The organism is Pseudomonas protegens (assembly GCF_013407925.2).
Classification (GTDB): Bacteria; Pseudomonadota; Gammaproteobacteria; order Pseudomonadales; family Pseudomonadaceae; genus Aquipseudomonas; species Aquipseudomonas fluorescens_AP.
The window spans coordinates 3,893,931-4,007,343 of the sequence record NZ_CP060201.1 but is presented as its reverse complement, the minus strand read 5'-3'; the positions used below and the strand labels follow the sequence as shown (position 1 = coordinate 4,007,343).

Annotated in this window: 104 protein-coding genes and 1 tRNA gene (2 of these 105 only partly in view); 56 read left to right on the top strand and 49 right to left on the bottom strand. The window is 63.3% G+C overall.

The genetic code is table 11. From position 1 onward, the window contains the following. A protein-coding gene (locus tag GGI48_RS18550; protein WP_179599513.1) for a peptidoglycan DD-metalloendopeptidase family protein crosses the window boundary here: on the top strand, positions 1-211 show its final stretch. Its footprint begins 1,211 nt before the window's first position; the window shows 211 of its 1,422 coding nt (coding positions 1,212-1,422); its start codon lies beyond the left edge, outside the window; it ends in the stop codon at positions 209-211. Between the two features lie 3 nt (positions 212-214). Then, entirely contained in the window at positions 215-1,306 is a 1,092-nt protein-coding gene (locus tag GGI48_RS18545; protein ID WP_179599511.1) for an anhydro-N-acetylmuramic acid kinase, read from the top strand. Positions 1,307-1,376: 70 nt separating this feature from the next. Here the strand turns inward: GGI48_RS18545 and erpA are convergent, their stop codons facing one another. Then, positions 1,377-1,727 carry an iron-sulfur cluster insertion protein ErpA gene (gene erpA, locus GGI48_RS18540; RefSeq protein WP_011063789.1) on the bottom strand — a complete coding sequence of 117 codons (351 nt, stop codon included), beginning with the start codon at positions 1,725-1,727 and terminating at the stop codon, positions 1,377-1,379. A gap of 169 nt (positions 1,728-1,896) precedes the next feature. Next, positions 1,897-2,931, bottom strand: a complete 1,035-nt coding sequence (gene argC, locus GGI48_RS18535) for an N-acetyl-gamma-glutamyl-phosphate reductase (protein ID WP_047306330.1) — start codon at positions 2,929-2,931, stop codon at positions 1,897-1,899. A 135-nt stretch (positions 2,932-3,066) separates the two neighbouring features. Between argC and hemJ the strand changes: the two genes are divergently transcribed. The 6 genes from hemJ to coq7 all read left to right on the top strand — a co-directional run bounded on the left by hemJ (position 3,067) and on the right by coq7 (position 7,546). After that, positions 3,067-3,498, top strand: coding sequence for a protoporphyrinogen oxidase HemJ (hemJ, locus tag GGI48_RS18530; RefSeq protein ID WP_016963738.1), 432 nt, complete (start codon positions 3,067-3,069; stop codon positions 3,496-3,498). 32 nt (positions 3,499-3,530) lie between these two features. After that, positions 3,531-4,499: a nitronate monooxygenase family protein gene (locus tag GGI48_RS18525; protein WP_179599509.1), complete on the top strand. Its 969-nt coding sequence runs from the start codon at positions 3,531-3,533 to the stop codon at positions 4,497-4,499. 95 nt (positions 4,500-4,594) lie between these two features. Next, entirely contained in the window at positions 4,595-5,512 is a 918-nt protein-coding gene (locus tag GGI48_RS18520; protein WP_179599507.1) for a DUF805 domain-containing protein, read from the top strand. Positions 5,513-5,573: 61 nt separating this feature from the next. Continuing rightward, positions 5,574-6,362, top strand: coding sequence for an SDR family NAD(P)-dependent oxidoreductase (locus GGI48_RS18515; protein WP_016963741.1), 789 nt, complete (start codon positions 5,574-5,576; stop codon positions 6,360-6,362). A 70-nt stretch (positions 6,363-6,432) separates the two neighbouring features. Then, positions 6,433-6,771 (top strand): histidine triad nucleotide-binding protein, encoded by a 339-nt coding sequence (locus GGI48_RS18510; RefSeq protein WP_016963742.1) that lies wholly within the window; start codon positions 6,433-6,435, stop codon positions 6,769-6,771. A gap of 127 nt (positions 6,772-6,898) precedes the next feature. Further along, on the top strand, positions 6,899-7,546 hold the full coding sequence (coq7, locus tag GGI48_RS18505) for a 2-polyprenyl-3-methyl-6-methoxy-1,4-benzoquinone monooxygenase (protein WP_011063796.1): 648 nt from the start codon (positions 6,899-6,901) through the stop codon (positions 7,544-7,546). Positions 7,547-7,619: 73 nt separating this feature from the next. On the opposite strand, the gene GGI48_RS18500 is transcribed toward coq7, so the two are convergent. Continuing rightward, on the bottom strand, positions 7,620-8,042 hold the full coding sequence (locus GGI48_RS18500; RefSeq protein ID WP_009045862.1) for an OsmC family protein: 423 nt from the start codon (positions 8,040-8,042) through the stop codon (positions 7,620-7,622). Between the two features lie 234 nt (positions 8,043-8,276). On the opposite strand from GGI48_RS18500, the gene crp reads away from it, so the two are divergent. Then, the gene (gene crp / locus GGI48_RS18495) at positions 8,277-8,921 is read left to right on the top strand and encodes a cAMP-activated global transcriptional regulator CRP (RefSeq protein WP_047306333.1); all 645 of its coding nucleotides are present in this window, start codon (positions 8,277-8,279) and stop codon (positions 8,919-8,921) included. On the opposite strand, the gene GGI48_RS18490 is transcribed toward crp, so the two are convergent. From GGI48_RS18490 to GGI48_RS18425, 14 genes are all read right to left on the bottom strand, one after another. After that, positions 8,918-9,619, bottom strand: a complete 702-nt coding sequence (locus GGI48_RS18490) for a biotin/lipoate A/B protein ligase family protein (protein WP_047306334.1) — start codon at positions 9,617-9,619, stop codon at positions 8,918-8,920. The genes crp and GGI48_RS18490 overlap by 4 nt on opposite strands. Before the next feature lie 67 nt (positions 9,620-9,686). Further along, positions 9,687-10,523 (bottom strand): indole-3-glycerol phosphate synthase TrpC, encoded by an 837-nt coding sequence (gene trpC, locus GGI48_RS18485; RefSeq protein ID WP_047306335.1) that lies wholly within the window; start codon positions 10,521-10,523, stop codon positions 9,687-9,689. Next, positions 10,520-11,569, bottom strand: a complete 1,050-nt coding sequence (gene trpD, locus GGI48_RS18480) for an anthranilate phosphoribosyltransferase (RefSeq protein WP_016963746.1) — start codon at positions 11,567-11,569, stop codon at positions 10,520-10,522. Before trpD ends, trpC begins: the two co-directional genes overlap by 4 nt. A 9-nt stretch (positions 11,570-11,578) precedes the next feature. Beyond that, the gene (locus tag GGI48_RS18475; protein ID WP_179599505.1) at positions 11,579-12,172 is read right to left on the bottom strand and encodes an aminodeoxychorismate/anthranilate synthase component II; all 594 of its coding nucleotides are present in this window, start codon (positions 12,170-12,172) and stop codon (positions 11,579-11,581) included. Between the two features lie 12 nt (positions 12,173-12,184). Continuing rightward, positions 12,185-13,672: an anthranilate synthase component I gene (gene trpE, locus GGI48_RS18470; RefSeq protein WP_179599503.1), complete on the bottom strand. Its 1,488-nt coding sequence runs from the start codon at positions 13,670-13,672 to the stop codon at positions 12,185-12,187. 71 nt (positions 13,673-13,743) lie between these two features. Continuing rightward, entirely contained in the window at positions 13,744-14,562 is an 819-nt protein-coding gene (locus GGI48_RS18465) for a phosphoglycolate phosphatase (protein WP_179599501.1), read from the bottom strand. Then, complete coding sequence (gene rpe / locus GGI48_RS18460; protein ID WP_016963811.1) at positions 14,559-15,233, bottom strand: ribulose-phosphate 3-epimerase; 675 nt, start codon at positions 15,231-15,233, stop codon at positions 14,559-14,561. Before rpe ends, GGI48_RS18465 begins: the two co-directional genes overlap by 4 nt. 80 nt (positions 15,234-15,313) lie before the next feature. After that, positions 15,314-16,462: an iron-containing alcohol dehydrogenase gene (locus GGI48_RS18455; RefSeq protein WP_047306353.1), complete on the bottom strand. Its 1,149-nt coding sequence runs from the start codon at positions 16,460-16,462 to the stop codon at positions 15,314-15,316. Between the two features lie 141 nt (positions 16,463-16,603). Then, positions 16,604-17,428, bottom strand: a complete 825-nt coding sequence (locus GGI48_RS18450) for an ABC transporter permease (RefSeq protein WP_047306354.1) — start codon at positions 17,426-17,428, stop codon at positions 16,604-16,606. 13 nt (positions 17,429-17,441) lie between these two features. After that, on the bottom strand, positions 17,442-18,689 hold the full coding sequence (locus GGI48_RS18445) for an ABC transporter permease (protein ID WP_016963814.1): 1,248 nt from the start codon (positions 18,687-18,689) through the stop codon (positions 17,442-17,444). 148 nt (positions 18,690-18,837) lie between these two features. Next, on the bottom strand, positions 18,838-19,881 hold the full coding sequence (locus GGI48_RS18440; protein WP_016963815.1) for an ABC transporter substrate-binding protein: 1,044 nt from the start codon (positions 19,879-19,881) through the stop codon (positions 18,838-18,840). A 43-nt stretch (positions 19,882-19,924) separates the two neighbouring features. Next, entirely contained in the window at positions 19,925-21,049 is a 1,125-nt protein-coding gene (locus GGI48_RS18435) for an ABC transporter ATP-binding protein (protein WP_016963816.1), read from the bottom strand. A 261-nt stretch (positions 21,050-21,310) separates the two neighbouring features. After that, complete coding sequence (locus GGI48_RS18430; protein ID WP_016963817.1) at positions 21,311-21,940, bottom strand: response regulator transcription factor; 630 nt, start codon at positions 21,938-21,940, stop codon at positions 21,311-21,313. A 13-nt stretch (positions 21,941-21,953) separates the two neighbouring features. Next, the gene (locus GGI48_RS18425; RefSeq protein WP_179599499.1) at positions 21,954-24,353 is read right to left on the bottom strand and encodes a PAS domain S-box protein; all 2,400 of its coding nucleotides are present in this window, start codon (positions 24,351-24,353) and stop codon (positions 21,954-21,956) included. A gap of 74 nt (positions 24,354-24,427) precedes the next feature. Here GGI48_RS18425 and GGI48_RS18420 point away from each other — a divergent pair, with 74 nt between their 5' ends. Then, a complete protein-coding gene (locus GGI48_RS18420; RefSeq protein WP_103742291.1) occupies positions 24,428-25,417 on the top strand; it encodes an alpha/beta hydrolase family protein in 990 nt (329 codons plus the stop codon). A 57-nt stretch (positions 25,418-25,474) separates the two neighbouring features. On the opposite strand, the gene GGI48_RS18415 is transcribed toward GGI48_RS18420, so the two are convergent. From GGI48_RS18415 to GGI48_RS18405, 3 genes are read right to left on the bottom strand one after another with little or no spacing between them, the layout of a single operon-like run. Further along, positions 25,475-26,242: a TerB family tellurite resistance protein gene (locus GGI48_RS18415; RefSeq protein WP_103742290.1), complete on the bottom strand. Its 768-nt coding sequence runs from the start codon at positions 26,240-26,242 to the stop codon at positions 25,475-25,477. Position 26,243: 1 nt separating this feature from the next. Then, a complete protein-coding gene (gene murU / locus GGI48_RS18410) occupies positions 26,244-26,918 on the bottom strand; it encodes an N-acetylmuramate alpha-1-phosphate uridylyltransferase MurU (protein WP_016967926.1) in 675 nt (224 codons plus the stop codon). Next, positions 26,915-27,940 (bottom strand): aminoglycoside phosphotransferase family protein, encoded by a 1,026-nt coding sequence (locus GGI48_RS18405; protein ID WP_179599497.1) that lies wholly within the window; start codon positions 27,938-27,940, stop codon positions 26,915-26,917. The genes murU and GGI48_RS18405 overlap by 4 nt, the downstream gene beginning before the upstream one ends. A gap of 130 nt (positions 27,941-28,070) precedes the next feature. Between GGI48_RS18405 and GGI48_RS18400 the strand changes: the two genes are divergently transcribed. The 11 genes from GGI48_RS18400 to GGI48_RS18350 all read left to right on the top strand — a co-directional run bounded on the left by GGI48_RS18400 (position 28,071) and on the right by GGI48_RS18350 (position 42,188). Beyond that, a complete protein-coding gene (locus GGI48_RS18400) occupies positions 28,071-30,887 on the top strand; it encodes an LPS-assembly protein LptD (protein ID WP_179599495.1) in 2,817 nt (938 codons plus the stop codon). After that, positions 30,868-32,184: a peptidylprolyl isomerase SurA gene (gene surA / locus GGI48_RS18395; RefSeq protein ID WP_042942111.1), complete on the top strand. Its 1,317-nt coding sequence runs from the start codon at positions 30,868-30,870 to the stop codon at positions 32,182-32,184. Before GGI48_RS18400 ends, surA begins: the two co-directional genes overlap by 20 nt. After that, positions 32,181-33,170 (top strand): 4-hydroxythreonine-4-phosphate dehydrogenase PdxA, encoded by a 990-nt coding sequence (gene pdxA, locus GGI48_RS18390; protein WP_016967933.1) that lies wholly within the window; start codon positions 32,181-32,183, stop codon positions 33,168-33,170. Before surA ends, pdxA begins: the two co-directional genes overlap by 4 nt. Then, positions 33,167-33,979: a 16S rRNA (adenine(1518)-N(6)/adenine(1519)-N(6))-dimethyltransferase RsmA gene (gene rsmA, locus GGI48_RS18385; protein ID WP_016967935.1), complete on the top strand. Its 813-nt coding sequence runs from the start codon at positions 33,167-33,169 to the stop codon at positions 33,977-33,979. Before pdxA ends, rsmA begins: the two co-directional genes overlap by 4 nt. 126 nt (positions 33,980-34,105) lie before the next feature. Then, positions 34,106-34,486, top strand: coding sequence for a Co2+/Mg2+ efflux protein ApaG (apaG, locus tag GGI48_RS18380; protein ID WP_016967937.1), 381 nt, complete (start codon positions 34,106-34,108; stop codon positions 34,484-34,486). Then, positions 34,486-35,355, top strand: a complete 870-nt coding sequence (locus GGI48_RS18375; RefSeq protein WP_047306363.1) for a symmetrical bis(5'-nucleosyl)-tetraphosphatase — start codon at positions 34,486-34,488, stop codon at positions 35,353-35,355. The genes apaG and GGI48_RS18375 overlap by 1 nt, the downstream gene beginning before the upstream one ends. Before the next feature lie 33 nt (positions 35,356-35,388). After that, complete coding sequence (glpE, locus tag GGI48_RS18370; RefSeq protein ID WP_016967941.1) at positions 35,389-35,718, top strand: thiosulfate sulfurtransferase GlpE; 330 nt, start codon at positions 35,389-35,391, stop codon at positions 35,716-35,718. Between the two features lie 299 nt (positions 35,719-36,017). Then, positions 36,018-37,940, top strand: coding sequence for a PrkA family serine protein kinase (locus tag GGI48_RS18365; RefSeq protein WP_016967942.1), 1,923 nt, complete (start codon positions 36,018-36,020; stop codon positions 37,938-37,940). A gap of 122 nt (positions 37,941-38,062) precedes the next feature. After that, positions 38,063-39,334, top strand: coding sequence for a YeaH/YhbH family protein (locus tag GGI48_RS18360; protein WP_016967943.1), 1,272 nt, complete (start codon positions 38,063-38,065; stop codon positions 39,332-39,334). Further along, on the top strand, positions 39,331-40,893 hold the full coding sequence (locus GGI48_RS18355) for a SpoVR family protein (protein ID WP_016967945.1): 1,563 nt from the start codon (positions 39,331-39,333) through the stop codon (positions 40,891-40,893). The genes GGI48_RS18360 and GGI48_RS18355 overlap by 4 nt, the downstream gene beginning before the upstream one ends. A gap of 65 nt (positions 40,894-40,958) precedes the next feature. Continuing rightward, positions 40,959-42,188: a multifunctional CCA addition/repair protein gene (locus GGI48_RS18350; protein WP_179599493.1), complete on the top strand. Its 1,230-nt coding sequence runs from the start codon at positions 40,959-40,961 to the stop codon at positions 42,186-42,188. Between the two features lie 55 nt (positions 42,189-42,243). Here the strand turns inward: GGI48_RS18350 and folK are convergent, their stop codons facing one another. Together folK and folB are read right to left on the bottom strand one after the other, a co-directional pair. Further along, a complete protein-coding gene (gene folK, locus GGI48_RS18345; RefSeq protein ID WP_016967948.1) occupies positions 42,244-42,759 on the bottom strand; it encodes a 2-amino-4-hydroxy-6-hydroxymethyldihydropteridine diphosphokinase in 516 nt (171 codons plus the stop codon). Then, positions 42,750-43,103, bottom strand: coding sequence for a dihydroneopterin aldolase (folB, locus tag GGI48_RS18340; RefSeq protein ID WP_016967949.1), 354 nt, complete (start codon positions 43,101-43,103; stop codon positions 42,750-42,752). The genes folK and folB overlap by 10 nt, the downstream gene beginning before the upstream one ends. Positions 43,104-43,177: 74 nt before the next feature. Between folB and plsY the strand changes: the two genes are divergently transcribed. Beyond that, complete coding sequence (plsY, locus tag GGI48_RS18335; protein ID WP_016967951.1) at positions 43,178-43,747, top strand: glycerol-3-phosphate 1-O-acyltransferase PlsY; 570 nt, start codon at positions 43,178-43,180, stop codon at positions 43,745-43,747. A gap of 45 nt (positions 43,748-43,792) precedes the next feature. On the opposite strand, the gene tsaD is transcribed toward plsY, so the two are convergent. Further along, positions 43,793-44,818: a tRNA (adenosine(37)-N6)-threonylcarbamoyltransferase complex transferase subunit TsaD gene (gene tsaD / locus GGI48_RS18330; protein WP_016967952.1), complete on the bottom strand. Its 1,026-nt coding sequence runs from the start codon at positions 44,816-44,818 to the stop codon at positions 43,793-43,795. 200 nt (positions 44,819-45,018) lie between these two features. On the opposite strand from tsaD, the gene rpsU reads away from it, so the two are divergent. From rpsU to GGI48_RS18305, 5 genes are all read left to right on the top strand, one after another. Then, positions 45,019-45,234 carry a 30S ribosomal protein S21 gene (rpsU, locus tag GGI48_RS18325; protein ID WP_002551877.1) on the top strand — a complete coding sequence of 72 codons (216 nt, stop codon included), beginning with the start codon at positions 45,019-45,021 and terminating at the stop codon, positions 45,232-45,234. A 481-nt stretch (positions 45,235-45,715) separates the two neighbouring features. Further along, positions 45,716-47,689, top strand: coding sequence for a DNA primase (gene dnaG / locus GGI48_RS18320; RefSeq protein ID WP_016967954.1), 1,974 nt, complete (start codon positions 45,716-45,718; stop codon positions 47,687-47,689). A gap of 67 nt (positions 47,690-47,756) precedes the next feature. Next, on the top strand, positions 47,757-49,604 hold the full coding sequence (rpoD, locus tag GGI48_RS18315) for an RNA polymerase sigma factor RpoD (RefSeq protein WP_016967955.1): 1,848 nt from the start codon (positions 47,757-47,759) through the stop codon (positions 49,602-49,604). A gap of 111 nt (positions 49,605-49,715) precedes the next feature. Next, positions 49,716-53,459 (top strand): EAL domain-containing protein, encoded by a 3,744-nt coding sequence (locus tag GGI48_RS18310; protein WP_179599491.1) that lies wholly within the window; start codon positions 49,716-49,718, stop codon positions 53,457-53,459. A 15-nt stretch (positions 53,460-53,474) separates the two neighbouring features. Then, positions 53,475-53,551: transfer RNA gene (locus GGI48_RS18305), tRNA-Ile, on the top strand. 175 nt (positions 53,552-53,726) lie between these two features. Here GGI48_RS18305 and GGI48_RS18300 read toward each other — a convergent pair. After that, positions 53,727-56,102 (bottom strand): glucose/quinate/shikimate family membrane-bound PQQ-dependent dehydrogenase, encoded by a 2,376-nt coding sequence (locus tag GGI48_RS18300; protein ID WP_179599489.1) that lies wholly within the window; start codon positions 56,100-56,102, stop codon positions 53,727-53,729. A 206-nt stretch (positions 56,103-56,308) separates the two neighbouring features. Between GGI48_RS18300 and GGI48_RS18295 the strand changes: the two genes are divergently transcribed. The 10 genes from GGI48_RS18295 (at position 56,309) to GGI48_RS18250 (ending at position 67,314) form a co-directional block, all read left to right on the top strand. Then, positions 56,309-56,770: an Lrp/AsnC family transcriptional regulator gene (locus GGI48_RS18295; RefSeq protein ID WP_011063845.1), complete on the top strand. Its 462-nt coding sequence runs from the start codon at positions 56,309-56,311 to the stop codon at positions 56,768-56,770. Positions 56,771-56,945: 175 nt separating this feature from the next. After that, positions 56,946-58,628, top strand: coding sequence for a flavin monoamine oxidase family protein (locus GGI48_RS18290; RefSeq protein ID WP_016967961.1), 1,683 nt, complete (start codon positions 56,946-56,948; stop codon positions 58,626-58,628). A gap of 99 nt (positions 58,629-58,727) precedes the next feature. Beyond that, complete coding sequence (locus tag GGI48_RS18285) at positions 58,728-59,522, top strand: carbon-nitrogen hydrolase family protein (protein ID WP_016967963.1); 795 nt, start codon at positions 58,728-58,730, stop codon at positions 59,520-59,522. 48 nt (positions 59,523-59,570) lie between these two features. Further along, positions 59,571-62,033, top strand: a complete 2,463-nt coding sequence (pqqF, locus tag GGI48_RS18280; RefSeq protein ID WP_179599487.1) for a pyrroloquinoline quinone biosynthesis protein PqqF — start codon at positions 59,571-59,573, stop codon at positions 62,031-62,033. A gap of 156 nt (positions 62,034-62,189) precedes the next feature. Then, complete coding sequence (gene pqqA, locus GGI48_RS18275) at positions 62,190-62,264, top strand: pyrroloquinoline quinone precursor peptide PqqA (RefSeq protein WP_003194766.1); 75 nt, start codon at positions 62,190-62,192, stop codon at positions 62,262-62,264. A gap of 103 nt (positions 62,265-62,367) precedes the next feature. Next, positions 62,368-63,279, top strand: coding sequence for a pyrroloquinoline quinone biosynthesis protein PqqB (gene pqqB / locus GGI48_RS18270; RefSeq protein WP_016962699.1), 912 nt, complete (start codon positions 62,368-62,370; stop codon positions 63,277-63,279). 74 nt (positions 63,280-63,353) lie between these two features. After that, on the top strand, positions 63,354-64,106 hold the full coding sequence (pqqC, locus tag GGI48_RS18265) for a pyrroloquinoline-quinone synthase PqqC (protein ID WP_047306370.1): 753 nt from the start codon (positions 63,354-63,356) through the stop codon (positions 64,104-64,106). After that, the gene (pqqD, locus tag GGI48_RS18260; RefSeq protein WP_016964625.1) at positions 64,103-64,378 is read left to right on the top strand and encodes a pyrroloquinoline quinone biosynthesis peptide chaperone PqqD; all 276 of its coding nucleotides are present in this window, start codon (positions 64,103-64,105) and stop codon (positions 64,376-64,378) included. Before pqqC ends, pqqD begins: the two co-directional genes overlap by 4 nt. After that, positions 64,350-65,516 carry a pyrroloquinoline quinone biosynthesis protein PqqE gene (pqqE, locus tag GGI48_RS18255; RefSeq protein ID WP_179599485.1) on the top strand — a complete coding sequence of 389 codons (1,167 nt, stop codon included), beginning with the start codon at positions 64,350-64,352 and terminating at the stop codon, positions 65,514-65,516. The genes pqqD and pqqE overlap by 29 nt, the downstream gene beginning before the upstream one ends. Further along, positions 65,482-67,314, top strand: a complete 1,833-nt coding sequence (locus GGI48_RS18250; protein WP_179599482.1) for a S9 family peptidase — start codon at positions 65,482-65,484, stop codon at positions 67,312-67,314. Before pqqE ends, GGI48_RS18250 begins: the two co-directional genes overlap by 35 nt. A 42-nt stretch (positions 67,315-67,356) precedes the next feature. Here GGI48_RS18250 and GGI48_RS18245 read toward each other — a convergent pair whose 3' ends face one another. The 3 genes from GGI48_RS18245 to GGI48_RS18235 form a co-directional block, all read right to left on the bottom strand. Continuing rightward, entirely contained in the window at positions 67,357-67,515 is a 159-nt protein-coding gene (locus tag GGI48_RS18245; RefSeq protein WP_011063854.1) for a YqaE/Pmp3 family membrane protein, read from the bottom strand. Between the two features lie 304 nt (positions 67,516-67,819). Further along, a complete protein-coding gene (locus tag GGI48_RS18240) occupies positions 67,820-69,103 on the bottom strand; it encodes an aspartate aminotransferase family protein (RefSeq protein ID WP_016964622.1) in 1,284 nt (427 codons plus the stop codon). Beyond that, positions 69,100-69,798 carry an MOSC domain-containing protein gene (locus GGI48_RS18235; RefSeq protein WP_179599480.1) on the bottom strand — a complete coding sequence of 233 codons (699 nt, stop codon included), beginning with the start codon at positions 69,796-69,798 and terminating at the stop codon, positions 69,100-69,102. Before GGI48_RS18235 ends, GGI48_RS18240 begins: the two co-directional genes overlap by 4 nt. A gap of 102 nt (positions 69,799-69,900) precedes the next feature. Here GGI48_RS18235 and GGI48_RS18230 point away from each other — a divergent pair, with 102 nt between their 5' ends. Then, on the top strand, positions 69,901-70,830 hold the full coding sequence (locus GGI48_RS18230; RefSeq protein ID WP_016964621.1) for a LysR family transcriptional regulator: 930 nt from the start codon (positions 69,901-69,903) through the stop codon (positions 70,828-70,830). 236 nt (positions 70,831-71,066) lie between these two features. Here GGI48_RS18230 and GGI48_RS18225 read toward each other — a convergent pair whose 3' ends face one another. From GGI48_RS18225 to bioB, 10 genes are all read right to left on the bottom strand, one after another. Then, positions 71,067-72,845, bottom strand: coding sequence for an acyl-CoA dehydrogenase C-terminal domain-containing protein (locus tag GGI48_RS18225; RefSeq protein WP_179599478.1), 1,779 nt, complete (start codon positions 72,843-72,845; stop codon positions 71,067-71,069). 185 nt (positions 72,846-73,030) lie between these two features. Further along, entirely contained in the window at positions 73,031-74,827 is a 1,797-nt protein-coding gene (locus tag GGI48_RS18220; protein WP_179599477.1) for an acyl-CoA dehydrogenase C-terminal domain-containing protein, read from the bottom strand. A gap of 91 nt (positions 74,828-74,918) precedes the next feature. Further along, positions 74,919-76,211: a GGDEF domain-containing protein gene (locus GGI48_RS18215; protein ID WP_016964618.1), complete on the bottom strand. Its 1,293-nt coding sequence runs from the start codon at positions 76,209-76,211 to the stop codon at positions 74,919-74,921. A gap of 220 nt (positions 76,212-76,431) precedes the next feature. Then, positions 76,432-78,237 carry a phenylacyl-CoA dehydrogenase gene (locus GGI48_RS18210; protein ID WP_016964617.1) on the bottom strand — a complete coding sequence of 602 codons (1,806 nt, stop codon included), beginning with the start codon at positions 78,235-78,237 and terminating at the stop codon, positions 76,432-76,434. A gap of 300 nt (positions 78,238-78,537) precedes the next feature. After that, the gene (locus GGI48_RS18205) at positions 78,538-78,834 is read right to left on the bottom strand and encodes a hypothetical protein (RefSeq protein WP_016964616.1); all 297 of its coding nucleotides are present in this window, start codon (positions 78,832-78,834) and stop codon (positions 78,538-78,540) included. 107 nt (positions 78,835-78,941) lie between these two features. Further along, on the bottom strand, positions 78,942-79,622 hold the full coding sequence (bioD, locus tag GGI48_RS18200; RefSeq protein ID WP_179599475.1) for a dethiobiotin synthase: 681 nt from the start codon (positions 79,620-79,622) through the stop codon (positions 78,942-78,944). Continuing rightward, the gene (gene bioC, locus GGI48_RS18195; protein WP_179599473.1) at positions 79,619-80,431 is read right to left on the bottom strand and encodes a malonyl-ACP O-methyltransferase BioC; all 813 of its coding nucleotides are present in this window, start codon (positions 80,429-80,431) and stop codon (positions 79,619-79,621) included. Before bioC ends, bioD begins: the two co-directional genes overlap by 4 nt. Next, a complete protein-coding gene (locus tag GGI48_RS18190; RefSeq protein ID WP_179599471.1) occupies positions 80,424-81,155 on the bottom strand; it encodes an alpha/beta fold hydrolase in 732 nt (243 codons plus the stop codon). Before GGI48_RS18190 ends, bioC begins: the two co-directional genes overlap by 8 nt. Continuing rightward, entirely contained in the window at positions 81,148-82,326 is a 1,179-nt protein-coding gene (gene bioF, locus GGI48_RS18185; protein ID WP_179599469.1) for an 8-amino-7-oxononanoate synthase, read from the bottom strand. Before bioF ends, GGI48_RS18190 begins: the two co-directional genes overlap by 8 nt. A 132-nt stretch (positions 82,327-82,458) precedes the next feature. Then, positions 82,459-83,514 carry a biotin synthase BioB gene (gene bioB, locus GGI48_RS18180; protein ID WP_016964745.1) on the bottom strand — a complete coding sequence of 352 codons (1,056 nt, stop codon included), beginning with the start codon at positions 83,512-83,514 and terminating at the stop codon, positions 82,459-82,461. Positions 83,515-83,605: 91 nt separating this feature from the next. Between bioB and GGI48_RS18175 the strand changes: the two genes are divergently transcribed. From GGI48_RS18175 to rarD, 5 genes are all read left to right on the top strand, one after another. After that, positions 83,606-84,346 (top strand): ComF family protein, encoded by a 741-nt coding sequence (locus GGI48_RS18175; protein ID WP_179599467.1) that lies wholly within the window; start codon positions 83,606-83,608, stop codon positions 84,344-84,346. A gap of 64 nt (positions 84,347-84,410) precedes the next feature. Then, positions 84,411-85,175 carry a TOBE domain-containing protein gene (locus tag GGI48_RS18170; protein ID WP_179599465.1) on the top strand — a complete coding sequence of 255 codons (765 nt, stop codon included), beginning with the start codon at positions 84,411-84,413 and terminating at the stop codon, positions 85,173-85,175. A gap of 83 nt (positions 85,176-85,258) precedes the next feature. Next, positions 85,259-87,163, top strand: a complete 1,905-nt coding sequence (locus tag GGI48_RS18165; RefSeq protein WP_103741692.1) for a PhoX family protein — start codon at positions 85,259-85,261, stop codon at positions 87,161-87,163. 141 nt (positions 87,164-87,304) lie between these two features. Continuing rightward, positions 87,305-88,279: a serine/threonine protein kinase gene (locus tag GGI48_RS18160; protein ID WP_103741693.1), complete on the top strand. Its 975-nt coding sequence runs from the start codon at positions 87,305-87,307 to the stop codon at positions 88,277-88,279. A gap of 251 nt (positions 88,280-88,530) precedes the next feature. Continuing rightward, entirely contained in the window at positions 88,531-89,418 is an 888-nt protein-coding gene (rarD, locus tag GGI48_RS18155; RefSeq protein WP_016964742.1) for an EamA family transporter RarD, read from the top strand. 225 nt (positions 89,419-89,643) lie between these two features. Here rarD and GGI48_RS18150 read toward each other — a convergent pair whose 3' ends face one another. Next, positions 89,644-90,162 carry a glycine cleavage system protein R gene (locus tag GGI48_RS18150; protein WP_016964741.1) on the bottom strand — a complete coding sequence of 173 codons (519 nt, stop codon included), beginning with the start codon at positions 90,160-90,162 and terminating at the stop codon, positions 89,644-89,646. A 554-nt stretch (positions 90,163-90,716) separates the two neighbouring features. Between GGI48_RS18150 and GGI48_RS18145 the strand changes: the two genes are divergently transcribed. Continuing rightward, entirely contained in the window at positions 90,717-92,894 is a 2,178-nt protein-coding gene (locus tag GGI48_RS18145; RefSeq protein ID WP_179599463.1) for a malate synthase G, read from the top strand. 76 nt (positions 92,895-92,970) lie between these two features. Here the strand turns inward: GGI48_RS18145 and GGI48_RS18140 are convergent, their stop codons facing one another. Beyond that, positions 92,971-93,417: a response regulator gene (locus GGI48_RS18140; RefSeq protein WP_016964739.1), complete on the bottom strand. Its 447-nt coding sequence runs from the start codon at positions 93,415-93,417 to the stop codon at positions 92,971-92,973. 259 nt (positions 93,418-93,676) lie between these two features. Here GGI48_RS18140 and GGI48_RS18135 point away from each other — a divergent pair, with 259 nt between their 5' ends. The 7 genes from GGI48_RS18135 to GGI48_RS18105 all read left to right on the top strand — a co-directional run bounded on the left by GGI48_RS18135 (position 93,677) and on the right by GGI48_RS18105 (position 102,109). Continuing rightward, a complete protein-coding gene (locus GGI48_RS18135; protein WP_103741695.1) occupies positions 93,677-95,611 on the top strand; it encodes a putative nucleotidyltransferase substrate binding domain-containing protein in 1,935 nt (644 codons plus the stop codon). Next, entirely contained in the window at positions 95,608-96,315 is a 708-nt protein-coding gene (locus GGI48_RS18130) for a PolC-type DNA polymerase III (protein ID WP_016964737.1), read from the top strand. The genes GGI48_RS18135 and GGI48_RS18130 overlap by 4 nt, the downstream gene beginning before the upstream one ends. A 293-nt stretch (positions 96,316-96,608) precedes the next feature. Next, on the top strand, positions 96,609-97,127 hold the full coding sequence (locus GGI48_RS18125; RefSeq protein WP_016964736.1) for an RNA polymerase sigma factor: 519 nt from the start codon (positions 96,609-96,611) through the stop codon (positions 97,125-97,127). Beyond that, on the top strand, positions 97,124-98,101 hold the full coding sequence (locus GGI48_RS18120) for a FecR domain-containing protein (RefSeq protein ID WP_179599461.1): 978 nt from the start codon (positions 97,124-97,126) through the stop codon (positions 98,099-98,101). Before GGI48_RS18125 ends, GGI48_RS18120 begins: the two co-directional genes overlap by 4 nt. 180 nt (positions 98,102-98,281) lie before the next feature. Further along, positions 98,282-100,741: a TonB-dependent siderophore receptor gene (locus GGI48_RS18115; protein WP_179599459.1), complete on the top strand. Its 2,460-nt coding sequence runs from the start codon at positions 98,282-98,284 to the stop codon at positions 100,739-100,741. Positions 100,742-100,802: 61 nt separating this feature from the next. Next, complete coding sequence (locus GGI48_RS18110; protein WP_179599457.1) at positions 100,803-101,924, top strand: PepSY-associated TM helix domain-containing protein; 1,122 nt, start codon at positions 100,803-100,805, stop codon at positions 101,922-101,924. Beyond that, positions 101,921-102,109 (top strand): hypothetical protein, encoded by a 189-nt coding sequence (locus tag GGI48_RS18105; protein WP_047306394.1) that lies wholly within the window; start codon positions 101,921-101,923, stop codon positions 102,107-102,109. The genes GGI48_RS18110 and GGI48_RS18105 overlap by 4 nt, the downstream gene beginning before the upstream one ends. Here the strand turns inward: GGI48_RS18105 and GGI48_RS18100 are convergent. Then, the gene (locus GGI48_RS18100; protein ID WP_179599455.1) at positions 102,056-102,508 is read right to left on the bottom strand and encodes a hypothetical protein; all 453 of its coding nucleotides are present in this window, start codon (positions 102,506-102,508) and stop codon (positions 102,056-102,058) included. The genes GGI48_RS18105 and GGI48_RS18100 overlap by 54 nt on opposite strands. A gap of 100 nt (positions 102,509-102,608) precedes the next feature. Between GGI48_RS18100 and GGI48_RS18095 the strand changes: the two genes are divergently transcribed. After that, entirely contained in the window at positions 102,609-103,238 is a 630-nt protein-coding gene (locus GGI48_RS18095; protein ID WP_047306396.1) for a glutathione S-transferase N-terminal domain-containing protein, read from the top strand. Here the strand turns inward: GGI48_RS18095 and GGI48_RS18090 are convergent. The 5 genes from GGI48_RS18090 to GGI48_RS18070 form a co-directional block, all read right to left on the bottom strand. Beyond that, positions 103,235-103,405, bottom strand: coding sequence for a hypothetical protein (locus tag GGI48_RS18090; protein ID WP_158552868.1), 171 nt, complete (start codon positions 103,403-103,405; stop codon positions 103,235-103,237). The genes GGI48_RS18095 and GGI48_RS18090 overlap by 4 nt on opposite strands. Next, complete coding sequence (gene creD / locus GGI48_RS18085; protein WP_179599453.1) at positions 103,398-104,774, bottom strand: cell envelope integrity protein CreD; 1,377 nt, start codon at positions 104,772-104,774, stop codon at positions 103,398-103,400. The genes GGI48_RS18090 and creD overlap by 8 nt, the downstream gene beginning before the upstream one ends. Before the next feature lie 91 nt (positions 104,775-104,865). Beyond that, positions 104,866-106,284 (bottom strand): two-component system sensor histidine kinase CreC, encoded by a 1,419-nt coding sequence (gene creC, locus GGI48_RS18080; RefSeq protein ID WP_179599451.1) that lies wholly within the window; start codon positions 106,282-106,284, stop codon positions 104,866-104,868. Beyond that, positions 106,284-106,964 carry a two-component system response regulator CreB gene (gene creB / locus GGI48_RS18075; protein ID WP_179599449.1) on the bottom strand — a complete coding sequence of 227 codons (681 nt, stop codon included), beginning with the start codon at positions 106,962-106,964 and terminating at the stop codon, positions 106,284-106,286. The genes creC and creB overlap by 1 nt, the downstream gene beginning before the upstream one ends. Before the next feature lie 59 nt (positions 106,965-107,023). Continuing rightward, complete coding sequence (locus GGI48_RS18070) at positions 107,024-107,524, bottom strand: ATP-dependent zinc protease (protein WP_016963060.1); 501 nt, start codon at positions 107,522-107,524, stop codon at positions 107,024-107,026. 184 nt (positions 107,525-107,708) lie between these two features. Here GGI48_RS18070 and GGI48_RS18065 point away from each other — a divergent pair, with 184 nt between their 5' ends. Next, positions 107,709-108,596 carry an acyltransferase gene (locus tag GGI48_RS18065; protein ID WP_179599447.1) on the top strand — a complete coding sequence of 296 codons (888 nt, stop codon included), beginning with the start codon at positions 107,709-107,711 and terminating at the stop codon, positions 108,594-108,596. On the opposite strand, the gene GGI48_RS18060 is transcribed toward GGI48_RS18065, so the two are convergent. From GGI48_RS18060 to GGI48_RS18045, 4 genes are all read right to left on the bottom strand, one after another. Beyond that, positions 108,597-109,754, bottom strand: a complete 1,158-nt coding sequence (locus GGI48_RS18060; RefSeq protein ID WP_179599445.1) for a glutathionylspermidine synthase family protein — start codon at positions 109,752-109,754, stop codon at positions 108,597-108,599. It lies immediately after the preceding gene. Continuing rightward, a complete protein-coding gene (locus GGI48_RS18055) occupies positions 109,751-110,491 on the bottom strand; it encodes a DUF1190 domain-containing protein (protein ID WP_179599443.1) in 741 nt (246 codons plus the stop codon). Before GGI48_RS18055 ends, GGI48_RS18060 begins: the two co-directional genes overlap by 4 nt. A 10-nt stretch (positions 110,492-110,501) precedes the next feature. After that, positions 110,502-110,930: a DUF350 domain-containing protein gene (locus tag GGI48_RS18050; protein ID WP_092309115.1), complete on the bottom strand. Its 429-nt coding sequence runs from the start codon at positions 110,928-110,930 to the stop codon at positions 110,502-110,504. 138 nt (positions 110,931-111,068) lie between these two features. Continuing rightward, positions 111,069-111,632, bottom strand: a complete 564-nt coding sequence (locus tag GGI48_RS18045) for a DUF2780 domain-containing protein (protein ID WP_179599441.1) — start codon at positions 111,630-111,632, stop codon at positions 111,069-111,071. 183 nt (positions 111,633-111,815) lie between these two features. On the opposite strand from GGI48_RS18045, the gene GGI48_RS18040 reads away from it, so the two are divergent. The 3 genes from GGI48_RS18040 to GGI48_RS18030 form a co-directional block, all read left to right on the top strand. Continuing rightward, complete coding sequence (locus GGI48_RS18040) at positions 111,816-112,460, top strand: sigma-70 family RNA polymerase sigma factor (protein WP_016963054.1); 645 nt, start codon at positions 111,816-111,818, stop codon at positions 112,458-112,460. Next, on the top strand, positions 112,457-113,131 hold the full coding sequence (locus GGI48_RS18035) for an anti-sigma factor domain-containing protein (protein WP_103741772.1): 675 nt from the start codon (positions 112,457-112,459) through the stop codon (positions 113,129-113,131). The genes GGI48_RS18040 and GGI48_RS18035 overlap by 4 nt, the downstream gene beginning before the upstream one ends. Before the next feature lie 115 nt (positions 113,132-113,246). Continuing rightward, positions 113,247-113,413 carry the start of a hypothetical protein gene (locus GGI48_RS18030; RefSeq protein ID WP_179599439.1) on the top strand. The gene runs 412 nt beyond the window's last position, so the window shows 167 of its 579 coding nt (coding positions 1-167); it begins with the start codon at positions 113,247-113,249; its stop codon lies off the right edge, out of view.

The window sequence follows — 113,413 nt, the reverse complement described above, 5'->3', positions numbered from 1 at the left end:
CTATATCGGCACCACAGGCCTGTCCACCGGCCCACACTTGCATTACGAGTTTCAGGTCAACGGCGTCCACGTAGACCCGCTGGGCCAGAAGCTGCCAATGGCCGATCCGATTGCCAAGGCTGAACGTGCTCGCTTCCTCCAGCAGAGCCAGCCTCTGATGGCTCGAATGGAGCAGGAAAAGGCCACGATGCTGGCCTCGAGCAAGCGCTGAATCATGGCGCTCTATATAGGAGTCATGTCCGGAACCAGCCTGGATGGCCTGGACATCGCCCTGATCGAGCAGGATCCGGCGATCAGATTGATCGCCACCCACTACATCCCCATGCCAGAAACCCTGCGCGCCGAGCTGTTGAGCTTGTGCGCCAGCGGCCCTGACGAGATTGCCCGCTCCGCCATCGCCCAGCAGCAGTGGGTCAAGCTGGCGGCCCAGGGCATTCATAGCCTTCTGCAACAGCAACAACTGCAGGCTCAGGACATTCGCGCCATCGGCAGTCACGGTCAGACAGTACGTCATGAACCGAGCCGTGGTTTTACTGTGCAGATCGGCAATCCAGCACTACTCGCCGAACTCACCGGCATCAGCGTCGTCAGTGACTTTCGCAGTCGCGATGTAGCCGCCGGCGGCCAAGGTGCACCACTGGTCCCGGCCTTCCACGAAGCCCTGTTTGAGCGACGCCCAGGAAGCCGCGCGGTTCTGAACATTGGTGGCTTCAGCAACCTGAGCCTGATCGAGACAGACAAGCCGGTGACCGGCTTCGATTGCGGCCCAGGCAATGTGCTGCTCGATGCCTGGATACAGGATCAACGCGCAGAAACCTTTGACCGCAACGGTCAGTGGGCCGCCAGCGGCCAACTCGACCAGGCCTTGTTGACAACCCTGCTCAGCGACCCGTTCTTCGCCACCCTGGGGCCGAAGAGCACTGGGCGCGAGGTATTCAATCTACAGTGGCTGCAACGGCAGCTGGCGCAGCACCCTCCGCTTCCCGCCGAAGATGTGCAAGCCACTCTGCTGGAACTGACCGCCCTGACCATCGTTCAGTCGCTGCAAGCGGCACAAAGCGACACCCAGGAGCTTCTGGTCTGTGGCGGTGGCGCCCACAACAGCGCCCTGATGCAGCGCCTCGCGGCACTACTGCCCGAGACTCGGGTCAGCAGCACCGCTGCCTATGGCGTGGACCCCGACTGGGTCGAAGCCATGGCCTTCGCCTGGCTGGCCCATTGCTGCATGGAAGGCATTGCCGCCAACCGCCCCAGCGTTACCGGCGCCCGCGGCCTGCGCATACTGGGCGCCATCTACCCTGCTTGAACAGCAGACAGCAAAACGCCGCAGGATCGTCAGACCCTGCGGCGCTAGTCGAACGGCTTTGAGTGACCGATCAGATCGAAAACGATGACCCGCAACCACAGGTAGTGGTGGCATTGGGGTTTTTGATCACGAAACGCGAACCTTCCAGACCTTCCTGATAGTCCACCTCGGCACCGGCCAGGTACTGGAAACTCATGGGGTCCACGACCAGGCTCACACCCTCGCGCTCAACGATGGTGTCATCCTCGGCCACTTCCTCATCAAAAGTGAAACCGTACTGAAACCCCGAACAACCGCCGCCCGTAACGAATACGCGCAGCTTCAAGCGATCATTACCCTCTTCGTCGACCAGGGTCTTCACCTTGTGCGCTGCACCTTGAGTGAATTGCAAAGCCGTGGGGGTGAAGGATTCAACGCTCATGCTGACTATCTCCCGGCGTTAAGCCGCCATACTGCGTAATGACGCGCATTATCCGCTTCTCCTAGAAAAGCGGTCAACTATTGTTACGGTATATCAATAGTCGTACAGCTACCCGCATAACGCAGAAAGGCCCGTCAGACGGGCCTTTCTGTTCAACGCTAAAACGGCCCTAAGGCAGCATGCCCGCGTGAGACAGACCCAGACGCTCATCCAGGCCAAAGAGAATGTTGAGGTTTTGCACCGCCTGGCCAGAAGCGCCCTTGACCAGGTTGTCGATGACCGACAGCACCACCACCAGATCACCGTCCTGCGGACGATGCACGGCGATCCGACACACGTTGGCGCCACGCACGCTGCGGGTTTCAGGATGACTGCCCGCGGGCATCACATCGACAAAAGGCTCATTGGCATAACGCTTCTCGAACAACGCCTGCAAATCAACCGAACGGTCCACCACGGTCGAGTAGAGCGTCGAGTGAATACCACGAATCATCGGGGTCAAATGCGGAACGAAGGTCAGACCCACATCCTTGCCCGCCGCCCGCCGCAAGCCCTGGCGGATTTCCGGCAAGTGACGATGCCCTTTGACCGCGTAGGCCTTCATGCTTTCAGAGGTTTCCGAATACAACGAACCCACGCTGGCACCGCGGCCGGCACCACTGACACCTGACTTGCAGTCGGCGATCAGACGGGACGCATCAGCAAGACCCGCTTCCAGCAGCGGCAGGAAGCCCAGCTGGGTGGCGGTTGGATAGCAGCCCGGAACAGCGATCAGCCGAGCCTGCTTGATCTGCTCGCGATTGACTTCAGGCAACCCGTAGACCGCCTCCTCCAGCAGTTCGGGAGCGCCGTGGGGCTGGCCGTACCACTTGGCCCACTCATCGGCGTCCTGCAGACGGAAGTCCGCCGACAGGTCGATGACCTTGGTTCCCGCCGCCAGCAATTCCCCGGCCAGGGCATGGGCCACCCCGTGAGGCGTGGCGAAGAACACCACATCGCAGGCCCCCAGGGTCGCGATGTCCGGCACGCTAAAGGCCAGTCCGTCATAGTGACCGCGCAGGTTGGGGTACATGTCGGCGACGGCCAGGCCGGCTTCGGATCGCGAAGTGATGACCTCCACTCGCGCTTGCGGATGCTGTGCCAACAGACGCAGCAGTTCGACACCGGTGTAACCCGTGCCGCCGACGATACCGACCTTGACCATAAACCTGCCCTCAACGAACCCACTGGAAAGCTGCCGATAATAGGGGCGGCGCGCCCCTGCGACAACCGTCAAGGTGACGTGCGGCCGCTCTACCCTCTACTATCCTCGCAACCGTGAATCTGGGAATAACTAAAAATGCTCTATCTATGGCTCAAAGCCTTTCATATCGTCAGCGTGGTCTGCTGGTTTGCCGGCCTGTTCTACCTGCCACGCCTGTTCGTCTATCACGCCCAAAGCGAAGACAACGTCAGCCGCGAACGCTTCTGCCTGATGGAGCGCAAGCTGTACCGCTTCATCATGGGCCCGGCGATGATCGCGACGCTGATCTTCGGCATCTGGCTGATCAGCCTCAACCCCAGCGCCTACTTCGGCCAGGGTGGCTGGATGCACGCCAAGCTGACCCTGGTGGTGATCCTGATCGGTTATCACCACATGTGCGGCGCGCAAGTGAAGCGCTTCGCCCGTGGCGAGAACACCCGCAGCCATGTCTTTTATCGCTGGTTCAATGAAGTACCGGTTCTGCTATTGCTGGCTATCGTAATTTTGGTCGTTGTCAGGCCGTTCTAACACTGACTAGTCACTTCCCTGGGGGTACTCCAATGTCACTGCCCGTTCTGCTCGAGCAACACCTGCGCCTGCCTCTGGTGGCGGCGCCGATGTTCCTGATCTCCAACCCTGAACTGGTCCTGGCCTGTTGTCGCAATGGCTTGGTCGGCAGCTTCCCGGCCCTGAACCAGCGCGAAAGCAGTGGCTTCAAGGCCTGGCTCGAAGAGATCGAGACGGGGCTGGGCACATTGGAGAACCCTGCCCCCTACGCAGTGAACCTGATCGTGCACAACAGCAATCCGCGCCTGCAGGCCGATCTGCAGATCTGCATCGAGCACAAAGTGCCGATCGTCATCACCAGCCTGGGAGCGGTCAAGGAAGTCGTGGACGCCGTACACAGCTACGGCGGCCTGGTGTTTCATGACGTGACCACGCGCCGGCACGCGGAGAAAGCCGCAGAAGCCGGAGTCGATGGCCTGATCGCGGTCGCCGCGGGCGCCGGCGGGCACGCGGGCACCTGGAGCCCCTTCGCCCTCATTGCCGAAATCCGCCAGTTCTTCGACAAGACCCTGCTGCTGGCCGGCTGCCTGAACCGCGGCCACGAGATTCTCGCCGCTCAATTGCTCGGTGCCGACCTGGCGTATCTGGGCACGCGCTTTATCGGCACTCGCGAAAGTCACGCGCCGGACGCCTACAAGGAGATGCTGCTCAGTTCCCGCGCTGCGGACATCGTGCACACCGCCGCCGTGTCCGGGGTGCCCGCCAGCTTCATGCGCCAAAGCCTGGAAAATGCCGGTTTCGACCTGGCAGCCCTGCAAGGCAAGGGCGACATCAACTTCGGTTCCAAGCTCAAGCCCATCAGCGACGAGGCCAAGGCCTGGAAAACCGTATGGTCTGCCGGCCAAGGCGTAGGCGAAATCGATGACCTGCCCAGCATCGATCAATTGATCGCCCGCCTGGACAGCGAATACCGGGCCGCCCAGGCACGCGCCGCGCAGCTGGGCAATCGCTGGCCGCGTTAACCCGTTCTCATTGTTTTTTGGCCAGCGGGGGGGCGCTGGCCTTAAACTAGCCGCCTTTTATGTAAGCCTTCTTTTCAAGAGACAGGGATGCCCCCATGAGCGAAACCCGCTACAAGATTGTTTTCGACGGCACGCTGCTGCCCGGCGTCGAGAAGTCCACCGCCCAACTGAACCTGGCCGAACTGTTCAAAAGCGATGCTGCCGCAGTGGAGCGTCTGTTCAGCGGTCAACGGGTAGAACTCAAACGCGATCTGACTCAGGCGGACGCCCAGCGTTACCTGGAAGCCCTGAAAAACGCCGGGATCGATGCCCGTATCGAAGCTGAACACGCCCTGGATCTGAACCTCGACGCGGTCACCCATGCCCCGAGCCCGGCCCCGCTCAGCGAGTCGCCCTACGCGCCGCCACAAGCCACGGTCGGCGAAGCTCTGCCGCAATACGCCACGCTCAATGTCTTCAGCTTCGAGGGCCGCATCGGCCGCCTGCGCTACCTGGCCTGGACCCTGGTCCTGACGGTCGCGATGCTGGCCGTGATCGGAGTCGGTGCGTTCTTCGGCATCCTTTCCGCCGCAGTGCTCAACTCCTCGCTTCTCACCGGACTGGGGATCATCGGCGGCATCGTGGTGTTCATCGGTTTCATCGTCGTCAGCATCCAGATCAGCGTGCAGCGCCTGCATGACCTGGGCTGGTCCGGATGGCTATGGTTGCTGAACTTCGTGCCGATCGTCGGCAGCATCTTCCCCCTGGTGCTGATGGTCAGTCCGGGCAGTAACGTCGCCAACCGCTACGGCGCCCCGCCACCGCCCAATACCACCGCAGTCAAAGTCCTGTCGTGGATGTGGGTGGTGCTGATCGTGGCGCTGATCGTTGCCATGGTGGCCGGCGGCCTGAGCTCGCTGGAAGATCGCTACAGCGAGACCAGCTACAGCGAAAGCGCCGACTCCGCCAGCGTTGACGAGGACGCAGAACCCGCCGACAGCGCCGCGGCCCCTGTAGAATCCGAGCAAGAATAAACGCGTCCGAGCCTGCGACCCTTCCTGTCGCAGGCAGCCGGCCGTTGCGATGGAGAAATGCATGACCCGTTACGCTCTGATCACCGGTGCTTCCAGCGGCATAGGCCTGGCCCTGGCCGAAGCACTGGCCCGGCGTGGGCGCAACCTGCTTCTGGTGGCCCGCCAGCGTGATCAGCTGGAAAGCATCGCCCTGGAGCTGACCCAGCGCTTTGGTGTCGAAGTGTTGTTTCGCGCCTGCGACCTGGGCGAGCCCCTGCGCCTGTCCGGCTTCCTGCTGGAGCTGGAAGAAGGCGAGCGCCAGATCGACCTGCTGGTCAATTGCGCTGGCATCGGCACTTGCGGCCCCTTCCTGGCCCAGGACTGGATGACCGAACAGGACCTGATCGAGGTCAACATCCTGGCCCTGACCCGCCTGTGTCATGCCCTGGGTAACAGCATGGCGCTGCTGGGCGGCGGGCAGATTCTCAACGTCGCCTCGGTAGCCGCCTTCTATCCCGGCCCGTGGATGAGCACCTATTACGCCAGCAAGGCCTATGTCCTGCACTTTTCCGAGGGCCTGCGCGAAGAACTGAAAAAATGCGCAGTCAAAGTCTCGGTGCTGTGCCCCGGTCCGACTCGCACGGGCTTTTTCCGCACGGCACAAATGGATACTCAAAAGCTCAACGACAGCAAACTGCTCATGAGCCCCGAGGAAGTGGCCCTGTACGCGGTCCGCGCGCTGGAGAAGAACCGCGCCATCATCATTCCCGGCCGGCTCAATCGCTGGATGGCGTTCAGCAGCCGCCTGGGCTCGCGCTGGCTGACCCGCAAGATCGTCGGTTACGTCAATCGGGCCTATTGCCCACGTTAGATGCCGGGGCTGGGCGCACAGGATGAGCCTGAGTACACTCAGCCCGGACCAACCCAATGGAGAAACAGCTGTGGATACTCTGTTCACCAAGATCATCAACAGAGAAATACCCGCGAAGATCATCTACGAGGACGACCAGGTTCTGGCCTTCCACGACATCGCCCCGCAAGCGCCGGTGCACTTCCTGGTGATTCCGAAAAAGCCCATCCGCACCCTCAACGATCTCACCGAGGACGACAAGGCGCTGGCCGGACACATTTTGTTCACCGCCCAGCGACTGGCCAAGGAACAAGGCTGTGAAGACGGCTTCCGAGTGGTGATGAACTGCAATGAGCTGGGCGGCCAGACCGTCTACCACATTCACATGCATGTGCTGGGTCAACGTCAGATGAACTGGCCTCCGGGCTGATTGCCCCGCCCACGCCCGTGCACGGCGCCCTCTCGTCCGGTCTGCGACGAGGGTGCGCTGATCCAGCGCAGTTTTAGCCCCATCGATTGGAGTAAACTGGCCGCCGAGATTCCCTCCGGAGATAAGCATGACTACCCAACGTCACTACTCGCCGATCGACCGCCTGCTGCTGCAAGCCGATATGGCCATGCGCACGCTGCTGCCTTTCAGTGGCCAACCTTATCGCCCGTCGCCGGCCATCGTGCAGCCGGAAGCGCAGATGAGTGACGAGGACACCCGGCACGTCGCCGGTCTGATGCGCATCAACCACACCGGGGAAGTCTGTGCCCAGGCGCTGTATCAGGGCCAGGCGCTGACCGCCAAGCTGCCTCAGGTACGCCAGGCCATGGAACATGCCGCCGAAGAAGAAATCGATCACCTGGCCTGGTGCGAGCAACGCATCCGTCAGTTGGGCAGCCATCCCAGCGTCCTCAATCCGTTGTTCTACGGTCTGTCGTTCGGCATCGGCGCGGCGGCCGGCCTGATCAGCGACAAGGTCAGCCTGGGCTTCGTCGCCGCCACCGAAGATCAGGTTTGCAAGCACCTGAACGAGCACCTGGAACAACTCCCGGCCGAGGACGAAAAGTCCCGAGCCATTCTCGAGCAGATGCGCATCGACGAAGAACACCACGCCGAAACCGCCCTTGAAGCCGGCGGCTTTCGCTTCCCGGCACCGGTCAAGTTCGGCATGAGCCTGTTGGCCAAGGTCATGACCAAGAGCACCTACCGGATCTGACGCCGCTACTGCCGCCGACAAAAAAGGGCGCTCCATGAGCGCCCTTTGCTTTGCCCGAAGCAATCGTCGCCAATCAGCCGAGCTCGACGATTTCGTAATCGTGAGTGATGGCCACACCGGCGGCGCCGAGCATGATCGAGGCCGAGCAGTATTTCTCCGCCGACAGTTCGATGGCGCGCTTGACCTGGGCTTCTTTCAAGCCCCGCCCCTTGACCACGAAGTGCATGTGAATCTTGGTGAAGACCTTGGGATCCTCGGTCGCGCGCTCGGCGTCGAGGAAGGCCTCACAGCTTTCCACGGCCTGACGTGACTTCTTCAGGATGCTGACCACGTCGAAGTTGCTGCAACCGCCCACGCCCAGCAGGAGCATTTCCATGGGGCGAACACCCAGATTACGTCCACCGGCTTCTGGTGGGCCGTCCATCACCACGACATGACCGCTGCCCGACTCACCGAGGAACATGGCTTCGCCAGCCCATTGGATGCGTGCCTTCATCGCCAAGACTCCACTGCTAAAAAAGGGTCGCCAGCTTAGCACAGGGTCTGGCCAGGGCCGCGCCTTGCTCGCTCTAGGCCTATTACCGATCCTTAATCAGAAAAATCTTAAATCCGCTTAAGATGTGTCTGTTAAGCTGACGCCAAATGAATGGCGCATCGCCAGCGTGAAACAGCTTCGCTTTTCACCCCATAACAAACACCTCAGACCGTGCAGTCTTTTCGGGATACAACCATGGTTGCTATTGCCCCTACCCCCAAGATCAAAAATCTCGACAAGCTGCTGATGCACTGTCAACGCCGCCGGTATCAGGCCAAGAGCAACATCATCTGCGCCGGCGATGCGTCAGACAGCCTGTACTTCATCATCAAGGGTTCGGTGACCATCCTCATCGAAGACGACGACGGCCGGGAGATGATCATTGCCTACCTCAACGCCGGGGACTTCTTCGGCGAGCTGGGGCTGTTCGAAGAAGCCGGGCAGGAGCAGCAACGCAGCGCCTGGGTGCGCGCCAAGGTGGAATGCGAAGTGGCGGAAATCAGCTATGCCAAGTTCCGCGAACTGTCGCAGATCGATCCGGACATTCTCTATGTACTGAGCGGGCAGATCGCCCAGCGCCTGCGCAACACCACGCGCAAGGTCGGCGATCTGGCGTTCTTCGATGTGACCGGACGGGTCGCCCGCTGCTTGCTGGAGCTGTGCAAGCAACCGGATGCCATGACCCATCCGGACGGCATGCAGATCAAGATCACCCGCCAGGAGATCGGTCGGATCGTCGGCTGTTCACGGGAAATGGTCGGTCGCGTCCTCAAGGATCTGGAAGAACGCAATCTGGTTCACGTCAAAGGCAAGACCATGGTGGTGTTCGGCACCCGCTAGCCGGGCAGGAAGCCCTGGAGCATCTCTCGGTAGAGACTGTCCAGCCGGCCGATGGCATCGGGAGCGGCAAAAGCCTCATGCAAGGCGATATGGCTCTCGGCCCGGCAACGCTGTTCCAGGCCGCAGGCCTGATTGAAGGTATTGACCGCCCCCACCATCGAGGCGCGCTCGTTATCCAGCAACAAGGCTCCATGCACCAGCCCGACCGGCCGCTGCCCGCCCTTGCTCTGGCGCCAGCGCTGGGCGGTGCCGACCAGCTTGCGACCGTCCAGATTGACGTTGAACCGCCCATCGCAGAACGCTCCGTCCACCTCCCCCAATGACGGCTTGCCCCCCAGCTCGGTGAGCAGGTCGCAAATCGGCTGGCACAACCGTCGATAGGCGGTTTCGATCCGCCCCTGATCCCCCTCGCTACGCGGCGGCGCATAGACCAGCGCAATGTTCACCGTGGCCGCCGACTGCGGCACCGGCTCACCGCCGGTTTCCCGCAGCAGCACCGGCCAGCCATTGGCGGCCGACGCCTGGCAAGCCTGCTCGAACCCGGGCAGGCGACTCAGGCGCCGCGGCATTACCAGCGCGCGGTCACTGGGCTGCCAGAACAGCAGGCCAAACTCCTGCTCGCCAGCGCACACCAGCGCCAGCAGATCCTGCTCGGCCTGCAGGCCGGCTTCGACGGTCAAGGCAAGGGGTTGAGTCATGACAGGGCAAGTCCTTGGCAGTAGATATGAAAAAGCCGGCATCGCCGGCTTGTTCAGTGTTTCAGGTTCAGTCCAGGGTCGAACCGCTGACCGGAAGGCCGCGCTCGGGGAAGAACAGACGTTGCAGTTCGCTGCCCGGGCTCTCGGCGCGCATGAACGCCTCGCCCACCAGGAACGAATAGACGTTGCTGATTTCCATCAGCTCAACATCGGCGCGATTGAGAATGCCGCTCTCGGTAATCACCAGGCGGTCGCGGGGAATCCGCGGCAGCAGGTCGAGGGTGGTTTCCAGATCGACATCGAACGTGTGCAGGTTGCGGTTGTTGATCCCCACCAACGGCGTGTCGAGGGTTTTCAGTGCCCGCTCCAGTTCGTCGCCATCGTGCACTTCCACCAGCACATCCAGGCCAACGCCCTTGGCCACCGCGGCCAGTTCAGCCATTCGCGCGTCATCCAGCGCGGCGACGATCAGCAGCACACAGTCGGCCCCCAAGGCGCGGGCTTCGACGATCTGATAGGGATCGATCATGAAATCCTTGCGGATAACCGGCAACTTGCTGGCCGCCCGAGCCTGCTGCAGGTAAGCATCGGCCCCCTGGAAAAAGTCGACGTCGGTGAGCACCGACAGGCAGGTCGCGCCGCCCTTCTCATAGCTCTTGGCGATGTCGGCCGGAACGAAGTTCTCGCGGATCACACCTTTGCTGGGTGAGGCCTTCTTGATCTCGGCGATCACCGCCGGTTGCTTGAGCTTGACCTGCTCCTGCAGAGCCCTGGCGAAACCGCGCGGGGCATCGGCGGCTCGCGCCAGCGTTTCCAGCTCGGCCAGGCTGACGCGCGCGCTACGCTCGGCAACCTCCTGCACCTTGCGGGCGAGGATCTTTTCCAGAACAGTCGGCACACTCATCCTTCATTCTCCTGCTTGAACACCGCGGTAAAGGCGCCCAGTTCCTCAAGCTTTTCCCGGGCCAGGCCCGTGTGCAAGGCATCGTGAGCCAGGGCCACGCCCTCTTTAAGGCTGCTGGCATGATCGGCGGCATACAGCGCCGCACCGGCATTGAGCACAATCATTTCGGCGGCCTTCTGGCCATGCTCGGTCTTGCGTCGTCCCAGGGCATCGCGAATCAGTTCCAGGGACGCCGCCGGGCTTTCCACCACCAGGCCAAACAGGCTCTGGCTCTTCATGCCCAGGTCTTCGGGCTGCACCCAGTACTCGGTGATCTGGTCATTCTTCAGCTCAGCCACATAGGTCGGCGCGGCCAGGCTGAACTCGTCCAGGCCATCCTGGGAATGCACCACCAGCACATGCTTGCTGCCCAGTCGTTGCAAAACCTCTGCCAACGGCCGGCACAACGCCTGGGTGAACACGCCCACCACCTGATGTTTCACGCCGGCCGGATTCGTAAGCGGGCCAAGCATGTTGAACAGGGTGCGCAGACCAAGGTCGCGACGCGGGCCGGCGGCATATTTCATGGCGCCGTGATGAGACTGGGCAAACATGAAGCCGATGCCGACATTGTCGATGCAGCGCGCCACCTGGACCGGAGTCAGGTTCAGGTAGACCCCGGCCGACTCCAGCAGGTCGGCGCTGCCGCTCTTGCCGGACACCGCGCGATTGCCATGCTTGGCGACCGTGCAGCCGGCTGCCGCGACCACGAAAGAAGAAGCCGTGGAAACGTTGAAGATGTTCGCACCGTCACCGCCGGTGCCCACCACATCCACGACACCGTCGAGGGTCTTGAGCTCGACCTTGTCGGCCAACTCGCGCATCACCGACACTGCGCCGACGATTTCGTCGATGCTCTCGCTTTTCATGCGCATGGCCATCATGAAAGCGCCAATCTGCGCATCGGTGCATTGACCGGTCATGATCTCGCGCATCACATCGCGCATCTCGTCGGTGCTCAGGTCCAGATGGCCGACAATACGGCTCAGGGCAGTCTTGATATCCATGAAAAGTCCTTAGCGCGTGCCGCCGCTCTGTTTGAGGAAGTTGGCGAACAGCTCGTGGCCCTGCTCGGTGAGAATAGACTCGGGGTGAAATTGCACACCCTCGATATTCAGCGTCTTGTGGCGCAGCCCCATGATCTCGTCGACGGAACCGTCTTCCAGTTGGGTCCAGGCGGTGACTTCAAGGCAGTCGGGCAGGCTGTCCCGCTTGACCACCAGCGAGTGGTAGCGGGTCACCGTCAGCGGCAGGTTCAGGCCGCTGAATACCCCCAGGTCACGATGGAACACCGGGCTGGTCTTGCCGTGCATCACTTGCCGGGCACGCACCACCTGGCCGCCAAAGGCCTGGCCGATGGACTGGTGCCCCAGGCACACGCCGAGAATCGGCAGCTTGCCGGCAAAATACTTGATCGCCTCGATGGACACACCGGCTTCGGTTGGCGTGCAAGGGCCGGGCGAAACCACGATGCGTTCAGGCTTGAGCGCCTCGATTTCCGCCACGGTCAGCTCGTCGTTGCGCACCACCTTCACCTCGGCCCCCAACTCGCCCAGGTACTGGACGACGTTATAGGTGAAGGAGTCGTAGTTATCGATCATCAGCAACATAGTGGAAACTCCTCAAACCTTGGATGCGGGGGTTTGTTCAGCCAGTGCCACGGCACGGAACATTGCGCGACGCTTGTTCAGCGTCTCTTCCCACTCCAGGGACGGCACCGAGTCGGCAACAATCCCGCCGCCGGCCTGTACATGCAGCTCACCGTTCTTGATCACTGCGGTGCGAATGGCAATCGCGGTGTCCATGTTGCCGTTCCAGGCGAAGTAACCCACGGCGCCGCCGTAGACGCCGCGCTTGACCGGTTCCAGCTCGTCGATGATTTCCATGGCGCGGATCTTCGGTGCCCCGGACAAAGTCCCCGCTGGCAGGATCGCCCGCAGGGCATCCATCGCTGTCAGCCCGGCCTTCAATTGACCGGTGACGTTGGAAACGATGTGCATCACGTTGGAATAACGCTCGATGACCATCTTCTCGGTGAGCTTCACGCTGCCGATTTCGGACACCCGACCGGTATCGTTGCGCCCCAGGTCGATCAGCATCAGGTGCTCGGCGATCTCCTTGGCATCCGACAGCAGGTCCTGCTCCAGGGCCAGGTCGGCTTCCTCGGTGGCGCCTCGCGGACGGGTGCCGGCGATCGGCCGCACGGTAATCAGATTGTCCTCGACCCGCACCAGCACCTCCGGCGAACTGCCCACTACGTGGAAGTCACCGAAGTTGAAGAAGTACATGTAGGGCGTCGGGTTGAAGCAGCGCAGCGCCCGGTACAGATCGATGGGCGCGGCTGAAAAATCGATGGACATGCGCTGGGACGGCACCACCTGCATGCAGTCACCGGCCAGGATGTACTCCTTGATGGTGTCCACCGCCCGCTCATAGTCGCCCTGGGTGAAGCTGGAGCGGAACACCGGTTCCGCCGCCGACTGCTTGCTGAAATCCAGCCCGGGGCGTGGGGTGATCGGCTGGCGCAGCTGTGCCAGCAATTCCTGCAAACGCGCCTGGCCGGCTTCGAAGGCATTGTCCTGGCTCGGATCGGCCAGCACGATGGCGTGCATCTTGCCCGCCAGGTTGTCGAACACCACCACCGCATCGGAAACCATCAGCAGGATATCCGGCACGCCGATCGGATCCGGGTTCGGACATTGGCCCAGGCGCGGCTCGACATAACGCACGCAGTCATAGCCGAAATACCCTACCAGGCCGCCGTTGAAACGCGGCAGGCCGGCGATGGTCGGCACGTTGTAGCGAGCCTTGAATTCCTCGACGAAGGCCAGCGGATCAGCCACTTCATGGCTTTCGATCTCGACGCCGTCATGGGTCACGCTGACCCGGTGCCCATGCACGCGCAACACGGTGCGGCACGGCAGGCCGATGATCGAATAGCGCCCCCACTTCTCGCCGCCCTGCACCGACTCCAGCAAGTAGGAGTTGGGCTGATCGGCCAGTTTCAGGTAGATCGACAGCGGCGTGTCGAAGTCGGCAAGGGTTTCGCAGGCCAGCGGGATACGGTTGTAACCGGCTGCGGCCAAACGCAGGAATTCTTCGCGAATCATGGGATGCCTCGTGGCTTGAGGGTCTAACAGTCAGGTATGCAAACACGCCGGCAGGGCCGGCCAGACAAAAATCAGGCGCGCCAACGCCAACGGGCCAAGGCCTTGATGACTTTCATCCAGAGTTTGCGAGTGACCACCACGATGGAGTTTCCAGAAGGGGATGGAACAGCGTCGGGCAACGTTATCTCAGCGGCAGGTTCTAAGCAACCGGGGATCAGCGCCCGCAGGTTATCGATCACCAGCGCCGGCGATTCCTCGGCAATCGGCCGACCATGGTTATAGCCGTAGCTCAGCGCCACGCACTTGACCCCCGCAGCCTTAGCCGCCAGCACGTCACTGCGCGAGTCGCCGACGAACAGTGATTGCGAGGCCGGCACGCTGGCCATCTTCATCACGAAGAACAGCGCCGCCGGATCGGGTTTCTTTTGCGGCAGGGTGTCGCCGCCGATGATCCAGCGGAAATACCGGCCGATCCTCATCTGATCCAGCAAGGGGGCAACGAAACGCTCGGGCTTGTTGGTGATCAGGGCCATTTCCACGCCCTGCTTGTGCAGCCACTTGAGGGTTTCACGCACGCCGGGATAGACCACGGTCAGTTCATGACTGTCTTCATAGGCCGCATTGAACAGCTCAAGGGCGTGCTCGGCCTCGACGTCGTCGACACCCTCGGCATCCAGGCTGTTGGCCAGGGCCCGACGCACCAGCATCGGCGCACCATTGCCGACCCACTCGCGCACCGCGTCGATACCTGCAGGCTTGCGCCCCAGCTTGAGCAGCATCTGATCCACGGCGGCCGCGAGGTCCGGCACCGAATCGACCAGAGTGCCATCCAGGTCGAACATCACCAGCCGCGGCAGACGCCCCGGGAACAACTGCTCAAATGCGCTCATGAGCGCGCCAGCGCCAGTTCGGCGCGCATCTTCTCGATGACTTCACGGTAGTCCGGCGCATTGAAGATCGCCGAACCGGCAACAAAGGTGTCAGCGCCGGCGGCGGCGATCTCACGGATGTTGCCGACGTTCACCCCGCCGTCGATTTCCAGGCGGATATCGCGGCCAGAGGCATCGATCAGGGCCCGCGCCTCACGCAGCTTGTCGAGGGTCCCAGGAATGAACTTCTGCCCGCCAAAGCCCGGGTTGACGCTCATCAACAGCACCATGTCGACCTTGTCCATCACGTACTTGAGCACGTCAAGCGGAGTCGCCGGGTTGAACACCAGACCCGCCTTGCAACCGCCTTCGCGGATCATCTGCAGGGAGCGATCCACATGCAGCGTGGCTTCCGGGTGAAAGGTGATGTAGGTCGCACCCGCCTCGATGAAGTCGCCGATGATGCGGTCCACCGGAGTCACCATCAGGTGTGCATCGATCGGCGCGGTGATCCCGTACTTGCGCAGCGCGGAGCAGACCATCGGGCCGATGGTCAGGTTCGGCACATAGTGGTTGTCCATGACGTCGAAGTGGACGATATCGGCACCGGCGGCCAGGACATTGTCCACTTCCTCGCCCAGACGGGCGAAGTCGGCGGAGAGAATCGACGGAGCAATAGCGAAGGGCTGCATGACGCACCTTTTTTGAGCAGAATCACGATGGCGCGCATTGTATACCTCATGCTTTGGGGCGCACACCGTAACCGCGATGTTCAGTAAGCCGCGCGATAGATCTTCTCGATATCGGCGGGGCTCAGTTTGCGCGGATTGTTGCGCATCAGACGCTCGATCCCCGCGGCCTCCACGGCCATGGCGGGAATCGCCTCCTCAGGCACGCCAAAGCTGCGCAAGCCACTGGGAATCTCCACCGCGGCGCACAAGGCCGTCATCGCGTCCACCGCTCGATCGGCGGCTTCGCTGGCACTCAAGTGCGCGGTCCGTACCCCCATGGCTTCGGCGATATCCTGCATACGCTCGACGCAGGCCATCTTGTTCCAGGTCATGACATAGGGCAGCAGCAAGGCATTGCTGACCCCGTGGGACATATGGAAACGCCCCCCCAGGGGATAGGCCAGCGCATGCACCGCCCCGACCCCGGCATTGCCGAAGGCCATGCCCGCCATCAGGCTGGCGGTGGCCATATCCTCCCGGGCTTGCAGGTTGGCCGGGTTGGCATAGGCCTTGGGCAGCGCCTTGACGATCAACTGGATGGCCCCTATGGCCAGGGCATCGGTGATCGCCGAGGCATTGAGCGACAGATAGGCTTCAATCGCGTGCACCAGGGCGTCGACGCCACTGGCGGCGGTCACGCTGCGCGGGCAAGTCAGGGTCATCTGCGGACTGACCAGGGCCACGTCCGGCAGCAGGTAGTCGCTGACAATGCCCTTCTTCAGTTGCGCGGCCCGGTCGGACAGTATCGCCACGTTGGTGACTTCCGAACCGGTGCCGGCGGTGGTGGGAATGGCGATCAGCGGCGGCCCCTTGCGCGGCACCTGGTCGATGCCAAACAGGTCTTCCAGGGCGCCGTGATAGCCGGCATAGGCCGCGACACTCTTGGCAATGTCGATGGCGCTGCCGCCCCCCAGCCCGATCAGCCCGTCATGCCCGCCTTCGCGGTAAACCTGCATGCAGTCCTCGACGATGGCGATTTCCGGATCGGGCAGCACCCGATCGAAGATCTCGTAATCGCGCTCCCCCAGATGGGCCAGCGCCAGCGCCACCGTGCCCGACTTGAGCAGCGCGGCATCCGTGACGATCAGGGGGTTGTCGACATCCAGGCGGGTCAGCTCAGCCGCCAGTTGCTCGATGGCGGTACTGCCGGTGAGCAGCTTATGAGCGATCTTGAAAGAGGAAATACTCATGTGCGCAGCCTCTTATATAGAAGGGGGAAGCTGGCACAAGCGTAGACGCGGATGATCGGTTGTCGCCTATTCAGCGGACGAATGCCCCGCCGCCCCTCGCCCGGGGCACCGTCAGTGGCCCGGGCGAAAGAAGCGAGCGCTTTAGACCTGGGCGGTACGCAGCTTCTCGCTGCGTCCGCGCAGCCATTCCAGGGTCAGCAGCAGAATCACCGAAAAGGCGATCAGCAACGTCGCCGCGGCGGCAATGGTCGGGCTGAGGTTTTCCCGAATGCCGCTGAACATCTGCCGTGGCAGGGTCGCTTGCTCGGGACCGGCGAGGAACAGGGTCACCACCACCTCGTCGAACGAGGTGGCAAAGGCGAACAGCGCGCCACTGATGACCCCGGGCGCGATCAGCGGCAAGGTCACCCGGCGGAACGTGGTCAAGGGCGAGGCCCCAAGGCTGGCCGCGGCGCGCACCAGGTTATGGTTGAAGCCCTGCAGGGTCGCCGACACGGTGATGATCACGAAAGGCACCCCAAGCACCGCATGCACGATGATCAGCGAGAAGAAACTGTTGCCCATGCCCAGCGGAGCGAAGAACAGATAGCTGGCGACACCGATGATCACCACCGGCACCACCATCGGCGAAATCACCAGGGCCATCACCAGCGACTTGCCGGGAAAGTCGCCGCGGGTCAGGCCGATGGCCGCCAGGGTGCCGAAGACCATGGCCAGCAAGGTCGCGGCCGGGGCCACGATGATGCTGTTCTTCAAGGCCCGCATCCATTCGGCTGAAGCGAAGAAGTCCTGATACCAGTGCAGCGAGAAACCCTGCAATGGGTACACCAGAAAACTCCCCGAGTTGAACGACAGCGGAATGATCACCAGCACCGGCAACACCAGGAACAACAGGATCAAGCCGCAGAGAATCCGCAAGCTGTAGAACCAGACCCGTTCGACGGGGGACATGTAGGGGCTCAGCATTTCGATTCTCTCCTTAGCTCAGGCGCAGGCGGCTGGCGCCCACCAGCCAGCTGTAAATCAGATAGAGCACGACGGTTGCCAGCAACAGCAAGCCGCCCAGGGCCGTGGCCATGCCCCAGTTGATGCTGGTGTTGGTGTAGAAGGCGACGAAGTAACTGACCATCTGATCGTTCGGGCTGCCCAGCAAGGCCGGGGTGATGTAGTAGCCGATGGCCAGAATGAACACCAGCAGACAGCCGGCGCCGACCCCGGCGTAGGTCTGCGGGAAGTACACGCGCCAGAAGCTGGCGAACGGGTGGCAACCCAGGGAGATCGCCGCACGCATGTAGGTGGGCGAAATGCCCTTCATCACGCTGTAGATCGGCAGGATCATGAACGGCAGCAGGATGTGCACCATGGAGATGTAGACCCCGGTGCGGTTGAACACCAGCTCCAGGGGCTTGTCGATCACCCCCATGGCCAGCAGTGCGCTGTTGATCAGGCCGCCCGATTGCAGCAGCACGATCCAGGCCGCGACCCGCACCAGGATCGAAGTCCAGAACGGCAGCAACACCAGAATCATCAAGAGGTTGCTCTTGCGCGCCGGCAGATTGGCCAGCAGGTACGCCAGGGGATAGGCCAGGGCCAGGCAGATGGCGGTGATCACCAGGCCCATCCAGAAGGTCCGGGCGAAGATGTCCAGGTAGATGGCCTGGTCCGGGGTGGCCGGGGCCAGTTCGCCCAGGTCATCGATGCGATGGTCCACCGCCGCCAGCAGGTAGTACGGGGTCAGGCTGCTGGTGTTGCGGCGGATCGCCTGCCAGTAGGCCGGGTCGCCCCAGCGCTCGTCCAGGCTTTCCATGGCTTCTTTATAGGATTGGGGCTCGGCCTTGAACGGCAAGGCGCGGGCGGTCTTGGTCAGCAGGCTGCGGTAGCCGGCCAGTTCCATGTTCAGGCGCTTGGACAGATCGCCCAGGGTCTGATTCTTGCGGGCGTCCGCCAGGTCTTCGCTCAAGGCCTTGTAGGCCCCTTCGGCAGGCAGGCCACGACCGTCCCAGGCGCTCACGGCCGCCACCGTGCGCGGCATGCCGCCGACCACTTCCGGGTTGCCGACGCTCTTGTACAGCAGCGCCACGATCGGTACCAGGAACACCAGCAACAGAAACAGCACCAGGGGCGCGATCAGCGCCTGGGCCTTCCAGCGGTTGACCCGCTCGGCGCGGGCCAGCCGCTGCTTCAAGGTCGGGCCGGTGACCGCGTTCAGGGGAACGGTGATGGTCATGACAAACTCCGCGAATCGATCTTTCGAATACAAACCACCGGGCGGCAGGAGCGGGCTTGGCCGCGCATCGAAGGCCGTGCTTCAACATCAAGGTCGATGCTGATGACGCCTTCGCGAGCAAGCTCGCTCCTACAACATCTGGAGATGGTTACTTGGCTGCCCAGGCGTTGAAGCGCTGTTCCAGCTGCTCGCCGTTGTCAGCCCAGAAGCTGACGTCGATCTGCACCTGGTTGGCGATGTTTTCCGGGGTGGTCGGCATGTCCTTGAGGATGTCCTTGGCCAGCAGCGGCACGGCCTGGGTGTTGGCAGGACCGTAGGCGATGTTTTCCGAATAGGTTTTCTGCTGCTGCGGCTGGACCGAGTAGGCGATGAATTTCTTCGCCGCTTCGGCGCGAGCCTTGTCCAGGCCTTTTGGAATGGCCCAGGCGTCGAAGTCGTAGATGCCGCCGTTCCACACCACTTTCAGGTTGCTTTCCTTCTGCACCGCGGCGATCCGGCCGTTGTAGGCCGAGCTCATGACCACGTCGCCGGAAGCCAGGTACTGCGGCGGCTGGGCGCCGGCTTCCCACCACTGGATGTAAGGCTTGAGCTCATCGAGCTTCTTGAAGGCGCGATCCTGACCGTCCTTGCCGGCCAGCACCTTGTACACGTCCTTGGGCGCGACGCCGTCAGCCATCAGGGCGAATTCCAGGGTGTACTTGGCGCCCTTGCGCAGGCCACGCTTGCCCGGGAACTGCTTGACGTCCCAGAAATCAGCCCAACTGCTCGGAGCGGTTTTCAGCTTGTCGGCGTTGTAGGCCAGTACCGTGGACCAGACGAAGAAGCCCACACCGCACGGTTGGATAGCGCCCTTGACGTAGTCTTCGCTCTTGCCGAACAGGGCCGGGTCGAGTTGCTCGAACATGTCCTCGTCGCAACCGCGGGACAGTTCCGGAGACTCGACTTCCACCAGGTCCCAGGACACGCTCTTGGTGTCGACCATGGCCTTGATCTTGGCCATCTCGCCGTTGTACTCGCCGGCCACGATCTTGCCATTGCCCGCCGCTTCCCAAGGGGCATAGAACGCCTTGACCTGTGCCGCCTTGTTCGCCCCGCCAAAGGACACCACGGTCAGGTCCGGGCCCGCCGCCATGGCGTGCGCCGCACCCATCATGCCCAATGCCAGGGCGGTGAATTTCAGGGATCTCAACATTTATTGTGTTCTCCACGTGCTGGTTGGTGTTGCAGGGGGGCGATCAGTTCGCCTCTAGAAGCGGGTCAAGCGCGCGAACGTGCTCGACTTGCCAGCCAAGCGGCACCACGTCACCCACCGCCAGCGCAGGATCGAGCTCGGCAATCGGCTGTTTCACGAAGAAGTCGCTCTTGCCGCAGACTTCCAGGCGCACCCGGACGTGGTCGCCCAGATAGATGAATTCCGCCACCCTCCCGGAGAAGCGGTTGGCGCAGCTTTCGCTGGAGCCGTTGAGGCTCACGCGCTCCGGCCGGATGGACAGGGTCACAGGCTCGCCGACGCGGCCGACGTTCACCGCCAGCGCTTCGACTTTCTCGCCACGCCCCAGCTCCACCACGCAGCGCTCGCCGTTATGGCTGTGCAGGCGGCCGTTGAGACGGTTGTTCTCGCCAATGAAGTTGGCGACGAAGGTGTTCTTCGGCTCTTCGTAGAGGGTGCGCGGCGGCGCGATCTGCTGGATCTCGCCCTGGTGGAACACCGCCACCCGGTCGGACATGGTCAGGGCTTCGCCCTGATCGTGAGTCACGTAGACCACGGTCACGCCCAGGCGCTGGTGCAGGTGCTTGATCTCCATCTGCATGTGCTCGCGCAACTGCTTGTCGAGGGCGCCGAGGGGTTCGTCCATCAGCACCAGTTGCGGCTCGAACACCAGGGCGCGGGCCAGGGCCACCCGCTGTTGCTGGCCGCCGGACAGTTGCGCCGGGTAGCGCTGGGCGAAGGCGTCGAGCTGGACCATGCTCAGCACGCGCTTGACCCGCTCGCTGATGTCGGTCTTGCCCAGGCCACGCACCGACAGCGGAAAGCCGAGGTTCTCGGCCACGGTCATGTGCGGGAACAGGGCGTAGTTCTGGAACACCATGCCGATGTCGCGCTTGTGCGGTGGCACATTGTTGATGGCACGCCCGGCCAGCTGGATCTCACCGGCGGTCGGCGTCTCGAAACCGGCCAGCATCATCAGGCTGGTGGTCTTGCCGGAACCGGACGGCCCCAGCAGGGTGAGGAACTCGCCTTTGCGAATTTCCAGGTTGAGGTCTTTGACGATCAGGTTCTCGCCGTCGTAGCTCTTCTGCACACCACGAAAACTGACCAGAACATCGTTGGCCCCAGCGCTTGAAACGACCTCGCTCATACCCACACCTTTTGTTTTAGACGGCTGTGGAACAAGCCTAGTGGAGCGCGTGGGTCAGGCAAATCGGGGCTCAGGAGAGATTCGCCTCAGCCGCCTGGAAGGTTACCTGTAGGGATTGCCCTACAAGGATGGCGGGATTGGATAAGGGCGGTGGTCAGCGGCGAGCTGCAAGCGGCAAGAAACGGCAAAAGCCCGACAGCGGGGATGTCGTAAATGGATAAGTGCCCTCCCCGGGAGGTGGAGAGGGCACTGCAGAAGGTGTCAGAGCAACTTGTGCTCCATGGCGTACTTCACCAGCTCGGCCAGGGACGTGACGTTGAGTTTTTGCATCAGCCGCGCCTTGTGGGTGCTGATGGTCTTGCTGCTCAGCGCCAGTTGCTGGGCGATGTCGTTGACATTGGCCCCTTGCGCCAGGCGTTCGAAGACCGAGAACTCCCGCTCGGACAGCAGCGAATGCAAAGGCCGGGCATCGGTCAGGCCGACTTCGAAGACCATGCGGTCCGCCAGGTCCGGATCGATGTAGCGCCCACCCGAGGCCACCTTGCGAATCGCGGTCAGCAGCAGCGACGGGTCGCTGTCCTTGGTGGCGTAGCCGGCAGCGCCGATCTTCAGCGCCCGGGCGGCCATCTGCGCCTCATCGTGCATCGACAGCACCAGAATCGCTGGCGGGTTGTGCAGCGCGCGAATCCGCGGAATCGCCTCCAGACCGTTCACCCCGGGCATGGAGATGTCCAGCAGCACCACTTCGCAGCTCACCTGGCGCAGGGTTTCCAGCAGTTGCTCGCCGTTGCTCGCCTCCCCCACCACCGTGAGATCCTTGGCCAGCCCGATCAGCTGCTTGATGCCCTCTCGGACAATGGTGTGGTCTTCGGCTACCAGTACACGGATCACGCGCTTCTCCTCATTATTCTTCTGGATCCAGGGGCACCCGGACGCTCAAGGTGGTGCCTTCGCCCTGCTCGCTGTGCAGCACCAGGCTGCCGCCCATGATCAACACCCGCTCGCGCATGCCCACCAGGCCAAAGGAGGTCGGGCGCGCTGAGGCGGTGTCGAAGCCCAGACCGTCATCGCTGATGCTCATGCACAGTTCCGCGCCTTCCAGGGTCAGGGACAGCTCCACAGTATGCGCCTGGGCATGACGCATGACATTGGTCAGGGCCTCCTGGAGGATGCGGAACAGGCCAATGGCCTTGGCGTCACTCAAGCGTGGCAGGTTGTCCGGCACCTGCACCAGGCAAGGAATCTGGGTGCGCGCCTCGAAACGCCGGGCCTGCCATTCGATGGCCGAGGCAATGCCCGCATCGAGGATCGGCGGCCGCAGCGCCGTGGCCACGTCCCGCACCAGTTGGAACAGCTGGGCAATCAGGCGCTTCATGCTGTTGAGGCGCTCATGCAGGCCCGGGTCGAGCTGGGCATAGGCCAGCTCGCACATGGAGGTTTCCAGTTTGAGCACGGTGAGCATCTGCCCCAGCTCGTCATGCACTTCCCGGGCAATGCGGGCCTTTTCTTCCTCGCGCACGCTCTCCAGGTGCGCCGACAGCTCGCGCAATTGCTCCCGGGAGCTGGCCAGTTCCAACTCGATGCGCTTGCTTTCGCTGATGTCCCAGACAATGCCGTCCCAGACGAAGGCGCCGTCGTCTAGACGCCGGGTAATGGCCTTGATCTCGGCCCAGCGCTGCTGACCCTGACGGGTCAGGATGCGGCCCTGCCAGGACCAGTCGCTGTCGGTATCCAGGGCCTGGTCCTGGGTCTGGTGGTAACTGGCCTTGTCATCCGGGTGCACCAGGCTGCGCAAGCCGGTGTCCCGGTGGGCCAGTACCGCCGGCGGGTAGCCCACCAGGGTTTCGCTGCCTTCGCTGATGTAGGCAAAGTCGATCTGCCCGGTGACCGGCGCCCGCTCCAGGCGAAATACCAGGCCCGGAACGTTGGCGGCGATGCCCTGCAGACGCGCCTCACTTTCACGCAGGGCCGCCAGGGCCCGACGGCGCTCGGTGACGTCGTTGAGATAGACCACCAGGTATTCGCTGTCGCGAAAGCGCAGGAAGCTCAATGACACGTCCGCCGGCAGGATGCTGCCATCCGCGCGCACGCACTCCGTCTCGAAGCTTTGCGCGCCGTCTTCGCTGGCCCGGGCGCGTTTCCACAGGTTGAGCCAGCGGTCCATGTGCAGGTTGGGTTCGAAATCGATCAGCGGCCGGTCGATCACCCCGCCCGACGGATAACCCAGCATCTCCTCGGCGGCGCGATTGGCGTAGCGCACATGGCTGTCCCAGTTGACCCAGAGAATGCCCACGGTGCTCTGGTCGATGGAAAACTGCGTCAGGCGCAGGGCCTCTTCGCTGGCGGCGCGCAGGGCGATGTCCTCGCGAGCCGCCAACAGGCGCTGCTCCAGTCCTCGTTGCTGACGGCGCTGCCAGAAAACGATCGCCAGGCTGGCCAGCAGCAGGATCACCAGCAGCAGGCTGAGGTTCTGCCAGACGCCGGGGGACTGCCCCAGCCGCGGGTACTTGGGCTGCAGCCAGCGACTGTGAAGTTGTTCCAGGTCCTTGGCCGGGATCGCATGCAAGGCTCTTTCGACGATGCTGGCCAGCTCCGGCCAGTCGCGCCGGGTCGCCACCCGCAACAGCTGCGGCAGGCCAATGTCGCCCACCACCGCCAGCCCGGAGAACTCCGCCTCCGCCGACAAGCGGCTGAGCTGGGCCTCGTCCACTACCGCATAACGGGCCTGCTGGCTGAGCAGCAACTGCAGGGCCTGGCGCTCCAGGGGCACCCCTTGCAGGTTCAGATTGGGATAGGTCTGACGCAGATAGTCGGCCACCGCGCTGGGCATCCGCACGGCGACCCGGGCCTGGCTGTCGAGCTTTTCCAGTTCTACCGCGCCGGCCCCCTTGCGCTCCCCCACCACCAGTTGCGGCACACGCATGTAAGGGTCGCTGAACAGCCACAGGCGCAGGCCAGCAGGCGTCTGGGTCAGGCCCGGAGCCATGTCCACTTCGCCGTCACGCAGGGCTCTTTCCAGTTGCGCCTGATCGGGAAAGTTGCGCCAGCTGAGCTCGATCTGCAGCGCCTGGGCCAGCGCCTGCATCAGTTCGACGTTGGCTCCGGACAAACGCTGCAAGCGCCGGTCGTACTGCGCGAAAGGCGCCTGCAGCACCAGCCCCACGCGCAACTCCGGATGCTGCTCAAGCCATTGCCGCTGCTCCTGACTCAAGGCCGCCATGGGCCCATGGGGCGTCGGCGCCGCCCAGCCTATCAAGGGAAGGCCGACACAGCCGATAAGCAAAAGGCAGCGAAAAAGCATCATCTGAAGTCTCACACCCTGACAAATACTGACCAACCCATTAGGCTGCCGGAATTACTTCTGGCCTGGAATATCCGATGCCCCTTGTCCACCGCTCGGCACTGCCTGCATTGTGCCTGTCGCTGATCCTGCCCTGGACCTTTTCTGCGCAAGCCGCCGATCCGGCTCCGGAAACCAAGGCCCCCGAGGAACAACCGGCTCAACGCCAACCCCTGCCCGAGCGCAGCCAGGAAGATGCCAGCGCCCTGGCACGTCAGTTGCCAGCCCAGGAACAACAGCAACTGCAAGCCGGCGGCGACACCTTCCTGGCCCTGTGGAAGCCAGCCAACGCCAGCGACCCCAAGGGCGTGGTGATTATCCTCCCCGGCGCCGGTGAAACAGCTGACTGGCCGCAAGCCGTGGCGCCACTGCGCAACAAACTGCCGGACACCGACTGGGGCAGCCTGAGCCTGACCCTGCCGGACATGCTCAGCGAAGCCGCCCAGGCGCGGGTGGTCGAGGCGGCTCCGGCGCCCACCGACAAGAGCAACACCGCCAAGGATGCCAGCACTGAAGCCAAGCCCATCGAGCAGGTGGCCGGCGGCGAAGCCGAGGTGGCCGATCGCGTGGTCGCGGAAAGTACCGAGGAACAGGTCAAGGCCGATGCCGAGCGTATCTTTACCCGGATCGACGCGGCCCTGGCCTTCGCCGAACAACAGAATGCGCGCAGCATCGTGCTTCTGGGGCATGGCACGGGCGCCTACTGGGCCGCCCGCTACCTGAGCGAGAAGCAGCCCTCGCAAGTGCAGAAGCTGGTGATGGTGGCCGCTCAAGCGCCGGCCAATGGCAAACCGCAACTGGCGGAACTGACACCCACCCTGAAACTGGCCACCGCGGACTTTTTCTACACCGACAAGAGCGCCGCCCAGAAAGCCGCCCTGGAGCGACTGCAAGCCAGCAAGCGCCTGAAGCACTCGAACTTCAGCCAGATCCCGCTCAAGGCCCTGCCCGGCAATGCTGCCGCCCAGCAAGAGCAATTGTTCCGCCGGGTCCGCGGCTGGCTGAACCCACAACAGACCGACAGCTGAAGGCACCGGCCGCCATCGCCCAAGTGACGACGGCGGCGCGGCCCAGGCTTATCGATCTCAGCGAAAATCCCGGCGCTGGCGGATCAGGGCATAGGCGCTGTGCAGTTCCCGAGTCTTTTCCGTGGCCTCACGTATCTGCTCCGTACTGGCGCCACTGCCGGCAATCTTGTCCGGGTGATGGCGGCTGAGCAGTCGTCGATAGGCGCGCTTGATCTGCGATGGCTCGCTGGTGGCGGCGACACCCAGCAAGCGTAGTGCCTCCTGATAGGTCAGCGGCGTTTCGGCCAGCGCGCGTCTTGCCGGACCATACTCCTGTGCCAGGGCCTGGATCTGCTCCGACGTCCAGCCCAGCCACTTGCCCCAGAGCTGGATCAGTTCACGCTCGGCCGGCCCTACCCGGCCATCGGCCCAGACCATGCGCCAACAGGCGCGCAACACCCCTTCCGCGGCGTGGGGCTGGGCTCTGAGGCGCCGCAGATAACCGTGCAGACGGTCATTGCCCGACTTGCCCCGATTGAAAGCCGCTATGGCCCTGCGCTGCGCCGCATCATTCATGTCCAGCGAGCGCATTTCCTGGCGTGCCTGCTGAATGTGCCCGTCCACCACTCGCCCGTCACTTTTCGCCAGGCGCCCCAACAGCACGAACAACAGTTCATCGTTGCGCAACGCAGAGGGTCCACCCAGACGCTCACGCACATGTGCCCAGCTGTGCAGTTGCAGACGCCGGTCCAGCGCCTGCCCCAACAATGCCCCAAGCATGGCCCCCGGAATGCTGGCAATTGCAAAACCCGCTCCGGCTCCGATCAGAGTCCCTGGCCACCACATATCAGCGACTCGCTTGCAGCAGGCGTTCGACCTGCGCCAGGCGCTCGACCGTACCGACGTCGATCCACCGTCCCTGCATGTGCTCGCCGCTGACCTGGTCCCGGGCCATGGCGGCGCGCAGCAGTGGCGCGAGCTTGGAAGGACCGGCCACGCAGCCTTGGAACAAGTCCGGATGCAGGACCGAGATGCCGCTGAAGGTCAGGGCCGCCACCCCAGGGCGAGCGTCGTGCAACCTCCCGTCCTCCAGGCAGAAATCGCCACCGCTGGGGTGATGCGCCGGGTTGTCCACCATCACCAGGTGGGCGAGCCCGGTCAGGGGGCGGCGTAATGTGGCGAAGTCGTAATCGGTCCAGATATCGCCATTGACCACCAGGAACGGTTGCTCGCCCAGCAATGGCAGGGCCTGGAAGATCCCGCCCGCGGTTTCCAGCGGCTCGCCTTCAGCCGAGTAGCGGATGTTCAGGCCCCAGCGCTGGCCATCGCCCAGAGCATCCTCGATCTGCTGACCGAGCCAGGCGTGGTTGATGACGATGTCGCGAAAGCCCGCCTGTGCCAGAGCCCGCAGGTGGTATTCGATCAGAGGAACGCCGGCCACCGGCAACAGTGGCTTGGGGGTGGTCAGGGTCAGGGGGCGCATGCGCTCGCCCTTGCCGGCCGCCAGAATCATCGCCTTCATGCCTCGCTCCCCGCGGGCTGGCGCAGACTGCACAGCAACTGTTCAAGTTCGGCCAGCTCGGGGCGACGGGCCAGCACCGCTTCTATATAGGCAAAGAAACGCGGCACATCCGCCAGGTAACGCGGCTTGCCGTCGCGATGGCAGATCCGCGAGAAGATCCCGATCACCTTGAGGTGACGCTGCACGCCCATCAGGTCACTGGCGCGCAGAAAGTCTGCAAAATCGTCCTGTACCGGAATTCCCAGCGCCCGGGCACGATTCCAATAGTCGTTGAGCCAGCCGCGGACCCGAGGCTCCGGCCAGCTGAGGAAGGCATCCTTGAACAGGCACGTGACGTCATAGGTCACGGGACCGTAGACCGCATCCTGAAAATCCAGAACGCCGGGGTTCGGTTCACTGAGCATCAGGTTGCGAGGCATGTAGTCGCGGTGCACCAGCACCTTGGGCTGCGCCAGCGCGCTGTCGATCAACAGATCGCTGACCCGCAGCCACTGCTCACGTTGCTGCGCGCTGAAGGTGATCCCCAGTTCACGCCCGACGTACCACTCCGGAAACAGCTCGAGCTCACGGCGCAGGAGAGCCACATCGTAGCTGGGCAGCGGCGCGTCCATCGGCAGTTGCTGAAACGCCAGCAACGCCTGCAATGCGTCGTCAAACAGCGCGTCGGCGTTGTGCTCGTCGATCACGTCGAGATAGGTCTTGTTGCCCAGGTCATTGAGCAGCAGGAAGCCGCGAGCCAGATCCTGTGCATAAATTTTCGGCACGTTGATGCCTGAAGTCGCCAGCAAATGGGCGACATCCACGAAGGGTTGGCAATTTTCCTGGGGGGGCGGGGCATCCATGACCACAAAGCTGCGGTGCGCGCCCTGCCAACGGAAATAACGGCGGAAACTCGCGTCGCTACTGGCCGCGGTCAATGTCGCCGGGGGCACTTCGCCCCAGCCTTGCTCTGCGTAAACAATCGCCAACTGCTCATCGAGCCAAACTTTCAGGTGTTGCAAGCGTACATCTTGGTCAGGCATTACAAGGGTCTCCGACGGCGCTAGCCGTCAAGCGGGTCATGCTTTATTATCCAGCATCTTTTTCAGACCATCGAGAGGCGTGCGGCCCACACCGCGGGCAGATGGCACGCAGGAAGCCCGGACTAATAAGATGGCATTGAAATCCCCCGCGTTTCGTAAAAAATTCCCGTTGCTGGTTACCGGCGGTTTGCTGGCCCTGCAACCTCTAGCCACTTCCTTCGTGGTCGCCGCGGAACAGTATGACTGCTCAGTCTCTGCTTCGGGTGGCTGGGCCTGTGCGCCGAAAGCCAGCGCAGCCCAACTGCCTCCACGGCCGATTCATGACGCCAACTCGGTCAGTTCCAGCAATGCCACCGACAGCGGCGCAGCGGATCAGGCTGCCGGCGACAAGCCCGTGCTGGTCACTGAAGCCAAAGGCCGTGGATTGAAGTCCCGCAGTGCGGACTACAGCCACCTCGACTGGGTGCCGCGTGAGAAGCTCACCGCCGCTCAATTGGCCGAGACCGGTCCTTACTGCTCTGGTTCCTATATCGAACCGATTCGTCCTGGCATGAATGACAAGACGAATAAAAGTGACGCCCCGACCTTTATCGGCGCCAAGGCCTCGCGTTATCAGCAGGAAGAACAAGTGGCGACCCTGGCCGGCGACGTGGTCATGCGCCAGGGCAGCATGCAGGTCGAGGCCGACGAGGCCAACCTGTACCAGGCCGAGAACCGCGGCGAGCTGAGCGGCAACGTGCGCATTCGCGACAACGGCACGCTGATGGTCGGCGACCACGCCGACGTGCAGCTCGACACCGGTGAAGCCAAGGTCGACAACGCCGAATACGTGATGCACAAGTCGCGGGTGCGGGGCAGCGCGCTGTACGCCAAGCGTGCGGAAAACGCCATCATCCGCCTCAAGGATGGTACGTACACCACCTGCGAACCGAACAGCAACGCCTGGCAGCTCAAGGGCAACAACATCACCTTGAACCCGGCCACCGGCTTCGGCACCGCGACCAACGTGACCTTGCGGGTCAAAGATATTCCGGTGCTCTACACCCCGTATATCTACTTCCCGATCGACGACCGTCGTCAGTCCGGCTTCCTGCCGCCGAGCATCAGTACCGGCAGCGACACCGGTTTCATGCTGGTCACGCCGTACTACTTCAACCTGGCGCCGAACTACGACGCCACGTTGTACCCACGCTACATGACCAAGCGCGGCTTGTTGATGGAAGGCGAATTCCGTTACCTGACCAAAAGCAGCGAAGGTCAGTTCGGCGCGGCCTACCTCAACGACGACGATACCGATCGCAGCAAGCAGACCGATTACGAAAAAACCCGGTACATGCTCAACTGGCAGCACAAGGGCGGGCTTGATTCGCGTCTGATGACCGAAGTCGACTACACCAAGATCAGCGATCCTTATTACTTCCAGGATCTGCAGACCGATCAGATTGGTGTGAAGTCCACCGACTATGTTAACCAGCAAGGCGTCGTGACCTATCGTGGCGACGACTACACCGCGCGCCTGAACGTGCAGGCGTACGAGCTGGCGAGCGTGTCCAACATCACTCCGTACAACCGACTACCGCAGATTACCTTCAACGGTGCTCTGCCGTACCATCCGCAAGGTTTGGATTTCACCTATGAAACCGAGCTGGTGAGGTTTGAGCGGGATCTGCTCAATGGTAACTACACAGACAAAGATGGTGGCCCGTTCAACTCGAACGGCACAGTGGGCACCCCACGTCTTGATACCAACGTTGCTGGTCTGGCACGCTCCAACGGCGACCGCCTGAACCTCAAACCCGGTGTCAGCCTGCCGCTGAACTGGAGTTATGGCTACCTGACACCATCCCTCAAGTACATGTACACCCAATACAATCTTGATCTGGATGCGCAAGGCAAAGGCGACTTGGTCAGCAATAGAAATAACGCCTCGGCATTGGGCGAGTCCTACAAGAGCTCGCAGAACCGTGGCGTTCCAATCGCCAGTGTCGACGGCGGCCTTTACTTCGACCGTGACACCCAATGGTTTGGCAAGAACTACCGCCAGACCCTGGAACCGCGCGCGTTCTACCTCTATGTCCCCGAGGAAGATCAGAAGGACATCCCGGTGTTCGATACCGGCGAATACACCTTTAACTACGCGTCGCTGTTCCGCGACAACCGCTTCTCCGGTTCGGACCGCGTCGGTGACGAGAACAAGTTGTCCCTGGGTGTAACCAGCCGCTGGATCGAGGACAACGGCTTCCAGCGTCAACGCATCAGCGTCGGCCAGGCTCTTTACTTCAAGGATCGTACGGTCCAGCTACCGGGCCTTGATTACCGCACCCGCGCCGACGCCACGTCCAACGTCTCGCCTTACGCGCTTGAATACGAATATCGCTTCAACCGCGATTGGCGTACCACCGCCGAGTACAACTGGGACCCGGACAGCCACAGCCCGCGTTCCGGTAGTGCGATGTTCCACTACCAGCCTGAAGACAACCCGAACAAGGTGGTCAACGCCGGCTATCGCTATCGCAACGACCAGATCCGCTATGACCAGAACAGCGGCACCTGGAAAATGGGGGGCGACTACGGCACTCCGGGCCAGCCTGGCTACGTGAAGGACTACTACAAGATCCAGCAGCATGACTTCTCGGTGATCTGGCCGATCGTGCCGCAATGGAACGCCATCAGCCGTTGGCAGTACGACTACAACCGTAACCGCACGCTCGAGGCCTTCGGTGGTTTCGAATACGACAACTGCTGCTGGAAACTGCGCCTGATCAGCCGTTACTGGGTCAAGTATGACGAGTTCAGTCAGAACGCTCCGGAGAACGAGAAAGGCGACCGCGGCATCTTCCTCCAAATTGTTCTGAAGGGTCTCGGTGGCGTCATGGGCACCAAAGTAGAGAGCTTCCTCGACAAAGGCATCCAAGGTTATCGTGAACGTGAAGACCAAGCTTTCTGATTGTCTGCGCCCGCTGATGCTGGGCGCGCTGTTCCTGAGTACCGCGGCCAGCGCCGCGGTGCAGTCCATCGACAAAGTGGTGGCCATCGTCGATAACGACGTGGTCATGCAGAGCCAGTTGGACCAGCGGGTTCACGAAGTCCAGCAAACCATCGCCAAGCGTGGCGGTGGCGTACCGCCTACCAGCGTTCTGGAACAGCAAGTTCTGGAACGCCTGATCGTTGAAAACCTGCAATTGCAGATTGGCGAACGTTCCGGCATCCGCATCACCGATGAAGAGCTGAACCAGGCCATCGGCACCATTGCCCAGCGCAACAGCATGAGCATCGAGCAGTTCCGTGCCGCCCTGGCTCACGACGGCCTGTCTTATGAAGACGCTCGTGATCAGGTGCGCCGCGAGATGATCATCAGCCGCGTGCGTCAACGCCGTGTGGCCGAACGCATTCAGGTATCGGAGCAGGAAGTGAAGAACTTCCTGGCCTCGGACCTGGGCAAGATGCAGCTCTCCGAAGAACTGCACCTGGCCAATATCCTGATCCCGACCCCGGAAAGCGCCAACTCCGAAGCGATTCAGAGCGCCGCTCGCCAGGCCATGGACGTGTACCAGCAACTCAAGCAAGGTGCGGACTTCGCCCAACTGGCGATTGCCCGCTCCGGCAGCGACAACGCCCTGGAAGGCGGCGACATGGGCTGGCGTAAAGCCGCTCAACTGCCCCCTCCTTTCGATCGTGAACTGAGCGCAATGGCCGTGGGCGATATCACCCAGCCCGCGCGCACCCCTGGCGGTTTCATCATCCTCAAGCTGCTGGACAAGCGCGGCGGCGGCAATCAGGTGCGTGATGAAGTGCATGTACGCCACATCCTGATCAAGCCGAGCGAAATTCGCAGCGAAGAAGAAACCAAGCGCCTGGCGCAGAAGCTCTACGAGCGCATCGAAGCCGGCGAAGACTTCGCCGAACTGGCGAAAAGCTACTCGGAAGACCCAGGCTCGGCGCTCAACGGCGGCGATCTCAACTGGATCGACCCGAACGCCCTGGTGCCGGAATTCCGCGAAGTGATGGCCAAGACCCCACAAGGTCAGCTGTCCAAGCCGTTCAAGAGCCCTTATGGCTGGCATGTACTGGAAGTCCTTGGCCGTCGCGCCACCGACAGCACCAGTCAGGCCCGCGAGCAACAAGCCATGACCGTCCTGCGCAACCGCAAGTACGACGAAGAGCTGCAGACCTGGTTGCGGCAGATCCGTGACGAGGCCTACGTCGAAATCAAGCTGCCTGGCGCTGAACAGGCGGCACAGTGAAACCCAGACGTTTCGCTCTGACACCCGGCGAACCGGCGGGTATAGGTCCTGATCTATGCCTGCTGCTCGCCTCGCAACCCCAGCCCCATCCCCTGATTGCCATCACCAGCCGCGACCTGCTCCTTGAGCGGGCCGCGCAGCTGGGCGTGGCAGTCAATCTGCTGCCGGTGACCCTGGAGCAACTGCCGACCGACCCCGCCCCCGCGGACAGCCTGTATGTCTGGGACACCCCCCTGGGCAAACCGGTGATCAGCGGCCAGCTGGACCAGGCCAATGCCGCCTTCGTCCTGGAAACCCTGACCCGCGCTGGCCAGGGCTGCCTGGACGGGCACTTCGCCGGCATGATCACGGCCCCCGTGCACAAGGGTGTGATCAACGATTCCGGGATCGCCTTTTCCGGACATACCGAATTTCTCGCGGACCTGACTCACACCGAGCAGGTGGTGATGATGCTGGCCACCCGTGGCCTGCGCGTGGCCCTGGTGACCACCCACCTGCCCTTGCGGGAGATTGCCGACGCCATCACCGTCGAACGCCTGGAACGGGTCACACGGATCCTGCATGCCGACCTGCAGCACAAGTTCGGCATCCCCCGGCCACGCATTCTGGTGTGCGGGCTCAACCCCCATGCCGGGGAAGGCGGACACCTGGGCCGCGAAGAAATCGACATCATCGAACCCACCCTAGAGCGCCTGCGCAAAGAAGGCATGGACCTGCGCGGTCCATTGCCAGCCGACACTCTGTTTACCCCCAAATATCTGGAGCACTGCGATGCAGTGCTGGCGATGTACCACGACCAAGGCTTGCCCGTGCTGAAATACAAAGGCTTCGGCGCGGCCGTCAATGTGACGCTCGGCCTGCCGATCATCCGCACCTCCGTCGACCATGGCACCGCCCTGGATCTGGCCGGCAGCGGCAAGATCGACACCGGCAGCCTGCAGGTCGCCCTGGAAACCGCCTACCAGATGGCCGAGAACCGTTTATGAGCGAGCAATACCAACACCGGGCGCGCAAGCGCTTCGGTCAGAACTTCCTGCACGACGCCGGCGTTATCGACCGTATCCTGCGTGCTATCCACGCCAAACCCGAAGACCGCATGCTGGAAATCGGCCCGGGCCAGGGCGCCCTGACCGAAGGCCTGCTGGGCAGCGGCGCGCAGCTGGACGTGGTGGAGCTGGACAAGGACCTGATCCCGATCCTCAACCAGCAGTTCGCCGGCAAGAGCAACTTCAACCTGCACCAGGGCGATGCCCTGAAGTTCGACTTCAACACCCTGGGCGCGGCGCCAAGCAGCCTGCGGGTGGTCGGCAACCTGCCCTACAACATCTCCACTCCGCTGATCTTCCACCTGCTGCAGAACGCCGGGCTGATCCGCGACATGCACTTCATGCTGCAAAAGGAAGTGGTCGAGCGCCTGGCCGCCGGTCCCGGCGGCGGTGACTGGGGCCGCCTGTCGATCATGGTCCAGTATCACTGCCGCGTTGAGCATCTGTTCAACGTTGGCCCCGGCGCCTTCAATCCGCCACCGAAAGTCGATTCGGCCATCGTGCGCCTGGTGCCCCACGCGGTACTGCCACACCCGGCCAAGGATCACCGACTGCTGGAACGCATCGTGCGCGAAGCCTTCAACCAGCGCCGCAAGACCCTGCGCAATACCCTCAAGGCCCTTCTCAGCAGCGCCGAAATCGAAGCCGCCGGCGTCGATGGCAGCCTGCGCCCCGAGCAATTGGACCTGGCGGCTTTCGTGCGCCTGGCCGACCAACTGGCCGACCAGCCCAAGCCTGCCGCCGACTGAGCCTGACCTCTGCCCGATATCGGGTAGGACGCCGGACGGGATGTCTGGTTTACTACCCGGTACTTGACCTAGACTGACCCCCATCAGCTTTGTCCCGCGCCCCGCTTTGCTTTAAAGGCCTCTTGCATGTCCGATCCTCGTTATCAGGTCGATGTCAGCGTCGTCACCCGCTTTCTGGCAGACCAATCGCAACCCGAGCAGAACCGCTTCGCCTTCGCCTACACCATCACCGTTCATAACAATGGCTCACTCCCGGCCAAGCTGCTGTCTCGGCACTGGGTGATCACCGACGGCGACGGTCATGTGGAAGAAGTACGCGGCGCCGGCGTGGTTGGCCAGCAACCGCTGATCGCCGCCGGCCAAAGCCACACCTACAGCAGCGGCACCGTGATGACCACCCGGGTCGGCAACATGCAGGGCAGTTACCAGATGCTCGCCGAGGACGGCAAACAGTTCGACGCCATCATCGCGCCCTTCCGCCTGGCGGTCCCCGGAGCCCTGCACTGATGGCAACTTACGCTGTCGGCGACCTGCAAGGCTGCCTGGAGCCGCTGCAGTGCCTGCTTGAACAAGTCGCCTTCGACCCGGCCCGGGATCGCCTGTGGCTGGTGGGCGACCTGGTCAACCGTGGTCCGCAGTCACTGGAAACCCTGCGCTACCTGTACTCGATCCGCGACTCGCTGGTCTGCGTGCTGGGCAATCATGACCTGCACCTGCTGGCCGCCTGGCGCAACATCGAGCGCTTGAAAAAGTCCGATACCTTGCGCGAGATCCTTGAGGCCCCCGACTGCGAAGAGCTGCTGCAGTGGTTGCGCCAGCAAAAACTGATGCACTACGACGAAGCCCGCCATGTGGCCCTGGTGCATGCTGGCATTGCTCCCCAGTGGTCGCTGAAAAAAGCCCTCAAGTGCGCCGCCGAGGTGGAAGAAGCGCTTCGCGACGACAACCGCTTCGAACCCTTTCTGGACGGCATGTACGGCAACGATCCGGCGAAATGGGACAGCGACCTCAAGGGCGTGACCCGCCTGCGGGTCATCACCAACTATTTCACCCGCATGCGCTTCTGCACCAGCGAGGGCAAGCTCGACCTCAAGAGCAAGGAAGGACTGGATACCGCCCCAGCCGGCTATGCCCCCTGGTTCAGTCACAAAGAGCGCAAGACCCGGGACCTGAAGATCATCTTCGGCCACTGGGCGGCCCTGGAAGGCCAGAGCAACGAGCCCGGCATTTTCGCCCTCGACAGCGGCTGTGTCTGGGGCGGGGCCATGACCCTGCTGAATGTCGACAGCGGCGTGCGCCTGACCTGTGATTGCGATGCCCAGGGACACCCCGCACACCCCTCCTCCACCCCCTTGCCCGTCTCGGCACAGCGCTAATCGGCGCTGACTATCAAGCTCCAGGAGCCCGCCATGAGCGAATTCAAACGCATCCCTCCAGAACAGGCCCAGGCCCTGCGCGAACAAGGTGCTGTGGTAGTGGATATCCGCGACCCGCAAACCTATGCCCTGAGCCATATCAGCGGCTCGCAGCATCTGGATAATCACTCCATTTCCGAGTTCATTCGCGGCGCCGACCTGGACGCCCCGCTGGTGGTGGTCTGCTATCACGGAAACTCCAGCCAGAGCGCCGCCGCGTATCTGGTGAGCCAGGGCTTCTCCGACGTTTACAGCCTCGATGGCGGCTTCGAACTGTGGCGCAGCACCTACCCGACGGAAATCGCCCAGGGCACCGCCGAATAATTTTTTTCCCGAGCTCCAGCCCGCGTACTACGTGGGCTGACGCGCCACCGGACGAACGGTAGTGCGCAACTAATTCCCCATCTCGCCTTGACCTCCCGGATTCCGAACTATCCTTAGCCTCAGGCCATCCAAATCAGGGGAGAGCCGGTACACCGGCGAGCGGGTCATCGGTACTAGCTTTCAAGGTCGATAGCTTTGGAAGTGTTCTGGGGGGTAAACAGCAGCTGGAAACTCAGCTGCATGCCAGCACTTGACTGACTGATCCGACGCCGGCTCCACGTATCGAGCGAGGTGACGTCATGAGTATTTTTAGCCACTTCCAACAGCGCTTCGAATCCACACGCCAGGAAGAATTCTCACTGCAGGAATACCTGGAGCTGTGCAAGAAAGATCGAAGCGCCTATGCATCCGCCGCCGAACGCCTGCTATTGGCCATCGGCGAGCCAGAACTGCTGGACACTTCGACCAATTCGAGGCTGTCACGAATCTTTTCCAACAAGGTGATCCGGCGTTATCCGGCCTTTGAAGACTTCCATGGCATGGAAGAGTGCATCGACCAGATCGTCTCCTACTTCCGACACGCCGCTCAGGGCCTGGAAGAGAAGAAGCAGATCCTCTACCTCCTGGGCCCGGTGGGCGGTGGTAAGTCGTCCCTGGCCGAAAAGCTCAAGCAACTGATCGAGAAAGTGCCCTTCTACGCCATCAAGGGCTCCCCGGTCTTCGAATCGCCACTGGGGCTGTTCAACGCCACGGAAGATGGCGCGATTCTCGAAGAAGATTTCGGCATTCCCCGGCGCTATCTCAACACCATCATGTCGCCCTGGGCCACCAAGCGCCTGGCGGAGTTTGGCGGTGACATCAGCCAGTTCCGGGTGGTGAAACTGTACCCGTCGATTCTCAACCAGATCGCCGTGGCCAAGACCGAGCCCGGGGACGAGAACAACCAGGACATCTCGGCGTTGGTCGGCAAGGTGGATATCCGCAAGCTGGAAGAATTCCCGCAGAACGATGCCGACGCCTACAGCTACTCCGGGGCGCTGTGCCGGGCCAACCAGGGCCTGATGGAATTCGTCGAGATGTTCAAAGCGCCTATCAAGGTGCTGCACCCACTGCTGACCGCCACTCAGGAAGGCAACTACAACAGCACCGAGGGGCTGGGGGCGATCCCCTTCACCGGTATCCTGCTGGCCCACTCCAACGAATCGGAATGGCACACCTTCCGCAACAACAAGAACAACGAAGCCTTCATCGACCGTATCTACATCGTCAAGGTGCCTTACTGCCTGCGTGTCAGCGATGAGGTGAAGATCTACGACAAACTGCTGTTCAACAGCTCCCTGGCCAAGGCCCATTGCGCCCCCGACACCCTGAAGATGCTGGCGCAGTTCACCGTGCTGTCGCGCCTCAAGGAGCCGGAGAACTCCAATATCTACTCGAAGATGCGGGTCTATGACGGTGAAAACCTCAAGGACACCGATCCCAAGGCCAAGTCGATCCAGGAATACCGCGACAGCGCCGGCGTCGATGAAGGGATGAACGGCCTGTCGACCCGGTTCGCCTTCAAGATCCTGTCGAAAGTCTTCAACTTCGACCCCCATGAGGTGGCGGCCAACCCGGTGCACCTGCTGTATGTGCTGGAACAGCAGATCGAGCAGGAACAGTTCCAGGCGGAAACCCGCGAGCGTTACCTGCGCTTCCTCAAGGAATACCTGGCGCCGCGCTATATCGAGTTCATCGGCAAGGAGATTCAGACCGCTTACCTGGAGTCCTACAGCGAGTACGGCCAGAACATCTTCGACCGCTATGTGCTCTACGCAGACTTCTGGATTCAGGATCAGGAATACCGCGATCCGGAAACCGGCGAGATTCTCAATCGCGTGGCCCTCAACGAGGAGCTGGAGAAGATCGAAAAACCGGCCGGCATCAGCAACCCGAAAGATTTCCGCAACGAGATCGTCAACTTCGTCCTGCGCGCCCGGGCCAACAACAACGGCAAGAACCCCACCTGGCTCAGCTACGAAAAACTGCGGGTGGTCATCGAGAAGAAAATGTTCTCCAACACCGAGGACCTGCTGCCGGTCATCAGCTTCAACGCCAAGGCCAGCAAGGAGGATCAACAGAAACACAACGACTTCGTCACACGAATGGTCGAGCGCGGCTACACCGACAAACAGGTTCGGCTGCTGTCCGAATGGTATCTGCGGGTCAGAAAGTCGCAGTAAAGCAGCTGCAAGCTTCTAGCTGAGAGCTGCAAGAGCAACGTGGCTGAACCCCGATCCCGGGATCTGACGGCGCGTTCACTTGTGGCTTTAGGCTTACGACTTGAAGCTCCCCGGAGGGGCCTATGAGCTATGTGATCGACCGACGTCTCAATGGCAAGAACAAGAGCACGGTGAACCGCCAGCGCTTCCTGCGGCGTTACCGTGACCATATTAAAAAGGCTGTCGAAGAGGCCGTCAGCCGCCGCTCCATCACCGACATGGAGCACGGCGAACAAATCAGCATTCCCGGGCGGGATATCGACGAACCGGTGCTGCACCACGGCCGCGGCGGCAAGCAGACCGTGGTCCATCCCGGCAACAAGGAATTTACCGCCGGCGAACATATCGCCAGGCCGCAGGGCGGCGGCGGTGGCGCAGGCCGCGGCAAGGCCGGCAACTCCGGCGAGGGCATGGACGAATTCGTCTTCCAGATCACCCAGGAAGAATTCCTCGAGTTCATGTTCGAGGATCTGGAACTGCCCAACCTGGTCAAACGCAACCTGACCGGCACCGACACCTTCAAGACCGTAAGAGCGGGGATCAGCAACGAAGGCAATCCGTCGCGGATCAACATCATCCGCACCCTGCGCTCGGCCCACGCCCGACGCATTGCCCTATCCGGCAGCAGTCGGGCCAAGCTGCGGGAGGTGAAGGAAGAACTGGAGCGCCTGAAACGAGAAGAACCAGACAACTTCGGCGATATTCAGGAACTTGAAGCAGAAATCGAACGCCTCAGCGCGCGCATTCATCGCGTGCCATTTCTCGACACCTTCGATCTCAAGTACAACCTGCTGGTGAAACAGCCCAACCCCAGTTCCAAGGCGGTGATGTTCTGCCTGATGGACGTCTCCGGCTCCATGACCCAGGCCACCAAGGATATTGCCAAACGCTTCTTCATCCTTTTGTACCTGTTCCTCAAGCGTAACTACGACAAGATCGACGTGGTCTTCATCCGCCACCACACCAGCGCTCGCGAAGTGGACGAGGAAGAGTTCTTCTATTCCCGGGAAACCGGCGGGACCATTGTCTCCAGCGCGCTGAAGCTGATGCAGGAGATCATGGCCGAGCGCTATCCAAGCAACGAATGGAACATCTACGCCGCACAAGCCTCCGACGGCGACAACTGGAACGATGACTCGCCCATCTGCCGCGATATCCTGATCAACCAGATCATGCCTTTCGTCCAGTACTACACCTACGTGGAGATCACGCCGCGAGAGCATCAGGCCCTGTGGTTCGAATACGAACGTATCGCCGAAGCCTTCTCCGACACGTTCGCCCAGCAACAATTGGTTTCGGCCGGCGATATCTATCCGGTCTTCCGTGAACTCTTCCAGCGCAGGTTAGTGACATGACCGCCAGAGAGCAGAAACGCCAACCCATCTCCACCGGCTCGGAATGGACGTTCGAGCTGATCCAGGCCTACGACCGCGAAATCAGCCGTATCGCGGCCCGCTATGCCCTGGATACCTACCCCAACCAGATCGAAGTGATCACCGCCGAGCAGATGATGGATGCTTATGCCTCGGTGGGCATGCCTTTGGGTTATCACCATTGGTCCTACGGCAAGCACTTTCTCAGCACCGAAAAGTCCTACAGCCGCGGGCAGATGGGACTGGCCTACGAGATCGTGATCAATTCAGACCCATGCATCGCCTACCTGATGGAGGAGAACACCATCTGCATGCAGGCCCTGGTGGTCGCTCATGCCTGCTATGGCCACAACAGCTTCTTCAAGGGCAACTACCTGTTCCGCACCTGGACCGACGCCAGCTCGATCATCGACTATCTGGTGTTCGCCAAGCAGTACATCATGCAATGCGAGGAGCGCCATGGCATCGATGCCGTGGAGGACCTGCTGGATTCCTGCCATGCCCTGATGAACTACGGCGTCGACCGCTACAAGCGGCCTTACCCGATCTCCGCCGAGGAAGAACGGCGCCGGCAGAAGGACCGGGAAGAGCACCTGCAGAAACAGATCAACGACCTGTGGCGCACCATTCCCAAAGGCGCGGACAAATACAGCGACAAGGACAATGCTCGCTTCCCCGCCGAGCCCCAGGAAAACATCCTGTACTTCATTGAAAAGCACGCGCCCTTGCTGGAGCCCTGGCAGCGGGAAATCGTGCGCATCGTGCGCAAGATCGCCCAGTACTTCTACCCGCAGCGCCAGACCCAGGTCATGAACGAGGGCTGGGCGACCTTCTGGCACTACACCCTGATGAATGATCTGTATGACGAAGGCCTGGTGACCGACGGCTTCATGATGGAATTCCTCGCCTCCCATACCAGCGTGGTCTACCAGCCGGGCTTCGACAGTCCTTACTACAGCGGCATCAACCCCTACGCCCTGGGCTTTGCCATGTACCGGGACATCCGCCGCATTTGCGAGGAGCCCACGGAAGAGGACCGCCGCTGGTTCCCGGAACTGGCCGGCACCGACTGGCTGTCGAGCATCAAGTTCGCCATGAGCAGCTTCAAGGACGAGAGCTTCATCCTGCAGTACCTGTCGCCCAAGGTGATCCGCGACCTCAAGCTGTTCAGCATCATGGATGACGACCAGAAGGACGACCTGCTGGTGCCGGCGATCCACGACGAAAGCGGCTATCGGATCATCCGCGAAACCCTGGCCGCGCAATACAACCTGGGCAACCGCGAACCCAACGTGCAGATCTGGAGCATCGACCGCCGCGGCGACCGCTCACTGACCCTGCGCCACCAGCAACACGATCGCAAACCCCTTGGCGACTCCACCGACGAGGTACTCAAGCACCTGCACCGCCTCTGGGGCTTCGACATTCACCTGGAAACCCTGCAGGGCGATCAAGTGGTGAAAACCCATCACGTCCCGCCAAGGGGCGATCACAACGAAAACGACTACGGTCGGCTCGACCTGGCAGTCATCCACCTCTAAGCCCAACAACAGTCCTCCGTCAGCGCGGCACAAGCGTTATTCTGTCGCGCTAACGGAGGTTTTTTATGCGGATTTACAAAGTCGGCGGCGCAGTGCGCGATCGCTTGCTGGGCAGGCCGGTCACCGATATCGACTGGGTGGTCGTAGGCGCCAGCGCAGAAGACATGATCGCCCAGGGCTTTCGCCCGGTTGGCGCCGATTTCCCGGTGTTCCTGCACCCCAAGAATGGCGAGGAATACGCCCTGGCCCGAACCGAGCGCAAGAGCGGACGCGGTTACGGCGGGTTTACCTTTCACGCCAGCCCGGAAGTCACCCTGGAAGAAGACCTAATTCGCCGCGACCTGACGATCAACGCCATGGCCGAGGATGACCAGGGTGTGGTGACCGATCCCTATAACGGCCAGAGGGATCTTCAAGAGCGGCTGTTACGTCATGTTTCCCCGGCATTCGCCGAAGATCCTCTTCGAGTGCTGCGAGTGGCGCGATTTGCCGCACGCTATGCCAGCCTGGGTTTCAGGGTGGCCGCAGAGACGCTCGAACTGATGCGTGAGCTCAGTGAGTCAGGCGAGCTGCAGGCCCTCACGGCGGAGCGCAGCTGGAAAGAGATTTCCCGGGCCCTGATGGAGCAGCAGCCCCAGGTCTTCATCCAGGTACTGCGGGACTGCGGCGCCCTGGCAGTGCTGATGCCCGAGGTCGACGCCCTGTTCGGCGTTCCCCAGCCGGCAGCGCACCATCCGGAGATAGACACCGGCCTGCATACCCTCAGCGTTCTGCAGCAGGCGGCGCTGCATCAACAGCCCCTCTCGGTACGCTGGGCCTGCCTGCTGCATGACCTGGGCAAGGGCGTGACTCCCGAGCAAGAGTGGCCACGGCACATCGGCCACGAACACAAGGGACTGGAGCTGATCAAGGCCGTCAACGAGCGGTTCAAGGCGCCTCGGGAATGCCAGGAACTGGCATTGCTGGTCGGCCAGTACCACACCCACGCCCACAAGGCGCAGGAACTGAAGGCCTCGACACTGCTGGAGCTGCTACAAAGTTTCGACGTGTTCCGTCGCCCGCAACGCTTTGAAGAGTTCATTGGCGCTTGCGAAATGGATGCCCGCGGGCGGTTGGGATTGGAGTCGCGACCTTACCCACAAGCCGACTATCTACGCGGCGCGGCCAATGTAGCCCGGGCCGTGGCGGTCCAGCCGCTGCTTGAGCAAGGCTTCAAAGGCCCGGCGCTGGGCGAGGCGTTGAGACTGGAAAGACTGAAAGCGCTCAAGGCCTACAAGGAACTGCCCAAACCTTGAGCCCCTCGCGGGCAAGGCCCAGGCCTTGCCCACCTCAGGAGCCATCGGCTGGGGACTAGAGCCCCGGAGGCGTCAGTTGCCGGCCCTGCCACTCGAATGCAACCGGCGCCAGCACCTGATCGATCTGCGCCTCACGCCAAAGCGCCGCCAGGCTCTTGCCGGCCAGCGGATGCACCCGCTCAGGGGCCATCAGCGACAACGGCCAAAGCACAAAGGCATTCTTCAGGATCTCGGCGCGAGGCAGGATCAGGCCATCGAAATTGCCGGTCAGATCGCCGTACAGCAGCACATCGATGTCCAGCGGCAAGCCTTTGCGATCCGGAGCGTAGCGGCCATTGTCCGCCTCGATGAACTTCAAGCGCCGATCCAGTTCGGTCAACGGCAGATCGGTGTAACCCGACACCACCAGATTGAAGAACGGGCCGCTCTTGATCCCCACCGGCTGGCTTTCGAACACCGCCGAGCAACGCATATCCACCAGGAAGCCAGCCAGGGCATCAAGCCCGGCGCACAGGTGGACTTCACGCTCGATATTGCTACCAAGCCCCAGAAACACCTGAGTCAGCGACATCCGCGCTCGATCTCCACGCCCACACCCGTGGCAGCCGGAACGGCGCCCGGCTTGGTCAGTTTCAAATGCAGCCAAGGGATGTGGAATTCGCTCATCAGCACTTCGGCAAGACGCTCGGCAAAGGTTTCCACCAACTGGTACTGGGCCTGCTCGGCAAACGCCTGGATCCGCGTGGAAACGCTGGCGTAATCCAGTGCCAGCGTCAGATCATCCCCGGCGGCGGCCGGGCGATTATCCCAGGCAAAGCTCAGATCAAGACGCAGACACTGTCGGATGCCACGCTCCCAGTCGTAGGCTCCAATTACGGTGTCCACTTCCAGTCCTTCGATAAACACTCTGTCCAAGCACTCTTCTCCGCAGCACGACAAGGGCGCAATGCGCCGTTAGAATCAGGGCTTCCTCGCCCGGAATAGTTAGCATGTTTTGGTTACTGGCGATTCTCGCCTACCTGCTTGGCTCTCTGTCCTTCGCCATTTTGCTCAGCCGCCTGACGGGCAATCCCGATCCGCGAATGAGTGGCTCGGGTAATGCCGGCGCCACCAACATGCTGCGCCTGGCCGGCAAGAAACTCGCCGTCCTGACCCTGCTGGGGGATCTCTGCAAGGGCCTGGTGCCCGTACTGATCGCGCACCTTGCGGGGCTCTCGCTGCAACAACAGGCCTGGATCGGACTCTACGCCGTCCTTGGCCACCTGTTCCCTCTGTATTTCCGCTTTCGCGGCGGCAAAGGTGTCGCCACCGCCGCCGGCATGCTGCTGGGGCTCTATCCTCCAGCCGCCTTGCTGGCCGTCGCCGCCTGGGCGCTGACCTTCTACCTCACCCGCACCAGCTCGCTGGCCGCCTTGATCGCCACGCCCCTGACCCTGCCGCTGCTGGCCTGGCAGGAGCCCGAGGCGCTGCTGCCGATGAGCGTGCTGACGCTGCTGATCGTCTGGCGCCATCGCGGCAATCTACGCGACCTGTTTGCCGGCCGCGAACGGCATTTCTGAGCCCTCGACGATCAAAAGACTCAAGCTGACGCCGCCACGCGCGCTCTAAAGGGCCGACAACTGCTCCATCGGCCAGCGCGCCTGCACAGTGATCGCCAGGCCTTCCTGCTGCCCAGCCTGCAAACGCTGACAGCCGGCAAAGGCGATCATCGCGCCGTTATCGGTGCAGAACTGCGGGCGAGCATAGAACACATTGCCGTTCATCTCCGCGAGCATCTTTTCCAGAGCCTCGCGCAAGGACTTGTTGGCGCTCACGCCCCCGGCGATCACCAAGCGCTTGAGGCCGGTCTGCTTCAGGGCGCGCTTGCACTTGATGGTCAAAGTCTCCACCACTGCCTGCTGGAACGCGAGGGAGATGTCGCAACGGGTTTGCTCACCGTCGTCTCCAGCGCTGACGCATTGCTGCCAGGTGTTCAGGGCGAAGGTCTTCAAGCCGCTGAAACTGAAATCGAGACCAGGGCGATCGGTCATCGGCCGCGGGAAGACAAACCGTCCCGGTACGCCTTGAGTGGCCAGACGAGCAATTTCCGGCCCACCGGGATAATTCAGGCCGATCATCTTCGCGGTCTTGTCGAACGCTTCGCCTGCCGCATCATCCAGCGTCTCGCCCAGCAGCTCGTATTGGCCGATGCCATCGACCCGAACCAGCTGGGTATGACCGCCGGACACCAACAAGGCGACGAACGGAAATTCCGGTGGTTGCTCTTCCAGCATGGGCGCCAGCAGATGACCTTCCATGTGATGCACACCCAGGGCCGGAATACCCCAGGCAAATGCCAGCGCCTGGGCACAGGAAGCCCCGACCAGCAGGGCGCCGACCAAGCCGGGACCGGCCGTATAGGCGATGGCATCGATCTCGGTGGGCACACAGTCGGCCTCAGCCAGAACCTGACGGATCAGCGGCAGCATGCGCTTGACGTGATCACGGGAAGCCAGCTCCGGCACCACGCCGCCGTAGACGCGGTGCAGGTCGATCTGGCTGAACAGCGCATCGGCCAAAAGACCGCGCTCGCTGTCGTAAAGCGCGACGCCGGTTTCGTCGCAGGAGGTTTCTAATCCCAGTACTAGCATGGGTTTGCGCCTTGTAGAGGCTGAATTCGAAGGCGCGCATAATAGTCGCCACTCCCGCGCCCGACCAGCGGTTTTCGATCAGAGGCTTTGCATTCCGAGCGTTGAGGGGTTAACATCCGCAACCCTTAAAAACCGACGACCTCAGCCGCGATTTTTGCGACGAGAACGTTGACCCCGGTAATGAATGAAGGTAGCTCTGGATGCCAGCCGTCAAAGTTAAAGAGAACGAACCCTTCGACGTAGCTCTGCGTCGTTTCAAGCGCTCCTGCGAAAAAGCCGGTGTTCTGGCTGAAGTTCGTAGCCGCGAATTTTACGAGAAGCCGACTTCCGAGCGTAAGCGCAAAGCAGCTGCTGCTGTTAAGCGTCACGCCAAGAAAGTTCAGCGCGAACAGCGCCGCGCCGTACGTCTGTACTAATACACAGACGTTCGCTGCAAGCTTCTGCCAAGCCCGGCCCTCAGCCGGGCTAATGGCATTTGCGGAATACGCTTGATGCTTCACCGTCAAAGCCGCCCATGCGACCCAGACGAATCTGCTTCACCACGTCAGACCTGGCTCTTGCCAGCGGTGCACGTCTTTTCTGACGAGCCTTCCAAGGCTACTGACGAGCACACCCTTACTGATTCCTACAGACGATCAGCCCAAGGCGCACTTCTCCAGCGCCCGCTTAATGAGCTATCCGAGGCCACTCAAAGGCCACTGTCGGACTCAGCGCAACACCTTCAAATAGTCGAATACTGATTGAAACTAACGTCAGTGGACGTTCGGCAGATACACTTCCCGACTGCGATCACGCCGAAAACCCGAACCGAGCCGCGCCACTTTCACGCCTCGCCGCCTCCGGTCTTTCGACAGCGTCGCCAGGGCTATTTTTCCGCGCAGTGATGACGAGAACGCCATGGCCGGGCTTATTCCCCAGAGCTTTATTGACGACCTTCTGAACCGCACCGACATCGTCGATGTCGTCAGCTCGCGCCTGCAAATCAAGAAAGCCGGCAAGAACTACACCGCCTGCTGCCCGTTCCACAAGGAAAAGACCCCTTCCTTCAGCGTCAGCCCCGACAAGCAGTTCTACTACTGCTTCGGCTGTGGCGCGGGCGGCAACGCCCTCGGCTTCATCATGGACCACGACAACCTGGACTTCCCCCAGGCCGTCGAGGAACTGGCGAAAGCCGCCGGAATGGAGATCCCCCGCGAGGAAAGCAGTCGCGGCCAGCGCAAACCCCGACAGCCCACGGACTCTCCGCTCTACGCGCTACTGACCGCCGCTGCCGACTACTATCGCCAGGCCCTGAAAAGCCACCCGGCACGCAAGGCAGCGGTGGACTACCTCAAGGGACGCGGCCTCACCGGTGAGATCGCCCGCGACTTCGGCCTGGGCTTCGCCCCGCCCGGCTGGGACAACCTGTTCAAGCACTTGAGCAGCGACACCCTGCAGCAAAAAGCCATGATCGACGCCGGCCTGCTGATCGAGAACGCCGAGACCGGCAAGCGCTATGACCGCTTTCGCGACCGGGTGATGTTCCCGATCCGCGACACCCGCGGCCGGATCATCGCCTTTGGCGGCCGGGTGCTAGGGGATGACAAACCCAAGTACCTGAACTCCCCGGAAACCCCGGTGTTTCACAAGGGGCAGGAACTCTACGGCCTGTACGAGGCCCGCAAGAACAACCGCAACCTCGACGAAATCATCGTCGTCGAGGGCTACATGGACGTGATTGCCCTGGCCCAGCAAGGCCTGCGCAATGCCGTCGCGACCCTGGGCACCGCCACCAGCGAGGAACACCTCAAGCGCCTGTTCCGCATCGTGCCCAACGTGCTGTTCTGCTTCGACGGCGACCAGGCCGGACGCAAGGCCGCCTGGCGCGCCCTGGAAGCCACCCTCAGTTGCCTGCAGGACGGACGCCGCGCACGCTTCCTGTTCCTTCCGGAAGGCGAAGACCCGGATACCCTGGTGCGCTCCGAAGGCACCGACGCTTTCCGCGCCCGGATCAATCAGCACGCGCAGCCGCTGGCGGATTACTTTTTCCAGCAACTGATCGACGAAGCAGACCCGCGCTCCCTGGAAGGCAAGGCGCATCTGGCCACGCTGGCTGCGCCGCTGATCGAAAAAATCCCCGGGGCCAACCTGCGCACCCTGATGCGCCAGCGCCTCAGCGAGATCACCGGCCTGACCAGCGAAACCGTCACGCAACTGGTCCACAACGCCGCGCCAGAAGCGCCGCCAGCCTACGACGCCGGCATTGATTACGACGCAATGCCGGATTACGCCGACTACCATGAGCCCCACCAGGAGGCCTACGTCCCTCAACAGGAGTGGACGCCGAAGAAAAATGGCGGCGGCAAGAAATGGGACAACAAACCCTGGGACAAGAACGGCAAGGGCAAGCGCCAGGGCGATCGCGACCAACCCAGGGGCCAGCGGGTTCCTGCGCCGGTGGAGCCTCCGACACTGGCGGCCCTGCGCACCTTGCTGCATCACCCGCAGCTGGCAGAAAAAGTTGAAGATGCCGGGCACTTTGCCGATGACGACAACATCAATACACAGTTGCTGGTCGCTCTGATCGAAGCCGTGCAGAAAAATCCTAAGCTACGCTCTATTCATCAGTTGATGGCGCGCTGGCACGGCACTCAGCAGGGCCACCTGCTGACTGCACTGGCAGAAAAAGAGTGGTTGATCGACGGAGATAACCTTGAACAACAGTTTTTCGACACCATTAATAGCTTGTCCGCTCGCCAACGCGAGCGTGTTTTAGACCAACTTCTCAGGAAATCGCGTCAAAGCGAGCTCAGCAGCGAAGAGAAAATTCAGCTGGTTGAGCTTTTAAAACGCAATGTTCCCGCATCGAACCCGACCTCAACTGGCGCGTGAGGTCATAGCTCGGGTATAATCCTCGGCTTGTTTTTTGCCCGCCAAGACCTTCAGTGGATAGGGTGTTATGTCCGGAAAAGCGCAACAGCAGTCTCGCCTCAAAGAGTTGATCAGCCGTGGACGTGAGCAGGGTTACCTGACTTACGCGGAGGTCAACGACCACCTGCCGGAGGATATTTCAGATCCGGAACAGGTGGAAGACATCATCCGCATGATCAACGACATGGGGATCAACGTATTCGAGAGTGCTCCGGATGCGGATGCCCTTTTGTTGGCCGAAGCCGACACCGACGAAGCAGCAGCTGAAGAAGCCGCCGCAGCGTTGGCGGCTGTGGAAACCGACATTGGTCGCACTACCGACCCAGTGCGCATGTACATGCGCGAAATGGGCACGGTAGAGCTGCTCACACGTGAAGGCGAAATCGAAATCGCCAAGCGTATCGAAGAGGGCATCCGTGAAGTGATGGGCGCAATCGCGCACTTCCCTGGCACGGTGGATCACATCCTCGCCGAATACACTCGCGTCACCACCGAAGGTGGCCGCCTGTCTGACGTTCTCAGCGGGTACATCGATCCGGACGACGGCATTACGCCGCCTGCCGCCGAAGTGCCGCCGCCTGTCGACACCAAGACCGCGAAAGCGGACGACGACAGCGACGACGAAGAAGCTGAAGCGACCGAAGACGAAGAAGAAGCCGAAAGCGGTCCCGATCCTGTTATCGCCGCACAGCGCTTTGGCGCCGTCGCCGATCAGATGGAGATCACCCGCAAGGCGCTGAAGAAGCACGGCCGCGAGAACAAGCAAGCCATCGCCGAAATGCTGGCCCTGGCCGAATTGTTCATGCCGATCAAACTGGTTCCGAAGCAATTCGAAGGCCTGGTTGAACGTGTACGCAGTGCCCTGGATCGCCTGCGTCAGCAAGAACGCGCCATCATGCAGCTCTGCGTGCGTGATGCCCGCATGCCGCGTGCCGACTTCCTGCGCCAGTTCCCGGGCAACGAAGTGGATGAAAGCTGGACCGACGCCCTGGCCAAAGGCAAGACCAAATACGCCGAAGCCATTGCCCGCCTGCAGCCGGACATCATCCGTTGCCAGCAGAAGCTGACCGCTCTTGAAGTCGAGACCGGCTTGAAGATCGCCGAGATCAAGGACATCAACCGTCGCATGTCGATCGGTGAGGCCAAGGCCCGCCGCGCGAAGAAAGAGATGGTTGAGGCCAACCTGCGTCTGGTGATCTCCATCGCCAAGAAGTACACCAACCGTGGCCTGCAGTTCCTCGATCTGATCCAGGAAGGCAACATCGGCTTGATGAAAGCGGTGGACAAGTTCGAATACCGTCGCGGCTACAAGTTCTCGACCTATGCCACCTGGTGGATCCGTCAGGCGATCACTCGCTCGATCGCCGACCAGGCCCGCACCATCCGTATTCCGGTGCACATGATCGAGACGATCAACAAGCTCAACCGCATTTCCCGGCAGATGTTGCAGGAAATGGGTCGTGAACCGACCCCGGAAGAGCTGGGCGAACGCATGGAAATGCCTGAGGACAAGATCCGCAAGGTATTGAAGATCGCCAAAGAGCCGATCTCCATGGAAACCCCAATCGGTGATGACGAAGACTCCCATCTGGGCGACTTCATCGAAGACTCGACCATGCAGTCGCCAATCGATGTGGCCACCGTTGAGAGCCTGAAAGAAGCGACCCGCGAAGTACTCTCCGGCCTCACTGCCCGTGAAGCCAAGGTCCTGCGCATGCGCTTCGGCATCGACATGAATACCGACCACACCCTCGAGGAGGTTGGTAAGCAGTTCGACGTGACCCGTGAACGGATTCGTCAGATCGAAGCCAAGGCGCTGCGCAAGCTGCGCCACCCGACGCGAAGCGAGCATCTGCGCTCCTTCCTCGACGAGTAAGCCCAAGACCCCCAGCCCAGCTGGGGGTTTTGCTTTTTGCAGGTCCTCACTCTCCCTCGCTGCCTAGCCCGTCTACACTCGAAACATTCCCCGTGCCATAACGAGACGGTTATGCCCAGACTGTCGGCCATGCTACTGCTGGCGCTGCTTACCTGGACGGCAACGGCTGGCGCACTGACGCTCACCGATGAAGAACGTGGCTGGCTCAAGGCTCACCCGCAACTGCGCCTGGGGGTGGATGCTTCATGGCCGCCGTTCGAATATCGAGACGAAGAGGGTCGCTACCAGGGCCTTGCAGCGGACTACATCCACCTGATCCAGGAACGCCTGTCAGTGAGCCTGACGCCCATCGAGCCCGCCAGCTGGACCGAAGTGCTCGAAGATGCCAAGCAAGGCAAGCTGGACCTGCTGCCCGGGATCATGTCGACCCCGGAACGCCAAAGCTACATGGCGTTCACCCGCCCCTACCTTGATTTTCCCATCGTCATCCTGGCCCACAGCGGCGGCGCCCAGCCGCGCAGCCTTCAGGACCTTTACGGCCTGAAAGTGGCCGTGGTGGAAAACTACGCCCCCCACGAACTGCTGCGCACCCATCACCCGGACCTGAACCTGGTCGCCCTGCCCAATATCAGTTCCGCACTGCAGGCCCTGGCCACCGATGAAGTGGATGCCGTGGTCGGTGATCTGGCCTCCAGTGTCTGGAGCCTGCGCCAGCTCAAGCTCGAGGGCCTGTATGTCAGCGGCGAAACACCTTATCGCTACCAGCTGGCGATGGGCGTCCCGCGGGACAGCAAGATCCTGGTGGGCATTCTCGACAAGGTCCTGGCCGACCTCAGCCCCGATGAAATCAGCGCGATTCAACAACACTGGGTCGGCAGCGTGCTCGACCACCGGACCTTCTGGTCCGACGTGCTGCTCTACGGGCTGCCCGGGCTTCTCTTGCTGGTCACCGTGCTGGCGGTGGTGATCCGTATCAACCGCCGCCTGAGTTCAGAAATCTCCCGCAGGGTGGCCCTGGAACAGGAACTGCGCAGCAGCGAATACCACTATCGCAGCCTGGTGGAGAGCCTGTCGGCCATCGCCTGGGAAGCACGCGTCAGCGACTTCACCTACAGCTACGTCTCGCCCCACGCCGAAGCGCTACTGGGCTATCCCCTGGCGCACTGGCTGGTTCCCGGGTTCTGGCGCAACATCATCCACCCCGCCGACCTGACCCGGGCCCAGGCGTTCTGCGACCACGAAGTCCAGGCCGGGCGCGACCACAGCCTCGACTACCGGGTGATCACCGCCGACGGCCGCTGTCTCTGGGTACGCGACATCGTCAGCCTGATCGAGCACGGCCAGGAACCGGTGATGCGCGGGCTGATGATCGACATCAGCGAAGCCAAGCACACCGAAGAAGCGCTACGCCTGTCCGAGCAGAAGTTCGCTTCGGTGTTCCAGCAGTGTCCGGACATCCTGGTCATCGCACGCCTGTCCGACGGCTGCCTGCTGGAGGTCAACAAGGCCTTCGAGGAACAGATCGGCCTGAGTGCCGAAACGGTCATCGGCCAGACCGCCACCGAGCTGAACATCTGGGGCATTCCTGGGGTCGGTCCCAGCCTCTTGCAGCGTTTGCAGGCCGGCAGCATCCGCAACCTGGAGATGCCCTTTCGCCGCCACAGTGGCCAGTTGTTCACCGGGCTGATCTCCGCCGAACCCTTTGACCTCGACACCACCCCGGCGCTGGTGGTGGTGGTGCGCGACATCAGCCAGCTCAAGGAAACCCAGCAGCAACTGCAAACCTCCGAAGAGAAATTCGCCAAAGCGTTCCACGCCTCCCCGGACGGACTGCTGCTGAGCCGCCAGCGCGATGGCCTGCTGATCGAGGTCAACGAGGGTTTCAGCCGCATCACCGGTTTCAATAGCGCCGTGTCACTGGACCGCTCGACCCTGGAGCTGGGGATCTGGGTCAACCTCAACGAACGCAAACAGATGCTCGACCTGCTGCAACGCGACGGGTTTGTCCGTGACTTCCGTTGCCACATCCGCCGCAACGATGGCCAGATCCGCCTTTGCGAGTTGTCCAGCCGGCCGCTGCCCATCGGCGATGAAGACTGCATGCTGACCATCGCCCGGGACATTACCGATCGCCAGCAAATGCAGGAAAAACTGCAACAGGCCGCCACGGTGTTTGAAAGCACCGCCGAGGGCGTGATGATCACCGATACCCAGCAGCGCATCAGTGCGGTCAATCGGGCCTTCAGCGAAATCACCGGCTACAGCGAAAGTGAAACCCTGGGCCAGACCCCGCGCCTGCTGGCATCGGGACTGCACGACAGCGCCTTCTACGCCGCGATGTGGCATCAACTGACCCTGGAAGGCCACTGGCAAGGCGAGATCTCCAACCGTCGCAAGAACGGCGAGCTCTACCCCAACTGGCTGACCATCAACGCCGTGCGCAACAAGGAACGGCAGATCACCCATTTCGTCGCGGTGTTCGCCGATATCTCCAGCCTCAAGCACGCCCAGGCACGGCTCGACTACCAGGCCCACCATGACCCCCTGACCGGCCTGCCCAATCGCACACTGTTCGAAAGCCGCCTGCTGGCCGCGCTCAACGGCCAGCAGGACAGCGGCGGCCAGGGCGCGGTGCTGTTCCTCGATCTGGATCGCTTCAAGCACATCAACGACAGCCTCGGCCACCCGGTGGGCGACCTGCTGCTCAAGGGCATCGCCGTGCGCCTCAAGGAACAGCTACGCGACATCGACACCGTGGCTCGCCTGGGCGGGGACGAATTCATCATCCTGCTGCCCGGGCTGCACCAGGCCAGCGATGCCGACCACATCGCCACCAAGTTGCTGAACTGCTTCACCGCGCCGTTCCAGGCCGGTGAACACGAGTTCTTCATCAGCGCCAGCATCGGCACCAGCCTCTACCCCAAGGACGGTTGCGACGTCGCCACCCTGATCAAGAACGCCGACGCCGCCATGTACCGTTCCAAGGCCAAGGGCCGCAACCGCGTCGAACGCTACACCCGCGACCTGACCGCCCAGGCCAGCGAGCGGGTGGCCCTGGAACACGAGCTGCGCCGGGCCATCGAGCGCGATGAGCTGTCGTTGTTCTTCCAACCCAAGATCAGCCTCAGCAACCAGGAACTGGTGGGCGCCGAAGCGCTGATCCGCTGGCACCACCCCACCTTCGGCGATGTCCCGCCCGAGCACTTCATTCCCCTGGCCGAAGAAAACGGCATGATCCTGCTGATCGGCGACTGGGTCCTGGAACAGGCCTGCCAGCACCTGCATGCCTGGAACCGGCACTACGAGCACTTCGGACCGCTGTCGGTGAACCTGGCCGGCGCTCAGCTGCGCCAGCCCAATCTCTTGGGCCGCATCGAACAGCTGCTGCGCGACTACGACCTGCAACCCGGATTGCTGCAGCTGGAGATCACCGAGAACTTCATCATGAGCCAGGCCGAAGAAGCCCTGGAGGTGCTGCACCAGCTCAAGCGCCTGGGGGTGCAACTGGCCATCGACGACTTCGGCACCGGCTATTCGTCCCTGAGCTACCTCAAGCGCCTGCCCCTGGATTTCCTCAAGATCGACCAATCCTTCGTTCGCGGCCTGCCGGACGACCCCCATGACGTGGCGATTGTCCGCGCCATCATCGCCCTGGGTCGCAGCATGCAATTCACCGTGATCGCCGAAGGGGTGGAAAACCACGACCAGCAGAGCTTCCTCGCCCAGGAAGGCTGCGAGCAGATCCAGGGCTACATCGTCAGCCTGCCGCTGGAGGCCGAGGAGTTCTGCGAGACCTTCCTGCAGATCCGGGTTTCCGATTTTTCGGATAGCACAGCCGAGAAACCATCGCTATAATCCGCGGCCTACTGAGGGCCTATAGCTCAGTTGGTTAGAGCAGAGGACTCATAATCCTTTGGTCCACGGTTCAAGTCCGTGTGGGCCCACCATCTTCAAAGCCGCGCCATGTTGCGGCTTTTTTGTGCCCGCAGGTTTTGCCCGGCAACCGGGTGGGCCCCGCTTCACACGGCCTGTTTCAGGCCCACTCAAAGTCGCAACGCCTGACGCGCGACCATGAAAAAGCCGCGCATTGCGCGGCTCTTTCAGGCTGTCGAAACGCTGCTTCTACTTGGGCAGCGCGTAGGCGATCACATAGTCGCCGCGATCCGGCGACTGCCGCGCACCGCCTGCGGTGAGCAGGATGTACTGGCGGCCCGTCTTGGGCGAGACATAGGTCATCGGGCCCGACTGGCTACCCACGGGCAGGCGCGCTTTCCAGACTTCATTACCGTTGCCGGTATCGAACGCCCGCAGGTAGAAGTCCTGGGTGCCGGCGAAGAACAGCAGGCCGGACTGGGTCGCCAGGGACGCGCCCAGAGTCGGCATGCCAATCGGGATTGGCAGGTGCATGCGAATCCCCAGCGGGCCGGTGTCCTGCACGGTGCCCACCGGCACCTGCCACATCAATTTGCGGGTCTTCAGGTCGATGGCCGACATCGTGCCGAACGGCGGTTTCTGACAAGGAATACCGGCCGCCGAGAGGAAGCGCTGACGCATGGCACCGAACGGCGTGCCGTCCTGGGGCACCACGCCCATTTCGATGCCGCTGGCACCGGCGCCAATCTGATCCCGGGGGATCATGTAGTTGGCCAGGCCCAGGCGCATGTCGTTGACGAACATGTAGTGGCTGGTCGGATCCACCGACACGCTGCCCCAGTTCATGCCACCCAGGGAGCCGGGGAACTGCAGTGCGTGATCCAGGCCAGGCGGGGTGTACACGCCCTCATGGCGCATGCCCTTGAACTGGATGCGGCACATCAGCTGATCAAACGGGGTCGCGCCCCACATGTCGGACTCGGTCAACGTCTGGTTGCCGATCGACGGCATTTCCACCGAGAACGGCTGGGTTGGCGAATAACGCTCACCCGGGACATTGCCCTGAGGCACCGGACGCTCTTCGACCCGGGCAATCGGCTTGCCGGTCTCGCGGTAGAGCAGGAAGATCTCGCCCTGTTTGGTGACCTGGGCCAACGCCGGTTGCACGCCGCCCTTGTCGTCCGGAATGTCATACAGCAGCGGCTGTGCCGGCAGGTCGAAATCCCAGAGGTCGTGGTGGGTGGTCTGGAAGTGCCAGCGCACCTGACCGGTCTTCACGTCGAGGGCGACAACCGAGGAGCTCCACTGGTCATCGAACTCGCTGCGCTGACCGCCGAAGAAATCCGGCGTGGCGTTGCCGGTGGGCAGGTACACCAGGCCCAGCTTGGCGTCATAGGACATCGCCGACCAGACGTTCGGGGTGCCACGGGTATAGGTTTGCCCCGCGGGTGGACGCTTGGTGGTGGCCGGATTGCCCGGGTCCCAGGCCCACATCAGTTCACCACTGCGCACATCGAAGGCGCGCACCACGCCCGGCGGTTCGCCCGTGGAGAAGTTATCCGCCACCCGGCCGCCGACGATAACCACGGTGCCCGCCACCAGGGGCGTCGAAGTCTGCTGGTAATAGCCCGGCTTGATCTCGCCCATGTCGGTTTTCAGATCGACCGTGCCCTGGTGGCCGAAGTCTTCACAGGGCTTGCCGGTTTCAGCATCGAGCGCAATCAGGCGGGCATCGCCGGTCGGCAGGAACAGGCGCCTGGTGCACGCCGCAGGGGCGGCGGCAGGCGTCGAGGACTGGCTGACCGGGGCCGCCGAGGCGTCGAAATAGCCCAAGCCACGGCAGCGCTGCCAGTTGGGCGCGTAGCCTTGCGGGTCGAACTTCCAGCGTTCGGCGCCGGTGTCGGCGTCCAGGGCGAACACCTTGCCGTAGGCGGTGCAGGTGTAGACGGTATCGCCGATCTGCAGCGGGGTGTTCTGGTCTTCGGCGCCAGCGCCGTTGCTTTCGGGCAGGTCGCCGGTGCGGAAGGTCCAGGCCACTTGCAGTTGGCCGATGTTGCCCTTGTTGATCTGGTCCAGGGCGGCAAAGCGGTTGCCCGCCGTGGTGTTGCCCCAGTGGGCCCAGTCTTTCTGTTCAGTGCCCGGCGCCACGGGCTGGATCGCCGGCACCTTGTCCGCCTTGACCAGGTGGGTCGGCACGAACATGTAGGCCAGGGTCGCCACGACGCCAACCCCCAGCAGCCCCGCCAGCCCATAGGCCCCACGCCCGGGGCGGGCACCGGAGGCACGCACCAGGGTCGGGTAGATCAGTGCCACCACCAGGCCGATCACGGCAAAAGTCAGCACCCGCGAAACCAGCGGCCAGTATTCCAGGCCCGCATCCCAGACCGCCCAGATCGCGGTCAGCACCAGGACCACGCCGTACAGCCTTGCGCCACGGGGATCCGCCCGGGCGATCAGCACGCCGGACACCAGCATCGCCAGGCCCATCAACAGGAAATAGGCGCTGCCTCCCAGGCTCAGGAGATAGCCACCGCCCCCCGCCAGGCCGAGCCCGATCAGGGCAATCAGAATGCCCAGCCCCGCCAGGAGCCATCGGCTGCCGGTGGCAGCCCCCGTGTTTTTCATGTCAAACCTCTGCCATCTGTAAAACCAGACGGCGAGAATGTACTAACCAGTTACTTATGACAACTTGTCGCAGGCTATTTGTTTCAAAAAAAGTCCCGATCGCCAAAGATCGGCCCCCGATCCGAACAGACAATCGGCAGCAGCAGCCAGGGTTTGCCCGAGGCTGTAACATGCTCGCTCCCTCGATAGCCGTGCTGGAGCCCCCCTTGTCCGATAGCCGCCCTCCTGTTCTTGATGAAGTCGACCGTCAGCTGATCGCCGCCCTGCAGATCAATGCCCGCGAAAGCGTGGCCATGCTCGCCCGGCAGTTGGGGATCGCCCGCACCACCGTGACTTCGCGCCTGGCGCGCCTGGAAAAGACCCGGGTCATCACCGGCTATGGCGTGCGCCTGGGCCAGAGGGTGGTCGACGGCGGCTTGCAGGCGTATGTGGGGATCAAGGTCCAGCCGCGCTCCGGCAAGGAAGTATTGCGCCGCTTGAGTGGCATGGCTCAGGTCCAGCAACTGTGCGCGGTGAGCGGGGAGTTCGATTACGTGGCCTGGCTGCGCACCGACTCGCCGGAACAGCTGGACCAGTTGCTGGACCAGATCGGCAGCGTCGACGGCGTGGAAAAGACCACCACCTCGATCATCCTCAGCAGCAAGATCGATCGCGGGCATGCGCTCTGAAGCAGCGCAGTCGAAGTGTTCCATCGTCAATCTGAATCATCTATTCGTCAGATTGATAAATAACAATGCATAACGACGACAGTTTGCGTCTTATTTACGTGTTTCTCCCTCTCTAGAATGGCTGCCATCTTTTCCTATACTCAGCGCTCTGCTGAGCCGCCCGCCAAGGTCAGCCATGAACAAGAACAATCGCCATCCTGCAGACGGTAAAAAGCCGATCACCATCTTCGGCCCGGATTTCCCTTTCGCCTTCGACGACTGGATCGAGCATCCCGCCGGCCTGGGCAGCATCCCCCAAGCCCAGCACGGCACCGAAGTGGCCATCGTCGGCGCCGGTATTGCCGGGCTGGTGGCTGCCTATGAGTTGATGAAGCTGGGCCTCAAGCCGGTGGTCTATGAAGCGTCGAAAATGGGTGGCCGCCTGCGCTCCCAGGCCTTCGAAGGCGCCGAAGGAATCATCGCCGAGCTGGGCGGCATGCGCTTTCCGGTGTCGTCCACGGCCTTCTATCACTACGTCGACAAGCTCGGCCTTGAGACCAAGCCCTTCCCCAACCCGCTGACCCCGGCGTCGGGCAGCACGGTCATCGATCTGGAAGGCCAGACCCACTACGCCCAGAAACTCGCCGACCTGCCGGCCTTGTTCCAGGAAGTCGCCGACGCCTGGGCCGACGCCCTGGAGGACGGCTCGCGCTTCAGCGAGATCCAGCAAGCCATTCGCGATCGCGACGTGCCGCGCCTCAAGGAGTTGTGGAACACCCTGGTGCCGCTGTGGGACGACCGCACCTTCTACGACTTCGTCGCCACCTCCAAGGCCTTTGCCAAACTGTCGTTCCACCATCGTGAGGTGTTCGGCCAGGTGGGTTTCGGCACCGGCGGCTGGGACTCGGATTTCCCCAACTCGATGCTGGAAATCTTCCGCGTGGTGATGACCAACTGCGACGATCACCAGCACCTGGTGGTCGGCGGCGTCGAGCAGGTGCCCCTGGGCATCTGGCGCCACGTGCCGGAGCGTTGCGCCCACTGGCCGGCTGGCACCAGCCTCAGCTCGCTGCACCATGGCGCGCCACGCACCGGAGTCAAGCGCATTGCCCGGGCCGCCGACGGCCGCTTCAGCGTCACCGACAACTGGGGCGATACCCGGGAATACGCGGCGGTACTGACCACCTGCCAGAGCTGGCTGCTGACCACCCAGATCGAATGCGAGGAATCGCTGTTCTCGCAAAAGATGTGGATGGCCCTGGACCGTACCCGCTACATGCAGTCGTCGAAGACCTTCGTCATGGTCGACCGGCCATTCTGGAAGGACAAGGACCCGGAAACCGGCCGCGACCTGATGAGCATGACCCTCACCGACCGCCTGACCCGTGGCACCTACCTGTTCGACAACGGCGACGACAAGCCGGGGGTGATCTGCCTGTCCTACTCGTGGATGAGCGACGCCCTGAAGATGCTCCCGCAACCGGTGGAAAAACGCGTGAAGCTGGCACTGGACGCGTTGAAGAAGATCTACCCCAAGGTGGATATCGCCAGCCGCATCATCGGCGATCCGATCACCGTGTCCTGGGAAGCCGATCCGCACTTCCTCGGTGCCTTCAAGGGCGCGCTGCCGGGCCACTACCGCTACAACCAGCGCATGTATGCGCACTTCATGCAGGACGACATGCCGGCCGAGCAGCGCGGCATCTTCATTGCGGGTGACGATGTGTCCTGGACCCCGGCCTGGGTCGAGGGCGCGGTGCAGACCTCGCTCAACGCCGTGTGGGGAATCATGAAGCACTTCGGCGGCGCCACCCATCCCGAGAACCCGGGACCGGGCGACGTGTTCCATGAGATCGGGCCGATTGCCCTGGCCGATTGAGCAACGGGCCACGCCAGGCGGCAAGCTCCGGGCGGGGGCTTATCGCCGCCCGCGCCAGCCGCTACAGTGGCCGGCCAGCCAGTCAGAGGAGTGAAGACCATGCATGTCGCCTTGTACCAGTGCCCGCCCGCGCCACTGGATGTGGCCGGTAATCTGCAACGCCTGCACCGGGTGGCCATGGAGGCCACGGATGCCGATCTGCTGGTGCTGCCGGAGATGTTTCTCAGCGGCTACAACATCGGCCTCGAGGCGGTCAGCGCCCTGGCCGAGGCCCAGGATGGCCCTTCGGCCCAGCGTATCGCCGCCATCGCCCAGGCGGCGGGTACGGCAATCCTCTACGGCTACCCGGAACGCGGCAGCGACGGCCAGATCTACAACGCCGTGCAGTTGATCGACGCCCAGGGCCAGCGCCTGTGCAACTACCGCAAGACCCACCTGTTCGGTGACCTCGATCACTCGATGTTCAGCGCCGGTGCGGACGACTTCCCGCTGGTGGAGCTCAACGGCTGGAAGCTGGGCTTCCTGATCTGCTACGACATCGAATTCCCGGAGAATGCCCGACGCCTGGCCCTGGCCGGCGCCGAGCTGATCCTGGTGCCGACGGCGAACATGATTCCCTACGACTTCGTCGCCGATGTGACGATTCGCGCCCGGGCCTTCGAGAACCAGTGCTACGTGGCCTACGCCAACTACTGTGGCCGGGAAGAGCAGATCCGCTATTGCGGGCAAAGCTCGATCGCCGCCCCCGACGGCAGCCGGATCGCCCTGGCCGGGCTGGACGAGGCCCTGATCATCGGCACCCTGGACCGCCAATTGATGAACGAATCCCAGGCACTGAACCGCTACCTGGCCGATCGTCGCCCCGAGCTGTACGACGACCTGAGCAAGCGCTGATCCGCCCATATCCGCTAGCATGGGCGCTTCTCTGTTCTGGAAGTGCTCATGCCCGCGCTGAACCACCCCCTGCCCCCCTTGCAAACCCTGACCAACGGCCTGCGGGTGTCCCTGCGTCATGCCCCGCACCTGAAACGTTGCGCCGCCGCACTGCGGGTCTGCGCCGGCAGCCACGATGCGCCAGCGGCCTGGCCGGGGCTGGCGCATTTTCTGGAGCACCTGCTGTTTCTCGGCACCGAGCGCTTTCCCGCCGGACAGGGGCTGATGGCCTATGTGCGGGGCCAGGGCGGACAGCTCAATGCCAAGACCTGTGAACGCGCGACTGAGTTCTTTTTCGAGCTGCCGCCCAGCGCCTTGGCCGGTGGCCTGGAGCGACTGTGCGACATGCTCGCCCATCCGCGGCTGGACCTTGAAGACCAGCGCCGGGAGCGGGAGGTGCTGCACGCCGAATTTATCGCCTGGTCCCGGGATGGGGCGGCGCAGCGTCAGTTCGCGCTGTTCGACGGGCTGTGCGCCGCTCATCCGCTGCGGGCCTTCCATGCTGGCAACCGTTACAGCCTGAACCTGGCCAGCCGCGGTTTCCAGCAAGCGTTGCAGCAGTTTCATCGCGCGTTCTACCAGGCCGGACAAATGACCCTGAGCCTGGTCGGCCCCCAGCCCCTGGAAGAACTCCGCGCCCTGGCCGAACGCTACGGCGCGACTCTGGCCCAGGGCCAGCATCTTGAGCAGCACCGACCTCCCGCGCTGTTGCCGAGTGGCAGCCACCGTTATCAACAGCTCGAGGCGCAACGCCTGGACCTGCTGTTCGCCTTCGAACAACTGCCCGAGGGCGCAGCACCTGCGCTGGATTTTCTCTGTACCTGGCTGCAGTCGGCCAAGCCGGGAGGCCTGCTTGCCGAGCTCCAGCAGCGCCAGCTGGCCCAGAGCCTGCAGGCGCAGACGCTGTATGAGTTTGCCGGACAAGCCTTGCTGCACCTGCAGGTGAACCTCAACACAACGGCCGCGACGGCCACGGCCCAGGTCGACGAGCTGCTCGGGGACTGGCTGGGCTTCTTCAGGGCCCAGGACGATTGGCCCGAGCTGCGGGAGGAATATGCCTTGCTGCAACAACGTCCATTGCAGGTCGCCCGTGCTCTGGCACTGGCCCAGCGGGACAGCCGGCAGACCGTCGGAGAGCTGGATGCCCAAGGACTCGTGGCGCTCAAGGCCGTGCTCGCGCAGTTGCAGCCCCAGGTTGTGGATAACTTCAGCAGCGAATGGCGCCTGCCAGCGGCCAACCCGTTCCTGCGCAACCCCGTCGAGGCGCCGCGGGCGGGACTGATTCGGGGCCAGACCAGCGCACACCGCGGGCTGCGCAGCTTCGCCCAGGATCGCTCGCGAAGCCGCCGAGAAACCTCGGCACTGCAGCTGAGCCAGGCCCTGCCCGCAGAGGGTCATGAAGGAGCGCTGATGCTGCGTTGGCGCCTGGCCTCGCCCGCTCCGGCCGGCGTGCACGAACGGCTGCTGCACAGCCTCGCGCCCCTGCGCAGCGACGCCGCCCAGGCCGGCGTGCAAGTGAGCTTCACCCGCGCGGGCGAAGACTGGTTGCTGTCCCTCAGCGGCCTGCTGCAACCCCTGCCCGCGGTGCTGCAACAAGCCCTGAAACAACTGAGCCAGCCCGCCGACGCGTTCTGGCAGGACAACCCAGCCGCCCAGGACGAGGCACAGTCAATGCCCATCCGCCGCTTGCTCAAAGCCTTCAGCGAGCAGCCACGAGCCAGCGACGCCGGCACCGCACCCGCAGCGGATCTGCAAGCACTGTGGACCGACGCCCGCTGGGATGGCCTGGCCCTGGGGTTGCCCACAAGCCTGCAAGAGGCCCTCGGTCGAGTGCTGCAGCGGATTCCGGGCACCGCGGATACCGGGCTCTGCCAGCCGCCGGCCCCCGAGACCGGGCGCCGCTGGTGGAGTCTGCCCGGGGACGCCGGCGAACAGGCGCTGTTGCTGTTCTGCCCGACGCCCGGGGCCCAACTGGCCGATGAAGCGGCCTGGCGCCTGCTGGGCCAGCTCTGCCAGACGCCCTTCTATCAGCGCCTGCGGGTGGAGTTGCAGTTGGGCTATGCGGTGTTCAGCGCCGTGCGCCAGCGCAACGGCCAGACCGGCCTGCTGTTCGGCGTGCAATCTCCCAGCGCGACGCTCAGCGACATACTTCAGCACCTGGAACAGTTCCTCCAGCAGTTGCCGGAGCATCTGCAAACCCTCGGCGAACCGCTCTGGCACGAGCAGCGACAGGCGCTGGCTCAACAGTTCCAAGCCTCGCTCCTGCCCCTGGAGCAAGCCGCTGAACTGCTCTGGCAGGCGAAACTGGCCGGCCATCCGTCGGATTACCTGACGCAACTGCACGCCAGCATCCTGGCCCTCACCCCCGACACCGTCATTCAGGCCGCCAGGGCCCTGCAGGCGGCGACCGGCGGCTGGACAGTACTGGCCAACGGGCCCTGCCCGGGAGCCCCTTGGCAAGCGGCACAATGATCATTACCGGCACTGCAATGAGCTTTCTTCAGAATTGCAGGCAACCTTTTGCGGGAATTTAGTAAGATAGCCCCCTAAGCATCTGAACATCTCCCACCGGAGGTGGACTATATGTATAGGCAGTACCCGTCCCACCCACCTCAAAGGAGCATTTTTATGACCTGGTCCAAACCTGCTTACACCGACCTGCGTATCGGCTTCGAAGTCACCATGTACTTCGCCAGCCGCTGATTTCTGCCTCTGGCCGAAACACGCAGCGCAACGCCTCGGCCCGTCCGGGGCGTTTTTATTTTCAGTTGCCCACCTTGTTCACGTCGTCACCCCGGGAGTGTCCATGTTTGTCCAGATTCTAGGTTCCGCCGCCGGCGGTGGTTTTCCGCAGTGGAACTGCAACTGCGTGAACTGCGCGGGGTTTCGCGACGGCAGCCTGCGAGCCCAGGCCCGCACCCAATCGTCCATCGCGATTTCCGATGACGGGGTGAACTGGGTACTGTGCAACGCCTCGCCGGACATCCGCGCCCAACTGCAGAGCTTCGCCCCCATGCAACCGGGTCGCGCCCTGCGCGATACCGGGATTGGCGCCATCGTCCTCATGGACAGCCAGATCGATCACACCACCGGCCTGCTCAGCCTGCGCGAAGGCTGCCCGCATCAGGTCTGGTGCACCGACATGGTCCATGAAGACCTGAGCACCGGTTTCCCGCTGTTCAAGATGCTCAGCCACTGGAACGGCGGCCTGAACTGGAACCGCATCGAGCTGGACCAGAGCTTCAGCATCCCCGCCTGCCCCAACCTGCGTTTCACCCCCCTGCCCCTGCGCAGCGCGGCGCCGCCCTATTCGCCACACCGTTTCGACCCGCACCCGGGGGACAACATCGGCCTGATCGTCGAAGACCTGCGCAGCGGCGGCAAACTCTTCTATGCCCCGGGCCTGGGCAAAGTCGATGCGCCACTGCTGGAGATCATGGCCGCCAGCGACGTGCTGCTGGTGGACGGCACCCTGTGGGAAGACGATGAAATGCAACGCCGTGGCGTCGGCACCCGCACCGGCCGGGAAATGGGCCACCTGGCGCAGAACGGCCCTGGCGGCATGCTCGAAGTGCTGGAACAACTGCCCCGCCAGCGCAAGGTGCTGATCCACATCAACAACACCAACCCGATCCTCGACGAAGACTCCGCCGAACGTGCCGAACTGGTACGTCGAAAGGTGGAAGTGGCTTACGACGGAATGAGTATTGAGCTGTAGGCCCGATCGCCGACAAGCTCGCTTTGCGTAGGAGCGGGCTTGCCCGCCAAAGGACAGCCCCCCGGAGAACACACATGACCGACACCCCCCTGTCCCCTGCCGAGTTCGAGCAGGCACTGCGCGCCAAGGGCGCCTATTACCACATCCATCACCCCTACCACGTGGCGATGTATGAAGGCCGGGCAAGCCGCGAACAGATCCAGGGCTGGGTCGCCAACCGCTTCTACTACCAGGTGAACATCCCCATGAAGGATGCGGCGATCCTCGCCAACTGCCCGGACCGGGAAGTTCGCCGCGAGTGGATCCAGCGCCTGCTGGACCACGACGGCGCCCCCGGCGAAGACGGCGGCATCGAAGCCTGGTTGCGCCTGGGTCAGGCCGTGGGCCTGGACCCGGACCAGCTGCGTTCACAAGAACTGGTATTGCCCGGCGTGCGCTTCGCCGTGGACGCCTACGTCAACTTCGCCCGCCGCGCCAGTTGGCAGGAAGCCGCCAGCAGCTCGCTGACCGAATTGTTCGCCCCGCAGATCCACCAGTCGCGCCTGGACAGCTGGCCCCAGCATTACCCGTGGATCGACCCGACCGGCTACGAGTATTTCCGCACCCGCCTGGGTCAGGCCCGGCGCGATGTGGAACACGGCCTGGCCATCACCCTGCAGCACTACACCACCCGTGCCGGCCAGGAACGCATGCTGGAAATTCTCCAGTTCAAACTGGACATCCTTTGGAGCATGCTCGACGCCATGAGCATGGCCTATGAACTGAACCGCCCGCCTTATCACAGCGTTACCGATCAGCGGGTCTGGCATAAAGGGATCCCTCTATGAGTTTCGACCGCAGCAAAACCCCACGCTGGCGCCCCGGCTACCGCTTCCAGTACGAACCGGCGCAAAAGGGCCACGTGCTGCTGTACCCGGAAGGCATGATCAAGCTCAACGACAGTGCCGCGTTGATCGGCGGCCTGATCGACGGCGAGCGTGACGTGGCGGCGATCATCCAGGAGCTTCAGGTGCAGTTCCCCGGAGTGGCCGAGCTCGGTGACGATATCGAGCAGTTCATGGAGGTCGCCCGTGCCCAGCACTGGATCGAACTCGGCTGAAACCGCCGTGCCCGACAAACCGCCAGTCGGCCTGCCACTGTGGTTGCTGGCCGAGCTGACTTACCGTTGCCCGCTGCAATGCCCCTACTGCTCCAATCCCCTGGATTTCGCCGAGCAGGGCCAGGAGCTGAGCACCGAGCAATGGATCAAGGTGTTTCGCGAAGCGCGGGAGATGGGCGCCGCGCAATTGGGCTTTTCCGGCGGTGAACCGCTGGTGCGCCAGGACCTCGCCGAACTGATCGGCGAAGCGCGCCAGCTGGGCTTCTACACCAACCTGATCACCTCCGGCATCGGCCTCACCGAGCAGAAGATCAGCGACTTCAAGAAAGCCGGCCTGGACCATATCCAGATCAGCTTCCAGGCCAGCGACGAGCAGGTGAATAACCTGCTGGCCGGCTCGAAGAAAGCCTTCGCGCAGAAGCTGGAGATGGCTCGCGCGGTCAAGGCCCACGGTTACCCGATGGTGCTGAACTTCGTCACCCACCGGCACAACATCGACAGAATCGACCGCATCATCGAGATGTGCATCGCCCTGGAAGCCGACTTCGTCGAGCTCGCCACCTGCCAGTTCTACGGTTGGGCCCAGCTCAACCGCGTCGGCCTGCTGCCGACCAAGGAGCAACTGCTGCGCGCCGAACGCATCACCAACGAATACCGCGCCAAGCTGGAAGCCCAAGGGCATCCCTGCAAGCTGATTTTCGTCACTCCGGACTACTACGAAGAACGCCCCAAGGCCTGCATGAACGGCTGGGGCAGTATCTTCCTCACCGTCACTCCGGATGGCACCGCCCTGCCCTGCCACGGCGCGCGGCAGATGCCGGTGCAGTTCCCCAATGTGCGCGACCACAGCATGCAGCACATCTGGTACGACTCCTTCGGTTTCAACCGCTACCGCGGCTACGACTGGATGCCCGAGCCGTGCCGCTCCTGCGACGAGAAGGAAAAGGACTTCGGCGGCTGCCGCTGCCAGGCCTTCATGCTCACGGGGGATGCCAGCAATGCCGACCCGGTGTGCAGCAAATCGGAACACCACGGGATGATTCTCAAGGCCCGCGAAGAATCCGAAACCGCCACCCAAACCATTGAGCAACTGGCCTTTCGCAATGAACGAAACTCACGCCTCATCGCCAAGGGTTGAGCCCTTCAGCGCCAACCAGGCCACCGCCGCCGGAACCGATTTCGCCGAGCTGCAACTCACGCCCCACGGCCTGTTCTGGAATGAATACCGCCCCACAGACGCCAGTTGCCGGATCTGGCATTGGCAGCAAGGCCAGGCCCGTTGCCTGACGCCAGCGGGCTTCAGCGCCCGCAGCCGGGTCTACGAATATGGCGGCGGCGCCTTCTGCGTCAGCGGCGAACACCTGGTGTTCGTCAATGACGCGGACCAGCAACTGTATCGCCAGCCCCTGGCGGGCGGCGCGCCAGAAGCCCTGACCCAGGGCGACTGCCGCTACGGAGATCTGCAAGCTCACGCCGATCAGATTCTGGCGGTGGAAGAGTGCGCCAACGAGCACCGGCTGGTGGCCATCGACCTGCACGACGGGCGTCGGCAACTGCTCGCCGCCGGGGCCGACTTCTATGCCGCTCCGACCTTGAGCGCCAACGGCCAACGCCTGGCCTGGATCGAATGGGATCGCCCCCATCAGCCCTGGACCTGCACTCGCCTGATGCTCGCCGAACGTCGCGGCAACCGCACCTGGGGTGAACCGCGCTGCGTGGCCGGAGACGGCGAGCCGGAGTCCCTGCAGCAACCGCGCTTCGATCAACACAACCAGCTCTATTGCCTCACCGATCGCCAGGGTTTCTGGCAACCCTGGGCCGAGTCCGGCAGCGGCTTGCGCCCGTTGCCCTGTGCCGCGGCCGATCACGCTCCAGCGCCCTGGCAGCTGGGCTGCAGCACCTGGATGCCCCTGGGCGGTGACGCCTGGTTCGGCAGCTGGACCGAGAACGGCTTCGGCCGGCTCGGCCTGCGCCACGCCGACGGTGCGCAACAGGACTTCAGTGGCGACTACAGTCGCTTTCGCGGCCTGACGCTGGATCAGCGCTACCTGTATTGCATCGCCGCCTCCCCCGTCAGCCCCTCGGCCGTGATTGCCATCGAGCGTGAAACCCGACAGGTACAGGTCCTGGCCGGAGGCATGGCGCCGTTGCCGGCGGAACGCATCAGCCGCCCGCGAACCCTGTGCTATCCCAGCGGCGACGGCCAGGCCCACGGTTTCTTCTACCCGGCCATGAACGGGGTCAACCGACCGCCGCTGGTGGTGTTCATCCACGGAGGCCCGACCTCCGCCTGCTATCCGATACTCGATCCGCGCATCCAGTTCTGGACCCAGCGCGGCTTCGCCGTGGCCGATCTGAACTACCGGGGCAGCAGCGGCTATGGCCGGGCCTATCGCCAGGCCCTGCACCTGCGCTGGGGCGAAGTGGATGTGGAAGATGCCTGCGCGGTGGTGTCCTACCTGGACCAGCAAGGGCTGATCGATCCACGGCAGGCGTTCATCCGGGGCGGCAGTGCGGGGGGCTACACCACCCTCTGCGCCCTGGCGTTCGCCAAGGTGTTCTGTGCCGGCGCCAGCCTGTACGGCGTCAGCGATCCGATTGCCCTGACCCGCGCCACTCACAAGTTCGAAGGTGACTATCTGGACTGGCTGATCGGCGATCCGCAGCAGGACCAGCAGCGTTATCTGGCTCGCACGCCGCTGCTGCACGCTGGCGATATCCGTGTCCCGGTGGTGTTTTTCCAGGGCGAACTGGACGCCGTGGTGGTGCCGCAACAAACCCGCGACATGCTCAAGGCCCTCAAGGACCAGGGCATTGCCGCCGAGGCGCACTACTACCCGGATGAGCGCCACGGCTTTCGCAAGGCGGACAATCAGGCCCACGCCCTGGAACAGGAATGGCGCTTCTATCAGAAGGTGCTGCAAGCGCAGCCTTGAACAAGGCCCCGCCCGTGCCAACGGAACGGGCGGGCCGGAGCATCAGCGTTTGGCGATGATGTAGACCGCGTGAACGATACCGGGGATGTATCCACACAGGGTCAGCAGGATGTTCAGCCAGAAAGCGCCGCCAAAGCCCACTTGCAGAAACACCCCCAGGGGCGGCAAGAGAATGGCGAAGATGATGCGGATCAAGTCCATAGGGCAGCTCCTGTTGGAAATCGGCTCGGTTGAGCCTTGCCTGCAATCGACCCCGGCCACCGGCCAGGGTTCAGAACAATCGCCGCCCGGCCCGGAGGGCGCATTCGTTCCGAGCCGGCAATCGACCGGAGGTTCAAGGGCCACACCGGGCGGTGAAAAGTACCCAGGCAAAAAAACGCCCCGTGCGAAAAATCGGACACGGGGCGATGCGTTATACCGCGAGACGGTTCAGGAATTCAGTCAACGTAAGGTCGCCAGCGCGCGGCAGCCAACCTCGGTGAATCGCGCAGGATCGGTCTGAATATCAGACCACCACCCCCTTGCGGCATTGCAGTTGCGCGGTGCGCACCCGGGAGAACGCCCGGGCCAGGCGCAGCAGCATTTCATCGATATTGCCCTTGCTGACACTCAGGGCCGGAGTGAAGCGCAGACAGTCCGCTTGCGGGGCACTGAGCAACAGACCTTCGTGCAACGCCGCCTTGACCACCGCCTCAGCCGACGCGTCGGCCAGGCTCATGCCCCAGAGCAGTCCATGCCCGCGCACCTCGCCTTGTGCATAACGGTTCGCCAGACGGGTCAGCCCCTGCCCCAGGTACTGTCCATGGGTGCGCACCTGCTGCAGAAAACCGTGTTCCTGCAGGCTGTCCAACACCGCCAGGCCGGCCGAGGTCATCAGCGCATTGCCGTGATGCGTGCCGTCCAGTTCCCCCGGTTCGAAACAGCAGGCCTTGCCCCGCGCCAGCAGCGCCGCCAGCGGCACGCCGCCGCCCAGGCCCTTGCCCAAGGCGATGATGTCGGCGCGCACGCCATACAACTGTTCGGCCAGCAGCGTGCCGCAGCGGCCGATACCGGTCTGCACCTCATCGAGAATCAACAGGATGCCCAGCTCACGACACAGCCGCTCGACCCCCTTGAGGTAGTGTTCAGTGGCTGGAATGACCCCGGCCTCGCCCTGGATCGGCTCTAGCAGGATGGCCACGGTTTGCGCATCCACTGCCGCATGCAAAGCCGGCAGGTCATTGAACGGCACCTGGCTGAAGCCCGGCAGTTGCGGCTCGAAGCGATTGCCCGAGGCGCCATGCCCGGCCGCCGACAGCGCGGCAAAACCACGACCATGGCAACTGCGACTGGCGGTGATGATGCCGGCCGCGCCGCCGCGGTGCAGTTGCCCCCATTTGCGTGCCAGCTTGATCGCGGCCTCGCAGGCCTCGCTGCCGCTGCTCAACAGGTAGGCCTGGTCGCTGCCGGTGCTGCGGCACAGGCGATCGGCCAGCTTGAGCATGCCGCGGTTGTAGAAACCCGAACCGGGGTTGATCAGCGACTGGGCCTGAGCGGCCAGGGCATTGACCACGGCCGAGGGGCTATGACCCAGGCTGTTGGCGGCGGCAGCCTGGGTGAAGTCAAGGTAGGTGCGGTCCTGGCTGTCCCATAGCCAGGAACCCTGGCCACGGACGAACACCGGCTGGGGGCGTTGCACGCTGGGCATCAGGCACTCACTGGCACAGCCATCGTCCGCGGCAGCCAGGCACGGCTCGACGGCCAGATCCTCCAGACTGGGCGGGGTACGGCGCAGATTGAACAGATTCATGCCCGCAAGCCCTCCAGGGGCAGCCCCAACAGGCGCGCGGACCAGTCCTCGACCCGGCCGGTGCGCAGGCGCTTGATGGCGATATCGCGCCAGCGCGAGGACAGCGCGGGGCAATCAATCAGGGTTTTCAGACCGGCAGGCTCCAGGGGCTCCAGGAAAAAGCTGCGCAGGGCCCAGGCCACGGTCAGGCCGGGATAGCTGCGCTGGATCAGTTCGAAGGGTTCGTCCGCCTGGACGACGCCGGGTTTGAGCACCCGGTAGAACCAGCCACAACGGCCATTGTCCTGGGCTTGCCGAGGCAGGTTGACCAGCCCCCAGCGCTGGCTCAGGCGGTAGCAGGGTGAACGGGGCTGACTGACCTGCAACAACGCACCGCCCCAGCGGAACAGGTCCCCCAGGCACACCTGCTCTTCGGTCAGGCCGCGGCTCGAGAGATTTTCGCCAAAGGCCGGGGCCGACCAATCGAACTGTGGATAACGTTTGCGCCAATGGGCGTAATGCTCGGCGGGATAGTGATGCAGGGCCCGTTCAGGACCGGTATGAAAGCGCGGATCACCCTGTTCATCGCTGCCCAGGCCTTGTGGCCATAACCAGAGACGGTTTGCAACCGGGTGCTTGTCGGTATCGATGACCAGACCCTGGCCGAGATTTTTTGCCTTGCCTATGTAAACACCATCGACGTAAACGGTATTCATCGTGCTTCTTGGCCCTGTAAGCCTTGTGAATAGGCGCTAGACTAGGCGCCTCGCGGGCTTCGGGCCATTTCGATTTTTAAGCTTTTTCGATAAGAAATACTTATGGATTTTAAGCAACTGCGTTATTTCGTCGCGGTGTATGAAGAAGGCCACGTGGGCCGTGCTGCCGAGCGCCTGTCGATCTCGCAACCGGCACTGTCCCAGCAGATCCGCCAACTGGAGCAGAACCTCGACGTCAGCCTGTTTGAACGCAGCAGCAAGCGCCTCTTGCCGACCCTGGCCGCCCACACCCTCTACAATCACGCCCTGCCCCTGCTCGACGGCCTGCAACAGGCTCGCGAAGCCTTGCGCAACTTCAAGGGCCAGGCCCTGCGCACCCTGGCTATCGGCGTACTGCAAACGGTGCACACCAGCCTGGTGCCGCAGATGCTCGAACGGGTGCGCAAGGCCCAGCCCCATCTGGTGGTGCAGATCTACGAGCTGACGGGCCTGGAGATCGAACGGCGCTTGCTCAATGGCTCGCTGGATATCGGCATCAGCTACCTGCCACCACGCCAGCCGGGCTTGCATGGCGTTCCGCTCTATGAAGACGAACTGACACTGGTCATCCCCGCGCAGCACCCTTTGCGCGAATTCAAGAAGGTGTCCATGAGTCAGGCGGCGGAACTGCCGATGTTGCTGCTGGGAGAGGAGTTTCAGGTGCGTCAGATCTGGCAGGCACAACTGGCCAATCTGGGACGGCGCCCGCAGGTGCAGGCGGAGCTGAACAATATGGCCGGCATCCTCGACAGCCTGCCCCACACCCAATTGGCCACCGTGCTGCCGGGGCGTTCGCAACAGCAGCACAGCAACAGCGAACTGCTGTGGAAGCCCTTGAGCGAACCCAGGGTGCCGTTGAGAGTCGGATTGGTCTGTCGCGATCTGCAGCGTCAACAAGGCACGCTGGAATTGCTGCGCACCTTGCTGGAAGACTCGATGAGTGCCCACGACGGACGCCTGGGCGCTGCTGTGGTGCCGGATATCCTGGGCTGAATTCGCCGGAACAAAAAGCCGGGCAAAAGAAAACCCCGCCGAAGCGGGGTTTTGCAGACTGTTTCCCTGACATCCTTTTCACTCCACCATCCTGGCGGAATCCTACGTGTCCGTGTTGTTGCTTTGCGCTTCCTGCGCGACGTCCATGTGAAGTAGATTAGCCTCCGCCGTCATCTACCGATATGGACGATCAGCAGCACGTTATGTAAGAGATTACTTACAAAGCCCCTTGCCAGTTAAAACTGCTCAGCCGGCAACAGGAACAGCGATTCGCTGCCCGCTTTCACCGAGGCGGTCAGGGAGTGAATACGCGGCAGCAGACGTGCGAAGTAGAAGCGCGCGGTCCCCAGTTTGCTGGCATAGAACTCCTCTTCCTGCTCTTTGCCCAGCGCCGCCTTGGCCATCAACGCCCACATGTAGGCGTAAGCCGTGTAGCCAAACACCTGCAGGTATTCCACTGACGCCGCGCCGATTTCGTTCGGGTTGCTGATCGCTCGATCCAGCAGCCAGGCGGTCAGTTCATCCAGGTTGTCCAGGGCCGCATTCAACGGCCGGGTGAACTCTGCCAGTTGCCCATCGGCCGTTGCTGTGAAATGGCGAATTTCATCGGCGAACAGGCGGTAGAACGCCCCGCCGCTGCCCACGATCTTGCGCCCCACCAGGTCCAGGGCCTGGATGCCATTGGTGCCTTCGTAGATCTGGGTGATCCGCACATCGCGCACCAGTTGTTCCTGGCCCCATTCGCGAATGTAGCCGTGCCCGCCAAAAATCTGCTGGCCATGCACCGTGGTTTCCAGACCCAGGTCGGTCAGGAACGCCTTGGCCACGGGGGTCAGTAAGGCCACCAGGCTTTCCGCGCGCTTGCGGGTTTCGGCGTCTTCGCTGAACTTGGCGGTATCCAGTTGCATCGCCACGTAGGTGGAGAAGGCTCGACCGCCTTCGTTGGCGGCCTTCATGGTCAGCAGCATGCGCCGCACGTCCGGATGCACGATGATCGGATCGGCGACCTTGTCCTTGGCTTGCGGGCCGGTAGGCGCACGGCTCTGCAGGCGGTCACGGGCGTACTCAACAGCGTTCTGATAGGAGCGCTCACCGGTGGCCAGCCCCTGGATACCCACCCCCAGGCGCTCGTAGTTCATCATGGTGAACATCGCCGCCAGGCCCTTGTTCGGCTCGCCCACCAGGTAACCGATGGCCTGGTCGAAGTTCATCACGCAGGTGGCCGAAGCCTGGATGCCCATCTTGTGCTCGATGGAGCCGCAGCTCACCGGGTTGCGCTCGCCCAGGCTGCCATCGGCGTTGACCAGGAACTTGGGCACCAGGAACAGGGAAATCCCCTTGGGACCGGCCGGCGCGTCCGGCAGCTTGGCCAGCACCAGATGGATGATGTTTTCCGTGAGGTCGTGTTCACCGCCGGTGATGAAGATCTTGGTCCCGCTGATGGCGTAGGAACCGTCGGCCCGAGGTTCGGCCTTGGTGCGGATGATGCCCAGATCGGTGCCGGCATGGGGCTCGGTCAGGCACATGGAACCGGCCCAGACACCGGCGTACATGTTCGGCAGGTAAGTGGCTTTCAGCTCTTCGCTGGCGTGGGCATGAATCGACAGGCAGGCGCCCGCCGTAAGCATCGGGTACAGGCCAAAGGCCAGGCTCGCGGAGTTGACCATTTCCTCGACCTGGGCAGACACCGCCTTGGGCATGCCCATGCCGCCGAACTCGGGATCACCCCCCACGCCGACCCAACCGCCCTCGGCGTAGGTCTGATAAGCCTGGGTGAATCCTTGGGGAGTGGTGACCACGGTGTCGTTCCAGTGACAGCCTTCCTCGTCGCCAGCGCGACTCAGCGGAGCGATGCTGCGGGCGGTAACCTTGCCCGCTTCTTCCAGAATCGCCTCGACAGTCTCGGCATCCACTGTCTCAGCCAATGCCGGTAACTGGGCCCAGAGTTTGGCGACCTCGAAAACTTCATTGAGGACGAAGCGCATATCGCGCAGGGGCGCTTTGTAGTCAGCCATGGCAAACCTCGCAGGATCTAAACAAGCGGACCGCATCGGGCCCATTGACGAAAAGCCGAGTGTAACCGAACAACTTTTGCGACACATAGGGTCAACTAGTGACTTTATTGTTATTTTTAGTCACAGCCATACCCAGGCAAGACAAAGCCCGCACGCAGCGGGCTTCATCCGGGCATCGCGGCTATTTACAGAGCGAACCAGCGCGCCGGGAGTTGCATCAGGCAATCACTGCCGGCTTCGATCGCCGCCAGATGCGCGGCGGTACGCGGCAACAAGCGCTTGAAGTAGAACTCACAGGTCGCCAGCTTGGCGCCGGCAAAATCGCTGTCCCCCTGGCCGGCATCGAGCTGTTGCTGAGCCGCCAGGGCCATGCGCAGCCAGAGGTAGGCCAGGACGATGTAACCGCTGTACATCAGGTAATCCAGGGCCGCGGCCCCCACTTCGTCCGGGTTCTTCAGCGCGGCCATGCCGACCCTGGTGGTCAACTCGCCCCACTGACGGTTCAAGCCATCCAGTTGCGCGATGTAGGCCTTGAGCTGGGGATGCTCGGCATGTGCCCCACAGAACTTGTGCACGATCCTGGTAAACCCCAGCAACAGCTTGCCCTGGCTGCCCAGCACCTTGCGGCCCAGCAAGTCCAGAGCCTGGATGCCGTTGGTGCCCTCGTAGATCAGGGCGATACGACAATCGCGCACCAGTTGCTCCATGCCCCACTCACGAATGTAGCCGTGACCGCCAAACACCTGCATGCCGTGGTTGGTCACCTCAAGGCCGGTCTCAGTCATAAAGGCCTTGCAGATCGGGGTCAGGAACGCCAGGAGGTTCTCGGCGTCCTGGCGCTGGGCCGGATCGGCGCCCAGGTGGGCCACGTCCAGCAACTGGGCAGTGAAATAGGCCAGGGCACGGTTGCCCTCGTTGAGGGCTTTCATGGTCAACAGCATGCGCCGTACATCCGGGTGGACGATGATCGGATCCGCCGCCTTGTCCGGGGACTTGGGCCCGCTCAGGGAGCGCATCTGCAAACGATCGTTGGCGTAGCGGACCGCGCCCTGGAAGCTGGCTTCCCCTAGGCACAAGCCCTGCATCCCGGTGCCCAGGCGCGCATGGTTCATCATGGTGAACATGCAATTGAGGCCCTTGTTGGCCTCGCCGATCAGAAAGCCCCTGGCGCCGTCAAAGTTCAATACGCACGTGGCCGAGGCCTTGATCCCCATCTTGTGCTCGATGGAGCCGCAACTCACTGCATTGCGCTCGCCGGCCTCACCTGCCGCATCCGGCAGGAACTTGGGCACGATGAACAGGGAAATGCCCTTGGTCCCGGCCGGTGCGTCCGGCAGTTTGGCCAGCACCAGATGGATGATGTTGTCACTCATGTCGTGCTCGCCGGCGGAGATGAAAATCTTGCTCCCCGACACCGCATAGCTGCCGTCGGCCTGGGGCACCGCACGGGTTTTGATGAGGCCCAGGTCCGTACCGCAATGGGCTTCGGTCAGGCACATGGTGCCGGTCCATTGCCCGGCGGTGAGCTTGCGCAGGTACAGCTGCTTCTGTTCAGGGCTGCCATGGGCATGAATCGCCGACATGGCGCCATGGGTCAGTCCCGGGTACATGCCCCAGGAGGTGTTGCTGGACCCCACCATTTCGCTGATGACCAGTCCCAGGGACTGGGGCAGTCCCTGACCGCCATAGGCCGGATCGGCGGCCAGGCCATGCCAGCCGCCTTCGACGTATTGCGCGAAGGCCTGCTTGAAGCCCTTGGGAGTGGTCACTACGCCATTGGCAAAATGACAGCCTTCCTCGTCACCCGAGCAATTCAGCGGGGCCAGGACGTTCTCGCAGAACTTCGCCCCTTCCTCAAGAATCGCGCTGACCATGTCCGGGCTGGCATCGCTGGCCCCCAGCGCGGCGTAACCGGCATGAAAGTCAAAGACGTGATCGATCAGAAAGCGCATGTCACGCAGGGGAGCTTGATACTCGGGCATGGTGGTTTCTCCGGCAGCAGATCGCTCCAACCTACTGCCGTCGCCCTCAGCCTGCCAATGACTGTGCAGACGCTGAATGCGCCATCATCACTCAACCCGCAGCAGCGTCCATGCGCACCGCACCGCGACGGTTCTGCCCGAACGCCATGACGCAGTTGCGCCCCGCGCCCTTGGCGCTATAGAGCGCCTGGTCGGCGGCCTTGAGCACTTCCTCGGGGGTCCGGTGCTCCATCAGCCGCTCGGCGACGCCGATACTGATGGTCACCGAAACACTGGATGCTCCCGCAGCGCCACGGCGCTGGCGCCCCTGTTGGTCATCCTGGGGACGGTTGTCCTGGTTGCGCAGCTGAATGTTATAGGTGGCGATGATCTCGCGAATCATCTCCAGGTGCGGCATGCACTCATCCAGGGTCTTGCCGGCGAACACCACGGCGAACTCTTCCCCGCCATAGCGATAGGCCCGCCCGCCGCCGGTGACTTTCGACAATTTGCTGGCCACCAGACGCAGCACCTGGTCGCCCACATCGTGACCGTGGGTGTCGTTGAATTTCTTGAAGTGGTCGACGTCGGTCATGGCCAGCACATAGTTGCGGCCCAGGCGCTGCATCCGCTCATTGAGGGCCCGGCGCCCAGGCAGCCCCGTAAGTTCATCGCGAAAGGCCATCTGGTAGGCCTCATGGGCCACCGCCGCGGCGATCATCAGCATCACCTGGCTGCACATGATGTTCAGGGTGAACGGCAGGATGAAGGTCTTGGGCAGCATCCAGAACAGCCCCAGCAGCCCCACCAACTGCGCGGCGTGCAGCGGTCGCGGACTGCGCCAGTACTGGATCGCCAACAACAGGAAGGCGGCGAAGAACACCGGATACGACAACTGGATCAGGCTCATCCAGCTGCCGTGCAAAGCCGGCCAGCGAATCTCCGCCAGCCAGTTCAGCAAGGCCTGCGGGTAACTCTGCTCCAGGCCCAGGGCCACGCTGCCAAACGCCAGCAGCACGGCAAAGCGCGCCACCATGTCCTGAAACAGATGGGTGCGCTCCTGCCAGGCGGCGAACAGGCCAAACAACAAGGGCAACAGCAGACAGCACAGATGAAACACCACCGCCGCATCTTCGCGGACCCGGCCGTTATCCCGATAGAAGTCGGTCTGGGTATCCAGCAGGAAATAGGCGATGTACACCGTGACCATCAGGAACAGTTCGCGCTGACGACGATACACCGCGCAATAGGCCCCGCCGAGCAACAGCACCAGGGTCGGCAGCACGTTGAACAGCGAAGTGAAGAAGACGTTGAGGTCCTTGACGTAGGCGGCCGCCAGCCCCGCAAGCAAAAGCAGTAAAGACGGTAGAAAGTGACTGAAACGTACAGCGGAAGAACGCGGCAAGGGTAAAACTCCGACCCGGCTGATCAATAGATGGCATTGTGCCTTCATTTACTGAAGTTGAGCACACTTGCTGTGACAGGCATCACATTGCCATCTCTTTAACGGCAGGAAATCGCTTCTGCTTAGCGATTTAGTCGGGAATTTTCATGAAGATGCTACGGGCACAAAAAAGCCGCTCGACCCGAAGGGCGAGCGGCTTGGCAAGAGCGTTCAGTCAGGCTCAGTAAGCCAGGCCGAAGTCCTCTTCCTTCATGTCCATCAGGTTGTTGGCGCCCGACAGCATGCTGGCAACGTGAGTGCGGGTACGCGGCAGGATGCGCTGGAAGTAGAAGCGCGCAGTCTGCAGCTTGGCGGTGTAGAACGCCTCTTCGGTGGTGCCGGCTGCCAGCTTTTCAGCCGCCAGGCGCGCCATGTCGGCCCAGAAGTAGGCCAGGCAGGCGTAACCGGAGTACATCAGGTAGTCCACCGAAGCAGCACCGACTTCTTCACGGTCCTTCATCGCGGCCATGCCCACTTTCATGGTCAGCTCGCCCCACTCTTTGTTCAGTGCCGCCAGCGGTGCAACGAATTCCTGCACCGCCTCGTTGCCTTCATTGCTCTGGCAGAACTTGTGGACGATCTTGGTGAAGCCCTTGAGCGCCTCGCCCTGAGTCATCAGCACTTTACGGCCCAGCAGGTCCAGCGCCTGGATACCGGTGGTGCCTTCGTACAGCATCGAAATCCGGCTGTCGCGAACGTTCTGTTCCATGCCCCACTCGGCGATGAAACCGTGGCCACCGTAGATCTGCACACCGTGGTTGGCGGATTCGAAGCCGACTTCGGTCATGAATGCCTTGGCGATCGGAGTCATGAAAGCCAGCAGCGCATCGGCTTTCTTCTTCTCTTCTTCATCCACGCCGTACTTGACGATGTCCACCTGCTTGGCGGTGAAGTAGACCATCGCCCGGTTGCCCTCGGCGAAGGCTTTCATGGTCAGCAGCATGCGACGCACATCAGGGTGCACGATGATCGGGTCGGCGGCCTTGTCCGGCGCTTTCGGGCCAGTCAGGGAGCGCATTTGCAGACGGTCGCGAGCGTATTTCAGGCCACCCTGGAAGCCGATCTCGGCGTGGGCCAGGCCCTGCAGAGCGGTGCCCAGACGCGCGGTATTCATAAAGGTGAACATGCAGTTCAGGCCTTTGTTCGCCGGGCCGATCAGGAAGCCGGTGGCCGCGTCGAAGTTCATCACGCAGGTGGCGTTACCGTGGATGCCCATCTTGTGTTCCAGGGAACCGCAGTTGACCGCGTTGCGCTGGCCGACACTGCCGTCGGCGTTAGGCAGGAACTTGGGCACGATGAACAGCGAAATGCCTTTGGTGCCGGCCGGTGCGTCCGGCAGGCGAGCCAGGACGATATGGACGATGTTGTCGGCCATGTCGTGTTCACCGGCGGAGATGAAGATCTTGGTACCGGTGACCTTGTAGGAACCATCAGCCTGGGGTTCGGCCTTGGTCCGCAGCATGCCCAGATCGGTGCCGCAATGCGGCTCGGTCAGGCACATGGTGCCGGTCCATTCGCCCGACACCAGCTTGGTCAGGTAAGCCTCTTGCTGCTCAGGGGTGCCGTGCTCGGAAATGGTGTTCATTGCGCCATGGGACAGGCCTGGGTACATGCCCCACGACCAGTTGGCTTCGCCGACCATTTCGCTGATCGCCAGGCCCAGGGATTCAGGCAGACCCTGACCACCGTGCGCGACGTCATGAGCCAGGCTTGGCCAGCCGCCTTCAACGAACTGCTTGTAGGCTTCCTTGAAGCCGGTCGGGGTCTTAACGCCGGATTCACTCCAGGTGCAACCTTCCAGGTCGCCCACACGGTTCAGCGGAGCCAGCACCTGCTCACAAAACTTCGCACCTTCCTCGAGAATGGCGTCAACCATGTCCGGAGTGGCGTCCTGGCAAGCCGGGAGGCTCTGATAGTGCGCCTCATAGCCGAGCAGTTCGTCACGAACGAAGCGAATATCACGCAAGGGGGCCTTGTAGTCAGGCATAGCGATAAACCTCTGCTGATGTAACCGGGAATGAACAACCGCGTTGATTTTTTATAGCGGTCAAACAGGTGTTTGAAACATACGTTTAGGCCCAAATCTTGTCAAGCGTCGCTCCGATGCCTTTCGTCATCGAAACAAAATGCACGCGCAGGCCAATACCCACAGCCATACCGTGAAGTGTAGGAGCCGGTTCACCGGCGATCAGTTACACAAGGAAATGAAGAAGAGGAACGACAGACAGGAAAGGCATGAGCAACAGCCCGCCTCCCCTTCAGGAAAGCGGGCTGTTGCGCAAAGTGATCAAGCGTAGGTGTCGATCAGGGTACCGAGCGCCTCATCAGAGGCCTTGGCAACCTTGACTCCCAGCTCCACCTGGATCTTGCCCATGGACATATCGACCATGCTGCTGGCCAGGTCCGACGCCTGGCTGCGATCCACGCCGTTCAGGCGATTGACCTGATCCGCAGGCGCCCGGCTGTCGGAAGAGCGCTCAACGGCGCTGCTGGCGATCTGGCTGGAACCTTGATCGACACGATTCTGTCCGGCCTGAATGGCATTCAGTCCGGCGTAGAAAGCGCTGTTCCCGGAAATTTCCATGGAAGGACTCGACCTTGAAAATGAGTGACGGGTGTCATTGAAGCAGACGCGTCAAGAAAACACCCGTCAAAAACACTAATGGCAATATGCCTCTTCATAGGCAAAATCTAGTCCAGCAGATCCAGTTGCAGGTGCTCGGCCACCGCTTCGGCACTGGCTGGCTTGAGTCGCGGCACTCGGCCAAGGCACGGCGCGGGCAAGCGTTCGGCCAACGTCGCCAGGTTTTCTTCCAGACGAGAGGTCTTCGGCTCGATGATATTGGCCACCCAGCCCGCCAGTTGCAGACCATCCTGGGCAATCGCCTCAGCGCTCAGCAAGGCGTGATTGATGCAACCCAGGCGCACGCCCACCACCAGAATCACCGGCAATCCCAGGGCCATGGCCAGGTCCGACAGATTGTCCTGATCGGCCAGGGGCACCCGCCAGCCCCCGGCCCCTTCAATCAGGGTGAAGTCCGCGCCCTTGGCCAGAAGCTCACGCATCGGCATCAGCAGCGATTGCACGGTCAATGCCACGCCCGCCTCCCGCGCCGCCAGATGGGGCGCGATGGCCGGCTCGAAGGCGAACGGATTGACCTCGGCATAGCTCAATGGCAACGACGACTGGGCCAGCAACGCCAGGGCATCGGCATTGCGCAGGCCCTTGGGGCCCAACTCGCACCCGGAAGCCACCGGCTTGCCCGCCGCCGTGCTCAACCCGGCCAAACGCGCCGCATGCAGCAACCCGGCAGCGATGGTGGTCTTGCCCACATCGGTGTCGGTTCCGGTAATGAAATAGGCAGCACTCATAGCGGTTTCTCCAACACGGCATAGACCACCTGATAAGTCGCCGGCAGCCCCCTGGGCTGACGAAAACCTTCATAAGCCTCAATCAGCCCGGCAATGCGCGCCCGTCCGGTGAGGCCGCCCGGGCGACCGGGATTCAGATTGTGCGCGCCCAAGGCCTTCAACTCATGGGTCAGGCTGCGCACATCCGGGTAATACAACACATGGGGGCTCTTCTCCAGGCTGCGCACCTGCAGGCCGCTGGCCTCACACAACTGACGATAGCGTTCGAACTCACGGAAACGATTGACGTGCACCTGCCCATCGACCCGCCCCCAGCTCTCGCGCAACTCGTGCAAGGTGCCGACACACAAACTGGCAAAGGCCAGTACGCCATCCGGTTGCAGCACCCGCCGGGCCTCGCTGAGCACCGCCGAAAAATCCGCGCACCATTGCACCGCCAGACTGGAAAAAATCAGCCCGCAACTGCCGTTCTGCAAGGGCAGGCGCTCGGCGTCGCCGGCGATGAAATGCTCGGCTCCGCCCAGTGGCCGCGCGTGCTTGAGCATGCCCTCGGCAATGTCCAGGGCCAGCCCCTGACTGCGCGCAAAACGTTGCCCCAGCACACGACTGAAATGCCCGGTGCCGCAGCCCAAATCCAACCAGCGCGTCGGTGCATGCCGTTCAGGCAAGCGACTCAACAACTGCTGGCCGACCGCCCGCTGCAACTCGGCAACACTGTCGTAACTGGCCGCGGCGCGGGAAAAGGACGCCGCCACCTGACGCTTGTCAGGCAGGCCGGCGGGCAAGACAGCAACAGACAGATCAGTCATCACCGGACTCATGCAAGAAAGCCTGGATCGCCCCCGCCACTCCGTGGGGATCTTCCAGAAGAAAACCGTGGCTGGCCTGCTCGATCAGGCCAACTTCTATATCCGGCAACAAGGCCAGCAACTCGGCGGCCGCCTCGGCGGGCACCAGGGCATCCAGCCCGGCGAACAGGTGCAACTGCGGGCCGCGAAAAGCCAGCAAGGCTTCGCGCGTATCCAATTGCGCCAACAGCTCCAGGCCCGCCATCAGCACCGGTCCCGGCGTGGTCGGCGCCCCGCCCAGCAGCATCCGCGACAAGCCGCGGGGATCGACCGAGCCCTGGGCACACAGCAGGGAAAAGCGCTTGAGGGTGGTGCGCGGATCCGCGGCGCAGCCCGCCAGGAAACCGTCAAACGTCTCACCGGCCATGGCACTGGACCATTGCTCGTGAGCGACAAAACTGGGGTTGCTGGCCAGGGTCAACAAGCCGCAGCAGCGCTCGCCGCGTCGGGCCGCCAGCTCCGTGGCAAGCATGCCGCCCAGGGACCAGCCCCCCAGCCAGGCGTCATCCGGCAGCGCATCGTCGAGTTCGTCCAGCCATGCCTGCGGATCGCTGGAAGTCAGCTCCGGCAGGGGTTCGATCTCCACCCGCAAGTGTTCATCCAGCCCCTGCAACGCGGCAGCCAAGGGTTCCAGGGGGGACACGCCCAACCCCCAGCCCGGCAACAGAATCAGTCGATCACGCATGGCCCGGCCTCGTTTGCAGTTCACTGAAACAATCCGCCAACGCGCTTAACAATAGCTGGACCTGCGCCTCGCTGTGGGCCGCGGACAAGGTCACCCGCAGCCGCGCACTGCCGGCCGGCACAGTCGGTGGACGGATGGCGCTAACCATGATTCCCCGCAAACGGAGCATCCGTGACAACGCCACGGCCCGGGCACTGTCGCCCACCATGATCGGCTGGATCGGGGTGAAGCTGTCCATCAGCTCCAGGCCAATCTGCTCGGCCCCGAGCCGGAACTGGCGGATCAGATTCGCCAGGTGCTCGCGCCGCCAGTGCTCGCTGCGCAGCAACTCCAGGCTCTTGCGCGTGGCGCAGGCCAGCGCCGGCGGCTGACTGGTGGTGTAGATATAAGGCCGGGCGAACTGGATCAGGGTTTCGATCAGCTCCTCGCTACCGGCGACAAAGGCCCCGGCGGTGCCGAACGCCTTGCCCAGGGTGCCCACCAGCACGGGCACCTCATCCAGACCCAGGCCGAAGTGTTCCACCAGCCCGGCACCGTTGGCCCCCAGCGGCCCGAAGCCATGGGCGTCATCCACCATCAGCCAGGCACCGCGGGCCTTGGTTTCCCGGGCCAGGGCCGGCAGGTCGGCGACATCGCCGTCCATGCTGAACACCCCGTCGGTGACCACCAGGGTATTGCCGGTGGCCTTTTCCAGGCGCTTGGCCAGGCTGGCGGCATCGTTATGCAGATAGCGGTTGAAGCGGGCTCCCGAAAGCAGCCCGGCGTCCAGCAGCGAGGCATGGTTGAGCCGATCCTCCAGCACCGTATCGCCCTGCCCGACCAGGGCCGTGACCGCCCCCAGGTTGGCCATGTAGCCGGTGCTGAACAGCAACGCCCGCGGGCGCCCCGTAAGGTCCGCCAGGGCTTCTTCCAACTCATGGTGAGGCGTGCTGTGGCCGATCACCAGATGGGACGCACCGCCGCCCACGCCCCAGCGGCTGGCGCCGGCGCGCCAGGCTTCGATCACTTGTGGGTGATTGGCCAGCCCCAGGTAGTCGTTGTTGCAAAAGGCCAGCAACGGCTGGCCGTCCACCATCACTTGCGGCCCCTGGGGGCTGTCCAGCAGCGGACGCTGGCGATAGAGATGTTCGGCACGGCGGGCAGCGAGGCGCGCGGCGAGATCAAAAGACATGCAGGCCTCGATATTGGCTCACAGACACATTAGCCGCAGGAGCGGGCTTGCCCGCGAAACAGACGACGCGAAACCCGGCGGGCTTGCGCAGTTCGCGGGATCCGCCGGCAAGCCGGCTCCTACCGCACAGGCTCAGACGGCGGCGTTGTAGAACTGCTCGCTGTTTTTCTGCTCCACCAGGGCCTGCTCGATCGCGGCCTGATGCACTTCGTCGGCATGCTCTTCCCGGGCTTCGGGCTGGATGCCCAGACGGGCGAACAGTTGCATGTCCTTGTCGGCCTGGGGGTTGGCGGTGGTCAGCAGCTTGTCACCATAGAAAATCGAGTTGGCGCCGGCGAAGAAGGCCAGGGCCTGCATCTGCTCGTTCATCGCCTCGCGACCGGCGGACAGGCGCACGTGGGATTGCGGCATGAGGATCCGCGCCACCGCGAGCATGCGGATGAAATCGAACGGGTCCACGTCCTCGGCGTTTTCCAGCGGGGTGCCGGCCACCTTGACCAGCATGTTGATCGGCACCGACTCCGGATGCTCCGGCAGGTTGGCCAGCTGGATCAGCAGACCGGCGCGGTCGTCCAGGGATTCGCCCATGCCGAGAATGCCGCCGGAGCAGATCTTCATCCCGGCGTCACGCACATAGGCCAGGGTCTGCAGGCGCTCGCTGTAGGTGCGGGTGGTGATGATGCTGCCGTAGAACTCCGGCGAGGTATCCAGGTTGTGGTTGTAGTAGTCCAGGCCGGCCTTGGCCAGGGCTTCGGTCTGCTCCTGATCCAGGCGCCCCAGGGTCATGCAGGTTTCCAGGCCCATGGCTTTCACGCCTTTGACCATCTCCAGCACATAGGGCATGTCCTTGGCCGACGGGTGCTTCCAGGCGGCGCCCATGCAGAAGCGCGTAGAGCCGATGGCCTTGGCCCGAGCGGCCTCCTCCAGCACCTTCTGCACTTCCAGGAGTTTTTCCTTTTCCAGGCCGGTGTTGTAGTGACCGGACTGCGGACAATATTTGCAATCTTCCGGGCAGGCGCCGGTCTTGATCGACAGCAGCGTGGACACCTGGACCCGATTGGCGTCGAAATGCGCGCGGTGCACCGTCTGCGCCTGGAACAGCAAGTCATTGAACGGCTGGACGAACAGGGCTTTGACTTCAGCCAAAGTCCAGTCATGACGCAGGGTAGCGGTGCTGCTGGCGCTCATGGGCGATTCCTTGATTATGCTTGGCAAGCGGCGCTGGACAGGGACGGTCCGCGGCCGCGACACGGATGTCCGGCATATTTAAGGAAGCGCCATGCACTGTCAACCCGAATACAAAGGACCGGTTTACATCTGGTCAAAAAACAAACAAACCTGTTTATTGTGCGATGAACCCAGCGATTCGCTCCTGGCCCTGTGCAGCGCCTGCCAGGATGAGCTGCCCTGGCTTGGCGCCCAATGTTCGGTCTGCGCCCTGCCCCTGCCCGCCGACGGCCTGACCTGTGGCCAGTGCCTGCAACGCCCTCCGGCCTTTCAACGGGTCATCGTGCCCTGGCGCTACGACTTTCCGCTGGACAGCCTGATCAGCCGTTTCAAGCATCAGCAGCAATGGCCTTTGGGTCGCCTGATGGCCGAACTTTTCGCTCAATTCCTGCATTTTCGCTTCGATGAGGGCCTGCCCCGGCCCGACTGCCTGCTACCGGTGCCGCTGTCGCGCCGCCGCCTGCGCCAGCGCGGATTCAATCAGGCCGACATGCTCGCCCGATGGCTGGGACACCCCCTGCACCTGAGCGTGGAGCCTGATCTGCTGCGGCGCACCCAGGACACCCCGGCACAGCAGGGCCTGAATGCCCGGGCCCGGCGACGCAACCTGCGCCAGGCATTCGCCCTCACCGCCAACGCTTCAGTGGCGGGCCGGCACCTGGCCCTGGTGGACGACGTCCTCACTACCGGGGCCACCGCCCAGGCCCTGGCACAGGTGCTGATGGACGCTGGCGCCCGCCAGGTGGATGTCTATTGTCTGGCCCGCACGCCCGCGGCCGAACACCGCGACTGACTTGACTCTCATCGCTCAAGTCGCAAACTCCCTGTCCACCGTCAGTGCCCGAAGCCGCCCCGCCATGTCCCTGCCCACTCTGTTGACTCAGCACATCGTCCGCCGCCCGCAGCGCATCGCCCTGCTCCAGCACATTGCCGAACAGGGCTCCATCACCCGCGCGGCAAAAAGCGCCGGCCTGAGCTACAAGGCCGCCTGGGACGCCATCGACGAGCTGAACAACCTGGCCGCCAGCCCGCTGGTCGAGCGCAGCGTCGGCGGCAAGGGCGGCGGCGGTGCCAGGCTGACGCTCGAAGGCCAGCGCGTGCTACGCCTTTATCAACGCCTGCAGGCCCTGCAAGCCCAGGTCCTGGAAGCCGCGGAAGAGGCCAGCGACCTCGACCTGCTGGGACGCCTGATGCTGCGCACCAGCGCCCGCAACCAGTTGCACGGCAAGGTCCAGGCCATTGCCCCCCAAGGCTGCAACGACCTGATCAGCCTGGCTCTGGCCGAGGGCCTGATCCTCAAGGCGCAAATCACCCACGACAGCACCCAGCGCCTGGAGCTGGCCCCCGGCACCGAGGTGGTGGCGCTGATCAAGGCCGGCTGGCTGGAGCTGCACCCCATCGGCGCTCCGGCAACAACTGGACACAATTGCCTGAGCGGCGCCATCGAGCAGATTCTCGACGCCGAAGATGGCCCCTGCGAAGTCAGAGTCGTGCTGCCCAATGGCCAGACCCTCTGCGCCCTGGCCGAGCCCCGCCGGCTCAAAGACCTCGGGCTTGGCGAAACCCAGGCCGTCCAGGTGCACTTCTCCCCCGCCCAGGTCCTGCTCGGCACCCCGCTCTAAGGCGGATCCGGCGACTTGCGACTGCAACCTGTTCGTCATAGAGGCTCACTAAGGTGGCTGCAAAAACCTTCAGGGAGCCTGATATGAGCCTGCTATTGGAAGAAGACCAACCCACCGACCTGGAACAGATGGTCGGCCTCAGCCGCCGCGGTTTCATCGGTGCCGGGGCCCTGTGCGGCGCCGCGCTGTTTCTCGGTGGCGGACTGCTCGGCCGCAGCGCCCTGGCCGCCGGTGTCAGCGCCGGCACCAGCCAACTGCTGGGCTTTACCGGCATCGCCGCCGCCACCAGCGATAGCATCACCCTGCCACCGGGCTACAAATCCTCGGTGCTGATCAGCTGGGGCCAGCCGCTGGCCAAGAACGGACCGGCCTTCGACCCCAGCGGCAATGGCACCGCCCAGGCCCAGGAAGTGCAGTTCGGCGACAACAACGACGGCATGAGCCTGTTCGCCTTCCCGGACGACAAGCACCGGGCGCTGATGGCGATCAACAACGAATACACCAACTACCGCTACCTCTATCCCCACGGCGGCCAGCCGCAATCCGCCGAAGACGTGCGCAAGGCCCAGGCCAGCGAAGGCGTGTCGGTGATCGAGGTGCAGCACAAGCACGGCCAATGGCAGTTCGTCCAGGGCTCGCGCTACAACCGGCGCATCCACGGCAACACGCCGATCCGCCTCAGCGGTCCCGCCGCCGGCCACGACCTGCTCAAGACCGCGGCCGACCCCAAGGGCAAGCACGTCCTCGGCACCTTCCAGAACTGCGCCAACGGCAAGACGCCCTGGGGCACCTACCTGACCTGCGAAGAGAACTTCACCGACTGTTTCGGCAGCAGCAACCCCGAGCAGAAGTTCGACGCCGCGCAGAAGCGCTACGGCGCCGTGGTGGCCAGCAAGGACATCAACTGGCACTTGCACGATCCGCGTTTCGACCTGGCGAAGAACCCCAACGAGCTCAACCGCCACGGCTGGGTGGTGGAAATCGACCCCTTCGACCCGCAATCGACCCCGGTCAAGCGCACCGCCCTGGGCCGCTTCAAGCATGAAAATGCCGCCCTGGCGCAAACCCGCGACGGCCGCGCCGTGGTCTACATGGGCGACGACGAGCGTGGCGAGTTCATCTACAAGTTCATCAGCCGCGACAAGATCAACCAGCGCAACCCCAAGGCCAACCGCGACCTGCTGGACCACGGCACCCTGTACGTGGCGCGCTTCGATGCCGGTGATGGCAATCCGGACCGGCCCAAGGGCCAGGGCCAGTGGATCGAGCTGACCCACGGCAAGAACGGCATCGACGCCAGCAGCGGTTTTGCCGACCAGGCCCAGGTGCTGATCCAGGCGCGCCTGGCCGCCAGCGTGGTCCAGGCCACCCGCATGGACCGCCCGGAATGGATTGTGGTCAGCCCCAAGGACGGCCAGGTCTATTGCACCCTGACCAACAACGTCAAACGCGGCGAAGACGGCCAGCCAGTGGGCGGACCCAACCCGCGGGAGAAGAACGTCTACGGGCAGATCCTGCGCTGGCGCACCGGCAATGACGATCATGGCGCCATGAACTTCTCCTGGGACCTGTTCGTGGTCGCCGGCAACCCGAGCGTACACGCCGGCCAGCCCAAGGGCGGCTCGTCCAACATCACCCCAGAGAACATGTTCAACAGCCCCGACGGCCTGGGTTTCGACCAGGCCGGACGCCTGTGGATCCTCACCGACGGCGACTACAGCAACAGCGGCGATTTCGCCGGCATGGGCAACAACCAGATGCTCTGCGCCGACCCGGACAGCGGCGAGATCCGCCGCTTCATGGTCGGGCCGGTAGGTTGCGAGGTCACCGGGATCGCCTTCGCCCCGGACCAGAAGACCCTGTTCGTCGGCATCCAGCACCCCGGGGAAAACGGCGGCTCGACCTTCCCCGAGCACCTGCCCAACGGCAAGCCGCGCTCCTCGGTAATGGCCATTACCCGGGAAGACGGCGGCGTCATCGGCGCCTGATCCTTGCGCTGTGCCCACCGGCTCCTCCCTTCGTAGGAGCCGGCTCGCCGGCGAACCACCAGCAAACCCTCCCCCACTGGCTCCCCGTCTGCGTTACCATGCCTGGCCGGACGCGGCAGCCTGCTGCGAGCAGGAGTAAGCATGTCGCACCCGTTTGAAACACTGACCCCCGACCTGGTTCTGGACGCCGTTGAAAGCATCGGTTTTCTCAGCGACGCCCGCGTGTTGGCGCTCAACAGCTACGAAAACCGCGTCTATCAGGTGGGTATCGACGAAAGCGAGCCACTGATCGCCAAGTTCTACCGGCCCCAGCGCTGGACCAACGAAGCCATTCTCGAAGAGCACCGCTTCACCTTCGAACTGGCCGAGTGCGAGGTGCCGGTGGTGGCGCCGATCATCCACGACGGCGCCAGCCTGTTCGAACACGCCGGTTTCCGCTTCGCCCTGTTTCCCCGCCGCGGCGGAAGGGCACCGGAACCGGGCAACCTGGACCAGCTCTATCGCCTCGGCCAGTTGCTCGGGCGCCTGCACGCGGTGGGCGCGACCCGCCCCTTCGAGCACCGCGAAGCCCTGGGGGTGCAGAACTTCGGCCACGAGTCCCTGGCCACCCTGCTGCAAGGCAACTTCATTCCCAAGAGCCTGCTGCCGGCCTACGAGTCCGTGGCCCGGGACCTGCTCAAGCGGGTGGAAGACGTCTACCAGAACACCCCGCACCAGAACATCCGCATGCACGGCGATTGCCACCCGGGCAACATGATGTGCCGCGACGAGATGTTCCACATCGTCGACCTGGATGACTGCCGCATGGGGCCTGCCGTGCAGGACCTGTGGATGATGCTCGCCGGCGATCGCCAGGACTGCCTCGGCCAGCTCTCGGAACTGATGGACGGCTACAGCGAGTTCCACGATTTCGACCCGCGGGAGCTGGCCCTGATCGAACCGCTGCGGGCCCTGCGCCTGATGCACTACAGCGCCTGGCTGGCGCGGCGCTGGGACGACCCGGCGTTCCCCCACAGCTTTCCCTGGTTCGGCAGCGAGCGTTACTGGGGCGAACAGGTCCTGGCCCTGCGCGAGCAACTGGCCGCCCTCAACGAAGAACCCCTCAGGCTGTTCTGACCCTGCCTGCAGGAGCTGGCTTGCCAGCGAAGGGGCCCATGAGATCGCCTTCGCCGGCAAGCCGGCTCCTACAAGAATCCGCCTTGATACAACGCCAACTGTAGGAGCTGGCTCGCCAGCGAAGAGGCCCGTAAGTTTGCCATTGCCCACAAGCCCTCCTCCAAAGAAACGGGCGGTGCAAAAGTCAGGACAGGTCTAGACAAATCTCCTTACAATCGCGGCTTTGTTAGCTGCCTAAGCAAGGACTTTGCATGCAAGCCGCCAACCCGCGTCGCGGGTACATCCTGGGCCTGACCGCCTACATCATCTGGGGTCTGTTTCCGCTCTATTTCAAAGCCATCGCCAGCGTTCCCGCGGTGGAAATCATCATCCACCGGGTACTCTGGTCGGCGCTGTTCGGCGCCCTGTTGCTGATGGTGTGGAAACATCCGGGCTGGTGGCGCGAGCTGCGGGACAACCCCAAGCGCCTGGCGATCCTGGCCCTGAGCGGCACCCTGATCGCCGGCAACTGGCTGACCTATGTCTGGGCGGTGAACAACGGACGCATGCTCGAAGCCAGCCTGGGCTACTACATCAACCCCCTGGTCAATGTGCTGCTGGGCATGCTGATTCTCGGCGAACGCCTGCGGCGCCTGCAGTGGCTGGCGGTGATCCTCGCGGCGCTGGGGGTGGCCCAGCAAGTGTGGCAAGTGGGCAGCCTGCCCTGGGTGTCGCTGATCCTGGCGCTGAGCTTCGGCTTCTATGGGCTGATCCGTAAACAGGCGCCGGTCAAGGCCCTGCCCGGGCTGGTGGTGGAAACCTGGATGCTGGTGCCCATCGCCCTGGGCTGGCTCCTGCTGCACCCCGATGCCAGCAGCGCCCATGCCGAATTCTGGAGCAGCTCCCAAGCCTGGTGGCTGGTGGCCGCAGGTCCAGTCACGCTGATTCCCCTGGTGTGCTTCAACGCCGCCGCCCGCGACCTGCCCTACACCACCCTGGGCTTCCTGCAGTATCTGGCGCCGACCCTGGTGCTGCTGCAGGCGGTGCTGCTGTTTGACGAACACCTGTCCTCCAGCACCCTGCTGGCCTTCATGTTCATCTGGGCGGGACTGGCGGTGTACAGCGTCGATGCCTGGCTGAGCCTGCGCGGCCGCCGCTGATCAAAAAACGCCCAACATTCTGCAGGCCATGCCAGTCGTGGCCTGCAGCGGTTCTTCCCAAGGTTATCCACAACCTGATCCCCGCCCTTTGTGCACAAGCCCTTGAAACTGCTGGTTTTTTGATCAGAGCGCGCTAAGCCACGGCGCTGTTGGGCTGGCGCCGGGTCTCTACAGGTTATCCACAGGCGCATGCACGGATTACTGGGATAACCTGCGGGACGGGGTTCAGACCTCGCTGCGCAGCACCAACTCCACCATCAGGTCGTCGGCCAGGGTTTCCAGGCGCGACTGCAATACCTCCAGGGACAAGGTCAGGGGCACCGCCAGAATCGCCTCGGCATGAAACAGCGGCTCGCTGCTCATGGGCGCCGGACGCACCTCGGTCACCAGCCGTTCGAGATTGACCCCCTGCTCCGCCAGCAAGCGCGTGATGTCGCGAACGATCCCCGGGCGATCGTTGCCCACCAGCTCCATGGCGATGGGTTTCCAGGTGCAGGACTGCTCGATGCCACTTTCGGCGATCAACACCCGAATGCCCTGGGCCGACAGCCCCTGCAAGGCATCCACCAGCTCATCGTAGGCCTCGGCCGGGACCCCGACCCGCAGGATGCCGGCAAACTGCCCGGCCATGCGCGACAGGCGACTTTCCAGCCAGTTGCCGCCATGTTCGGCGATGCACTGGGCGATCCGCTCGACCTGTCCGGCCTTGTCCGGGGCGAATACCGTGAGAACGAGATGGTCCATGGCGCAGCCCTCTTTTCATGATGAAAGAGCAATTATAGGCAGCCTCATTCCCCGCGCCTTCCAGCCCATATCGCAGCAGCTTGTGTAGGAGCTGGCTTGCCAGCGAAAGTGCCCGCAAGGCCGACGCAAACCCCGAAGGCCCATTCGCCGGCAAGCCGGCTCCGACGCGGGCGCGCAGGGCAAAACACAAATCGTGTACAACTTTTTGTATTTATATGGAACAATCCACCGGCCTTTTGAGAACACCGCGTTTCCCAGCGTGACCGCACTGCATTCTTAAGTCGCGGAACGACGAATTTAGTCTAATTTTCACAACCGCAATTCATCATGTAGTATGCCGCAGCGCGCACTACATAACGTTGGAACGATGTCCGCCAAGGCCTGACTGCAACCCCTGCAACCCCCCATCAGCAAGGCTCTGCCGTTGATTGGAAGCACCCAGCCGCCCGCAATGGCATGTACTGGTGAACAGGGTTGTGCTTTAAATGGCCGCCGGCTTCATTGTTAATTTGAAGAGCTGAAAAGCGAAATAGCTGAGCAGAGTGAGGCAAGCAATGACTGAACACGTTCAAGTCGGTGGCCTGCAGGTCGCCAGAGTCCTGTTCGACTTCGTGAACAACGAAGCCATTCCCGGTACCGGCCTCACCGCCGACGCGTTCTGGGCCGGTGCCGACAAGGTCATTCACGACCTGGCACCGAAGAACAAAGCCCTACTCGCCAAACGCGACGATTTCCAGGCGCGCATCGATGCCTGGCACCAGTCCCGCGCCGGCCAGGCACACGATGCCGTGGCTTATAAAGCCTTCCTGCAAGACATTGGTTACCTGCTGCCAGAAGCGGCGGATTTCCAGGCCACGACGCAAAACGTCGATGAAGAAATCGCCCACATGGCCGGCCCGCAGCTGGTGGTGCCGGTGATGAATGCACGCTTCGCCCTCAACGCCTCCAACGCCCGCTGGGGCTCGCTGTACGACGCGCTGTACGGCACCGACGCCATCAGCGAAGCCGATGGCGCGGAAAAGGGCAAAGGCTACAACAAGGTCCGCGGGGACAAGGTCATCGCCTTCGCCCGCGCCTTCCTCGATGAGTCAGCGCCGCTGACCGCCGGCTCCCACGTCGACTCGGTGAGCTACAAGATTGTCGGCGGCAAGCTGGTGGTCGGCCTCAAGGGCGGCAGCAACAGCGGCCTGCGCGACGACGCGCAACTGATCGGCTACCAGGGCGATGCCGCGGCCCCGACCGCGATCCTGCTCAAGCACCACGGCCTGCACTTCGAGATCCAGATCGACGCCGCAAGCCCAATCGGCCAAACCGACGCCGCCGGGGTCAAGGACCTGCTGATGGAAGCGGCCCTGACCACCATCATGGACTGCGAAGACTCGGTTGCCGCCGTCGATGCCGATGACAAGGTGGTGATCTACCGCAACTGGCTCGGCCTGATGAAGGGCGACCTCGCGGAAGAAGTGAGCAAGGGTGGCAAGTCCTTCACCCGCACCATGAACGCCGACCGCGAATACACTGGCGCCAACGGCGAGCCGGTGAAGCTGCACGGCCGCTCGCTGCTGTTCGTGCGTAACGTCGGTCACCTGATGACCATCGACGCGATCCTCGACAAGCACGGCAACGAAGTGCCGGAAGGCATCCTCGACGGCCTGGTCACCAGCCTCGCGGCGATCCACAACCTCAACGGCAACACCTCGCGCAAGAACAGCCGCACCGGCTCGGTGTACATCGTCAAGCCGAAGATGCACGGCCCTGAAGAAGCGGCGTTCACCAACGAACTGTTCGGCCGCATCGAAGAGGTGCTGAGCCTGCCGCGCAACATCCTGAAAGTCGGGATCATGGACGAGGAGCGCCGCACCACGGTCAACCTCAAGGCCTGCATCAAGGCCGCCAGCGAGCGCGTGGTGTTCATCAACACCGGCTTCCTCGACCGCACCGGCGACGAGATCCACACCTCCATGGAAGCCGGCGCCATGGTGCGCAAGGCCGACATGAAGGCCGAGAAATGGATCGGCGCCTACGAGAACTGGAACGTCGATATCGGCCTGTCCACCGGCCTGCAAGGCCGCGCGCAGATCGGCAAGGGCATGTGGGCCATGCCGGACCTGATGGCCGCCATGCTCGAACAGAAGATCGCCCACCCGCTGGCCGGTGCCAACACCGCCTGGGTGCCGTCGCCAACCGCCGCCGCGCTGCACGTGCTGCACTACCACAAGGTCGACGTGTTCGCCCGCCAGGCCGAACTGGCCAAGCGTGCCCGCGCTTCGGTGGACGACATCCTGACCATCCCGCTGGCGGTCAACCCGAACTGGACGCCGGAGCAGATCAAGAACGAACTGGACAACAACGCCCAGGGCATTCTCGGTTACGTGGTGCGCTGGATCGACCAGGGCGTGGGTTGCTCCAAGGTGCCGGACATCAATGATGTCGGCCTGATGGAAGACCGCGCCACCCTGCGCATCTCCAGCCAGCACATCGCCAACTGGCTGCGCCACGGCGTGGTGACCCAGGAGCAGGTGCTGGAAAGCCTCAAGCGCATGGCTCCGGTGGTTGACCGGCAGAACGCCGGCGACCCGCTGTACCGCCCGCTGGCGCCGGACTTCGACAGCAACATCGCCTTCCAGGCCGCCCTGGAACTGGTGATCGAAGGCACCAAGCAGCCTAACGGCTACACCGAGCCGGTCCTGCACCGTCGGCGTCGCGAGTTCAAGGCCAAGAACGGCCTGTAACAACGCCTGGCCCCACCCATGAAAAAGCCCCGGTCCAGTGGACCGGGGCTTTTTTGTTCCCTGCCGCAAGAGCCTTCTAGCGCACCACTCCCAGCTCATGCTTGACCAGGGCCAGCAGCTGGCGGGTGTCGATCGGCTTGAGCAGGAAATCCACCACGCTCAGGTGCATGGCGGCAATCGCATCGCGCACATCGGCGTCGCCGGAAATGATGATGATCGGCAACGCCGCCCGCTCCGATTCACGCACCTGGCGAATCAGCTCCAGGCCGTTGCAGGGCGCCATGCGCAGATCGGTGATCAGCAGGCCGATGGACTTGTTCGATTCGAGCAGTTCGAGGGCGGCCTTGCCGCTGGCCGCGGTCATGCAGCGAATGCCATCCAGCCCGAGAATTTCCGCAAGCAGCTCCCGGGCATCCTTGTCGTCATCGGCGATGAGCACACGCTGAGCGGGCAGGTCCGGCTCGAGCATCACCTCGCTCAGAGCCTCGCGCTCGGCGTCACTCAAAATATCGTGGTCGGGCATACATTTCTCTACATGAACCAATCAATCCCCTAGCACAGTGGTCAGACATCGCTAAGCGGGCTTCCAATGTGCACTTCGTCGGAAAAATTGCCAAGTGCTCCGATCAGAGCTTTTTTGCATGGATGACCGCAGGCTCAAAGCCAAATGCCCAGGAACGCGAGCGCTACCTAGACTTACGTCCAATGGGCACTCCCGCCCCAGGCGCCGACCATTGCCGTGATCCGACCACAACAACTCCAAGAAGACTGCGGTAATCGTTATGAGTAAAGCGGACGCCTTCACCCAGGCCGGCAAGACCGCGGTGTTGCAGAACATCCAGGGCACCGTGCAGTTCCTGCAGCGCTTCCCGCCCTTCAACCAGATGGAAAACCTCCACCTGGCCTACCTAGTGGAACAGTGCCAGCTGCGCTTCTATGGCCCGGGCGAGAGCATCATCAAGCCGGCCGACGGTCCGGTTGAGCACTTCTACATCGTCAAGCAGGGCCGGGTGGTGGGCGAACGCACCCACGCCGCCAAGGGCAGCACCGAAACCACCTTCGAAATCACCACCGGCGAGTGCTTTCCCCTCGCCGCCTTGCTCGGAGAACGGGCGACCCGCACCGAGCATCGGGCCGCCGAAGACACCTTCTGCCTGCAACTGAACAAAAGCGCCTTCATCAAGCTGTTCGCCCTGTCTGCGGAGTTCCGCGATTTCGCCCTGCGCGGGGTCAGCAGCCTGCTGGATCAGGTCAATCAGCAGGTCAAGCAGAAGGCCGTGGAAACCCTCGGCACCCAATACTCGCTGAACACCCGCCTCGGCGAACTGGCCATGCGTCATCCAGTAGCCTGCAGCCCGCAGACACCATTGCGCGAAGCCGTGGCACTGATGCACGAGCAGCAAGTGGGCAGCATCGTGGTGGTGGACGAACACAAGGCGCCCCTGGGGATCTTCACCCTGCGCGACCTGCGCCAGGTGGTGGCCGACGGCAGCCAGGACCTCAACCAGCCCATCGAACGGCACATGACCCAGGCACCGTTCTTCCTCAGCCCGGACCACAGCGCCTTCGACGCCGCCATCGCCATGACCGAGCGCCATATCGCCCACGTCTGCCTGGTGAAGGACCAGCGCCTGTGCGGCGTGGTGTCCGAGCGCGACCTGTTTTCCCTGCAACGGGTCGATCTGGTGCACCTGGCCCGGACCATCCGCAACGCGCCCCGGGTCGAACACCTGGTGGCGCTGCGCGGCGAGATCGGCCAGCTGGTGGAACGCATGCTGGCCCACGGCGCCTCCTCGACCCAGATCACCCACATCATCACCCTGCTCAACGATCACACCGTGTGCCGGGTGATCGAACTGACCCTGGCCGACAAGGGCGACCCCGGCGTGCCTTTCAGCTGGCTGTGTTTCGGCAGCGAAGGCCGGCGCGAACAGACCCTGCACACCGACCAGGACAACGGCATCCTGTTCGAAGCCAGGGACGCCGCCCACGCCGCGGAAATTCGCGGCCAGCTGCTGCCCATTGCCCAGCAGATCAACCAGAGCCTGGCCCAGTGCGGCTTCACCCTGTGCAAGGGCAACATCATGGCCGGCAACCCCGAGCTGTGCCTGTCCCGCGCCGAATGGGCCCGGCGCTTTGCCGCCTTCATCCGCGAGGCGACCCCGGAAAACCTCCTGGGTTCGAGCATCTATTTCGACCTGCGGGTGGTCTGGGGCGATGAACAGGGCGCCGAGCAACTGCGCCGGGGCATCCTCGACCAGGTCGCGGACAACCGCCTGTTCCAACGCATGATGGCGGAAAACGCCCTGCGCCAGCGCCCGCCCGTGGGGCGCTTTCGCGAGTTCGTCCTGGCCCGCAAGAACGGTGAAAAAGCCACCCTGGACCTCAAGGTCCAGGGCCTGACGCCCTTCGTCGACGGCGCCCGGCTACTGGCCCTGGCCAACGGCATCGGCGCCATCAACACCCTGGAGCGCCTGCGCCAGCTGGTGTCCAAACAAGTCATCGAGCCTCTGGACGGCGCGGCCTATGAAGAGGCCTACCACTTCATCCAGCAGACCCGCATGCAGCAGCACCAGCGCCAGACCCGGGAAAACCAGCCCTATTCCAACCGCGTCGACCCCGACAGCCTGAACCACCTGGACCGGCGCATCCTGCGCGAGTCCCTGCGCCAGGCCCAGCGCCTGCAAAGCAGTCTGGCCCTGCGGTACCAGCTATGAGCCTGTTTGCCTGGTTCCGTCCCGCGGTCAGCGTCCTGACCGCCGAGCAGCAACACCGTCGCGACCGCCTGCCCGCCTTCACCGAACTGGGTGACGGCAGCCTGCGGGAACAGCGCTGGGTGGTAGTGGACCTGGAAACCACCGGCCTCAATCTCAACCGCGATCAGGTGCTGTCCATCGGCGCGGTGGTGATCGAAGACGGCGCCATCGACTTCAGCCAGCAATTCGAGCGCACCCTGCAACGCGCGGGACACAAACTCAGCCCCAGCGTGCTGATCCATGGCCTGGGCCCCAGCGCCATCGCCGCCGGCTGCGACCCGGTGGAGGCCCTGCTGGACTTCATGGAGTTCGTCGGCGACAGCCCGCTGCTGGCCTTTCATGCGCCCTTCGACCAGCACATGCTCGGCCGGGCCCTGAAGGACAGCCTGGGCTATCGCCTGCAGCACCGCTTCCTCGACGTCGCGGACATGGCGCCCATGCTCTGCCCCCAGGCCCCGATCCGCGAAGCCGGGCTGGATGACTGGGTCGACTGGTTCAAGCTGCAAGTCGCGGAGCGTCACCACGCAGCAGCCGACGCCCTGGCCACCGCGGAACTGGCGCTGATCCTGTTCAACCGCGCCCGCCAGCAGCAGATCCACAGCCCGCTGAACCTGCAGCAGCGCCTCAGCCAGTGGAGACGCCGGCAGCAGGCCCCTTCGTTCTGATCCATCGCAACGGCGCAAATACCTGTGGCGAGGGAGCTTGCTCCCGCTCGGCCGCGCAGCGGCCGTAAAACCTGAACCCCGGTTCCACCTGACACAGAGCCTTGGGCGTGCGGCGCACGCCAGCGAGAGCAAGCTCCCTCGCCACAACGGGCTTTCTCTGCCGACAAAGCTCTTCAGCACCCGCCACCCTCAGCAACAAGGCAGCCGACCGACGTCGATTGCGCCACTGTTTGGCCTCTGCGACAATCGCGAATAATTCTCGTTAATTTAAACTTTTCGATGGGTGACCCCGGTTGTCGTCAGTCCAAAGCCCTCGCAATGAGCTAGTTGGTGCGTTGTATCGCGACCATCGCGGCTGGCTCCTGGCCTGGTTGCGGCGCAACGTGGCCTGCAGCCAGCGGGCCGAGGACCTGAGCCAGGACACCTTCGTCCGCCTGCTGGGTCGCGACGAGCTCAAGGCCCCCCGCGAGCCCAGGGCCTTTCTGCTGGCCATCGCCAAGGGCCTGCTGTTCGATCATTTCCGCCGCGCCGCCCTGGAACAGGCCTACCTCAACGAACTGATGCTGATCCCCGAAAGCGAGCAACCCTCGCCGGAGCAACAGCAACTGATCCTCGAAGACCTCAAGGCCATCGACCGCCTGCTGGGCAAACTCTCAAGCAAGGCGCGCATGGCCTTCCTCTATAACCGCCTCGATGGCCTGAGCCACGCCGAGATCGCCGCACGCCTCGGCGTCTCGGTGCCGCGGGTGCGCCAGTACCTGGCCCAGGGCATCCGCCAGTGCTACATCGCCCTGTACGGGGAGCCGCTATGACCCCCATCAGTTCCAAACCGGTGTCGGCCCGGGTGCTGGACGCCGCCATCGCCTGGCAACTGTCGCTGGATGGCGACGCCAGCGCGGTGGAGCGCGAAGAGTTCGCCAAATGGCATGCCGCCCACGAAGAACACGCCCGCGCCTGGCGCCAGCTGGGCATGCTCGACCAGCGCTTCAGCGTCGCCTCGGGGCCAGCGCGCAACGCCTTGCTGCAATCGCGCGAAGGCCTGCGCCGGCGGGTGCGCAAGCTGGGGCGTGGGGTCGCCAGTGTGGTGCTGGTGGCCGGGCTGGGGCTGTTGGCCGGGGAGCGTTACCTGCCGGTGGATTACTGGCTGGCCGACCAGCGCACCGCCACCGGCGAGCAGCGCACCCTGCACCTGAGCGACGGCACGCGGATCGACCTCAACACCCACAGTGCGCTGGATGTGCGCTTCGATGACCAGCAGCGGCGGATCGTGCTGCAGGAAGGCGAAATCCTCATCGAGACCGGGCACAACGACAGTCGCCCGTTCATCGTCGAAACCCGCGACGGGCGGATGCGCGCCCTGGGCACGCGGTTCCTGGTCCAGCGCGAGGACCAGGGCACCCGCCTCGGGGTGCTGCAATCGGCGGTGGCGGCGCGACCGCAAGCCGCTCAGGACGAACAGGTGTTCCAGCAAGGCCAGCAGGTGCTGATGCGCCGCGCCGGCCTGGACCCTTTGCCGAGCCTGACCCCGGGGGCCGATGCCTGGACCCGGGGCATGCTGGTGGTGGACAACATCCGCCTCGGCGACCTGATCGCCGAACTGGGTCGTTATCGCCATGGTCACCTGGGCGTCGCCCCGGAAGTGGCCGACCTGCGCATTACCGGAAGCTTTCCGTTGCAGGACACCGACCTCGCGCTCAATGCCCTGCTGCCGACCCTGCCGGTGCAGATCGAGCGGCACACCGACTGGTGGGTAACCGTGACGGCCAAGGCCGACGCCAAACGCTGAGATCGGTGTCGCGACCTTCGCCGGCAAGCTGGCTCCTACACCGATCCCGTAGGCGCTGGCTTGCCAGCGAAGCGCCCGCCATCCATCTGAATCCAGATTTTTTTCAATCTGCCCTATCACTTTTCCAATCTCGTCCGGCACCTAGGCAATTGCGAAACATTTCCATTCAGGAGCCGCCCTATGTCCCGCTCGCTAGACACCCTGTTACGCCCCAGCCTGCTGGCTGTTGCCATCGCCTTCTGCGCCCCGCTGGCCAGCCAGGGCCTGATGGCCGCCGAGCAAGCGTCCAGCGTGCGCGCCTACGACCTGCCGGCCGCGCCCCTGGCCAGCACCCTGAACCAGATCGCCAGCCAGGCCGGCCTGGCCCTGAGCCTTGATCCGTCCCTGGCGGCGGGCAAGACCTCGGCCCCGGTCAAGGGCCAGTTCGATGCCCCAGGCGCCCTGCGTGAGGCCCTGCGCGGCACCGGTTTGCAGTTGCAACACAGCAGCGCCGGCAGCTACAGCCTGGTGGCAAGCACCGACGCCGTGGTCGCCCTGCCGGAAACCAACATCACCGGCCAGAGCAGCTATGAAACGGCGTGGGGACCAGTCGAGGGCTACATGGCCAAGCGCACTGCCGTCGGCACCAAGACCGATACCGAACTACGTGAAGTGCCTCGCTCCATCTCCGTCGCTACCCGTGAACAGATGAGCGACCGTGCGGTACAGAACCTCGACGATGCCGTGCGCTACATGCCCGGTGTCACCGCCAGCAGCTACGGCAGCGACAGCCGCGCCGAGTGGCTGAAGGTGCGGGGCTTCGAACCCACCCAGTTCCTCGATGGCCTGCCCCTGCCAAAGGGCACCTACACCATGCCCAAGCTGGAAACCTGGGACCTGGAGCGTGTAGCCCTGCTCCGCGGCCCGGCGTCTTCGGTCTACGGCCAGACGCCACCCGGGGGCTTGCTGGACATGGTCAGCCGCCGCCCGGAAGACAGCAGCAGCCACGAAGTGCAATTGCAGATCGGCAGCTACCAGCGCAAGCAGATCAGCTTCGACAGCACTGGCCCCATCGATGACGAAGGGCGTTTCCTGTATCGCGTCAGTGGCGTGGTCCGCGACAGCAACACCGCCATCGAGCACAACCAGGACAAGCGTTACAACCTGGCCCCCAGCCTGACCTGGAACATTGACGAAGACACCAAGCTGACCTTCCTCAGCCAGTTCAACCGTGACGATACCGGCATCACCAGCCAGTTCCTGCCGTTGCAGGGCACCAAACTGGCGAGCCCGGCGGGCGAGATCAAGTACCACAAGAACCTCGGCGATCCGAGCTGGGAATACTACGACAAGACCTACTACGCACTGGGTTACGCCTTCGAGCACCGCCTGGATGACGTCTGGCAGTTCCGCCAGAACCTGCGCTACACCAAGAGCGACCTGTCGTTCCAGGGCATCACCGCCGGTGGCAGCTACTGGCCCAACAAGCCCGACCAGGCGGTGAGTGCCGACGGCACCGTGCGCCGTGGCGCCAACATCGTCAACGAGGACATCAGCCAGTTCGCCGTGGACAACAACTTCCAGGCCGACTTCGACACCGGCGAGCTCAAGCACACCCTGTTGCTGGGCCTGGACTACCAGCGCGTCAACACCAACTACAAGTGGCTGTACGGTGAAGCGCCCACCAGCAACATCATCAACCCGGTCTACGGTCAGGATTTCAGCAAAGTCGCCTACTTTGCATACAACGACTACAACCAGAAGCGCCAGGGCACCGGGCTCTACGTCCAGGACCAGATGGCCCTGGACAACTGGCGCCTGACCCTGGGCGGGCGCCAGGACTGGCTGCACACCGAATCCCGGTTCTACAACCTCGCCAACAAGCCCCACGATGAGCGCAACGACCAGGCCTTCACCGGCAACGCGGCCCTCAGCTACGTCTTCGACTCCGGCTTTACCCCCTACATTTCCTACGCCGAATCCTTCCAGGCCGAGCCCGGCGGTAACGCCAAAGGCCAGGCCTTCGAGCCCAGCACCGGCAAGCAGTACGAACTGGGCCTCAAGTATCAGCCTCCGGGCAGCGACATGCTGTTCACTGCCGCGGTATACGACCTGACCCGGCAGAACATCGTCCTCACCGACAGCCTGGGCGTCAGCCGCCCACTGGGTGAGGCCAAGGTCCGCGGCTTCGAGCTGGAAGCGGTGGGCAACGTCAATGAGAACCTCAAGCTGACGGCCGCCTATACCTATGCCAACAGCAAGATGACCAAGGTCGGCGACCCTCAGGACAAGAACCGCCCACTGCCATTGACCCCGGAAAACCAGGCTTCGATCTGGGCCGACTACACCTGGCACAACGGCTTGCTGGACGGCTTCGGCGTAGGCTTCGGCGCCCGCTATATCGGCGAGACCAACAACGTACCGGCAGGCAACCTGGCCTATGTCGCGCGCAAATCCGACGGCGACACGGCGTCCTACACCGTGTATGACGCCGCGGTGCACTACGATCTCGGCCGCCTGGACAGCTCGCTCAAGGGCGCCAGCGTAGCCCTCAACGCCAACAACGTGTTCGACAAGGAATACATGTCGACCTGCGACGGCACCTACTGCTACTACGGCGACCGCCGCAACGTCATGGCCAGCGTCAATTACAAATTCTAAGAAGGGAAAACCCTCGCCGAAGGGCCGCCTGAACCGCGGCCCTTTTGCCAATGGAGCCTCGATGAAAAGCACGACCATCCGCCGCTGGTCCTTGATCCACACCTGGTCCAGCCTGATCTGCACGGTGTTCCTGATGATGCTGGCGCTCACCGGCCTGCCGCTGATCTTCCACCACGAGATCGACCACCTGCTGGGGGACGCGCCACAGCTGCGGGAAATGCCCGCCGACACCCCGCACCTGGACCTGCAACAGCTGGTCCAGGCCGCCGAAGCCCACCGCCCGGGGGAAGTCATGCAGTACTTCGGCTGGGACGAAGACGAGCCCAACGGTGTGATGGCGATCATGGCCAAGACCGCCGGCACCGAACCCAATTCGTCCCACACCTTCATGCTCGACGCCCGCACCGGCGAAGCCGTGGCCATGCCCTCGGCCAATGGCGGGCTGATGATGGTCATGCTGCGCCTGCATGTGGATATGTTCGCCGGGCTCCCGGGCAAACTGCTGCTGGCCTTCATGGGCCTGCTGTTTGTGCTGGCGATCGTCTCCGGCACGGTGCTGTACCTGCCGTTCATGCGCCGCCTGAAGTTCGCCACGGTGCGCCAGGACAAATCCAGCCGCCTGCGCTGGCTCGACCTGCACAACCTGATTGGCGTGGTCACCCTGACCTGGGCCCTGGTGGTGGGGGTGACCGGGGTCATCAGCGCCTGCGCCGACCTGATCATCGCCGCCTGGCGCAACGACAGCCTCAGCGCCATGGTCGCGCCCTACCGCGACGCCCCGCCGCTGACCTCGCTGGCTCCCGCCAGCCGCCTGCTGGAGATCGCCCGGGAAGCCGCCCCGGGCATGCAACCGGACTTCATCGCCTTCCCCGGCACGCGCTTTTCCAGCGAGCACCACTACGCGGTGTTCCTCAAGGGCGGCAGCCACCTGACCTCGCACCTGCTGACCCCGGTGCTGATCGACGCCAGCAGCCTGCAGGTCACCGCCGTCGGCGAACGGCCCTGGTACATGGACGCCATGGGCATGTCCCAGCCGCTGCATTTCGGTGACTACGGCGGTCTGCCGATGAAGCTGCTGTGGGCGGCGCTGGATGTGCTGACCATGATTGTCCTGGGCAGCGGCCTGTACCTGTGGACCGTCCGCCGCCGGGCCGGCAAGCCGACCCGGGAGGGGCGCCGATGAAGCCGCGGCAAGCCAGTTTCTGGAAGGTCTTCGGCGCGCCCCTGGCGCTTGGCCTGCTCTGCGCCGCCGGGTTGTTCGCCGCGCTGCTGGGGGACGGCGTCTGGGACAGCCTGAGCTGGCTGGGCCTGGGCCTACCGACGCTGATCGCCCTGCGCGGCCTGTTGCGGCGCCAGCCGCCGGCCTGAGCCCGGCACCGGAAAGCCGCGCCACAGGTACATCGAAAGCCCGAGGCCGATCAGCATCACCGGAATGAACACGCGGTTTTCCTGAAACGCCTCGATGGCCACCAGCACGCTGAACAAGGCCAGCCCCAGTAACGGCACATAGCTGGCCGCCAGGCTCCAGCGCCACAGCTGAGTCACCGGGTCGGGGCCGCGCAGGCGCAGCAGCACGCAGACCAGGCCCGGCAGGGCCAGCGCCGGCAACGCCCAGTACCAGGCGATGTAGGCGAACGCCATGATCAGCTCCGGCTCACCCTCGCCCTTGCGGCGGAACTCGTACTGCAGGGCCAGGTACACCGCCAGCGCGCCCAGCAAGGTCAGGGCCAGGCTGTACAACCCGTGCAGAAGATAGGACCTGCGCATTCATCACTCCTTGTCGCTACTGTCGCTCGCCCCTGTGGCCCATGCCACCGGCTGCGCTAAGATCCCCGGGCTGCGAGACTTCCACCCGCGAGGAATATTCATGTCCACCCCAAGCATGACGCTGTTCCACAACCCGGCATCACCTTACGTGCGCAAAGTCATGGTGCTGCTGCATGAAACCGGGCAATTGAACCGGGTCGCCCTGCACGGCTGCCAACTGACCCCGGTCAGCCCGGACGCCGCCCTGAACCAGGACAACCCCCTGGGCAAGATTCCCGCCCTGCGCCTGGCCGACGGTCAGGTGCTGTACGACAGCCGGGTGATCCTCGATTACCTGGACCAGCAACACGTCGGCAACCCGCTGATCCCCCGGGACGGCTCGGCCCGTTGGCGGCGCCTGACCCTCGCGGCCCTGGCCGACGGGATCATGGACGCCTCGGTGCTGGTGCGCTACGAACTGGCCCTGCGCGCCCCGGAAAAACACTGGGAGCAGTGGCTCGACGGCCAGCGCGACAAGATCCGCCGCGCCCTGGCGGTGCTGGAAGCCGAGGCGATTGCCGAACTGGCCAGCCACTTCGACGTGGCCGCCATCAGCGTCGCCTGCGCCCTGGGTTACCTGGACTTCCGCCACCCCGATCTGGAGTGGCGCCAGGACCAGCCGCAACTGGCCGCCTGGTACTTGGAGGTCAGCCAGCGGCCATCGATGCTGGCGACCCGGCCGCCGGTCTAATCGGTCAGGCGCTCCGGCCTGTTCGCCGGCAAGCCGGCTCCTGCCGCACGGGGAGCGGCCTGCTGGCGCACCCGCCACCACGCCTCCGGTGGAAACAACTGACCAATCCGCTGCGTCAGGCACTCGCGCTGACGCTGGTCCTCACGCAAACCCAGCGACCTACTCATGGACGGCCTCCAGGTCGAACTGCAGGGGCGCCGGTTGCTTGCGCTGGCCCAGGCCATACCAGTCCAGCTTGCGGGTCAGCACCATGAACACGCCCAGCAAGCCGAACAGCAACAGCGAGCCCATCAGCAGCGCATAGTCCTCGGCGCTGAGCAGGCCATACAGCAAGCCGTACAAGGCCGCCAGCGAGAGCGCGAACACCGCGCCATTGCGCCAGCTGTGCAGCACATGGCTGACATAGAAGCCGATCAGGCCGACACAGGCCGCCGCCGACACGCCATAGGCCAGCTCGAACCCCAGGTGTTCCGACAGCGACAGCAGCAACAGGTAGAAGAACGCCAGCGCCACGCCCACCAGGCCGTACTGGATCGGGTGCACCGACAGGCTCTTGAGCACCTCGAAGAGAAAGAACCCGGCAAAGGTCAGGCCGATGAACAGCAGCGCGTATTTGATCGCCCGGTCGCTCTTCAGGTACTGGTCCACCGGGTCGATGAAGCTCACGCCAAAGCTGCGGCTGTTGAAGTCCTGGCATTGGCTGCTGTAGGCGCAGCGCTCCATGGCCTGCTCCAGGTTGGTGGAGAAGAACGAGGTCTGCCAGATCGCCGAAAAGCCCTGCTCGGTGACTTCACGCTGCACCGGCAGATAGTTGCCGACAAAGCTCGGATGGGGCCAGTTGGCCGTCAGCAGCACCTTGCTGGTCTTGCCTACCGGCAACACCTGAAGTTGCCCGGTGCCCTGCAGGCGCAGGTCGAAGGCGAAGTCCAGGCGGGTGCTCTTCTTCAGATCCAGGGGCGGCAGCAGTACGTGCACGCCTTCGTCCAGCCAGCTGACAAAGGTGCCCGGGGCAAAGTCCAGGGTCTGGCCATTGAGCTGCAGTTGCAGGGCGTTTTCGATACCGCGGATATCGCTGATGCCCACCGCCAGGAACGGCTGGTCAAACTGGTAATCAGCGAAGTCCTCCTTGATGCCGTACTGCTCGGGCACGGCGAAATGGCCGCTGAGGTGGTTGTCGGCGTGGAACAGCCGCGCCTCATAGATCCCCCGGGCGCGCAGCTCGGTCTGGGCCTTGCTGTCCAGCTCGAAATGCTCCGGCAGGAAGAACAGCCGCCCCTGTTGCTCGCTGGTTTCCTGGTAGCGCTTCTTGGTCTTGTCGTCGGTTTTCCAGGTGCGCACGGTCTTGCGGTAGTCCACCACCATTACCGGGCCGCTGATCTGCTGCTGGGTACTGGAGCTGCGGGCGATGTCTTCGAGCACGCCATCGCGCAGGCTCTGGCGCTCGCTGATCAGGCCGCTGATCATCAGCAGCGGTATCAGCAACAGCAGGATCAACAGGCCAATGGCCCCGAGTTTGAAGGTCAGGTTACGGTTCATGAGGCTCTCCCAATTGCAATGAGAGAGAGTCTGGAACGCGGCCATGGGGGTTTTATGGGGGCAATGTGGAGACTCTGTGGAGAATCTCCGTTCAGGGCAGACGCAAAGTCACCTGCACCCCGCCCGGGACGTTTTCGATGTGCATCTGGCCGCCATGCAGCTGCACCACCTCTTCGACGAAATTCAGCCCCAGGCCGGTGCTCTTGCGCCCGCTGTCCGGGCGCGGCAGCGAGTAGAAACGCTCGCACAGGCGCGGCAGGGCGTAGTCCGGAATCGGCTCGCCCTGGTTGAACAGCACCAGCTCCACGCCCTCCTCCACAGCGTGCGCGCTGCAACGCAGCAGGCCGCCCACGGGGCTGAAGTCCAGGGCGTTGGTCAGCAGGTTGCCCAGGGCCTGGCGCAGCAGGAACGGCTCGCCGGACCAGGCCAGGTCCGCCGGCACCCGCAGTTCCACCTGCAGTTGCTTGCCTTCGATACGCCCGTGCTGGCTGTTCAGCAGCTCCTTGCACAACGGCGCCAGGGGTACATTCACCCGCTCTTCCAGGCCTTGGCGCTGTTCCACTTGTGCCAGGTTCAACAGGCGCTCGATCAACTGCTGCATGCGCGCGCTTTCGCTGTCGATATTGCCGACGAAGCGCTGGCGCTGCTCCAGGGGCATCTCGCTCTGCAACAGCTCCGCCGCCCCACGAATCGCCGCCAGCGGGCTCTTCAGTTCGTGGGTCAGGGTGTGCACGTAGCGCTCGACATAGGCCTTGCCTTCGAGCTGGGTGCGCATGTGTTCCACCGCCGTCGCCAGTTGCTCCAGCTCGCCACCGCGATAGTGCGGCAGCTCGGCACGGCGCCCTTCACTGACCGCCAGGGCGTAGGCGGTCATGCGTCGCAGCGCCGCGCTCAGCCACCAGGACAGCAAGGCACCAAACAGCAGGCCCATGGCGATCAGCCCGGCGCCGTACCACAGCAGGCGGCGTTCGGTGCGGTCGACATAGGGCTGCAGGGAACTGTTGGGCTTGGCCACGGTGACCACGCCGATGATCTGGCCGTTGTCGCGGATCGGCGCGCCCACGTGCATCACCGAGGAGTTGGGATCGTCGGCCAGCGAGCGCGACGAACGCGCGCCATATTGGCCGCGCAGGGTCAGGTACACGTCGTTCCAGCGCGAATAATCCTGGCCCACCGCCAGGCCGCTGGAGTCCAGGACCACGATGCCCTTGGCGTCGGTGACGTAGATGCGGTGGTTGACCTGATTCTTCGGCAGGCCCCAGATGGTCGCCGCCGGTTGCCGCTCGCCATAGGCGCGCAGCAGCTGCGGCCAGCGGTTCTCGCTGAGGGTGCCGGCCTTGAAATCGTCCCGCAGGATCTCCGCCAGCAGGTTGGCGGTGTCCACCAGGGTTTCCTCGGTGGACTGGCGCACGCCGGGGCGGATTTCCTTCATCACCGTGCTCAGCACGAAATAGCCGGTCAGGCTGATGAACAGCAAATAGACCAGGAAGATGCGGATGCCCAGGGTCATCAGGCGTGGCTCGGGCTGTAGCTGTAGCCCAGGCCGCGATGGGTCTGGATCGGCTCGGCCTCGGCCGCCACCAGGCGCAGCTTGGCCCGCAGGCTTTTGATGTGGCTGTCGATATTGCGCTCGTAGCCCACATCCGCCACCACCCCCAGGGCGTCCAGCAACTGCTCGCGGCTGAACACTCGCTCGGGCTGCTCCAGCAGGCATTGCAACAGGCGAAATTCGTGGCGGGTCAGGCTCAGGGGCTGAGCCCGGTAGCTGATCTGCACCCGCTCCGGGTCGATGACAAACAGCGCCGGGGCCACCTCGGGAGCCGCTCGCGGAGCCATGCGCTTGAGGATCGCCTTGACCCGCGCCGCCACTTCCCGCGGGCTGAAGGGCTTGACCACATAATCGTCGGCGCCGATCTCCAGGCCCACCACCCGGTCGATCTCACCGTCCCGGGCGCTGAGGAACATCACCGGCACTTCGCTGAAGCGCCGCAGCTGCTTGCAGGTTTCGAAGCCGCTGATATCCGGCAGGCCGATATCGAGGATGATCAGGTCCGCCGGAGTCGCCTGCTGATAGTCCAGGGCCGCACGCCCCAGGCTCAGCCAGGTGGTGGTGAAACCTTCGCCTTGCAGGGCAAAGATCAGGGTGTCGGCAATCGCCGCTTCGTCTTCGACAATCAGGATATGGGGCATGGCATCCAAGCGCGCAAATTCAGTGGGCGAACGGTGCCGGATGCCCGGTATCCCGTCAATCAGCAGTCGGGCTTGTCGGCGGTATAGCGCCGCGCCGGGTTCACCGCCGCGCCGAATTCCCGCAGCGCCTTGGCGCCAATCAGCAGCGGGTAGTTGAAGCTGCTGCGGTCGGTGAGGTTGACCTCCACCGTACGCTTGACGTTGCCCAGGCACATCTCCAGCTCCACCACCGGGCGCTTGGCCGACTGCGGTTCTTCGGCCTCGTCGCCCTCGTCGGCGCGGCTCTTGATCTTGCTGATGCGCGCCACCTTGTGTTCATAGACCTTGTTCCCGGCATCCTTGGTGGCCAGGCGGAAACGCACCCAGTCCTCGCCATCGCGGGTAAAGGTCTGGATATCCCTGGCCGACAGCGACGCGGTCAGGGCCCCGGTGTCCATCTTGGCCTGCAGGGTTTCGCCGATTTCCGGCAGGCGAATGTATTCGTAACGGCCATACAGGGTCGGCTCGGCGGCCATCACCGGCAGCGCCAACAGCGAAACAAGAGCAAGGACAGATTTCACGACAGTGGATTCCTTGAAGAGAGGGGCAGCGGGATTTTAGACCGCGGCCAACCAAATGGTTCGGATAAAGGCAGCTGCAAGCCGCAAGCCTCAAGCTTGGAGCTCGCCGCTTGCCGCTTGCCATTTGGCGTACCCGCCGAAGCTGCTTATCATGGCGCGCTCAAAAGATTGCCAAGAGTGCCTTATGCGCCGCCTGCTCACCGGCTGTTTCGTCACCCTGCTCCTGCTGCTCAACACCCTGGTGCTGTTCGGCCCGCTGATGGTGTTTGCCCTGCTCAAGCTGGTCCTGCCCGGACGTCTGCGCGATTACGCCTCGGCCGCGGTGATGTGGATCGCCGAAACCTGGGCCGAGATCGACAAGCTGATCTTTGCCTGCTGCATCCCGACCCGCTGGGACATTCGCGGCGGCGACGGCCTGCGGGTCGATACCTCCTACCTGGTGGTGAGCAACCACCAGTCCTGGGTCGACATCCCGGCGCTGATCCAGACCCTCAACCGGCGCACGCCGTTCTTCAAGTTCTTCCTCAAGAAGGAACTGATCTGGGTGCCGTTCCTCGGTCTGGCCTGGTGGGCCCTGGACTACCCCTTCATGAAGCGCTACAGCAAGGCCTTCCTGGCCAAGCACCCGGAACTGCAAGGCAAGGACCTGGAAATCACCAAGGCCGCCTGCGAGCTGTTCAAGCGCCAGCCGGTGACCGTGGTCAACTACCTGGAAGGCACCCGCTTCACCCCGGCCAAGCGCCAGCAACAGAACTCACCCTTCCAGCACCTGCTCAAGCCCAAGGCCGGCGGCGTGGCCTTCGTCCTCGCGGCCCTGGGCGAACAGCTGGACGCGGTGCTGGACGTGACCGTGGTCTATCCCCAAGAACGCATTCCCGGCTTCTGGGACCTGATCAGCGGCAGCGTGCCCAAGGTGATCATCGACATTCGCACCCGCGAACTGGACCCGGCGCTGTGGCACGGCGATTACGAAAACGACCCGGTGTTCCGCCAGCAGGTGCAGGACTGGGTCAACCAGCTGTGGACCGACAAGGACCAGCGCATCAGCGAATTGCTGGGCGAACGCCGCTGATCAATCGCTGATCACGTGGGGCAGGAAGCGACTGCTGTCCTTGGTGATCGGCGAGTTGTCCTCGCGTATGCCGATCCCCGCCGGCTGATCGCCGATCACCCAACTGCCAATCACCGTGTGATTGCCGGCAAACACCGGCAGCGGGTGAAACTGCTGGCGAATGCACGGCCCACCGCCGTAGGGCCCGGCCTCGATCAGGCGCTCGCCGCCCTCGGTGCAGATCTCCACATTGGCGCCCTCTCGGGAAAAGAACGGCTTGCGCACCCAGCCTGCACCCAGGCTGGCAGTGGGGTCGTCGTCGATAAACGCCGGCAGCAGGTTCGGATGCCCCGCATGCCGTTCCCAGAGCAGGGCCAGCGCGCCCTTGTTGGAGAGGATCGCCTTCCACGGCGGCTCGACAAATTGCGTGCCGCTGCCGGCAATCGCCGGGCCGTAGGCTTCGTTGAACAGATGCTCCCAGGGATAGAGCTTGAACAGGCTGTCGATGGGCATCTCCAGCAGGTCGACGAAACGCCCGCCGGCATTCAGGCCGATGTCCTCGATGGCAATCAGGCGCGTGCCCAGGCCAGCCTGACGGGCGATATCGCGCAGGTATTCGACGGTGCCACGGTCCTCCAGCGAATCGCGCACCGAGGCAAAGTGCATCGGCGACTTGAAACCGCCCTGGACGAAGGCCTGCAGCAGCTTGTCCTCGATGCTGTTGAACTGATCGCAGCCGGCCGGCAACTGCCCGCGCTGCATCTGCTGCTCAAGCCAGACGTACTGGAAGAAGCTCGCCTCATACAGCGAAGTCGGCGTGTCGTAATTGGTCTCCAGCAACTTGGCCGGGCCGCTGCCGTCGTAGCACAGGTCCATGCGCCCGTAGAGATGGGGCTCGCCCTGCTTCCACGATTGGCGGATCAATTCGTGAAAGGCCGCAGGGATGGCCAGGCGCTGCAGCAGCTCTTCGCTGTCCACCACTTCGGCCACCAGGGCCATGCACAGCTCGTGCAGTTCCTGGGTCGGGTCTTCCAGGTCGTCTTCGATCTGCCGCAGGCTGAAGCGGTAGTAGGCCGACTCGTCCCAGTACGGCTCGCCGTCGAAGGTGTGGAAGGCAAAGCCCAACTGCTCCGCCGTGGCCTGCCAATCCGCCCGCGGGGTGCTGGGGATGCGCTTCAAGAACCGAAGCTCCAGCTGCTGCGACTGGAGGAGCCGAAACCGCCACGGCTGACCACCTCATGAGCCCCGGCCAGGGGATTACCGCTGCTGGTGAAATGTTCCGGCAGGGACATGCCGAAACGCCCACCGTTGGCGTGAAAAAAGGTCCTGCCGTTCTCCACTTGCTGGCTGAGGGTGCTCAGTTGCGAGCCGCCGCGACCGTCACGCTCCTTGTACAGCGCCTCGCTGAAATAGCGCGGCTCGGGCGTGGAGTCCAGGCCGATCCAGCGCCAGAAGCTGGAACCCGAACGGGCGCTGCCACCACCACCACCACCACCACCACCACCACCACCACCACCACCACCAGAGCTGCTGGAACTGCTGGAGCTGGCCTGCTCGGGTGGCTCGTCCTCGGGCTGGACCGGCACCGTGCGCTGGGTGGTCAGGGCGACGCCCTTGGCAATCGGCACGTAGGCGCGGTTGTCACTGGAAACCATGCAGTTGCCCGCGAAGAAGTCGTCTTCACAGCGTTGCAGGTCGAGATAACGCGGCGCTATCAGCTCTCCACGCTCGCGGGCATCATCGAAAGCGCCCTGGCAGATCGCGGACGGAACCTGCGCCAGCACGCAATCGCGGACGCTGCTGAAATGCTGGGTCTGGCGCACTTCCCGGGTTGCCTGAGGCTGGCCATCACAAGCAGCCAAGGCGAACGGCACACTGCCCAGCAGCACCAGGCGCACGCTTTTACTGCGTTTCATGCCGGCGCCCTCAGACTGATGGGGTCATGCAGGCCGCATTCAGCAGGCCAACACCGACAGACACCGAAGCCACCAGGATCGCCGCGGAATTTTCCTGATTGGCGATGCGCTGGGACAGCCCCTTGAGGGTCAGGCTGACGACAAAGAACGCCAGCACCTGCACCACCGAGGCAATGCCGGCCCAAAGCAGGAAATCGATGATCGAAATGGAATGGGAAATCGCGCTAGCCACCGGAATGGCAAAGCCCAGCAAGGCGCCGGACAAGGCGATGGAAGCGGCACTGTTGCCCTGGCGGATCAGGGCGAATTCGTTATAGGGGGTCAGGCGCGTGTAGATGAACGCGTAGAGGGCAAACACCAGGGCGGCGCCCAGCATGTAGAGCATGAAACCGAGCACCGCGTCGGCGGGCAAAGACATCTTCAGTGCATCCATGAACATCGCGTTCGAGCTTCCTTGGAAAACGGGGCGCGAGATATAGCACAGGCCGGATTGGGCGAAAACTCCGGGAAAGGTAAAGGCGAGTGTTCCAACCTTCAGGAAAAGCCCCGACGCGCCCGGCGCCGGGGCTGCAGGGCGTTACTTGGCCACGCCCCAGATGCCGCTCAGGCTTTGCAGTAGGGAACCGCCGACGCCCTGCTGGCCCAGGTACTGCAAGATCAGCGGGGCAAACTGGCCGATCATGCCGCTGTCCATGCCCAGGGCGCCAAAGGCGTTGTTCAGGTCATTGGTGTCCTTGACATTACCCAGGGCGCTGTCCAGGCCGGCGGTTTTGCCGGAAGACTGATCGAGCAGGCCACCCAAGGCGCCCAGGCTGCCCAGGGCGTTGCTGCCCGAGAGCTGGTCAATGCCCGGCACGCTTTTGCTCAGTTGCGAATAGTCCGAACCGCTGAGTTGATTCTTCGCCAGGCCGAGCATGGCGCCAGTGCCGCCGATGGCTTGCTCGGGGGTGACATTGAGTTGCGCCAGGGTGCCCAGCAGACCGGCAGTCTGGGAGGTCGGCGCGGCAGCGGCAGCCTTGTCGCCGCCCTGCATGCCGGCAATGGCGTTGGCCGCATCGTTCAGGCTGAAACCGCCGGCCAGAGCCGAACCGGCTGCCAGGGTCATCAGGGTAGCCAGGGCGAAACCGCGTGGAATATTCATCGAAACAACCTCATGGGGCGGGAAACCGTCCGGACTCGGGCGGCGGGAAAACAGTGTTTTGACTCGAACCCCCGGCGAATGTTCCAGCGCCTGCCCTGCCGTCCGGCGCCTGCATCCAGGCCCGCCGCTGCTGCGTATATCGTCCACGAGCGCCACCCGGGCTCCGGCATGAGGCAGCAGGACGTGAATGGAACAACCGCACACCCTGGACTAATCTCTGGCTGCGTCAGTCGGCGCCTGTCGCTGGCCCTTGTCCCCGTTCCTGCCAGGAGAATCGCCATTTCGAGCCTCGACCCCGATCAGCTGCGGCACCTGCTGGCCCAGTGTTCACTGGGCGACCGCCGGGCCTTCGAAACCCTCTACCGCATGGTTGCCCCACGTCTGCACGGCGTCGCCCTGCGCTTCATGGGCCGTCGCGATCTGGCCGAGGAAGTGCTGCAGGAAAGCTTCGTGCGCATCTGGAACAACGCCGTGCGCTACCAGCCGCACCTGTCCGCGCCCCTGACCTGGATGGTCAACATCACCCGCAACCAGGCCATCGACCAGTTGCGCAAACACCGCGAACGGCCCCTGGGCGAACTCGAAGAACAACAGCTGGAGGATCAAAGCCCTTCGGCCCACGACCAGCTGGACAGCGCCCGCTCCGCCCGGGCCCTGAACCGCTGCCTGGACAGCCTCGACGGCATGCAGCGCCAATCCATCACCGTGGCCTACTTCCAGGGCCTGTCCTGCTCGGAGCTGGCCGAACACCTGGCCGCGCCCCTGGGCTCGGTCAAATCCTGGATTCGTCGGGGCATGGAACGCCTGCGCCGGTGCCTTGAATCATGAACTATCAAACCCCAGAACGCCGTCGCGCCCTGGCCGCCGACTACGCCATCGGCCTGATGCAGGGCGCCGCGCGCCGGCGCTTCGAAATGCTCCTGCTGGACGACGCGGCCCTGCGCGAAGAACTGGCGCGGTGGCAGGAAAGCCTTGCCAGCCTGACCGAAGCCATCCCCGAACAAGCAGTACCGGAACAGGTGTGGCAAGGCATCCAGGCACGCATCCAGCCCCAGGTCCTGCACTTGCCGAAGAAGAACCCGCTGTGGATGCGCCTGCGCCTGGCGCTTGCCGCCTGCGCCGTGCTGGCGACCCTGTACATCGGCTTTATCCAGCAGAGCGATCAGGTGCGCTACAGCGCCACCCTGCTCAGCGCCGACCAGCAACCAGCGCTGCGGATCAAGGCCCACGCCCAGTACCTGCAAGTCGAGCCCCTGACCCTGGCGGCGATTGGCCTGGACCGCAGCCTGGAACTCTGGGCGATTCCTGCCGACGGCAAACCGATTTCCCTCGGCGTAGTGCCGGTGGGCGGCCAAGGCAAGATCAACCTGAACCCGGCCCAACGCGAACTGCTGGGCACCCCGATCGCCCTGGCGGTGAGCCTGGAACCCCACGGTGGCTCGCCCACCGGCCAGCCCACCGGGCCGGTGCTGTATCAAGGGCAATTGGCGGCGCTCTGACGGCCGCCTTCGCCGGCAAGCCGGCTCCTACAAGGCCCGACTTGTGTAGGAGCTGGCTTGCCAGCGAAGCCGCCAGCGCTAAACTCCCCGGCCCCCACACCTTTCGGCGCCTGCTGTGAAACCATTCCCCATCAGAGTGGCCCTCTACGGCTGCATCGCCCTGGCCCTGAGCATCCCCCTCATCGTCTGGACCCTGGGCCGCCCCATCGACAGCAGCCACTGCTCGGACACGGTCCCAGGCCCCCTGAGCGAGTTCATCAGCCAGTACTTCCGTGAGACAAA

What these genes read in the sequence shown, in the direction of transcription:
- GGI48_RS18545 (WP_179599511.1), top strand. Translation starts at nt 215, where the DNA reads ATGGCGCTCTATATAGGAGTCATGTCCGGAACCAGCCTGGATGGCCTG.
- erpA (WP_011063789.1), bottom strand. Translation starts at nt 1,727, where the DNA reads ATGAGCGTTGAATCCTTCACCCCCACGGCTTTGCAATTCACTCAAGGT.
- argC (WP_047306330.1), bottom strand. Translation starts at nt 2,931, where the DNA reads ATGGTCAAGGTCGGTATCGTCGGCGGCACGGGTTACACCGGTGTCGAA.
- hemJ (WP_016963738.1), top strand. Translation starts at nt 3,067, where the DNA reads ATGCTCTATCTATGGCTCAAAGCCTTTCATATCGTCAGCGTGGTCTGC.
- GGI48_RS18525 (WP_179599509.1), top strand. Translation starts at nt 3,531, where the DNA reads ATGTCACTGCCCGTTCTGCTCGAGCAACACCTGCGCCTGCCTCTGGTG.
- GGI48_RS18520 (WP_179599507.1), top strand. Translation starts at nt 4,595, where the DNA reads ATGAGCGAAACCCGCTACAAGATTGTTTTCGACGGCACGCTGCTGCCC.
- GGI48_RS18515 (WP_016963741.1), top strand. Translation starts at nt 5,574, where the DNA reads ATGACCCGTTACGCTCTGATCACCGGTGCTTCCAGCGGCATAGGCCTG.
- coq7 (WP_011063796.1), top strand. Translation starts at nt 6,899, where the DNA reads ATGACTACCCAACGTCACTACTCGCCGATCGACCGCCTGCTGCTGCAA.
- GGI48_RS18500 (WP_009045862.1), bottom strand. Translation starts at nt 8,042, where the DNA reads ATGAAGGCACGCATCCAATGGGCTGGCGAAGCCATGTTCCTCGGTGAG.
- crp (WP_047306333.1), top strand. Translation starts at nt 8,277, where the DNA reads ATGGTTGCTATTGCCCCTACCCCCAAGATCAAAAATCTCGACAAGCTG.
- GGI48_RS18490 (WP_047306334.1), bottom strand. Translation starts at nt 9,619, where the DNA reads ATGACTCAACCCCTTGCCTTGACCGTCGAAGCCGGCCTGCAGGCCGAG.
- trpC (WP_047306335.1), bottom strand. Translation starts at nt 10,523, where the DNA reads ATGAGTGTGCCGACTGTTCTGGAAAAGATCCTCGCCCGCAAGGTGCAG.
- trpD (WP_016963746.1), bottom strand. Translation starts at nt 11,569, where the DNA reads ATGGATATCAAGACTGCCCTGAGCCGTATTGTCGGCCATCTGGACCTG.
- GGI48_RS18475 (WP_179599505.1), bottom strand. Translation starts at nt 12,172, where the DNA reads ATGTTGCTGATGATCGATAACTACGACTCCTTCACCTATAACGTCGTC.
- trpE (WP_179599503.1), bottom strand. Translation starts at nt 13,672, where the DNA reads ATGATTCGCGAAGAATTCCTGCGTTTGGCCGCAGCCGGTTACAACCGT.
- GGI48_RS18465 (WP_179599501.1), bottom strand. Translation starts at nt 14,562, where the DNA reads ATGAGCGCATTTGAGCAGTTGTTCCCGGGGCGTCTGCCGCGGCTGGTG.
- rpe (WP_016963811.1), bottom strand. Translation starts at nt 15,233, where the DNA reads ATGCAGCCCTTCGCTATTGCTCCGTCGATTCTCTCCGCCGACTTCGCC.
- GGI48_RS18455 (WP_047306353.1), bottom strand. Translation starts at nt 16,462, where the DNA reads ATGAGTATTTCCTCTTTCAAGATCGCTCATAAGCTGCTCACCGGCAGT.
- GGI48_RS18450 (WP_047306354.1), bottom strand. Translation starts at nt 17,428, where the DNA reads ATGCTGAGCCCCTACATGTCCCCCGTCGAACGGGTCTGGTTCTACAGC.
- GGI48_RS18445 (WP_016963814.1), bottom strand. Translation starts at nt 18,689, where the DNA reads ATGACCATCACCGTTCCCCTGAACGCGGTCACCGGCCCGACCTTGAAG.
- GGI48_RS18440 (WP_016963815.1), bottom strand. Translation starts at nt 19,881, where the DNA reads ATGTTGAGATCCCTGAAATTCACCGCCCTGGCATTGGGCATGATGGGT.
- GGI48_RS18435 (WP_016963816.1), bottom strand. Translation starts at nt 21,049, where the DNA reads ATGAGCGAGGTCGTTTCAAGCGCTGGGGCCAACGATGTTCTGGTCAGT.
- GGI48_RS18425 (WP_179599499.1), bottom strand. Translation starts at nt 24,353, where the DNA reads ATGATGCTTTTTCGCTGCCTTTTGCTTATCGGCTGTGTCGGCCTTCCC.
- GGI48_RS18420 (WP_103742291.1), top strand. Translation starts at nt 24,428, where the DNA reads ATGCCCCTTGTCCACCGCTCGGCACTGCCTGCATTGTGCCTGTCGCTG.
- GGI48_RS18415 (WP_103742290.1), bottom strand. Translation starts at nt 26,242, where the DNA reads ATGTGGTGGCCAGGGACTCTGATCGGAGCCGGAGCGGGTTTTGCAATT.
- murU (WP_016967926.1), bottom strand. Translation starts at nt 26,918, where the DNA reads ATGAAGGCGATGATTCTGGCGGCCGGCAAGGGCGAGCGCATGCGCCCC.
- GGI48_RS18405 (WP_179599497.1), bottom strand. Translation starts at nt 27,940, where the DNA reads ATGCCTGACCAAGATGTACGCTTGCAACACCTGAAAGTTTGGCTCGAT.
- GGI48_RS18400 (WP_179599495.1), top strand. Translation starts at nt 28,071, where the DNA reads ATGGCATTGAAATCCCCCGCGTTTCGTAAAAAATTCCCGTTGCTGGTT.
- rsmA (WP_016967935.1), top strand. Translation starts at nt 33,167, where the DNA reads ATGAGCGAGCAATACCAACACCGGGCGCGCAAGCGCTTCGGTCAGAAC.
- apaG (WP_016967937.1), top strand. Translation starts at nt 34,106, where the DNA reads ATGTCCGATCCTCGTTATCAGGTCGATGTCAGCGTCGTCACCCGCTTT.
- GGI48_RS18375 (WP_047306363.1), top strand. Translation starts at nt 34,486, where the DNA reads ATGGCAACTTACGCTGTCGGCGACCTGCAAGGCTGCCTGGAGCCGCTG.
- glpE (WP_016967941.1), top strand. Translation starts at nt 35,389, where the DNA reads ATGAGCGAATTCAAACGCATCCCTCCAGAACAGGCCCAGGCCCTGCGC.
- GGI48_RS18365 (WP_016967942.1), top strand. Translation starts at nt 36,018, where the DNA reads ATGAGTATTTTTAGCCACTTCCAACAGCGCTTCGAATCCACACGCCAG.
- GGI48_RS18360 (WP_016967943.1), top strand. Translation starts at nt 38,063, where the DNA reads ATGAGCTATGTGATCGACCGACGTCTCAATGGCAAGAACAAGAGCACG.
- GGI48_RS18355 (WP_016967945.1), top strand. Translation starts at nt 39,331, where the DNA reads ATGACCGCCAGAGAGCAGAAACGCCAACCCATCTCCACCGGCTCGGAA.
- GGI48_RS18350 (WP_179599493.1), top strand. Translation starts at nt 40,959, where the DNA reads ATGCGGATTTACAAAGTCGGCGGCGCAGTGCGCGATCGCTTGCTGGGC.
- folK (WP_016967948.1), bottom strand. Translation starts at nt 42,759, where the DNA reads ATGTCGCTGACTCAGGTGTTTCTGGGGCTTGGTAGCAATATCGAGCGT.
- plsY (WP_016967951.1), top strand. Translation starts at nt 43,178, where the DNA reads ATGTTTTGGTTACTGGCGATTCTCGCCTACCTGCTTGGCTCTCTGTCC.
- tsaD (WP_016967952.1), bottom strand. Translation starts at nt 44,818, where the DNA reads ATGCTAGTACTGGGATTAGAAACCTCCTGCGACGAAACCGGCGTCGCG.
- rpsU (WP_002551877.1), top strand. Translation starts at nt 45,019, where the DNA reads ATGCCAGCCGTCAAAGTTAAAGAGAACGAACCCTTCGACGTAGCTCTG.
- dnaG (WP_016967954.1), top strand. Translation starts at nt 45,716, where the DNA reads ATGGCCGGGCTTATTCCCCAGAGCTTTATTGACGACCTTCTGAACCGC.
- rpoD (WP_016967955.1), top strand. Translation starts at nt 47,757, where the DNA reads ATGTCCGGAAAAGCGCAACAGCAGTCTCGCCTCAAAGAGTTGATCAGC.
- GGI48_RS18310 (WP_179599491.1), top strand. Translation starts at nt 49,716, where the DNA reads ATGCCCAGACTGTCGGCCATGCTACTGCTGGCGCTGCTTACCTGGACG.
- GGI48_RS18300 (WP_179599489.1), bottom strand. Translation starts at nt 56,102, where the DNA reads ATGAAAAACACGGGGGCTGCCACCGGCAGCCGATGGCTCCTGGCGGGG.
- GGI48_RS18290 (WP_016967961.1), top strand. Translation starts at nt 56,946, where the DNA reads ATGAACAAGAACAATCGCCATCCTGCAGACGGTAAAAAGCCGATCACC.
- GGI48_RS18285 (WP_016967963.1), top strand. Translation starts at nt 58,728, where the DNA reads ATGCATGTCGCCTTGTACCAGTGCCCGCCCGCGCCACTGGATGTGGCC.
- pqqF (WP_179599487.1), top strand. Translation starts at nt 59,571, where the DNA reads ATGCCCGCGCTGAACCACCCCCTGCCCCCCTTGCAAACCCTGACCAAC.
- pqqB (WP_016962699.1), top strand. Translation starts at nt 62,368, where the DNA reads ATGTTTGTCCAGATTCTAGGTTCCGCCGCCGGCGGTGGTTTTCCGCAG.
- pqqC (WP_047306370.1), top strand. Translation starts at nt 63,354, where the DNA reads ATGACCGACACCCCCCTGTCCCCTGCCGAGTTCGAGCAGGCACTGCGC.
- pqqD (WP_016964625.1), top strand. Translation starts at nt 64,103, where the DNA reads ATGAGTTTCGACCGCAGCAAAACCCCACGCTGGCGCCCCGGCTACCGC.
- GGI48_RS18250 (WP_179599482.1), top strand. Translation starts at nt 65,482, where the DNA reads ATGAACGAAACTCACGCCTCATCGCCAAGGGTTGAGCCCTTCAGCGCC.
- GGI48_RS18245 (WP_011063854.1), bottom strand. Translation starts at nt 67,515, where the DNA reads ATGGACTTGATCCGCATCATCTTCGCCATTCTCTTGCCGCCCCTGGGG.
- GGI48_RS18240 (WP_016964622.1), bottom strand. Translation starts at nt 69,103, where the DNA reads ATGAATCTGTTCAATCTGCGCCGTACCCCGCCCAGTCTGGAGGATCTG.
- GGI48_RS18235 (WP_179599480.1), bottom strand. Translation starts at nt 69,798, where the DNA reads ATGAATACCGTTTACGTCGATGGTGTTTACATAGGCAAGGCAAAAAAT.
- GGI48_RS18230 (WP_016964621.1), top strand. Translation starts at nt 69,901, where the DNA reads ATGGATTTTAAGCAACTGCGTTATTTCGTCGCGGTGTATGAAGAAGGC.
- GGI48_RS18225 (WP_179599478.1), bottom strand. Translation starts at nt 72,845, where the DNA reads ATGGCTGACTACAAAGCGCCCCTGCGCGATATGCGCTTCGTCCTCAAT.
- GGI48_RS18220 (WP_179599477.1), bottom strand. Translation starts at nt 74,827, where the DNA reads ATGCCCGAGTATCAAGCTCCCCTGCGTGACATGCGCTTTCTGATCGAT.
- GGI48_RS18210 (WP_016964617.1), bottom strand. Translation starts at nt 78,237, where the DNA reads ATGCCTGACTACAAGGCCCCCTTGCGTGATATTCGCTTCGTTCGTGAC.
- GGI48_RS18205 (WP_016964616.1), bottom strand. Translation starts at nt 78,834, where the DNA reads ATGGAAATTTCCGGGAACAGCGCTTTCTACGCCGGACTGAATGCCATT.
- bioD (WP_179599475.1), bottom strand. Translation starts at nt 79,622, where the DNA reads ATGAGTGCTGCCTATTTCATTACCGGAACCGACACCGATGTGGGCAAG.
- bioC (WP_179599473.1), bottom strand. Translation starts at nt 80,431, where the DNA reads ATGACTGATCTGTCTGTTGCTGTCTTGCCCGCCGGCCTGCCTGACAAG.
- GGI48_RS18190 (WP_179599471.1), bottom strand. Translation starts at nt 81,155, where the DNA reads ATGCGTGATCGACTGATTCTGTTGCCGGGCTGGGGGTTGGGCGTGTCC.
- bioF (WP_179599469.1), bottom strand. Translation starts at nt 82,326, where the DNA reads ATGTCTTTTGATCTCGCCGCGCGCCTCGCTGCCCGCCGTGCCGAACAT.
- bioB (WP_016964745.1), bottom strand. Translation starts at nt 83,514, where the DNA reads ATGAGCGCCAGCAGCACCGCTACCCTGCGTCATGACTGGACTTTGGCT.
- GGI48_RS18175 (WP_179599467.1), top strand. Translation starts at nt 83,606, where the DNA reads ATGCACTGTCAACCCGAATACAAAGGACCGGTTTACATCTGGTCAAAA.
- GGI48_RS18170 (WP_179599465.1), top strand. Translation starts at nt 84,411, where the DNA reads ATGTCCCTGCCCACTCTGTTGACTCAGCACATCGTCCGCCGCCCGCAG.
- GGI48_RS18165 (WP_103741692.1), top strand. Translation starts at nt 85,259, where the DNA reads ATGAGCCTGCTATTGGAAGAAGACCAACCCACCGACCTGGAACAGATG.
- GGI48_RS18160 (WP_103741693.1), top strand. Translation starts at nt 87,305, where the DNA reads ATGTCGCACCCGTTTGAAACACTGACCCCCGACCTGGTTCTGGACGCC.
- rarD (WP_016964742.1), top strand. Translation starts at nt 88,531, where the DNA reads ATGCAAGCCGCCAACCCGCGTCGCGGGTACATCCTGGGCCTGACCGCC.
- GGI48_RS18150 (WP_016964741.1), bottom strand. Translation starts at nt 90,162, where the DNA reads ATGGACCATCTCGTTCTCACGGTATTCGCCCCGGACAAGGCCGGACAG.
- GGI48_RS18145 (WP_179599463.1), top strand. Translation starts at nt 90,717, where the DNA reads ATGACTGAACACGTTCAAGTCGGTGGCCTGCAGGTCGCCAGAGTCCTG.
- GGI48_RS18140 (WP_016964739.1), bottom strand. Translation starts at nt 93,417, where the DNA reads ATGCCCGACCACGATATTTTGAGTGACGCCGAGCGCGAGGCTCTGAGC.
- GGI48_RS18135 (WP_103741695.1), top strand. Translation starts at nt 93,677, where the DNA reads ATGAGTAAAGCGGACGCCTTCACCCAGGCCGGCAAGACCGCGGTGTTG.
- GGI48_RS18130 (WP_016964737.1), top strand. Translation starts at nt 95,608, where the DNA reads ATGAGCCTGTTTGCCTGGTTCCGTCCCGCGGTCAGCGTCCTGACCGCC.
- GGI48_RS18120 (WP_179599461.1), top strand. Translation starts at nt 97,124, where the DNA reads ATGACCCCCATCAGTTCCAAACCGGTGTCGGCCCGGGTGCTGGACGCC.
- GGI48_RS18115 (WP_179599459.1), top strand. Translation starts at nt 98,282, where the DNA reads ATGTCCCGCTCGCTAGACACCCTGTTACGCCCCAGCCTGCTGGCTGTT.
- GGI48_RS18110 (WP_179599457.1), top strand. Translation starts at nt 100,803, where the DNA reads ATGAAAAGCACGACCATCCGCCGCTGGTCCTTGATCCACACCTGGTCC.
- GGI48_RS18105 (WP_047306394.1), top strand. Translation starts at nt 101,921, where the DNA reads ATGAAGCCGCGGCAAGCCAGTTTCTGGAAGGTCTTCGGCGCGCCCCTG.
- GGI48_RS18100 (WP_179599455.1), bottom strand. Translation starts at nt 102,508, where the DNA reads ATGCGCAGGTCCTATCTTCTGCACGGGTTGTACAGCCTGGCCCTGACC.
- GGI48_RS18095 (WP_047306396.1), top strand. Translation starts at nt 102,609, where the DNA reads ATGTCCACCCCAAGCATGACGCTGTTCCACAACCCGGCATCACCTTAC.
- GGI48_RS18090 (WP_158552868.1), bottom strand. Translation starts at nt 103,405, where the DNA reads ATGAGTAGGTCGCTGGGTTTGCGTGAGGACCAGCGTCAGCGCGAGTGC.
- creD (WP_179599453.1), bottom strand. Translation starts at nt 104,774, where the DNA reads ATGAACCGTAACCTGACCTTCAAACTCGGGGCCATTGGCCTGTTGATC.
- creC (WP_179599451.1), bottom strand. Translation starts at nt 106,284, where the DNA reads ATGACCCTGGGCATCCGCATCTTCCTGGTCTATTTGCTGTTCATCAGC.
- creB (WP_179599449.1), bottom strand. Translation starts at nt 106,964, where the DNA reads ATGCCCCATATCCTGATTGTCGAAGACGAAGCGGCGATTGCCGACACC.
- GGI48_RS18065 (WP_179599447.1), top strand. Translation starts at nt 107,709, where the DNA reads ATGCGCCGCCTGCTCACCGGCTGTTTCGTCACCCTGCTCCTGCTGCTC.
- GGI48_RS18055 (WP_179599443.1), bottom strand. Translation starts at nt 110,491, where the DNA reads ATGAAACGCAGTAAAAGCGTGCGCCTGGTGCTGCTGGGCAGTGTGCCG.
- GGI48_RS18050 (WP_092309115.1), bottom strand. Translation starts at nt 110,930, where the DNA reads ATGTTCATGGATGCACTGAAGATGTCTTTGCCCGCCGACGCGGTGCTC.
- GGI48_RS18045 (WP_179599441.1), bottom strand. Translation starts at nt 111,632, where the DNA reads ATGAATATTCCACGCGGTTTCGCCCTGGCTACCCTGATGACCCTGGCA.
- GGI48_RS18035 (WP_103741772.1), top strand. Translation starts at nt 112,457, where the DNA reads ATGAACTATCAAACCCCAGAACGCCGTCGCGCCCTGGCCGCCGACTAC.